Origin of the sequence: Streptomyces gobiensis (assembly GCF_021216675.1) — a bacterium.
Lineage (GTDB): Bacteria > Actinomycetota > Actinomycetes > Streptomycetales > Streptomycetaceae > Streptomyces > Streptomyces gobiensis.
The window spans coordinates 5,275,920-5,386,330 of record NZ_CP086120.1; the positions used below are offsets into that span (position 1 = coordinate 5,275,920).

Annotated in this window: 113 protein-coding genes, 1 tRNA gene, 4 pseudogenes and 1 riboswitch; of the genes and pseudogenes, 54 read left to right on the plus strand and 64 right to left on the minus strand. The window is 69.3% G+C overall.

Translation table 11 applies throughout. The features are described from left to right. Positions 1–141: 141 nt before the first annotated feature. A complete protein-coding gene (locus test1122_RS24540; RefSeq protein WP_232272064.1) occupies positions 142–3,312 on the minus strand; it encodes an amidohydrolase family protein in 3,171 nt (1,056 codons plus the stop codon). A gap of 396 nt (positions 3,313–3,708) precedes the next feature. On the opposite strand from test1122_RS24540, the gene test1122_RS24545 reads away from it, so the two are divergent. The 3 genes from test1122_RS24545 to test1122_RS24555 all read left to right on the plus strand — a co-directional run bounded on the left by test1122_RS24545 (position 3,709) and on the right by test1122_RS24555 (position 7,877). Then, positions 3,709–4,575: a peptidoglycan-binding protein gene (locus tag test1122_RS24545; protein WP_232271345.1), complete on the plus strand. Its 867-nt coding sequence runs from the start codon at positions 3,709–3,711 to the stop codon at positions 4,573–4,575. A 196-nt stretch (positions 4,576–4,771) separates the two neighbouring features. Further along, positions 4,772–6,292 (plus strand): sodium/proline symporter PutP, encoded by a 1,521-nt coding sequence (putP, locus tag test1122_RS24550; protein ID WP_232271346.1) that lies wholly within the window; start codon positions 4,772–4,774, stop codon positions 6,290–6,292. A gap of 97 nt (positions 6,293–6,389) precedes the next feature. After that, entirely contained in the window at positions 6,390–7,877 is a 1,488-nt protein-coding gene (locus test1122_RS24555; protein ID WP_232271347.1) for an FAD-dependent oxidoreductase, read from the plus strand. A 29-nt stretch (positions 7,878–7,906) separates the two neighbouring features. On the opposite strand, the gene test1122_RS24560 is transcribed toward test1122_RS24555, so the two are convergent. Next, positions 7,907–8,773 carry a potassium channel family protein gene (locus test1122_RS24560; RefSeq protein ID WP_232271348.1) on the minus strand — a complete coding sequence of 289 codons (867 nt, stop codon included), beginning with the start codon at positions 8,771–8,773 and terminating at the stop codon, positions 7,907–7,909. 161 nt (positions 8,774–8,934) lie between these two features. On the opposite strand from test1122_RS24560, the gene test1122_RS24565 reads away from it, so the two are divergent. The 5 genes from test1122_RS24565 to test1122_RS24585 all read left to right on the plus strand — a co-directional run bounded on the left by test1122_RS24565 (position 8,935) and on the right by test1122_RS24585 (position 12,280). Next, positions 8,935–9,258, plus strand: a complete 324-nt coding sequence (locus tag test1122_RS24565; protein WP_232271349.1) for a plasmid stabilization protein — start codon at positions 8,935–8,937, stop codon at positions 9,256–9,258. Then, complete coding sequence (locus test1122_RS24570; protein ID WP_232271350.1) at positions 9,255–9,935, plus strand: HAD family hydrolase; 681 nt, start codon at positions 9,255–9,257, stop codon at positions 9,933–9,935. Before test1122_RS24565 ends, test1122_RS24570 begins: the two co-directional genes overlap by 4 nt. Before the next feature lie 27 nt (positions 9,936–9,962). Continuing rightward, on the plus strand, positions 9,963–10,658 hold the full coding sequence (locus test1122_RS24575) for a UdgX family uracil-DNA binding protein (protein ID WP_232271351.1): 696 nt from the start codon (positions 9,963–9,965) through the stop codon (positions 10,656–10,658). A gap of 148 nt (positions 10,659–10,806) precedes the next feature. Then, the gene (locus tag test1122_RS24580) at positions 10,807–11,664 is read left to right on the plus strand and encodes a class I SAM-dependent methyltransferase (RefSeq protein ID WP_232271352.1); all 858 of its coding nucleotides are present in this window, start codon (positions 10,807–10,809) and stop codon (positions 11,662–11,664) included. A 202-nt stretch (positions 11,665–11,866) separates the two neighbouring features. Beyond that, positions 11,867–12,280, plus strand: a complete 414-nt coding sequence (locus test1122_RS24585) for a DUF2795 domain-containing protein (protein WP_232271353.1) — start codon at positions 11,867–11,869, stop codon at positions 12,278–12,280. Positions 12,281–12,289: 9 nt separating this feature from the next. On the opposite strand, the gene ligD (test1122_RS24590) is transcribed toward test1122_RS24585, so the two are convergent. From ligD (test1122_RS24590) to test1122_RS24620, 7 genes are all read right to left on the minus strand, one after another. Then, a complete protein-coding gene (gene ligD, locus test1122_RS24590; RefSeq protein ID WP_232271354.1) occupies positions 12,290–13,201 on the minus strand; it encodes a non-homologous end-joining DNA ligase in 912 nt (303 codons plus the stop codon). Continuing rightward, a complete protein-coding gene (gene ligD, locus test1122_RS24595) occupies positions 13,198–14,202 on the minus strand; it encodes a non-homologous end-joining DNA ligase (protein WP_232271355.1) in 1,005 nt (334 codons plus the stop codon). Before ligD (test1122_RS24595) ends, ligD (test1122_RS24590) begins: the two co-directional genes overlap by 4 nt. Before the next feature lie 5 nt (positions 14,203–14,207). After that, positions 14,208–14,759 (minus strand): DNA polymerase ligase N-terminal domain-containing protein, encoded by a 552-nt coding sequence (locus test1122_RS24600; protein WP_232271356.1) that lies wholly within the window; start codon positions 14,757–14,759, stop codon positions 14,208–14,210. A 164-nt stretch (positions 14,760–14,923) separates the two neighbouring features. Continuing rightward, a complete protein-coding gene (locus test1122_RS24605) occupies positions 14,924–15,700 on the minus strand; it encodes a YqjF family protein (protein ID WP_422397093.1) in 777 nt (258 codons plus the stop codon). 55 nt (positions 15,701–15,755) lie between these two features. Then, entirely contained in the window at positions 15,756–16,370 is a 615-nt protein-coding gene (locus tag test1122_RS24610; protein WP_232271358.1) for an MBL fold metallo-hydrolase, read from the minus strand. Continuing rightward, positions 16,367–17,155: an Fpg/Nei family DNA glycosylase gene (locus tag test1122_RS24615; RefSeq protein WP_232271359.1), complete on the minus strand. Its 789-nt coding sequence runs from the start codon at positions 17,153–17,155 to the stop codon at positions 16,367–16,369. The genes test1122_RS24610 and test1122_RS24615 overlap by 4 nt, the downstream gene beginning before the upstream one ends. 86 nt (positions 17,156–17,241) lie before the next feature. Next, on the minus strand, positions 17,242–17,991 hold the full coding sequence (locus tag test1122_RS24620; RefSeq protein WP_232271360.1) for a DUF429 domain-containing protein: 750 nt from the start codon (positions 17,989–17,991) through the stop codon (positions 17,242–17,244). A gap of 567 nt (positions 17,992–18,558) precedes the next feature. Then, positions 18,559–18,739, plus strand: a riboswitch (cyclic di-AMP (ydaO/yuaA leader). A gap of 2 nt (positions 18,740–18,741) precedes the next feature. Between test1122_RS24620 and test1122_RS26890 the strand changes: the two genes are divergently transcribed. After that, positions 18,742–19,731 carry a transglycosylase family protein gene (locus test1122_RS26890; RefSeq protein WP_422397050.1) on the plus strand — a complete coding sequence of 330 codons (990 nt, stop codon included), beginning with the start codon at positions 18,742–18,744 and terminating at the stop codon, positions 19,729–19,731. Between the two features lie 70 nt (positions 19,732–19,801). On the opposite strand, the gene test1122_RS24635 is transcribed toward test1122_RS26890, so the two are convergent. Together test1122_RS24635 and test1122_RS24640 are read right to left on the minus strand one after the other, a co-directional pair. Then, complete coding sequence (locus tag test1122_RS24635) at positions 19,802–20,116, minus strand: DUF427 domain-containing protein (protein ID WP_232271361.1); 315 nt, start codon at positions 20,114–20,116, stop codon at positions 19,802–19,804. A gap of 7 nt (positions 20,117–20,123) precedes the next feature. After that, positions 20,124–20,471, minus strand: a complete 348-nt coding sequence (locus tag test1122_RS24640) for an anti-sigma factor family protein (protein ID WP_232271362.1) — start codon at positions 20,469–20,471, stop codon at positions 20,124–20,126. Positions 20,472–20,554: 83 nt separating this feature from the next. On the opposite strand from test1122_RS24640, the gene test1122_RS24645 reads away from it, so the two are divergent. From test1122_RS24645 to test1122_RS24655, 3 genes are read left to right on the plus strand one after another with little or no spacing between them, the layout of a single operon-like run. Beyond that, positions 20,555–21,121 carry an RNA polymerase sigma factor gene (locus tag test1122_RS24645; protein ID WP_232271363.1) on the plus strand — a complete coding sequence of 189 codons (567 nt, stop codon included), beginning with the start codon at positions 20,555–20,557 and terminating at the stop codon, positions 21,119–21,121. Beyond that, positions 21,118–21,411: an anti-sigma factor family protein gene (locus test1122_RS24650; RefSeq protein WP_232271364.1), complete on the plus strand. Its 294-nt coding sequence runs from the start codon at positions 21,118–21,120 to the stop codon at positions 21,409–21,411. The genes test1122_RS24645 and test1122_RS24650 overlap by 4 nt, the downstream gene beginning before the upstream one ends. A gap of 23 nt (positions 21,412–21,434) precedes the next feature. Continuing rightward, a complete protein-coding gene (locus test1122_RS24655; protein ID WP_232271365.1) occupies positions 21,435–22,124 on the plus strand; it encodes a haloacid dehalogenase type II in 690 nt (229 codons plus the stop codon). A 34-nt stretch (positions 22,125–22,158) separates the two neighbouring features. On the opposite strand, the gene test1122_RS24660 is transcribed toward test1122_RS24655, so the two are convergent. Next, complete coding sequence (locus test1122_RS24660; protein WP_232271366.1) at positions 22,159–22,554, minus strand: ArsR/SmtB family transcription factor; 396 nt, start codon at positions 22,552–22,554, stop codon at positions 22,159–22,161. Positions 22,555–22,770: 216 nt separating this feature from the next. Here test1122_RS24660 and test1122_RS24665 point away from each other — a divergent pair, with 216 nt between their 5' ends. Together test1122_RS24665 and test1122_RS24670 are read left to right on the plus strand one after the other, a co-directional pair. Continuing rightward, positions 22,771–23,811 (plus strand): DUF3179 domain-containing (seleno)protein, encoded by a 1,041-nt coding sequence (locus test1122_RS24665; protein ID WP_232271367.1) that lies wholly within the window; start codon positions 22,771–22,773, stop codon positions 23,809–23,811. Beyond that, positions 23,808–24,431: a hypothetical protein gene (locus test1122_RS24670; protein ID WP_232271368.1), complete on the plus strand. Its 624-nt coding sequence runs from the start codon at positions 23,808–23,810 to the stop codon at positions 24,429–24,431. Before test1122_RS24665 ends, test1122_RS24670 begins: the two co-directional genes overlap by 4 nt. Here test1122_RS24670 and test1122_RS24675 read toward each other — a convergent pair. Continuing rightward, entirely contained in the window at positions 24,426–24,746 is a 321-nt protein-coding gene (locus test1122_RS24675; RefSeq protein ID WP_232271369.1) for a mycoredoxin, read from the minus strand. The genes test1122_RS24670 and test1122_RS24675 overlap by 6 nt on opposite strands. Before the next feature lie 187 nt (positions 24,747–24,933). Here test1122_RS24675 and test1122_RS24680 point away from each other — a divergent pair, with 187 nt between their 5' ends. Next, complete coding sequence (locus tag test1122_RS24680) at positions 24,934–25,881, plus strand: DUF302 domain-containing protein (protein WP_232271370.1); 948 nt, start codon at positions 24,934–24,936, stop codon at positions 25,879–25,881. A 40-nt stretch (positions 25,882–25,921) separates the two neighbouring features. Beyond that, positions 25,922–26,668 (plus strand): hypothetical protein, encoded by a 747-nt coding sequence (locus test1122_RS24685; protein WP_232271371.1) that lies wholly within the window; start codon positions 25,922–25,924, stop codon positions 26,666–26,668. Positions 26,669–26,750: 82 nt separating this feature from the next. Here test1122_RS24685 and test1122_RS24690 read toward each other — a convergent pair whose 3' ends face one another. The 4 genes from test1122_RS24690 to test1122_RS24705 all read right to left on the minus strand — a co-directional run bounded on the left by test1122_RS24690 (position 26,751) and on the right by test1122_RS24705 (position 30,767). Then, positions 26,751–28,292 (minus strand): RBBP9/YdeN family alpha/beta hydrolase, encoded by a 1,542-nt coding sequence (locus test1122_RS24690; protein WP_232271372.1) that lies wholly within the window; start codon positions 28,290–28,292, stop codon positions 26,751–26,753. Positions 28,293–28,364: 72 nt separating this feature from the next. After that, complete coding sequence (locus test1122_RS24695) at positions 28,365–28,751, minus strand: alpha/beta fold hydrolase (RefSeq protein ID WP_232271373.1); 387 nt, start codon at positions 28,749–28,751, stop codon at positions 28,365–28,367. A 65-nt stretch (positions 28,752–28,816) separates the two neighbouring features. Beyond that, positions 28,817–29,260 carry an SPW repeat protein gene (locus test1122_RS24700; RefSeq protein ID WP_232271374.1) on the minus strand — a complete coding sequence of 148 codons (444 nt, stop codon included), beginning with the start codon at positions 29,258–29,260 and terminating at the stop codon, positions 28,817–28,819. Between the two features lie 481 nt (positions 29,261–29,741). Beyond that, complete coding sequence (locus tag test1122_RS24705; RefSeq protein WP_232271375.1) at positions 29,742–30,767, minus strand: TerC family protein; 1,026 nt, start codon at positions 30,765–30,767, stop codon at positions 29,742–29,744. Positions 30,768–30,962: 195 nt separating this feature from the next. Between test1122_RS24705 and test1122_RS24710 the strand changes: the two genes are divergently transcribed. After that, positions 30,963–31,370 carry a hypothetical protein gene (locus tag test1122_RS24710; RefSeq protein ID WP_232271376.1) on the plus strand — a complete coding sequence of 136 codons (408 nt, stop codon included), beginning with the start codon at positions 30,963–30,965 and terminating at the stop codon, positions 31,368–31,370. 866 nt (positions 31,371–32,236) lie between these two features. On the opposite strand, the gene test1122_RS24715 is transcribed toward test1122_RS24710, so the two are convergent. Beyond that, a tRNA-Pro gene (locus test1122_RS24715) sits at positions 32,237–32,310 on the minus strand. Positions 32,311–32,472: 162 nt separating this feature from the next. Here test1122_RS24715 and test1122_RS24720 point away from each other — a divergent pair. Further along, complete coding sequence (locus test1122_RS24720; protein WP_232271377.1) at positions 32,473–33,783, plus strand: NAD(P)/FAD-dependent oxidoreductase; 1,311 nt, start codon at positions 32,473–32,475, stop codon at positions 33,781–33,783. Here the strand turns inward: test1122_RS24720 and test1122_RS24725 are convergent. Genes test1122_RS24725 through test1122_RS24740 form a run of 4 tightly spaced genes read right to left on the minus strand, consistent with a single transcriptional unit; the run spans position 33,780 to position 37,950 of the window. After that, a complete protein-coding gene (locus test1122_RS24725) occupies positions 33,780–34,748 on the minus strand; it encodes a Bug family tripartite tricarboxylate transporter substrate binding protein (RefSeq protein WP_422397094.1) in 969 nt (322 codons plus the stop codon). The genes test1122_RS24720 and test1122_RS24725 overlap by 4 nt on opposite strands. A 19-nt stretch (positions 34,749–34,767) precedes the next feature. Further along, positions 34,768–36,330: a tripartite tricarboxylate transporter permease gene (locus tag test1122_RS24730; protein ID WP_232271379.1), complete on the minus strand. Its 1,563-nt coding sequence runs from the start codon at positions 36,328–36,330 to the stop codon at positions 34,768–34,770. A gap of 12 nt (positions 36,331–36,342) precedes the next feature. Further along, on the minus strand, positions 36,343–36,948 hold the full coding sequence (locus test1122_RS24735; RefSeq protein WP_232271380.1) for a tripartite tricarboxylate transporter TctB family protein: 606 nt from the start codon (positions 36,946–36,948) through the stop codon (positions 36,343–36,345). A gap of 18 nt (positions 36,949–36,966) precedes the next feature. Beyond that, a complete protein-coding gene (locus test1122_RS24740; protein WP_232271381.1) occupies positions 36,967–37,950 on the minus strand; it encodes a Bug family tripartite tricarboxylate transporter substrate binding protein in 984 nt (327 codons plus the stop codon). Positions 37,951–38,249: 299 nt separating this feature from the next. On the opposite strand from test1122_RS24740, the gene test1122_RS24745 reads away from it, so the two are divergent. Continuing rightward, positions 38,250–39,857 carry an ATP-binding protein gene (locus test1122_RS24745; protein WP_232271382.1) on the plus strand — a complete coding sequence of 536 codons (1,608 nt, stop codon included), beginning with the start codon at positions 38,250–38,252 and terminating at the stop codon, positions 39,855–39,857. Next, positions 39,854–40,591 (plus strand): response regulator transcription factor, encoded by a 738-nt coding sequence (locus test1122_RS24750; RefSeq protein ID WP_232271383.1) that lies wholly within the window; start codon positions 39,854–39,856, stop codon positions 40,589–40,591. Before test1122_RS24745 ends, test1122_RS24750 begins: the two co-directional genes overlap by 4 nt. Before the next feature lie 15 nt (positions 40,592–40,606). Here test1122_RS24750 and test1122_RS24755 read toward each other — a convergent pair whose 3' ends face one another. Beyond that, positions 40,607–42,013, minus strand: coding sequence for a lipase maturation factor family protein (locus test1122_RS24755; RefSeq protein WP_232272065.1), 1,407 nt, complete (start codon positions 42,011–42,013; stop codon positions 40,607–40,609). Positions 42,014–42,079: 66 nt separating this feature from the next. Then, entirely contained in the window at positions 42,080–43,276 is a 1,197-nt protein-coding gene (locus test1122_RS24760) for a thiolase family protein (protein WP_232271384.1), read from the minus strand. Between the two features lie 111 nt (positions 43,277–43,387). Here test1122_RS24760 and test1122_RS24765 point away from each other — a divergent pair, with 111 nt between their 5' ends. Then, on the plus strand, positions 43,388–44,452 hold the full coding sequence (locus tag test1122_RS24765) for an NAD-dependent epimerase/dehydratase family protein (protein ID WP_232271385.1): 1,065 nt from the start codon (positions 43,388–43,390) through the stop codon (positions 44,450–44,452). Here test1122_RS24765 and test1122_RS26895 read toward each other — a convergent pair. Both test1122_RS26895 and test1122_RS24770 read right to left on the minus strand, forming a co-directional pair. Continuing rightward, a pseudogene (locus test1122_RS26895) lies at positions 44,394–44,640 on the minus strand (sensor histidine kinase); the annotation flags it as partial. The gene test1122_RS24765 and the pseudogene test1122_RS26895 overlap by 59 nt on opposite strands. Continuing rightward, positions 44,637–44,762 (minus strand): annotated as a pseudogene (locus test1122_RS24770) (response regulator); the annotation flags it as partial. The pseudogenes test1122_RS26895 and test1122_RS24770, both read right to left, overlap by 4 nt. Positions 44,763–44,940: 178 nt before the next feature. On the opposite strand from test1122_RS24770, the gene test1122_RS24775 reads away from it, so the two are divergent. From test1122_RS24775 to test1122_RS24785, 3 genes are read left to right on the plus strand one after another with little or no spacing between them, the layout of a single operon-like run. Next, complete coding sequence (locus tag test1122_RS24775; protein ID WP_232271386.1) at positions 44,941–45,606, plus strand: glycosyltransferase family 2 protein; 666 nt, start codon at positions 44,941–44,943, stop codon at positions 45,604–45,606. Between the two features lie 32 nt (positions 45,607–45,638). Continuing rightward, a complete protein-coding gene (locus test1122_RS24780) occupies positions 45,639–46,283 on the plus strand; it encodes a TIGR04282 family arsenosugar biosynthesis glycosyltransferase (protein WP_232271387.1) in 645 nt (214 codons plus the stop codon). Continuing rightward, positions 46,280–46,954, plus strand: coding sequence for a class I SAM-dependent methyltransferase (locus tag test1122_RS24785; protein ID WP_232271388.1), 675 nt, complete (start codon positions 46,280–46,282; stop codon positions 46,952–46,954). The genes test1122_RS24780 and test1122_RS24785 overlap by 4 nt, the downstream gene beginning before the upstream one ends. Here the strand turns inward: test1122_RS24785 and test1122_RS24790 are convergent. From test1122_RS24790 to test1122_RS24800, 3 genes are read right to left on the minus strand one after another with little or no spacing between them, the layout of a single operon-like run. Next, entirely contained in the window at positions 46,941–48,257 is a 1,317-nt protein-coding gene (locus test1122_RS24790; RefSeq protein WP_232271389.1) for a hypothetical protein, read from the minus strand. The genes test1122_RS24785 and test1122_RS24790 overlap by 14 nt on opposite strands. 53 nt (positions 48,258–48,310) lie before the next feature. Continuing rightward, positions 48,311–48,868: a hypothetical protein gene (locus test1122_RS24795; RefSeq protein WP_232271390.1), complete on the minus strand. Its 558-nt coding sequence runs from the start codon at positions 48,866–48,868 to the stop codon at positions 48,311–48,313. A gap of 3 nt (positions 48,869–48,871) precedes the next feature. Continuing rightward, positions 48,872–49,246 carry a hypothetical protein gene (locus test1122_RS24800; protein WP_232271391.1) on the minus strand — a complete coding sequence of 125 codons (375 nt, stop codon included), beginning with the start codon at positions 49,244–49,246 and terminating at the stop codon, positions 48,872–48,874. Between the two features lie 328 nt (positions 49,247–49,574). Here test1122_RS24800 and test1122_RS24805 point away from each other — a divergent pair, with 328 nt between their 5' ends. From test1122_RS24805 to test1122_RS24825, 5 genes are read left to right on the plus strand one after another with little or no spacing between them, the layout of a single operon-like run. Further along, on the plus strand, positions 49,575–51,170 hold the full coding sequence (locus tag test1122_RS24805) for an ABC transporter substrate-binding protein (protein ID WP_232271392.1): 1,596 nt from the start codon (positions 49,575–49,577) through the stop codon (positions 51,168–51,170). A gap of 32 nt (positions 51,171–51,202) precedes the next feature. Further along, on the plus strand, positions 51,203–52,171 hold the full coding sequence (locus test1122_RS24810) for an ABC transporter permease (protein WP_232271393.1): 969 nt from the start codon (positions 51,203–51,205) through the stop codon (positions 52,169–52,171). Beyond that, positions 52,168–53,010: an ABC transporter permease gene (locus tag test1122_RS24815; protein WP_232271394.1), complete on the plus strand. Its 843-nt coding sequence runs from the start codon at positions 52,168–52,170 to the stop codon at positions 53,008–53,010. Before test1122_RS24810 ends, test1122_RS24815 begins: the two co-directional genes overlap by 4 nt. Then, positions 53,010–53,972 carry an ABC transporter ATP-binding protein gene (locus tag test1122_RS24820; RefSeq protein WP_232271395.1) on the plus strand — a complete coding sequence of 321 codons (963 nt, stop codon included), beginning with the start codon at positions 53,010–53,012 and terminating at the stop codon, positions 53,970–53,972. Before test1122_RS24815 ends, test1122_RS24820 begins: the two co-directional genes overlap by 1 nt. Beyond that, positions 53,965–54,621, plus strand: a complete 657-nt coding sequence (locus test1122_RS24825; RefSeq protein WP_232271396.1) for an ABC transporter ATP-binding protein — start codon at positions 53,965–53,967, stop codon at positions 54,619–54,621. Before test1122_RS24820 ends, test1122_RS24825 begins: the two co-directional genes overlap by 8 nt. On the opposite strand, the gene test1122_RS24830 is transcribed toward test1122_RS24825, so the two are convergent. Continuing rightward, the gene (locus test1122_RS24830) at positions 54,612–54,932 is read right to left on the minus strand and encodes a nuclear transport factor 2 family protein (protein ID WP_232271397.1); all 321 of its coding nucleotides are present in this window, start codon (positions 54,930–54,932) and stop codon (positions 54,612–54,614) included. The two genes, test1122_RS24825 and test1122_RS24830, sit on opposite strands and share 10 nt — an antisense overlap. A gap of 83 nt (positions 54,933–55,015) precedes the next feature. After that, a complete protein-coding gene (locus test1122_RS24835; RefSeq protein ID WP_232271398.1) occupies positions 55,016–55,219 on the minus strand; it encodes a hypothetical protein in 204 nt (67 codons plus the stop codon). A 126-nt stretch (positions 55,220–55,345) separates the two neighbouring features. On the opposite strand from test1122_RS24835, the gene test1122_RS24840 reads away from it, so the two are divergent. Beyond that, entirely contained in the window at positions 55,346–56,512 is a 1,167-nt protein-coding gene (locus tag test1122_RS24840; RefSeq protein WP_232271399.1) for a sensor histidine kinase, read from the plus strand. After that, positions 56,509–57,201: a response regulator gene (locus test1122_RS24845; RefSeq protein WP_232271400.1), complete on the plus strand. Its 693-nt coding sequence runs from the start codon at positions 56,509–56,511 to the stop codon at positions 57,199–57,201. Before test1122_RS24840 ends, test1122_RS24845 begins: the two co-directional genes overlap by 4 nt. A gap of 40 nt (positions 57,202–57,241) precedes the next feature. On the opposite strand, the gene test1122_RS24850 is transcribed toward test1122_RS24845, so the two are convergent. Further along, the gene (locus test1122_RS24850; RefSeq protein WP_232272066.1) at positions 57,242–58,561 is read right to left on the minus strand and encodes a carboxyl transferase domain-containing protein; all 1,320 of its coding nucleotides are present in this window, start codon (positions 58,559–58,561) and stop codon (positions 57,242–57,244) included. Positions 58,562–58,623: 62 nt separating this feature from the next. After that, positions 58,624–60,072, minus strand: coding sequence for an acyl-CoA synthetase (locus tag test1122_RS24855; protein WP_232271401.1), 1,449 nt, complete (start codon positions 60,070–60,072; stop codon positions 58,624–58,626). Positions 60,073–60,344: 272 nt separating this feature from the next. On the opposite strand from test1122_RS24855, the gene test1122_RS24860 reads away from it, so the two are divergent. Next, on the plus strand, positions 60,345–61,307 hold the full coding sequence (locus tag test1122_RS24860) for a glycoside hydrolase family 5 protein (protein ID WP_422397095.1): 963 nt from the start codon (positions 60,345–60,347) through the stop codon (positions 61,305–61,307). A gap of 22 nt (positions 61,308–61,329) precedes the next feature. Here the strand turns inward: test1122_RS24860 and test1122_RS24865 are convergent, their stop codons facing one another. Further along, on the minus strand, positions 61,330–62,097 hold the full coding sequence (locus tag test1122_RS24865) for a bestrophin-like domain (RefSeq protein ID WP_232271403.1): 768 nt from the start codon (positions 62,095–62,097) through the stop codon (positions 61,330–61,332). A 9-nt stretch (positions 62,098–62,106) separates the two neighbouring features. Next, on the minus strand, positions 62,107–62,283 hold the full coding sequence (locus test1122_RS24870; RefSeq protein WP_232271404.1) for a hypothetical protein: 177 nt from the start codon (positions 62,281–62,283) through the stop codon (positions 62,107–62,109). Positions 62,284–62,294: 11 nt separating this feature from the next. Between test1122_RS24870 and test1122_RS24875 the strand changes: the two genes are divergently transcribed. Then, entirely contained in the window at positions 62,295–62,534 is a 240-nt protein-coding gene (locus test1122_RS24875; RefSeq protein WP_232271405.1) for a hypothetical protein, read from the plus strand. Positions 62,535–62,927: 393 nt separating this feature from the next. Here the strand turns inward: test1122_RS24875 and xylB are convergent, their stop codons facing one another. Both xylB and test1122_RS24885 read right to left on the minus strand, forming a co-directional pair. Continuing rightward, positions 62,928–64,355, minus strand: coding sequence for a xylulokinase (xylB, locus tag test1122_RS24880; protein WP_232271406.1), 1,428 nt, complete (start codon positions 64,353–64,355; stop codon positions 62,928–62,930). Between the two features lie 170 nt (positions 64,356–64,525). Further along, entirely contained in the window at positions 64,526–64,789 is a 264-nt protein-coding gene (locus tag test1122_RS24885) for an SGM_3592 family protein (protein ID WP_232271407.1), read from the minus strand. 372 nt (positions 64,790–65,161) lie between these two features. Between test1122_RS24885 and test1122_RS24890 the strand changes: the two genes are divergently transcribed. From test1122_RS24890 to test1122_RS24905, 4 genes are all read left to right on the plus strand, one after another. Beyond that, positions 65,162–67,837, plus strand: a complete 2,676-nt coding sequence (locus test1122_RS24890) for an ATP-binding protein (protein WP_232271408.1) — start codon at positions 65,162–65,164, stop codon at positions 67,835–67,837. A 217-nt stretch (positions 67,838–68,054) separates the two neighbouring features. Continuing rightward, on the plus strand, positions 68,055–69,131 hold the full coding sequence (locus test1122_RS24895) for a polyprenyl synthetase family protein (RefSeq protein WP_232271409.1): 1,077 nt from the start codon (positions 68,055–68,057) through the stop codon (positions 69,129–69,131). Between the two features lie 58 nt (positions 69,132–69,189). Then, on the plus strand, positions 69,190–70,245 hold the full coding sequence (locus tag test1122_RS24900; protein ID WP_232271410.1) for a terpene synthase family protein: 1,056 nt from the start codon (positions 69,190–69,192) through the stop codon (positions 70,243–70,245). Next, a complete protein-coding gene (locus test1122_RS24905) occupies positions 70,242–71,621 on the plus strand; it encodes a cytochrome P450 (protein ID WP_277879889.1) in 1,380 nt (459 codons plus the stop codon). Before test1122_RS24900 ends, test1122_RS24905 begins: the two co-directional genes overlap by 4 nt. Before the next feature lie 26 nt (positions 71,622–71,647). On the opposite strand, the gene test1122_RS24910 is transcribed toward test1122_RS24905, so the two are convergent. Beyond that, entirely contained in the window at positions 71,648–72,760 is a 1,113-nt protein-coding gene (locus test1122_RS24910; protein ID WP_232271412.1) for an MBL fold metallo-hydrolase, read from the minus strand. 178 nt (positions 72,761–72,938) lie between these two features. Here test1122_RS24910 and test1122_RS24915 point away from each other — a divergent pair, with 178 nt between their 5' ends. Continuing rightward, the gene (locus test1122_RS24915; RefSeq protein ID WP_232271413.1) at positions 72,939–73,826 is read left to right on the plus strand and encodes a hypothetical protein; all 888 of its coding nucleotides are present in this window, start codon (positions 72,939–72,941) and stop codon (positions 73,824–73,826) included. 192 nt (positions 73,827–74,018) lie between these two features. Continuing rightward, entirely contained in the window at positions 74,019–74,822 is an 804-nt protein-coding gene (locus tag test1122_RS24920) for an SGNH/GDSL hydrolase family protein (RefSeq protein WP_232271414.1), read from the plus strand. On the opposite strand, the pseudogene test1122_RS24925 reads toward test1122_RS24920, so the two are convergent. After that, a pseudogene (locus test1122_RS24925) lies at positions 74,795–74,974 on the minus strand (SWF or SNF family helicase); the annotation flags it as partial. The gene test1122_RS24920 and the pseudogene test1122_RS24925 sit on opposite strands and share 28 nt — an antisense overlap. A 183-nt stretch (positions 74,975–75,157) precedes the next feature. On the opposite strand from test1122_RS24925, the gene test1122_RS24930 reads away from it, so the two are divergent. Beyond that, positions 75,158–75,340, plus strand: a complete 183-nt coding sequence (locus tag test1122_RS24930) for a hypothetical protein (RefSeq protein ID WP_232271415.1) — start codon at positions 75,158–75,160, stop codon at positions 75,338–75,340. A 78-nt stretch (positions 75,341–75,418) separates the two neighbouring features. Next, complete coding sequence (locus test1122_RS24935; RefSeq protein WP_232271416.1) at positions 75,419–76,300, plus strand: oxygenase MpaB family protein; 882 nt, start codon at positions 75,419–75,421, stop codon at positions 76,298–76,300. Positions 76,301–76,349: 49 nt separating this feature from the next. Here test1122_RS24935 and test1122_RS24940 read toward each other — a convergent pair whose 3' ends face one another. Then, complete coding sequence (locus tag test1122_RS24940) at positions 76,350–76,949, minus strand: class I SAM-dependent methyltransferase (RefSeq protein WP_232271417.1); 600 nt, start codon at positions 76,947–76,949, stop codon at positions 76,350–76,352. A 147-nt stretch (positions 76,950–77,096) separates the two neighbouring features. On the opposite strand from test1122_RS24940, the gene test1122_RS24945 reads away from it, so the two are divergent. Beyond that, on the plus strand, positions 77,097–77,489 hold the full coding sequence (locus test1122_RS24945) for a roadblock/LC7 domain-containing protein (protein ID WP_232271418.1): 393 nt from the start codon (positions 77,097–77,099) through the stop codon (positions 77,487–77,489). 110 nt (positions 77,490–77,599) lie between these two features. Next, positions 77,600–78,523, plus strand: coding sequence for a DUF6397 family protein (locus test1122_RS24950; protein WP_232271419.1), 924 nt, complete (start codon positions 77,600–77,602; stop codon positions 78,521–78,523). Here the strand turns inward: test1122_RS24950 and test1122_RS24955 are convergent. Together test1122_RS24955 and test1122_RS24960 are read right to left on the minus strand one after the other, a co-directional pair. Next, positions 78,410–79,279 (minus strand): acyl-CoA thioesterase, encoded by an 870-nt coding sequence (locus test1122_RS24955; RefSeq protein ID WP_232271420.1) that lies wholly within the window; start codon positions 79,277–79,279, stop codon positions 78,410–78,412. The genes test1122_RS24950 and test1122_RS24955 overlap by 114 nt on opposite strands. Before the next feature lie 16 nt (positions 79,280–79,295). Next, complete coding sequence (locus test1122_RS24960) at positions 79,296–81,809, minus strand: DEAD/DEAH box helicase (protein WP_232271421.1); 2,514 nt, start codon at positions 81,807–81,809, stop codon at positions 79,296–79,298. Positions 81,810–81,959: 150 nt separating this feature from the next. On the opposite strand from test1122_RS24960, the gene test1122_RS24965 reads away from it, so the two are divergent. Beyond that, positions 81,960–82,754 carry a metal-dependent hydrolase gene (locus test1122_RS24965; RefSeq protein WP_232271422.1) on the plus strand — a complete coding sequence of 265 codons (795 nt, stop codon included), beginning with the start codon at positions 81,960–81,962 and terminating at the stop codon, positions 82,752–82,754. 194 nt (positions 82,755–82,948) lie between these two features. On the opposite strand, the gene test1122_RS24970 is transcribed toward test1122_RS24965, so the two are convergent. Continuing rightward, entirely contained in the window at positions 82,949–84,331 is a 1,383-nt protein-coding gene (locus test1122_RS24970; protein WP_232271423.1) for a Gfo/Idh/MocA family protein, read from the minus strand. Positions 84,332–84,478: 147 nt separating this feature from the next. Then, the gene (locus tag test1122_RS24975; RefSeq protein ID WP_232271424.1) at positions 84,479–84,913 is read right to left on the minus strand and encodes a MarR family winged helix-turn-helix transcriptional regulator; all 435 of its coding nucleotides are present in this window, start codon (positions 84,911–84,913) and stop codon (positions 84,479–84,481) included. A gap of 95 nt (positions 84,914–85,008) precedes the next feature. On the opposite strand from test1122_RS24975, the gene test1122_RS24980 reads away from it, so the two are divergent. Beyond that, a complete protein-coding gene (locus test1122_RS24980; RefSeq protein WP_232271425.1) occupies positions 85,009–86,820 on the plus strand; it encodes an ABC transporter ATP-binding protein in 1,812 nt (603 codons plus the stop codon). A gap of 217 nt (positions 86,821–87,037) precedes the next feature. Here test1122_RS24980 and test1122_RS24985 read toward each other — a convergent pair whose 3' ends face one another. Next, positions 87,038–87,514 (minus strand): GNAT family N-acetyltransferase, encoded by a 477-nt coding sequence (locus test1122_RS24985; protein ID WP_232271426.1) that lies wholly within the window; start codon positions 87,512–87,514, stop codon positions 87,038–87,040. Next, positions 87,511–87,912: an NUDIX hydrolase gene (locus test1122_RS24990; protein WP_232271427.1), complete on the minus strand. Its 402-nt coding sequence runs from the start codon at positions 87,910–87,912 to the stop codon at positions 87,511–87,513. Before test1122_RS24990 ends, test1122_RS24985 begins: the two co-directional genes overlap by 4 nt. A 72-nt stretch (positions 87,913–87,984) precedes the next feature. Between test1122_RS24990 and test1122_RS24995 the strand changes: the two genes are divergently transcribed. Then, positions 87,985–88,638 (plus strand): nuclease-related domain-containing protein, encoded by a 654-nt coding sequence (locus test1122_RS24995; protein ID WP_232271428.1) that lies wholly within the window; start codon positions 87,985–87,987, stop codon positions 88,636–88,638. A gap of 219 nt (positions 88,639–88,857) precedes the next feature. Here test1122_RS24995 and test1122_RS25000 read toward each other — a convergent pair whose 3' ends face one another. Both test1122_RS25000 and test1122_RS25005 read right to left on the minus strand, forming a co-directional pair. After that, on the minus strand, positions 88,858–89,250 hold the full coding sequence (locus tag test1122_RS25000; RefSeq protein ID WP_232271429.1) for a VOC family protein: 393 nt from the start codon (positions 89,248–89,250) through the stop codon (positions 88,858–88,860). A gap of 9 nt (positions 89,251–89,259) precedes the next feature. Then, positions 89,260–89,901, minus strand: coding sequence for a class I SAM-dependent methyltransferase (locus test1122_RS25005; RefSeq protein WP_232271430.1), 642 nt, complete (start codon positions 89,899–89,901; stop codon positions 89,260–89,262). Between the two features lie 155 nt (positions 89,902–90,056). Here test1122_RS25005 and test1122_RS25010 point away from each other — a divergent pair. Together test1122_RS25010 and test1122_RS25015 are read left to right on the plus strand one after the other, a co-directional pair. Continuing rightward, positions 90,057–90,275: pseudogene (locus tag test1122_RS25010) on the plus strand (L-glyceraldehyde 3-phosphate reductase); the annotation flags it as partial. A gap of 14 nt (positions 90,276–90,289) precedes the next feature. Continuing rightward, a complete protein-coding gene (locus tag test1122_RS25015) occupies positions 90,290–90,805 on the plus strand; it encodes an O-acetyl-ADP-ribose deacetylase (RefSeq protein ID WP_232271431.1) in 516 nt (171 codons plus the stop codon). Between the two features lie 34 nt (positions 90,806–90,839). On the opposite strand, the gene test1122_RS25020 is transcribed toward test1122_RS25015, so the two are convergent. The 4 genes from test1122_RS25020 to test1122_RS25035 form a co-directional block, all read right to left on the minus strand. After that, positions 90,840–91,130 (minus strand): YiaA/YiaB family inner membrane protein, encoded by a 291-nt coding sequence (locus test1122_RS25020; RefSeq protein WP_232271432.1) that lies wholly within the window; start codon positions 91,128–91,130, stop codon positions 90,840–90,842. 47 nt (positions 91,131–91,177) lie between these two features. Continuing rightward, positions 91,178–92,053: a fructosamine kinase family protein gene (locus tag test1122_RS25025; RefSeq protein ID WP_232271433.1), complete on the minus strand. Its 876-nt coding sequence runs from the start codon at positions 92,051–92,053 to the stop codon at positions 91,178–91,180. Between the two features lie 12 nt (positions 92,054–92,065). Then, positions 92,066–93,163, minus strand: a complete 1,098-nt coding sequence (locus test1122_RS25030) for a S1 family peptidase (protein ID WP_232271434.1) — start codon at positions 93,161–93,163, stop codon at positions 92,066–92,068. Between the two features lie 151 nt (positions 93,164–93,314). Then, positions 93,315–93,623 (minus strand): alpha-amylase, encoded by a 309-nt coding sequence (locus test1122_RS25035; protein WP_232271435.1) that lies wholly within the window; start codon positions 93,621–93,623, stop codon positions 93,315–93,317. Positions 93,624–93,893: 270 nt separating this feature from the next. On the opposite strand from test1122_RS25035, the gene test1122_RS25040 reads away from it, so the two are divergent. After that, on the plus strand, positions 93,894–94,910 hold the full coding sequence (locus tag test1122_RS25040; protein WP_232271436.1) for a LacI family DNA-binding transcriptional regulator: 1,017 nt from the start codon (positions 93,894–93,896) through the stop codon (positions 94,908–94,910). Positions 94,911–95,144: 234 nt separating this feature from the next. Further along, entirely contained in the window at positions 95,145–95,567 is a 423-nt protein-coding gene (locus tag test1122_RS25045) for a secondary thiamine-phosphate synthase enzyme YjbQ (protein WP_232271437.1), read from the plus strand. A 142-nt stretch (positions 95,568–95,709) separates the two neighbouring features. On the opposite strand, the gene test1122_RS25050 is transcribed toward test1122_RS25045, so the two are convergent. Then, positions 95,710–96,384, minus strand: coding sequence for an HAD family hydrolase (locus test1122_RS25050; protein ID WP_232271438.1), 675 nt, complete (start codon positions 96,382–96,384; stop codon positions 95,710–95,712). Positions 96,385–96,499: 115 nt separating this feature from the next. Between test1122_RS25050 and test1122_RS25055 the strand changes: the two genes are divergently transcribed. Next, positions 96,500–98,020 carry an FUSC family protein gene (locus tag test1122_RS25055; protein WP_232272067.1) on the plus strand — a complete coding sequence of 507 codons (1,521 nt, stop codon included), beginning with the start codon at positions 96,500–96,502 and terminating at the stop codon, positions 98,018–98,020. Between the two features lie 68 nt (positions 98,021–98,088). Continuing rightward, on the plus strand, positions 98,089–99,141 hold the full coding sequence (locus tag test1122_RS25060) for a lactonase family protein (protein WP_232271439.1): 1,053 nt from the start codon (positions 98,089–98,091) through the stop codon (positions 99,139–99,141). A 28-nt stretch (positions 99,142–99,169) separates the two neighbouring features. Here test1122_RS25060 and test1122_RS25065 read toward each other — a convergent pair whose 3' ends face one another. The 5 genes from test1122_RS25065 to test1122_RS25085 form a co-directional block, all read right to left on the minus strand. Continuing rightward, positions 99,170–100,084 (minus strand): sirohydrochlorin chelatase, encoded by a 915-nt coding sequence (locus tag test1122_RS25065; RefSeq protein ID WP_232271440.1) that lies wholly within the window; start codon positions 100,082–100,084, stop codon positions 99,170–99,172. 121 nt (positions 100,085–100,205) lie between these two features. Beyond that, complete coding sequence (locus test1122_RS25070; RefSeq protein ID WP_232271441.1) at positions 100,206–101,213, minus strand: N-acetylglucosamine kinase; 1,008 nt, start codon at positions 101,211–101,213, stop codon at positions 100,206–100,208. After that, positions 101,210–101,887, minus strand: coding sequence for a uracil-DNA glycosylase (locus tag test1122_RS25075; protein ID WP_232271442.1), 678 nt, complete (start codon positions 101,885–101,887; stop codon positions 101,210–101,212). Before test1122_RS25075 ends, test1122_RS25070 begins: the two co-directional genes overlap by 4 nt. A 62-nt stretch (positions 101,888–101,949) precedes the next feature. Continuing rightward, a complete protein-coding gene (locus tag test1122_RS25080) occupies positions 101,950–103,032 on the minus strand; it encodes a WD40/YVTN/BNR-like repeat-containing protein (protein WP_232271443.1) in 1,083 nt (360 codons plus the stop codon). Positions 103,033–103,123: 91 nt separating this feature from the next. Next, a complete protein-coding gene (locus tag test1122_RS25085; RefSeq protein WP_232271444.1) occupies positions 103,124–104,206 on the minus strand; it encodes an NADH:flavin oxidoreductase/NADH oxidase in 1,083 nt (360 codons plus the stop codon). A gap of 102 nt (positions 104,207–104,308) precedes the next feature. Between test1122_RS25085 and test1122_RS25090 the strand changes: the two genes are divergently transcribed. After that, a complete protein-coding gene (locus test1122_RS25090; protein ID WP_232272068.1) occupies positions 104,309–104,686 on the plus strand; it encodes an ArsR/SmtB family transcription factor in 378 nt (125 codons plus the stop codon). 1 nt (position 104,687) lies between these two features. Here test1122_RS25090 and test1122_RS25095 read toward each other — a convergent pair whose 3' ends face one another. The 5 genes from test1122_RS25095 to test1122_RS25115 form a co-directional block, all read right to left on the minus strand. Then, on the minus strand, positions 104,688–106,040 hold the full coding sequence (locus tag test1122_RS25095; protein WP_232272069.1) for an FAD-dependent oxidoreductase: 1,353 nt from the start codon (positions 106,038–106,040) through the stop codon (positions 104,688–104,690). Positions 106,041–106,158: 118 nt separating this feature from the next. Then, complete coding sequence (locus test1122_RS25100) at positions 106,159–106,809, minus strand: TetR/AcrR family transcriptional regulator (RefSeq protein WP_232271445.1); 651 nt, start codon at positions 106,807–106,809, stop codon at positions 106,159–106,161. A 206-nt stretch (positions 106,810–107,015) separates the two neighbouring features. Then, positions 107,016–107,957, minus strand: coding sequence for a M56 family metallopeptidase (locus tag test1122_RS25105; RefSeq protein ID WP_232271446.1), 942 nt, complete (start codon positions 107,955–107,957; stop codon positions 107,016–107,018). A gap of 87 nt (positions 107,958–108,044) precedes the next feature. After that, a complete protein-coding gene (locus tag test1122_RS25110; RefSeq protein WP_338423571.1) occupies positions 108,045–108,557 on the minus strand; it encodes a DUF5134 domain-containing protein in 513 nt (170 codons plus the stop codon). A 163-nt stretch (positions 108,558–108,720) separates the two neighbouring features. Next, positions 108,721–109,113: a VOC family protein gene (locus test1122_RS25115; RefSeq protein WP_232271448.1), complete on the minus strand. Its 393-nt coding sequence runs from the start codon at positions 109,111–109,113 to the stop codon at positions 108,721–108,723. A 38-nt stretch (positions 109,114–109,151) separates the two neighbouring features. On the opposite strand from test1122_RS25115, the gene test1122_RS25120 reads away from it, so the two are divergent. Then, positions 109,152–109,709, plus strand: coding sequence for a GNAT family N-acetyltransferase (locus test1122_RS25120; protein ID WP_232271449.1), 558 nt, complete (start codon positions 109,152–109,154; stop codon positions 109,707–109,709). On the opposite strand, the gene test1122_RS25125 is transcribed toward test1122_RS25120, so the two are convergent. Next, positions 109,693–110,376 (minus strand): glycerophosphodiester phosphodiesterase, encoded by a 684-nt coding sequence (locus test1122_RS25125; protein WP_232271450.1) that lies wholly within the window; start codon positions 110,374–110,376, stop codon positions 109,693–109,695. The two genes, test1122_RS25120 and test1122_RS25125, sit on opposite strands and share 17 nt — an antisense overlap. Between the last annotated feature and the right edge of the window lie 35 nt (positions 110,377–110,411).

The following is a 110,411-nucleotide window of genomic DNA, read 5'->3' on the forward strand; positions in this document are numbered from 1 at the left end:
GACTACTGGACACGCGATGGAGAGCCACGCCCGTTCCCTTCAGCTGGTCCGCACGTCCCCGTGACGACGCTAGGAAGCAGACCGCGGGAGCGATACCCCGGCGGGGCCGGACGAGTGATCCCGCCCTGGCGCACGGCTGCGTCAGTTCGCCGGGTCACAGCAGGTCTCGCGCCGCAGCTGCCGTCCGACCTCCAGCCACCGCTCCAGCGGCTGGCCGCCCCTGAGCGCATCGTCGGCGGGGAACGACCCCACAAGCTCCGCCTGCTCGAACGGCACTCCGCCGCGCAGCACCGATGCGGTCCGTACGAGCGAGTCGAAGTCCGTGAACGGGTCACCGTCCACGACCGTCAGGTCCGCGAGCTTGCCCGCCTCCAGGGTGCCCAGATCGCGTTCCGCGCCGAACGCCCGGGCCGGCAGCACCGTGGCGGTGCGCAGCGCCTCGGCCGGAGACAGCCCATAGCGGTGCAGTGCGCGCAGCCCGAGGTGGAGGTGCAGTCCCACCGGCACAAGGGGAGCGTCGGTGCCGAGCGCGACGATTCCACCGCCGGACAGAATCCGCCGGTAGATATCGATTTCGGTACGCAGCGTGGCCAGTTCCGCGTCGGCTGGCGGTCGCCCGGCGAGCTCCCGCATCCGTGCGACATCCCAGGGCGGCATCATCCGGGTGACCCGGGGATCCCGCGCGAGCGCGGGGTCGGCACCTACCAGGAACACGGCGGTGAACGGCGTGGCGATGAGGTGGAAGCCGGTGGCGGTGTAGATCTCCGTCACATCCTGGTAGGCGCGGCCGGACGCCGTCGTCGCGTGGCCGTACTCCAGGCGCTGGGTGGCCTGCAGATGCGTGGTGAGGTCGTGTCCGAGCTGCACGCCGGGCGTGCACAGGTGACTGCCGACGCGCACCCCGAGCCGTTCATGCGCGAACCGGGCGGCCTCCGCCATGATCCAGCCCGGGGCGCGTACATACGTCTTGACGACATCCCAGTCGAGTGCGGCGCCCCGCTCCAGTGACCGGTGCAGCCCCGCGCGTGTGCGGTGCGCGCGGCCCATGCTGTAGGCGACACGTGCGCCGTCCAGCATCTCACCGGTCGTCAGCAGCCGGGGCCCGGCCAGTGCGCCCGCCGCGACGGCTTCCCGGATACGGGCCTGTTCGTACGCGAAGCCGCCGAGGGAGACGGCCGTGGTGATGCCGTAGGCGAGCTGCAACGCGGTCTGCCGCCCGCCGTAGGTGTACTGCCAGGGGTGGGTGTGCGCGTCCCACAGGCCGGGAACGACGGTGTGGCCGGAGGCGTCGATACGCCGCTGTGCCGCCCGTCCGGCGCGGTGCGGTTCCACAGCGGTGATCCGTCCGCCGCGCACCAGCACATCGACGTTCTCGCGGACGGTCTCGCCGGTGCCGTCCCAGAGCCTTCCGGCATGGACGACCGTGTCGACGGGCCTCGGCCGCCGGTGGTCCAGCGGGACACGGACCGTACGGGCCCTGCCGCTGGCCACGTCCAGGAGCCGCAGCCGGGCCGCCGAGAGATAGAGGATGGTGCGCGAGTCGGCGGACCAGGAGGGGTGGTCGGCGGGCTCGTCGGTGAGCCTGCGCGGCTCCCCGTCGGGGGTGCCGTCCGGCCGTACCGGCAGCAGCCAGAGCGCGGACTCGGCGATCAGGGCCAGCCAGCGGCCGTCGGGGCTCCATACCGGCCCGGAGTCATAGCGGTCGGAGATCGAGGTGTGTGGCGCGACCGCGTGCAGCCGGGAGGTACCGCTGGCCACCTCGATGACCCGGATGAGGTGGTAACCCTCGCGGAAGCGCTGGTTGAGGCGGTTGCGGTCGCACAGCGCGAGACAGCGGCCATCGGGCGACCAGGTCGGCCGGCCGGGCAGCCCGCCCGCGCCGAGCGGGGCGGCGAGCACGCGCTCCGTTCCCGCGTCGATGTCGCGCACAACCAGGTTTCCCGACATATCGATACAGGCGAGCCGCTTGCCGTCGGCGGAGAGCGCGGGGTGCACCCGGCCGCCGGTGGCGAGCGCGGTTTCCGCACCGGAGGCCAGGTCATGGCGGTATACGGCGTGCAGGCCCGTACGGTCGTCGCAGTACAGCAGCGCGTCCCCGTCGGGCGTCCATACGGGGCCCATCAGATAGCGGGTGGCGCCGGCCCGGGCGACGCGGCGCGGCGCGTGGTTCCCGTCAACGTCGGCGAGCCAGAGGGAGTTGAGGGCGGCGAAGGCCACCTGCCGGCCGTCGGGGGAGAGCGCGGGCAGATGCAGCCCACGTACGGGGCGCACGCCGCCGCCTTCGAAGTCGTACCGCTTGACACGGTAGTGGGGCCGGTCGACCCGGGCGGTGGCCGCGAAGGGGATCTCCTCGCTCACCCGGGGCGCGTCGGCCCGTACGATCCGGAACTGTCCGTCGACGGTGAGCAGAAGCTTCCCGCGCGCGACCCAGCGCGGCGGCACGGGTGCCACATCGCCCTCCACGGGGACCGGCGAACCGTCCACGACCAGGGTGCACGAAGCTTCGGGGAAGGCGGTGGTGCGCAAATAGGCGAGCCGCCCGTCCGGTGCGACCGCGGGCACCATCACCTGGGCCGCGGTGGTCTCCGTGTGCTCCACCCGGACCGGACCGGTGCCGTCGGCCCGTACGGACGCGACGGTTCGGGCCTCAAGGGCCTCCCCGGCCCGCGCCGCGCGGACGAACAGCACGCGTTCGCCGTCCGGCGACCAGGCGGGGTCGAAGTCCTCCCAGTCGCTGTCCTGAAGCGGGCCGTCCTGGCTGGGCAGGCCGGTGATACGGGTCAGGCCCCCGGTCGGCACGTTCAGCACCCACAGGCGGTACGGGCTGCCCGCCACCGGATCGCCCTCACGCTCAGAGGCGAAGGCGATCCGGGTGCCGTCGGGCGACCAGGCGGGGCCACGGTCGTCCCACGGGCCGTCGGTGTGCTGCCGCAGGCCGGTGCCGTCCGGACGCAGGGTCCAGATGTGGAAGGCGCCGTCACGGTAGGCGCAGATGGCGAGCCGCTTTCCATCAGGGGAGAAGACGGGCCGGGTGGGCTCAAGGCCGGGTGCCGTGAGCGGAACGGCGGCACCACCCTTACGGGCGGCCGACCACAGGACGTTCTGTACTTCCGCGATCAGCCGGTCGCCGGAGGGCGAGAGGGTTCCGGCGCCGTTTGTCGCGGCGGTGAAGGAGAGGGAGGAGCGGCGCGCCGACGCGGCAGCCGCTTCGGCCGCTGTGGGCAGGGCCAACGCACCGAGGGCTCCGGTGGCGGCGGCGGTTTCCGCGGTCGCCTGCAGAAATCTGCGCCGGGAGAACACGGGCTCGGGCATATCGGGGATGTCCAACGGTCCTCCTGTAACAGGGGAGTTGCACGGGCGAGGAGAGCTGACCGAGATGCCTGATCGTTGCACTCTACGCAGCAGCGGCGTCAACACCGCCTCGCCACCCCTGGGCTCTGGAGCACCCTCTGCTCCAGAGCCCCACCCCGCACATCTGTCGCACGCTCCTGCAATGGCTTGATCCTGCCTATTCACCTCATGGGCATCGGGTGCAACTTGTTGTTGTAACGGGGTATTGACTGAGACATGACATGAGAATGCGGTACCTGTTCAGTGCCCCGTAGCCGTCAGGTGGCCGGCCTTTCCGCGTGCCCCGACCGCATCCCGGAGTGCCAGTCCCCAGCCAGAGGACCCCCCACCCGTCTGCGAGACAAGGAGAACACCGCGATGGCTAAACCTCTGAGCGCCGACCGGCTGGTGAAGATGCTGCGGGACGAGGGCCTGAAGGTCCATGAGTACCGCAACTGGCGCAGACACAACCGCAATTCGAAGGGCCCCTGGTCGCCGGTGCACGGCGTGATGATCCACCACACCGTCACCAAGGGCACCGACAACTCCGTCAGGATTTGCTACGAAGGGTATGCCGGGTTGCCGGGGCCGCTGTGTCATGGCGTCATCGACAAGAAGGGTGAGGTCCACTTGGTCGGTCACGGCCGGGCCAACCACGCCGGACTTGGTGACGGGGACGTGCTGCGGGCCGTCATCAGGGAGACCGAGCTGCCGCCCGACCGGAAGACGGACACCGACGGCAACCGCCACTTCTACGGCTTCGAGTGCGTCAACCTCGGCGACGGCAAGGACCCCTGGCCGGCGGCTCAGCTGCTGGCGATAGAGAAGGCGTCGGCGGCGATCTGCCGCGCGCATGGCTGGGGCCAGCGGTCGGTGATCGGGCACAAGGAGTGGCAGCCCGGCAAGGTGGACCCCAGAGGCTTCACCATGGGGTCCATACGTGAGCGTGTCAGAAAGCGGCTGGGCGGCAGCACACCGCCGAAGAAGCCGGCCCCGAAGTACGAGCCGTTCCCCGGCGCGGCGTTCTTCCGGTCGGGGAGAAACAGCCCGGTCATTACCGCGATGGGCAAACGGCTGGTGGCGGAAGGCTGTGGGCGCTACACGGTAGGGCCGGGCCCGGTATGGACCGGCGTGGACCGCGAATCGTATGCGGCCTGGCAGCGCAAGCTGGGTTTTACCGGCGGAGACGCCGACGGTATCCCCGGAAAGGTCAGCTGGGACCGCCTCCGGGTGCCGAAATCCTGACCGTACATCCGCACAACGATCATTCGGCCTGGCGACGACCGGTCCGCCTTGGACATCGGTCCAACAAACACCGTCCGTCGTTGGGCGCATGTCCATCGTCGCCTCGTACCAGGCGCCATACACTCCGCGGAATGCCGGATCTGGAGACGGCATATCACGCGTGTGACCGGCAGCGCCTGCGCTAAGCGAGGAACGAATGATCGACCTTGATGTACCGATTCTCATCACCTTCGCGCTCTACTTCATCGCCATGATCGGAGTGGGCGTCTGGGTGTATCACCGCACCAAGAACTTCACCGACTTCGCCCTCGGCGGCCGGAAGCTGAACGCGCCGGTGGCGGCCCTCTCCGCGCAGGCCAGCGACATGTCCGGCTGGCTGCTGCTGGGCCTGCCCGGCGCTGTCTACGCCGCCGGGATCGGTGCGACCTGGATCGCGGTCGGTCTCGCGGCCGGCACCTACCTCAACTGGCTCTTCGTCGCGCCACGGCTGCGCACATACACCGAGCGGGCCGACAACGCCGTGAGCCTGTCGGCATATCTGGAAGAGCGGTTCGAGGACCGCAGCAGGAGGCTCCGGGCCCTCTCAGCGACCGTCATCGTCGTCTTCTTCACGGTCTACGTATCCAGCGGGCTCGTCGCTGGAGGTGTGCTGTTCGAGCAGGTCTTCAACGTCAACTTTGAGCTCGCGGTGAGCGTCGCTGTTCTGGTCATCGTCATCTACTCCTTCCTCGGCGGGTTTCTCGCCGTGAGCCTGACGGACGCGGTGCAGGGCACGCTGATGTTCCTGGCGCTGCTGGTGCTGCCCGTGCTGGGCCTGGGCCTGCTCGGGGGTTTCGGGGCGCTGCGCAATGAGCTCGACGACAGAACGCCGGCGCTGCTCGACATGGGAACCGAGGCCAGCTTCGCCGACGGCCGGTGGGCGGTTGGTGAGTCGCTGAGCGCTGTCGCGGTGATCTCCTTGCTCGCCTGGGGACTTGGGTACTTCGGGCAGCCGCACATCCTCGCCCGCTTCATGGGAATCCGCAGTGCGCGTCATATCCCGCTGGCCCGCCGTATCGGTGTGACCTGGGTGCTCGTGACGCTCGCCGGTGCCTCACTGGTCGGCCTGGTCGGAATCGCACTGCTCGACACGCCACTGAACAATCCGGAGACCGTCTTTATCGCCCTGACCCAGCAGCTGCTCAACCCCTGGATCGCGGGCATCCTGCTCGCGGCTGTGCTGGCAGCGGTCATGTCCACCGCCGACAGTCAGCTGATCGTGTCCTCGACCGCCCTCACTGAGGACTTCTACCGTGCGTTCCTCAACCGGCGGGCTTCGGACGCCACACTGGTGTGGGTCGGCCGCGGAACCGTGATCGTTGTGGCCGTGGTCGCCTATATGATCGCGCTCGGCGGGGGCGCCGTGCTCGACATCGTCGCCTACGCCTGGGCCGGATTCGGCGCTGCTTTTGGGCCGGTGGTGGTCCTGTCGCTCTTCTGGCCCCGTATGACGGGGGCCGGGGCGATGGCCGGCATTGTGACCGGCGCGCTCACCGTGGTGTTCTGGGAACGTATTGATCCGCTGCTCGGGCCGCTGCAGACCGGCGTGTACGAGATGGTGCCGGGCGTGCTCGCCGCCACCATCGCCACGCTGGTCTTCGGGAGGTTCGTCGGCCGCCCCCCGCAGCGCACCTGGACCGGCACGATGGAGGAGGCCACGGAGAAGGCGGCCGACTGACAGCGCTCCGCCGGATGGGTGTGCGAACCGTTATGTTCCGGCAGAGCGGGGAAGCTGATGCGTCATGGTTTCTCACGGTGCCGTGCGGTCGTATTGGATGGACTCCACGGAGAGCACCGCTCACCCGTCGCTCAGCCACGACCTGGAGGTCGATGCCGCCGTCATCGGTGGCGGCATCGCCGGGCTGAGCACTGCCTTTGAGCTCGCGCGGTCCGGGCGGAGCGTGGCTGTCCTGGAGGCGGACCGGATCGCAGCGGCGGTCACGGGCCACACCACCGCGAAACTGTCGGCGCTCCACGCGCTGACGTACTCGGCGGTGACGCGCCAGCATGGGCCGCGCGCGGCCCGGCTGCATGCCCGCGCCCAGCAGGAAGCGGTGAGCCATGTGGCGCACATGTGCACGGAGCTGGGGGTGGACGCGGAGCTCGAACGTGTTCCGGCCTTCGTCTATGTGGAATCGGAGCAGCGCACGGACGACATCAGGAGGGAAGCGGAAGCGGCCCGCGAGGCCGGGCTGGCCGCCGACTTCGTTACGGACACAGGGCTGCCCTTCCCGGTCGCGGGCGCGGTCCGGGTAGCGGACCAGGCACAGTTCCACCCGCGCAAATATCTGCTCGGCCTGGCTCACGACATACTGCGCCGGGGCGGCGCCATCTTTGAACGCACACGGGTGGTGGGGCTCTCCGAGGGCCGGCCGTGCCGGGTGACCACCGAGGACGGAGCCGAAGTCACAGCGCGGGACATCGTTGTGGCGACCCACTACCCGGTGTTCGACCGGGCGATGCTGTTCACCCGGCTGGAGCCGCGGCGGGAACTGGTCGTAGCGGGGCCGGTCCCGGCCGCGAGCGACCCGGCGGGCATGTTCATCACCCCGGAGCAGCACATCCGCTCCGTACGGACAGCGCCGCACACCGATGGCCAGCGGCTTCTGATCGTCACCGGCGAGTCCTTCACCCCGGGAACCGGCGGCGTCCAGGCCCGCTTCGGACGACTTGCCGCGTGGACCCGCGAGCGCTTTCCCGGCATGGAAATCACTCACCGCTGGGCCGCCCAGGACAACGACACCCCCGACTCCCTCCCTTACGTTGGTCCGCTGCACCCCGGCGCACGCCACACCTATGTGGCGACCGGCTTCGGCGGCTGGGGGATGAGCAACGGAGTGATGGCCGGCCGCCTCCTCGCCGCGCGGATCACCGGAGCGCAGCTGCCGCCCTGGGCCGGTATGTACGACCCCCGGCGTATTCCTCCACTGCGCAGCGGACCCGCTCTGCTGAAGTTCCAGGCCTCCGTAGCCGGACACTTCGTCGGTGACCGGCTGCGCGCGTCCCGTATCGACTCGGTGGCGGAGATCGCGCCCGGCTGCGGCGCCATTGTCCGTATCGGGGGCCGGACCTGCGCCGTACACCGCGATGAGTCCGGCAGCGTACGGGCGGTGTCCGCCCGGTGCACCCATCTGGGCTGCGTCGTCCAGTTCAACGATGCCGAAGTGACCTGGGACTGCCCCTGCCATGGCTCCCGGTTCGATGTTGACGGCCGGGTGCTGCAGGGGCCTGCCACCAGGCCCCTGCAGCGGCGCGATCTGTGATCGCGGCCCGCAACAGCCGCTGTCCTCCATCATGCACGGCCGCGATCGGCGGCATACGCGCTGAACACTTCCATCGGTGTGCCGCCGGTATGAAGGAAGTGCTGATCAAGGATGGCCGCGAGGTCGTCCAGCGCACCGGCGAGCATGGCCGCGGTCAGCCGCACATCCTCCCGCTGGCCCGTCTGCCAGTGCTGAGCGAGTTCGGCGGCGTAGCCAACGCTGGCCGCCAGAGCCGTGTCGTCCTCACCATCGTGGAAGTAGTAGGCCTCGGGGTACTGGCTGAAGTCGACACGCACGCGCGCCACATCCGTGCTCAGGCTTTCCAGCAACGAGGCCCCCGCGGCGCTGTCCAGCTGCCGCGGCGAGGGGTCGGCGCGGCGCAGCAGGGACAGCCGTAGTGCCAGGGTCCTGCGGCGCATGAGTGCTGGGTAGATCTCGAGAACCCAGGAGACGACGGCCGACAGCAGGACAAAGCCCACCAGGGCCTGCACCGGTGCCGCGACCCGGAGCCAGCCTTCGGTCGGTGCGATGTCCCCGAGCCCAAGGGTGCCCATCATGACGATCGACACGTAGAAGGAGTCCAGCACATTCGACCGTTCCTCCGGTGTCAGGCCGGGATTGAAGACGAAACCTTCCGGCATATGGGGCCAGTAGATGAGGGCCCAGCCCACGATGATGGTGGCCGCCCACATGGTGACCACCAGCACCATGGCAAGCGGCCCCGCCAGCCCCGCCGCACGTCCGCGGGTGCGGAGGCGATGGGAAACCCTCCACAGCGCCCTCATGACGAGCCGGCTCTGCCCGCCCCGGCGGGTCGGATGCCAGAGCGTATGGAACAGGTCGCGTAGGGCGGTCAGGACCAGCCCGACTCCGACCAGCGAGACCAACCAGTCCATGCGTGTCTCCCAGCACGACGCTGTTCCGTGGAGTGGCGCGGTGTCAGACCTAGGTGGACGATCTTATTCCGGATGCCCGCGTGGTCCGATCCAAGATGGGGTATCCGTATTGTGTAATTCATATCCATATCAGCCCTATGCCGGTTAAGGAGAACGGTCATATGCCTCGTGGATCCTCATCGAAACGGGAACGGCAGTACGAGCACATCAAGGAGGGCGCTGAAGAACGCGGCGAAAGCAAGAAGCGTGCCAAGGAGATCGCCTCACGGACGGTCAACAAGGAACGCGCCCGGTCAGGGGAGAGCCGCCGGGCGAGCCGCAGCTCGACCGAGGACATGTCTGCCAGCAAGAGGGGCGGTAAGCGCTCGCGCAGCGGGGCAGGCGGGCCGACCTACGACCAGCTCTACGCGGACGCTCAGCGCCGCAACATCAAGGGGCGCTCCTCCATGAACAAGGATGAGCTCGCCAAAGCACTGGGCCGATGACACGAAGCAGGCGACGAGGCGCGCTGTTCGATGTGGACGGCACGCTGGTCGACAACACGTATCTGCACACCGTCACTTGGTGGGAGGCCTTCCGGCAGTCCGGCCACACCGTTCCCATGGCGCGTGTGCACCGGGCTATCGGCATGGGATCCGACCAGCTGCTCGACCATCTGCTCGGTGAAGACCGCGACCGCGACGCCGACGACGCCATCAACGCCGCGCATGCCGGCCTCTACGCGGCGTACTGGCCGCGGCTGTCGCCGCTGAAGGGCGCGGCCGAACTGCTCCGGGCCTGCGCCGAGCGCGGCTGGACGGTCGTGCTGGCCAGTTCCGCGAGCAGCTCGGAGCTGACCGCCATGCGGCTGGTCATCGACGCCGAGGACGCCATTGCCGAGGTCATGGCAGCGGATGATGTCGATGCCAGCAAGCCCGCCCCCGATCTGGTCAACCAGGCGCTGGAACGCAGCGGAGCCCTGCCCGGCGACGCGGTTTTCGTCGGCGACACGGTCTGGGATGTGCAGGCCTGTGGCAGGGCCGGGGTGCCCTGCCTGGCCGTCCTGACCGGTGGGTACTCACGGGGTGAGCTCCATGAGGCGGGGGCGCGGGAAGTGTACCGGGGGCCCGACGAAATCCTCGCCCGGCTGGACAGCAGCCTGCTGGGCGACCGGGCCAGCTGACGTATCCGTATCCAGAGGCCGGAATCGATGCACGGAACCGAGAAGCGCGGCCCCGAGGCCTACGACGCCGGGCCGTTCGTCCCCGAGGGCGCTGATCTGGACGCGCTGCGGCGTGCCGCCGCCGACTGTCAGGGCTGCCCGCTGTTCCGCGAGGCAACGCAGACCGTATTCAGTTCGGGAGACGCCTCCGCGCGTGTCGTGCTGATCGGTGAGCAGCCGGGCGACCAGGAGGACCGGCGTGGGCAGCCGTTCGTGGGGCCTGCGGGGCGGGTGCTGATGCACGCGGTCGACGAGGCGGGGATCGACCCCACGCAGACGTATGTGACGAACGCGGTCAAGCACTTCAAGTTCGTCCGGATGGAGGAACGGGGCAAGCGGCGCATTCACAAGCCGCCGAGCCTGCGTGAGATGACCGCGTGCAAGCCGTGGCTCACGGCGGAGCTCAACCTGATCGACCCTGAGGTGGTCGTAGCGCTGGGTGCGACCGCAGGCAAGGCGCTGCTCGGCTCATCGTTCCGGGTGACCAAGCAACGCGGCGTTCTGCTGCCGATGCCTGACTGGGGCGGTGGTTCCCAGGCAGCGAACGGGTCATCGAATGGTGGGGCAGGCCTGGTGGCGACCATTCATCCCTCAGCCGTGCTCCGGGCCGATGACCGTGACCGTGATGCCGTCTATGCGGGCCTCGTGGCCGATCTGCGTATTGCCGCCGAGGCGTTGCGGTGACCGCTGTGGCCTCGCCTGTTGTGTAGTGCCACCGCCTGGCCACTAGCGTGGCGACCGCTACCGAGTGCCTCAACGCCTTGGAAGGTCCGCCATGTCCTTTCGCACGTCTCGGCCCGTCAAGCGCACACTCAATCCCCTCATTACGGCAGTGGACCGGAGAATCAAGCGGCTCGCCGGGTCCGAGATCGCCGCACTGCGGGAGGAACTGGAGCAGACCCGGCAGCAGCTCAACGACCTACGGGTCGGCAACTACGCCGTCGAGCTGCTGCTCGGCCGCACCGGGCGGGGCAGCCACCGGATGCCCACCAAGGGGCAGATGAAGACCCTGACGGATGAAGTGCGTGAGGTGACCGATGTCGCCACAGCCGAGCGTCAGGTCCATCAGGCATACCGCACCTTGGTCGTACTGGAGGCACTGGGCGCGGGCCGGGTGGCCGGCGGCACGATGAATGTGGTCGGCAAGCTGTCCACCATCACGCTGCTGAAGCCGCCCAACGATGAGGTGCTGGAGATCGGCACCTTGCATGGCCTGTTCGCCGCCGCACTGGCACGACAGCTGATCAGCGACGGTCGCACCCCCAGCCTGACCATCGTGGATCCACTGGCCGACGTCCAGCTTCAACCCGGCCATGTTGTCGCCGCCGACCCCTCGGGCACCCCCGTCGCTGAGCAGGTGGTGCGCGCCAATCTGACGCTCTCCGGCCTGGCTCAGGACAGGCTGCGGCTGCGGCGCGGCTTTTCGGACGCCCCGGAGGTCCGTTCCACGGTCTCGGACCGCCAGTACGGGGTCATCATCGTCGACGGCGATCACTCCGAGGAGGGCGTGCGCCAGGACCTCGAGTGGGCCGAGACGATCGCAGCCAGCGGCGGAATCGTGGTCCTGGACGACTACACCGACCGGAACTGGCCGGGCGTGGCGGCTGCGGCAGAGAAACACCTGGCAGGTGACACCCGCTTCACCTACATCGGCCGGACCGCCACCACTGGCTTTCTCCGAGTGCGCTGACCCGAGGACTGAACTCCGGGCAGCGCCCCGGACAGCCTCCTGCGCGCGGGAGGGCCTGCTGACCACCCACTGACCGCGCACACTCACCGCACGCAAGAGCCCTCTCGTCACGGAGGTGACGAGTGGTGCGTCGTTTCGCGCGAGGGTGCAGGGGTACCCCGGGTGCGCAGCCGACTTCGTCTCGACCCGGTGAGGAGTAAGCATGACCACGCATGGGAGGGACAAGACAGGTCCGTTCCGCGACGACGAGGCCAAGCGACGCACCGAAGGTGAGGTCAGGGCCAACCGGGCGATCCGCGCGGAGGAAGAACGGGAACCCGAGCCCTCGGGCGAGGACCAACCCGATGTCGACCGGGCACCGGGCACCACTCTTCATGGGGGCACCCCACCCGGCATGACCGCGGAAGACGTGGAAATACGCACCGAGCTGGCCCAGCACCTCGGCCGCAGCATCTATCCGGCCAGGCGCGATACGGTGCTGGACACCCTGCGCCGTAACCACGCCCCTGACCGTCTGCTGGACCTTGTCGCGGATCTTCCCGAGGAACAGGAGTACGCCAACGTTCAGGACATCGTCCGGGCCCTCGGCCTGGGAGTCGAAGACCACCGCACCTGACGCCGCCGGTCAGCCGTCCTGGTCGCTGAGGAGGGCATCAAGGCGCTGCCTGGGTTCGGCCAGCGGCCGGGCGGACCGCGGCATCTCCTTCCAGGGGTCTTCCTTCTGCCCCAGGCGACGCAACACATTGCCGATGGTGTAGTCCCGGGGACCAGTCCCGAGCTCGTCCCAGCCCAGCGGGGTGGCGACCGGTGCCCCTGGCCGGGCCCGTACCGCGTACGGCGGCACGGAGGTCTGCCCATAGGCATTCCGCAGATAGTCGATCAGCAGCCGGTCCCCTCGCTGGTCCTTGCGCTGCTCCACGGTGAACGACTCCGGGTCGCGGGCCACCACCGCTTCAGCGATACCCCGGGCGATGTCCCGTACCGCGTCGAAGTCCTCTTCCGCGTCGAGGGGGACCCACACGTGGTACCCCCGGGAACCGCTGGTCATGACGTAGGAGGCCAGCCCCAGCTCCTTGAGCACGTCCCGGATGGCCTGGGCTGCGTCCCTGACCACCCCCAGGTCGTCGGAGGTGGGGTCGAGGTCGAAGATCATCCGGTCGGGCCGGTTGAGGTGGTCGGTGGTGGACAGCCACACATGAGGGGTGACGCAGGCCTGATCTGTGAGATAGGCAAGGTCTGCCGCGCGGCGGATCACCGCGTGGTGCACCACGCCGTTGCCTCGCTGCACGGACACGCGAGCGCGTTCAATCCAGTCGGGGAAGTGATCGGGCACTTCCTTCTGGTAGAAGCTCTTTCCCTCGATACCGTCGGGATAGCGCTTCATCGAGACCGGGCGGCCCTCGAGGTACGGGAGTATCGTTTCGGCGACCTTGGCGTAGTACTCGACCAGTTCGCCCTTGGAGATCCCGGCCTCGGGGAAGAAGATCTTATCGGCGTTACCGACCTCGATCTCGTACTCACCGAATGAGAGCTTCACGAGGGCACCTCCCGGACTACCTCTCTTGGATCCTTGTCGCGGCGCAACCCGAGGTACCGGGGGTGCCGGAGCTTGCCGTCCTCGGTCCACTCGGTGAACCCGAACTCACCGACCAGCTCAGGAGCGACCCAATGCACCCTCTTCTCCCGGATCTCCCCGCTGTTGGCGAACGGTGATGTCTTCCGTTCCAGCGGTTCCAGCCGCTCGCCCAGGGACTGGAGCGTGTACTGGCTGTACCCGGTCCCCACCTTCCCCGCGTACATCAAGTCCCTGCCCCGGTAGTAGCCGACCAGCAGGGCACCGAAACGTTCTCGCTGGCCCTGGGGCTCGGTGTAGCCGCCGATCACCAGCTCCTGCTGGTTCACACACTTGAACTTCAGCCAGTCCCGGGACCGCGCCTGCTTATAGCGGGCAGCGGCGCGTTTGGCGATCAGGCCCTCCCAGCGCTTCTGGCACGCTTCCTTCAGGTATTCCTCTCCTTTCTCATTGCGGTGCGGGAGATACCGCAGTGGGTCCTCGAAGGAAAAGGCTCTGCGCAGCAGCCGTTTCCGGTCGCGGAGGGCCAGTGCTGTGGTGTCGTACCCGTCAAGGTGCACAAGATCCAGCAGATAGTAGAAAACCTCAATCCCCGTTGCCCGGGCCCGTACCGGGTTGGTGATCTGCATCCGCCCCTGCAGGCGTGCGAAGCTTGTACGGCGGCCCTCGAAGGCCACGATCTCGCCGTCGGCGATGAAGTCGTCCGTGTCAAGGGAGCCAAGAGCCTCGACCACCTCCGGGTAGGTGGCGCTGAGTTCATTCCGGTTACGGGACACCAGCCGGACCGTGCCGCCCTTGCGGAAGGCCAGGGCCCGCTGTCCGTCGAGCTTACGTTCGTAAATCCAGCCCGGGTCTGAGAAGTACACATCGGTGAGTGTGGCGAGTATCGGGGAGATCCAGCGGGGCTGCTCCTGTGGCCGTAGCCGCTCGCTCGCCTCGGCGCCGAGAATATCGAGGGCGCTCATAGGTCTTACTCCTCAGAGAAGTCGTCTTCCTGTGTGCTCACGGGATTCCTCCGGCGGTCCGCCTCCTCGTCATCCACCTTGATCAGCAGCCACCGCCCGTCTGATCCACGGCCGATCCGCTGGAGCACATATCCGCCGGTCAGCTTCTCGCCGTTGAGCCAGACCTTCACATGGCCATCCTCGATCTGCCGTGCGACCGGCACCGGCTTCCCGCTCTCCTCCACCAGATTCCGGTACGTTCCGGTATCCCACACCAGCACCGTTCCGGCTCCGTACTCTCCCTCGGGGATCACGCCCTCGAAGTCCGCGTAGTCGAGCGGGTGGTCTTCGGTCGGCTGCGCCAGCCGCTTCTCCTGTGGGTCAGTCGAAGGCCCCTTCGGTACCGCCCACGACTTGAGGACGCCATCGGTTTCGAGCCGGAAGTCATAGTGCAGGGTGGAGGCACTGTGCTTTTGGATCACGAAACGCGGCTCGCCCCGCGACGCCCGCTGCTCGGCCTTGGGCTCGCCGGACCTGCGGACGTTCCGCTTGCGCTCATAGTCCTGCAGCGAGCTCACCCGAGCTCCTCTCCCTGTGCGGCATGTGCGGTGAGCGTGGTCCCGCCCGCCCCCAGCATGACCGCGCCGTACCGACGCGGCACCTGCCGACACCTCCGCGTTCACACCTCAGACCAGCGTCCACCCCCACATGGCCGCATGGCTCACGGATATCGCCTGGCCGCTCAGGGGGTCGGGATGCCGCCGGGGCGGGCGGGCCGCCCGAATGTGACGGGGACGCCGGGCGAGTACAGCACGCTCACGGGCTCTCCGACGGGCTGCGGCAGCCCTGCCGCCGGGATGAGGTTCCCGCCGCACTCAAGCAGCTCGGCTCGGTGCAGCGGCCATCGCGGGTGAGTGTTGGGCAGGTAGGCGGACCGTCCGAAGAACGCGTTGTGCATGCCCCAGCGGGCGGTGAGGAAGTGTTCCAGCTCGGTAGGGTCCTGCACACGCTCGACGACGCGTATCGCGAGCCGGCTGTGTGTGCCACGTGGCCCGGGCCAGCGCCGTGCGCTGGTATAGGTGATGGTGTCGCCGTGATGGTGAATGGCCATCCGGGACCACAGGTACGGCAGCCGGAAGACCGCCCGTGCGCAGGCCACCGGGATCAGGCGTGAGGCATCGAGTGAGCGGAAGACCACGCCGCGCCGTCCGTGCGCGTCCACCGAATAGAGCCGGACATTGGTCTCGGGGAAGGTCCCCAGCCAGGGCATGCCAGGGAGGCGGAACCAGCCGACCCGGTGCATCTGGAAGGCGACCAGGCCCACGTAGGTCACGCCGTCGAGCGTGTCCGGACGGACCCCTGGCGGCAGCAGGGGCGTCACCTGCGACGGGTCGACCGGCCAGTGGAGGAAGGCCAGGTCGAGCCAGGACTGGGTGAGCAGGGGGCTGGCCGTGCCGTGGGGCGGGTCGGGGGTGATGGCCTCCGGCGCGAGGGGGGTGAGAGACACGCCTTCCAGCATCGCAGGTCCCCCGGGCGGCGGGATCGCCAGCCAGATCCTTCTCATGACCCGGAGGTCACCGGGAGCCGCGGAGCTCGTAGGTGCGGCGTTCCGTACCCCACTCCCCGGCCGGAGGGCGCAGACCGGCGTCCATCGCCCTGATCGCCGGTCGGCCGATGTGCGCGAACACCAGACGCCGTACGCCGTGGCGTACGGCCGCCTCGGCGGTCTGCTGGACGCTCGCATGGCCGCCCACACCCCCGCGGAAGCGGATCGGGCGGTCCCAGCCCGCGGCGTCGGCGAACATCAGGTCGGCGTCGGCGGCCCAGTCCGGGAACTCCCAGAACTCCGGCGCCCACACCGCCACCGCGTCACCCGCCCGGATGCGGTAGCCGCACGTCGGATGGGAGGTGTGCGCGACCGGGCACGGCTCGACCCGCAGGTCACCGCTCTCGTACCCGGCCATGGCCGGTTCCGTGTCGTGCTCCCCGGCCAGGCGACGCAGGGCCGTACGCAGCTCGCTGTGCTCATCGGTCACCAGCCAGGCGTCCAGCCGTCCCCCGGGAACCGCGCCGGGGCCGCCGTCGAAGGCGACACGGCGCCCGCCGTGCCGGAGCAGGAGACCCGCCGGGGCGAAACGGGGCGAGTTCATCGCCCCCATGCCGAGGAGGGTGAGCCGTACGAGGCTCATGAACCGTCCGGCTGGCACCCCGGGCACCAGACGGTGCTGCGCCCGCCCATACGCTCACGGTGCAGCGCCCCGCCGCAGCGCGGGCAGACGGGGTCGGTGTCGTCCCGGTGGCCGGTGAGCCAGGATTTGCGCGGAGGGACGCATCCGGTGGGCACCGCCGAGCGCAGGGTGCGGCGCATCTCGGTGTGCAGCCGTCGGCACTCGTCGTCGGTGAGGTCATTGGCCCGGCGGCCGGGATGCAGCCGGGCGCGCCACAGGATCTCGTCGGCGAGCAGATTGCCCAGCCCGGCCAGCACGGACTGGTCGGTCAGAGCCGACTTGATACGGCTGCGCCGCCCGGACAGCAGCTCAGCGAACTCGGCGCGGCCCACCGCCATCGCGTCAGGGCCCTGCCGGTCCAGCACCCGCGCGACATCGGCGTCGGCGTCCTCGGCGAGCCAGATGCCCCGCAGCTTGCGCTGATCGCGGTAGCGCAGGTGATGATGGCCGACGGTGAAGACGACGCGGTCGTGCGGGTCGGGCGGGTCCGTCTCGCGGCAGCAGACCAGCTCCCCGGTCATGCCGAAGTGCAGCAGCACGGTGGGCCCGTCGGTACGGGCGAGCAGCCACTTTCCATGCCGTTCCGGCTCGGTGAACCGGCGGCCTTCCACATCGCGCTTCAGCCGCCGGGCGCTCACTCCGTGCAGGACCCCCGTGTCGTTCACCTGCACCCGCTTGATCCGTTCGCCCTGTGCGCAGGAGGCGAGCACCTCCCGGAAACCCTCGACATCGGGCAGCTCAGGCATGCCATCACCCCGCCGGTCTTCGTATGTGTCCCCCGCGATGGGCCACACCTCCACGGTCGCACCGCGGATGGATCACCACCAGGCGACTACGACCAGATGGCGATGGGCAGGCCGCTCGCTGTGAGCTCGGGCGGGTCGGGCAGGCGCTCGGCCACCTGCCGGGCGACCCGGTGGGCGCTCCAGGCGGCCGCCGCCGCGTCCAATACGTCGTCGGGCGGCACGCGCCCGGCGTCGCCGAGGTCATCGGGCAGGACTACGCCGTGGGCCCGCAGCAGCCGGCGGCGGGTCAGCTGCCCGTTCCAGCTCTTCTTGGTCCCGGCCACGGGGAGGCCACCAGCCATCGTGGCAAACGAGATCTCCGGGTGCACCTCGTGCAGCCGCTCGTCCCCCGAGTCCCGGCGGTGATTGGCCTCGCGCAGCTTCTTGACCAGTCCCCACGTCTGGCGGCTCAGTCCCGAGCCGATGACCGTCCGGCAGCGCTGGTTGGCGGCGGTGTAGTCGTCTTCCTCCCACACCTGCCGTGGCGGCACCGGGAAGACCCGCGCCCGGTGCCGTCCCAGACGCGCGGCCGCCAGCCGGTCGGCCTGCCGCCACCGGGAGTCCAGCAGCCCGAGCGGAATATCGATCCCCACGGTCACGGCCTGCGGCACCTGCTCCAGCAGCCCGTCCAGGGAGGGCGCCGCGTGCGCTGCGGCGAACCGCCCATCGTGCAGCACCACGCCGACCCAGCCCGTCGGGCAGGCGTCGACCCCCACCACCTCCGTACGAGCACGGCTCACCGGCGGAGACCCTCCAACAAGGTCACGCTGGCGAGCAGCGTCAGCTACGCCGGTCATGCGACGACCGTAGCTCAGCCTCCGCCGACGACCTCCGCTGGCGATGAGTGTGGGGCACTTCGGCACTGGAGCCCGGAATGTCCATGTCTGGCGGTTCAGTCCAGAGTCGACGGCCCGGCGGACACCCGAAAAGGTTCTTTCGGTGCCCGAAAAGGGCAATCCGCCACGGATGCCAGGTAAGTGAACCAAAACTTCTTCCACCTGACGGGAAATCAGCGGGCATGGTGGTTGGAATAGGGTGATATGGGGATTCCTTCAAGGTGAGTATGGCGGGCGTCACACCCCCAGGCTCCGGTGTAATTGCACCGGAGATCCATTCTTTATCGCGTCATCAAGTCTCGTACCCCGCCTGCCTTTTAAGTAAGCACACCGGCTTCGCCCTCTCACGCTCAGAAAAGGATCCACCGCATACGGTGGTGAAATTGCCCCGCCCAGTGCGGGAACGGGAATAGTGCGTCTCCCGGACTCTTGTCTCCGCTACGTTGTTACGTTTAGCGTTCCTCCCGCCACCGCATCTCATGCGGAGGTCCTACCGCCGGGAACGCCGAATCCTGCCGCCCGGCCGGGGGAAACACATCACTCAAGGGCGGCAGGAGCGGGGGAACCAGGTAAGTGCCGTGCCGCGTACCTATAGCGGCCCGGCTTGGGGTGAAGCCACGCCTCATCGTGCTCCGGCGCGCTGAGAAATGGCCGGGCATCTCCTGTCCGAATCCGACAGCTCACCTCGTAGGCGTAGGAGAGGACACACCTATGTCTCGCGGTCGTCATCGCCGTCAGCGCAAGCCCCTGATTTCCCGTCATGTCTCCCGCGTTTCTCTCGCCCTGACCGCCGGTGGTGCGGGTATAGCCCTTCCGCTGGCCACGGCGGGCAGCGCGAGTGCCGCCCCCGTCTCCGTCTGGGACAAGGTCGCCGAGTGCCAAAGCGACGGCAACTGGTCCAGCAACACCGGTAATGGTTCTTACGGTGGGCTGGAATTCCTGCAGTCCAGCTGGGAAATGGTGGGCGGTACCGAGTACGCTCCGCGCGCTGACCAGGCCACCAAGGACCAGCAGATCGCCGCTGCCGAGAAGCTGCTCGCCGCCCAGGGCCCGGACGCCTGGCCGGTCTGCGGTCCCGGCGCCGGCCTTGCCCAGAACAGCGGCGCCCCCGACATCAGCCCTGACGCCGAAGCAGAGCCCGGGCAGGAGTCCGGTGACGCGGACCGCTATACCGTCGCCAGCGGCGACACCCTGTACGGCATCGCCACCGCCCATGACATCGAGGGCGGCTGGTCGACGGTCTACGAGGCCAACCGGGAAACCGTCGGTGACGACCCGGACCTGATCTTCCCGGGCCAGCAGCTCACCCTCGCCGAGGGCCAGGCCAAGAGCGAGGAGCGCGGCAGCCGCACCGCCGAGCGGGCCGCGCCCAAGGCCTACCCGAACAACTTGGACGGCTGGATCCACGAAGCCCTCGACATCATGAAGGCCAAGGGCATTCCCGGCACGTATCAGGGCATCCACCGCAACATCATCCGGGAGTCCAGCGGCAACCCGAACGCCATCAACAACTGGGACATCAACGCCCGCAACGGAGTGCCCTCCATCGGCCTGCTCCAGGTCATCAAGCCGACCTTCGACGCCTACCACGTCGAGGGCACCAAGCACAGCCAGTGGGACCCGGTCGCCAACATCGTCGCCGCCTGCAACTACGCGGCCGACCGCTACGGCTCGATCGACAACGTCAACGGTCCGTACTGAGCCGCTGCGTGCCGCGCCCCTGGGTGAGAGGGAGGCCGTTCGGACAGCAGTCCTCCTTCTCCTCCAGGGGTCACCGGTGCTTTGCCGGTTTCTTCTCCCGGGTGCCCTCAATGGTCACGCCGCCGCCGAAGGCGACATGGTCCTTGATCCGGCGGGCCAGCGGGCTGGGGTGCGGGTAGTACCAGGCGGCGTCGGGGCTCACGTCCCCCGCGACCCGCAGGGTGTAGTAACGGGCCTTCCCCTTCCATATGCACAGCGATGTGGTGGGGCTGTCGGTGAAGTACTCGCGGTTCAGCGACTCGGGCGGGAAGTAGTGGTTGCCCTCCACCACCCTGGTCCGAGGGGTCTCGGCGACGACCACGCCGTTCCAGATGGCGCGCATCATGGTGCGTTCACTCCTGTTGGTTCTGTTGGTTCCGCTGGATCTGCTGGTATCGGCCCGATGGTGCGAACCCGGCGGGTGCTGCCAGGCGGCTGGCGAACCGGCGCAGCCGGACGGATGCCAGTGAGGCGGGGGCACGCTGGGGGCCGTTGCGCAGGGAAGTCTTGATCAGGCGCAGCGATTCGGCGTCGCCGCTGCAGCTCCAGCAGCGGCCCAGATGGGCGGCCACCCGGGCACGGTGGACGCCGGTGAGCTCACCGTCCACGTACGCCGCGACATCGCCGCGCAGCCGCAGATGGCGGATCTTCTCCCGGCACGCGGCCCAGGAGCGCAGCTGCGGAGTGACCGACCTTGTCATATAGCGGAAACCCGTACAGCGGTGCGGAGCATTCCAGGGAATGCCTCGCCGGGCTCCCGGGTTTCCGTTGCGTGGAAGAAACAGTGGCGGGTCCGCCCCCGAACCCCGACCTGGATCGGCAACGCGCTTTCGCCCAGTATGTCCTGCCCGAGGTGGAGGTGCTGTTGCGCGTGGCGATGACGCTGACCGCCCAGCCCGCCGACGCCGAGGACCTGGTGCAGGACACCCTGCTGCGGGCCTACAAGGCGGTCGACCGGTTCGACGGCCGGCATCCGCGCGCCTGGTTGCTGACGATCATGCGGCGGGCCGAGGTCAACCGGCACCGCCGCCGTCGGCCCCACCTCCTGGACGACCCCGACGCTGACCTGGACCGGCTCGCCTCGGCCCCGTCCGGTCCGGAGGCCACGCCGGAGGAGGTCGTCGTGGGCGAGGCCTTCGATGAGGTGGTGGCTTCGGCCTTCGCCGCGCTGCCGGTCAAGCACCAGCAGGTGGTGCAGCTCGTCGACATCGACGGCCTCAGCTACGGGGAGGCCGCACGGCTGCTGGACGTACCGGAGGGGACCGTGATGAGTCGATTGCACCGGGCGCGCAAACGTATACGAGCCCGGTTGGCAGCGGCCGGGATGGCGCCGAAGCGAGGTGTGATGTGAGCGGCTGGCTGCGGCGGCGGAGCGCTGAAGACCGCCGGATGAACTGTGTGCGGGTGGCGCGCGTGCTCCAGTCCTATCTGGACGGCGAGACCGATGACCTCACCGCACGCCGGGTGGCGGCCCACCTCGAGGACTGCCGCCGATGCGGCCTTGAGGCGGCTACGTACCGGGAGATCAAGAACGCCCTGGCCCGGCGTACGGAGCCGGACACAGCGGCTGTGGAGCGCCTGCGCGGCTTCGGCACGTCCCTGCTGCGGGGTGCGGAAGGCCCGGACGGAGAAGGGACCTAGCCGGGCCGCCGACGGAGGACGACGTGCTGAACAACGGCCACCATGTGCTGGTTTTCGATGTCAACGAGACCCTCAGCGACCTGACCCCGCTGCGGGCTCGCTTCGAGGAGGTTGGTGCTCCCGCGCACCTGCTGCCCACCTGGTTCGCCGGTGTGCTGCGGGACGGCTTCGCGTTGACCGCCGCGGGGGCGTACGCGGATTTCGCAGCGGTTGCCCGGGAAGTGCTGCGAGGGTTGTTGCGCGGGCTTGCAGAGTGGTCAGGGGACGCCGACACCGCGGCACGGTATGTGCTGGACGGGTTCGCTGACCTGGAGGTGCATCCGGATGTCCCCGATGGCGTGCGGGCGCTGCGGGATGCCGGGTTCCGCCTGGTGACCATGACCAACGGCAGTTCGGCCCTGACCGAGCGGCTGCTCGCCCGGGCCGGGCTCCTGGACCGCTTCGAGCTGTTCCTCGACGTAAGCGGTCCACGGCGCTGGAAGCCCGCACCGGAGGCGTACCACTACGCGGCCGAGGGGGCAGGGGTGAGACCGGATGAAGCTCTGTTGATCGCCGTACACCCGTGGGATGTTGACGGCGCGCTGCGAGCGGGGCTGGGCGGCGCCTGGCTGCGCCGTGGAGCCGCCGCGTACCCGGAGGTGATGTCCGCGCCGACGTGCACCGCGGAGGATCTGCGGGAGCTGGCCGAGACGCTGACCGCCGGCCGGTCATGAGCTGCTTGCCGTGATCCAGCGACTCCCCGCGGGGTCAGTTCTGGCTGTCCGGGATGCGGTGACAGCAGTCCAGCGCGGCAGCGTTGTCCGCGGCCAGCGAGCGGGCCAGAACGATCAGATCCGCGACCCGGGAGTCACCCACGGAGTAGCGCAGCTTCCTGCCATCGCGGCGGGCGACGACGTAGCCGCAGTCGACAAGACAGGACAGGTGCACCGACACCCTGGGCTGGGAGATCCTGGCGTGTGCCACACAGTCGGCGGAGGTGCGTTCCCCGGCCAGGATGAACTCCAGGAGCCGCAGCCGGGTGGGATCGGACAGGGCACGGAAGAACCGCGCCACCGTGTCGGAGTGCGGGCACTCCACCGCCTCGTCGGTGGCCGGTACGACAGGGGAGCCGGCCGGTGCGGTCTTCGCGGGTGATGCGGTCATCAGCGGGCGCCTCTCCATGTGCGTCGATTCGCCTACCCGCATAGTATGGCATTTTACTATTCGGGAGCCCGTATAGAAACATGTGCTGGGACTGGCCGCGGGAGTGCTCGGCGGTGCCACAGCGCCGCCCGCTCGGGGCAGTGCCGGAAAAAGGGGAAGGTGCGCGGCAGCTCGCCGGGTTCCCGGTGTATCACCGCAGGGACAGGGAAGCGGGCCATGGACGAGCAGGCTTATACGCCGAATCCGCCGAATAAGCAGCCCAGCAGGCGGCAGATACTCAAGGGCGCCGGGGTGATCGGTGGTGCGGTCGCACTGGGCATCGGGGGCGGGGTCTATGCGCTGCGGACCCTGTCCGGCGGCTCGGGCGGCGGACCGGACTCCAGGACCTCACCGGAGGGTTCCGGTGAGCCGCCGTCGCTGGAGCGGCTGGCCGACAACGTGGTCTCCGGCGGGCCCGGCAAGGATGGGATTCCCGCGATCGACAAACCGAAGTTCGTCGACGCCGGTAAGGCCCGTTTCCTCACCGACGACGAGCCGGTTTTCGGCCTGGAACACCCGCATCTGCCGCGCGCCTACCCCCAGCTGGTGCTCGTCTGGCACGAGATCGTCAACGACACGGTGGACGGCAAGCCGCTGACCGTGACCTACTGCCCGCTCACCGGCACCGCCATCGCCTTCACCGGCCCGCCCGACGGGTCGGCCTTGACCTTCGGCACCACCGGCAATCTGGTCAACTCCAACCTGGTGATGTACGACCGCCAGACCGACTCCACCTGGCCGCAGATCACCGGCACCGCCATCACCGGCAAGCGCAAGGGCCAGCGGCTGGCCACCACGCCGCTGCTGTGGACCACCTGGAAGGCCTGGCGCAGCGCCCACCCGGACACCCAGGTGCTGTCCACCGACACCGGCCACTTGCGCGACTACGGCAGCGATCCGTATGGCTCCTACACCCGTAACAGCGGCTACTACACGGAGGGTGGCCCGATCTTCCCCGTGCTGGAACGCGACAAGCGCGAGCGCTTCGCCGACAAGGACGTGGTGATCGCGATCCGGGCCGGGAAGCGTCAGCTGGCCCTTCCCAAAGCCCGGTTGAAGCAGGACGGCACGGTCCGGGCCAAGGCGGGCGGCGTCCCGGTGACGGTCACCTGGGACCGGAAGCTGGCGGCGGCCCGAGTGGACGGGGCCGAGGACGCCTTCGACGCGATGTGGTTCGCCTGGTACGCCTTCCACCCGGACACCGAGGTGCTCGTATGAACCGCGGGGTGGCCGCCCTGTCCAGGGTCGGGGACGCGTGGGACGGCGTGGTCCACGCGGTGGTGGGCACCCCGTCCCGGCTGCGCACGGCGCTGGCCATACCGCGCAGGCGGCGGATCGCGCTCGTGATGTCCGTGGTGATGCTGGTCGCGTATCTGGCAGCCATTGGGGACCTGGCGTTCTCGGTCTCCGGCCGCTGGGCGGGTGCCCCGGTGGTACAGGCCGCCTGGGAGCGGCTGTTCAGCGTGCGGGCCCCGTATCTCTTCGAGCCGGTGCTGGCGGTGCGTACCCCGTATGCGGCACTGTTCCTCAGCCCGGTCAACGCACTGCTCGGCGCGTTGGTGGCGGCGCTGGTGGGCGCGAATGTCGCAGTGGCGCTGGCCGTACGGGACACCTCGGCCTGCCGCGTCCCGCCGACGCGCGGCTTCGGGCGGCTGCTGGGTGTGCTGCCCGCCTTTCTGCTGGGCTTCGCCTGCTGCGTACCGGCCTTCCTGCTCGCTCTGGGCACCGGTGCGGCAGCGGCGGTCCTGCCCTTCGTAGTGCCGCTGCGCCCGGTCTTCTACCCGCTCACCCTGGTACTGCTCGGCGGGGCGCTGGTGTGGGGCGGTCGCCGTCTATGACACGGTGCGGCGCCGCCATGGCAGCCAGGAGCGGCGGGGCTGAGGCTCGGGCGGGGCAAGATGGGGAGCCCGCTCGCGTACTGCCGTCAGTACCTGTTGGGTGGTGGGGTTGACCATGGCTTTCCCGGCGATCTCCACGGTGGGCACGGTCTCGTCGCCGCCGGTCACGGCCCGTACACGCGCGGCCGCCCGCTGATCGGTCCAGATGTTGTGCCACTCCACCGGCAGCCCGGTGCGTTTCAGCCCGCGGCGCAGCATCGCGCAGTACGGGCAGCCTGGCCGCCAGTAGACATGAACCGTGTCGGACGAGGTCACGGTCGCACCTTTCTTCTACGGTTTCTACGGCCTCGGGGACTGGGAACCCGCCGTAAGACGGCTCGCATTCCCAGGAGGCTGATATCAGTGGATTGTGTCAGCTCGCTGACACTCCTGGCGGGTTGAGCGGGCGGATGGGGTTGCCAGGGGTGCTCGTATTCACTCGATCTGCAGGGGATATCACTCAATGACACTGACCCGACCCACCACCGCCCGCCTGGCCATGGGCGTGGCCGCGCTCGCGCTGACCGCGACCGCCTGCGGTTCCAACGACCCGGCCGGCTCTGAGCCGAGCCCGACCAAGGACGCGGGGCGGCAGACTGGGAGCCCGGCGGAGGGCACCAAGTCAGTTTTCTCTTCCTATGCTTCCGACAAATCGTTCGCGGAGGTGGAGAAGGGGCTGAAGAAGGCCGCTGCCGATGCGGACATGATGGTGCTGGGTGATCTGAATCAGGCGGGGGCGTTGAAGTCCACGGGTTTGCGGCTGAAGGGGGCGCGTGCGTACTTCATCGGCAACCCCACCAAGGGAAAGATGTTCTTCCAGCAAAACGCCGCCATCGGCGCGGAGATCCCGCTGCGGATGTATGTGTGGGCCGATGACGACGGCAAGGGACACGTCGGCTACTTCGACCCTGCGGCGATGTTCGAGGCCATTGAGCCCAAGCTGGCCGAGGGCGGCGAGCAGATGGCCGCCGACAAGATCGCGCAGGGGGCCACCGGCGCGTCCGCTGAAGAGGGTGCCAAGGCCACCGCCGGCTACCAGATCGTGGACTCCGAGAAGTCGTTCGCCGATGTCGAGAAGGCGTTGAAGAAGGCTGCCGCGGATGCGGACATGATGGTGCTGGGTGATCTGAATCAGGCGGGGGCGTTGAAGTCCACGGGTTTGCGGCTGAAGGGGGCGCGTGCGTACTTCATCGGCAACCCCACCAAGGGAAAGATGTTCTTCCAGCAGAACCCCGCCATTGGTGCGGTCATCCCGCTGCGGATGTATGTGTGGGCCGATGATGATGGCTCCGCCCATGTCGGCTACTTCGACCCGGCCCCGCTCTTTGAGGCTATCGACCCCAAGCTGGCCGAGGGCGGCGAGCAGATGAAGATGGCCGCCGAGAAGATCGCGAACGGTGCGGCGAAGTGACCGCGGCGGCCACGGCATCTCCCACCCCCAGGGTCCGGGCATGACCGCGCGTGCCCGTCCTCTCGTGGATCTGCTGCTCAGCGGGGTGGTGCTGGCGGGGGCCACCGCGGCCGGTTCGGTGTTGTTCGCCGCCGCCCAGGGTGGTTACGGAACCCTGCCGGAGCTGGTCCTGCGCTACGGCATCCCCGGTGCGGTTGCCGTAGCGCTCGCCCCGCTGCTCGCCCTGCGCGTTTCCGGGCCACGTCTGGGGCGGGCCGTGCTGCTGGGCGCGGTGGCGGGGCTGGCGGGCACGGTGGTGCTGGAGGTGTTCCGTGAGACCGGCTTCCGGGTCTTTGACTCGATGCCGGGGGATATCGCGATGCTGATGGGTGTCCTGCTGCGCGACCAGATCATGCAGGGTCCCGACGCGGCCTCCAATATCGCCGGGTGGGCCTATCACTTCTGGAACGGAGCGATGTTCGGCGTCACTTACGCGGTGCTGGTCGGCGGCTTTCCCTTCCGGCGGCGCAGAGGTGCCTTGAGCGGGACGCTGCTGGGCACGGGCTACGGGCTGGCGCTCGGTACGGGGTTTCTGCTCAGCCCGGTGACGAAGGCGGTCGGTGCGGGTGTCTTCGGTACGGATTTCGGGGCCCGTTTCGCGGTCACCGTTTACCTGGCCCATGCCGGGTTCGGTGCCCTGATGGGCTGGCTGGTGCACCGCTACGGCCGCCGTATCGAACCGCTGTGGACTGTCGCCCGCACACTCCCAGCCGGACCGGGCAAGGGGAGAGTGGACACCGCGGCGTGAGCGGTTGCGCACCACTCACACCAGGGGCGGGTTCCCGGGGGGCCGGTCGTCTTCGCGTCGCGACCGGCCTCAATACCCGGCCTCACGCATCCCAGGTGGGCACGGAGAAGGGGCGGAAGAGGGGACCCACCGCGCGGCGCCAGAGCGGGCAGGGTGACTGCGGCTCATGGTCGAGAAACCGGGTGAGGGAGCGCTGGAACTCGGCCGAGTAGGGCACGTTCGGGTGGATCACCGGAATCGAGCAGAGATCGGTCGCCCATCGCAGCGACGGTCCGGCAGGCATCAGCGGCGTGTCGAAGACGCTGGGAACGCTGAGTACCCGGATGTCCGGGGGCGGTCGGCCGGCCAGCGTCTCCGCTATGGCGGTGGGGTGGGCCAGCCACTCGCGGCTCAGTGGGGAGTCAGGGGTGAAGACGGATGTTCCGCCCGGTCGCGACCACCGCGAAATGAGCCAGGTCACGTCGGCGGCGAGCCGGCTGACCCCCTGCTTGCCCCGGGGTGGGTAGGGGACCGGATTTTCCGGGAACGGACCGATGAGCACGAGTGCACCGACGTTCGGGAGCCGGTCTCGCAGGGCCGCCTCCCAGGTGATCCACACACCCTGGGAGTGGGTGACCAGTACGACCGGTGGTGGCAGGCCAGCCAGCTGGGCTTCGAGGGCGTCGACCAGTTCATTGGTGGAGCGTAGGGTGTCTGCCGCTTGATAGGGCGCGCCGGTCGTGATGGGGCACAGGGCAGCGTTGCGGGGCTGACCACGACCGGGACCTGCGTAGGAGAAGTAGTAGGTCTGCTCGCAGGTGTAACCGGAGAAGTGCGGGTCGATCTCCAGAATCGCTCCGTTTCCGGACGACGAGTCGACACCTGACATCAGCATGAGCGAGCCCCGGCGCGGAGTATCCGGCTCCGGTGCCCGGGGCGGGCCGGTCGGGCCGGTGACCATGACCACGACGAGGGCCGCGACCGCCGCCGCACCGACTCCGGCGATCGCCCGCCGGGTCAGCCGGAGACCGACAGCGCTCCACCGCACGCGAGGGCTGGGCTCGGGCCGCAGCGGCGGGTCCATCCGGAGGAGCCGGGCGGCGGTCAGGGTCAGCAGGGCGGAAACGGGTACGAGTACCACGGCGCCGGTCGGCCCGGTCAGGTCGGCGATCGCGCCCAGCGCGGCCAGCACCACCACATAGGCGCCGACCGTACCGAGGCGGAGCCCGTGACGGACGGCGGCGGCAAACCCGGCGGCCAGCCGCGGGGGTGTCGACCAGCCGGCGGTGGCGGTGACGGCGACGGTGGTGAGGGCGGCGACCAGGCCCATCCAGAACAGCCCGAAGTACAGCGTCGCCCCGGCGCCGAGCAACAGGGCGGCGGCGATCAGCGCCGGCGGCAGCACGACAAGATAGAAGCGGATCGCGTAGCCGAGCCGACGCCGGTCGAGGCCGCCGAGCAGCAGGGCGAGGACGGTGACGCGTACGGCGAGCGAGAGTGCGAGACCGGCGACGAACACCGGGTGGCTGGGTGAGACCACCATCAGGATCCGAAGGTCGGCGATCAGGTCGAGCGGGGGCAGCGCGACCAGATGGATGAGCCCTGGCCAACGGGGCAGGACGCCTGTGGCAGCGAGGACGGCCACGGCGACCGCCAGGGCCAGGAGCGCTGCCGGCCGGATCGGCCGACACCACCACCCCAACCACCGAGGCACGGCTCATGCCCTTCGGCAGCGGTCGGGGATTCGCCGCATCAGGTCGGTCTCGTCAAAGGGGTCGGCCCGGTGGAGGTGGGTGTGCGCGGCCGCGAGCGCCCACCGTGGGTTGCACTCGGCGACGTAGCAGGGTGATCGCATCGGGGTCTCGCTCTCTTGCGGGACCGATTCCCGGCGGCGCCCAGTCAGGTCGACGGAGACCTGGCGGCCGAAGGAGTTGGCGACCAACGCCGGTCGCGGCACGCTCGCCGCGTCGATCCAGCCGCGCAGCGCCTCGGCCGGTTCCCCGACGCTCAGCGCACGTCGAGGGCGGTCGCCCCGCCTGAAGCCGGGCAGGTCGGCCGCGTACACGAGAAGCACGGTGGCCAGTCGCTCCGTTCCCGGCCGCATCCGCTGAGGGTCACGGTCAGGGCAACGGCCGCCGCCAGGGAGCACACGCCGCAGGGGCTGCGCGGTCATTGGCGGGCAGCGGCGGCGCCCCGCCTGCCGAACGCCGCCAGCAGCAGACTCAGCGCGGCCAGAATGATGAGCACGATGCCCACAGCCACAGAATTGACCCGGGCCAGCTCAGCGCGCGCCGTGTCGCCGTAGCCGAACACGAACGGCGCCACCACCATCCAGATCCCCGCCAGCAGCACGGTCAGGTCACTCAGCAGACCGCGCGGCCGGATCAGCCGCGCGAGGCCACACGCGAAGACGATGATACCCACAACGATCTCATTGAGGTGAGCGTCAACCGCAGGTGCGGTGAACGGGTACCCCAACACCCATGGAGCTACGAAGAGCCACAGCCCGATGGCGAGGATCAGCGTTCCGATGACCTCACTCCGTTTATCGCGCACCACCGTGTCGCGCGGAGCCTTCCGGGCTGCGTGAGCAGCGTGGCCTTTTGGTGACATGGTCGCTCCTTGCCCGGACCCACCAGCAGTCACCCTGAGGGGTACCCCCACGTCCTCGGATAAACAGGGCACGATTCGCCCGGATGCCGGGACCGCGTGGCAGCTGCTCGGCTACTTGCTGCTCGACACCGGCAGCCGGTACCGGATTGAGAACCTCGGCCTGTACTTCACCCCGTGGAGAACCCCTCGACCTTGCTCGGCACCACCTGCCGCCACGGTCCTCCGCGCTGCAGCCGTATTCGGCGACGCCGGAATCGCTCTACAGGTGGCGAGCTCTTACGCAAAACACACTCCTGTGCTGGAACGGCGCACGCTCTTGACCGGAACCTCCTGTACCTGCAACCCGACAGAGCCGGTAGACGACGGTCGGACACCGGCCGGAGTCTGCGCGTACCAGCGGAGCCTGCTGCCTGTTGCCCAACTGACGAACGGGGCGAAGCGCACAGGGACAGCCGGAACACTGCGGGCGTCCGGCCGGGGGCTACGGGCCCCCGTCACCGCGGGGTTGGTGCTCGCCGGAGGCGTCGTGGGGCGGAGTGGCGATGAGGGTTCCGGGGTGCGCTCGGGCTGCGGGGTCGCGCCGGGACTTGATCAAGCTGGCTGCGGTGGTAAGGGCGAGAACGCCGCCGATGACTGCGAGCGACACGGCGGTGCTGATCTGGGGTAGCCCGGGGCTCAGGTCGTGTGCCCAGTGGAGCACCAGCTTCACGCCGATGAACGCCAGGATCAGGGCCAGCCCGCTGGACAGGTACACCAGCCGGTCGAGGAGACCGGTTACCAGGAAGAACAGCGGCCGCAGGCCAAGCAGGGCGAACGCGTTCGCCGTAAAAACGATGTAGGGCTGTTCCGTCACGCCGAACACGGCCGGGATGGAGTCGAGTGCGAAGAGGATGTCAGTACCACCGATCGCGATGAACACGACGAACAGCGGCGTGACGACCCATCGGCCTTCAACGCGGGCCGTCAGTCGGCCCCCGACGTAGGTGTCGCTGACCGGCAGCACCCGGCGGCAGGTGCGCACGAGCACATTGTTCTCGACGTCGGGGTCTTGGTCTCGGTGGCGATAGAGCTGCACCGCTGTCCACAACAGCAGCAGCCCGAAGATCAAAAACATGAAGGAGAACAACGACAGCAGTGCCGCGCCCAGAGCGATGAAGATGGCTCGCAACACCAGGGCAGCGATGATGCCGAAGGCGAGTACTCGCTGCTGATGCTCGCGGGGCACTGCGAACGTCGACACGATAATGACGAAAACGAACAAATTGTCGACCGACAGGCTCTTCTCCACGATGTAGCCGGCGAAGTATTCCGCCCCGTAGCCCCATCCCACCTGGCCGGCAAAGACCAGACCGAAGACCAGAGCTACCGCGATGTAAAAAACCGACCAGATCGTCGCCTCGCGGAAGCTCACCACGTGTGGACGTACGGTTCCCAGTACCAAGTCCAGAGCGAGCAACGCCAGAATCACACCGATCGTCAGGGCCCACCCGACCGCGGTGACCTCCACTCCACACCTCCAGAAGAACAGTCGGCGGGGTTGCTGTACTTCACTGCTGTACCGCGACTACGGAACAGGGTGGGCTCCGATGAGCATCGGACGGCAGCTTGCGAAGCCCGACCAACAGATCGTGGCTAAAGTACTCGGGCAGAGTTGAGTACTTGTGCTCTGGTCGGTTATGGGGCGAGCCGGAATGCTTGGGCCATGCGACAACGGCTACTGAAACTCGTTCCCCAGCTGTTTGCTGTCCTTGTGCTGGCTGTGGTGGCGCTAGGGGTGTGGGCCACCTGGCTGGGCTGGGACCAGCATCGTGACGTGCAACCTGACGGTACGACGACCGGCCCGTACGGGGCGTGGCAGTTGATCGGGCTGGTGCTGACTCTGCTGGTGCCGGTGTACTGGGCGGCGTCCCGGCGCTACATCGCAGGTGCTGTGCTCGGCATCACGGTCGGCCTGACCATTGCCGCCTATTACGACTGGTCGGACGACTCCAGCGGCCTCTTTATGGTCGGCGTGGGGATGGTCATGGTGGGGAGCCTCGTCGTGACCGCCGTCGTATCAGCCGTGATCGCCTCTGTGAAACGAGAAGACCCCCGAGTCGCCGTTGAGTAGGGTGCGGCGCCCGGCGGTTGCCCATAGAGATGCGCAAGACGTGCTCCGAGGTTGGTGGAGTCTTGATGCCCCAGTCAAGGCTGACCTGCTAAGACGCTGATCTGCACGGCACCCAAGGTTTGCCCGTGGTTCCCCGTGAGTCCTGTCTCGTGTCCCTGGAACGGGCATGCGGCGGGCACGTCCTGTACAGCCCCATAGCCCTCGCCCTCGGATGGCCCGGAGACGGCCTACGTGGTCGGTGTAGTGGGTGGGGCCCCAGCACGCGGGCCGGGGGCCCGTTGCTCAGCGCTCCTGCTGCTGGTCCTGTGCGCGGCGGTCGGCCCACTGGTCGGTCTCCGGCCAGGGTGTCGGCTGCGCCGTCGGCGTTCTCGCCGGTGAAGGTGACGTAGCCCTGGCCGTTGCAGGACCAGCACTCGTCGCCCTCCTGGGGGACGGGGCAGATCACCGTGAAGCTGCTCATGGGGTGCTCCTGAGGTCGGGCCCTCGTCCTGATGGGCTCCGCCAGGAAGGTTCGTGCTGCCGTACGGCATCAGGACAACGGCACCGACCGCCCCCACCCCACCGGCGCTCGATCCCACCCCACGGCCGGACGTCGGCCCCCGGGCTGTACCCCGGACCGGCCGCCGGCCTGCCCCCGCGACCCGCAGACGCCCACGCGGTCGGTGGAGTGATTTTGGGCTGGAGCTGCCATGGGGCGAGAGATCATGGGGACTTGGCGGCCGGTCGGCAGGACGCCGCTGGTCCCAAAGTGGTCCCCGAGGAGCGGCCGAAACGGCACCTGCGGCTCGTTCGCTGACCTGGCTGCTAGATACACAAAAGCCCGCTGACCTGGAAGAAGCTTCCGTGTCAGCGGGCTTGTTGCCCTGTCGGGACGGCGGGATTTGAACCCACGACCCCTTGACCCCCAGTCAAGTGCGCTACCAAACTGCGCCACGTCCCGGTGCTCTCGCGGCCTGGGGTTTGGCCCCTGGCCGGTCGCGCACGAGAACAATACCGCACTTGGGGTGGTGCTTGCGTACTCGGCTTCGGGGGAGGTTTCAGCAGGTGTGGGCGGGATACGCGGGTAGGGCTGTTGATCGTGCTCCGAGTGCTGGGAGTCGATGTGAGCCGGTCGCGGGTAGTGATCGTTGGTGGTGGGTTCGCCGGGTATCAGGCGGCGCGGGTGCTGTCGCGGAAGATCCGTGGGGTCGCCGAGGTGGTGCTGATCAATCCGAATGACTACTTCCTGTATCTGCCGCTGTTGCCGGAGGTAGCGGCCGGGGCGTTGGAGCCCCGCCGGGTGTCCGTGTCGCTGGCTGGGACGCTGCCGAAGGTGCGGCTGGTGCTGGGGGAGGTCGGCGGGGTGGATCTGAGGGCCAGGAAGGTCACATATACGGATCCTGAGGGGCGGGGCAAGGAGCTGCGGTATGACCGGTTGGTGCTCAGCGTCGGGGGTGTGAACAAACTGCTGCCCATTCCCGGGGTGGCTGAGCACGCGCATGGTTTCCGGGGAATGCCCGAGGCGCTCTATCTGCGGGACCACATGAGCCGGCAGATCGCCCTCGCCGCCACGTCGCACGATGCGGAGGAACGGGCCGCACGCTGCACCTTTGTCGTTGTGGGGGCGGGCTATACGGGTACTGAGGTCGCCGCGCACGGCAAGCTCTTCACGGATTCCCTCGCCCGGCAGCACAAGGGGGTGCCGCAGCCGCGCTGGATGCTGCTCGATATCGCGCCCCGGGTGCTGCCCGAGCTGGACCAGCGGCTGTCCCGGGCCGCGGACAAGGTGCTGCGCAAGCGTGGGGTGGAGGTGCGGACCGAGACATCCGTGAAGGAGGCCACCCCGGACGGGGTCCTGCTTGATGACGGGACGTTCGTGGGGACGCGGTGCTTGGTCTGGTGCGTGGGCGTCCGCCCCGATCCGTTGGTGGAGGGGCTCGGGCTGCCCACGGAGAAGGGGCGGCTCGTCGTGGACGAGTATCTGGCCGTGCCCGGCCATCCCGAGGTGCTGGCCTGCGGGGACGCCGCCGCGGTGCCGGATCTGACCCGGCCGGGCGAGCTCACCGCGATGACCGCCCAGCATGCCGCGCGGCAGGGGAGGACCGCGGCTCACAACATCGCCGCGTCCTATGGATATGGGCGGCGGCAGGCGTACAAGCACCATGATCTGGGGTTCGCCGTGGATCTCGGTGGGGTGAAGGCCGCTGCCAATCCGCTGCGGGTGCCGCTCTCCGGGGTGGCCGCCAACGCTGTCACTCGCGGCCATCATCTGGCGGCCCTGCCGGGGAACCGGGTCCGGGTGCTGGCTGACTGGGCGCTCAACGCGGTGCTGCCGCGGCAGGCGGTGCAGCTCGGGCTGGTACGGGAGTGGTCGGTGCCGTTGGATACCGCCTCTCCGGAGACCGCGCGGATTCCCGGCGCGAACGAGGATTAGCCCGGTATCTGTTCGGTCAGGCCAAGCCGGTCCAGCAGGGCGCCGACCCGCTTGTTCTCGTCGGTGAGGAAGCGGGAGAAGGCCTCGCCGGAGAGGTACGCGTCGGTCCAGCCGTTGTCACGCAGGGCACGGCGCCACTGCGGGGTGGTGTGGAGGCGGTCGAGGAGAGCGATCAGATCCGCCCGCTGCTGTGTGGTGATACCGGGCGGGGCCATGAGACCGCGCCAGTTGACCACTTCGAGGTCGTAGCCTTCCTCACGCAGAGTGGGGGCATCGATGCCCTCCACCCGCTGGGGACCGGTCACCGCCAGCACGCGGAGCTGACCCGCGGCGATCGCATGCCGGTATTCGGCGGAGCCGGTCAGGGCGAAATCCACCCTGTGGCTGAGTATCGCCGCGAGGAGTTCGCCGCCGCCGTCGTAGCGCTCGAAGGGAACCTCGGTGGGGGAGAGGCCGATGGTCTCGGCGATCAGCATGAGCGCTTGGTGGTCGGGCCCGCCAGGGTGGGAGCCGACCCCGGCGCGCAGACCGGCGGGCTTCCCCCGCCATGCCGTGGCGAGCTCGCCGAAGGTGCGATACGGAGAGTCCTCGGGGACCACGATGGCCTCGGGCTCCTCCAGGAGCCGGGCCAGTGGCGTGGCTTCTGCGATGGGCTGCGGCGCCTCGGCGGCCAGGGCGCTGCCGACCAGGCCGAGACCCATCTGCATGATCAGCCGGTCATTGCCGGACTCATGGATGAGCCGGGTCAGCCCGGTGGTGCCCGCCGACCCGGTGAGGTTGAAGACGTCCACCTCACCGGCGAGCCCGGTGTCCTCCAGGGTGATCGCGACCGTACGGGCCGTGACGTCATAGCCGCCACCGGCCGGGGTGGGCACCATGAGCCGGACCGGATCGTCCTGCTCCGGCGATGTGGCGCAGCCGCCGAGCAGCACGGCCAGCAGTGCCAGCGGCAACGCGGCCGCCATGGCCCGTATCACGCCTGTCTCACCCGTTCTCCTGCTGTGCCCCGACGGCGGTCCTGGGCTGCTCATCCTGACCCGCGCCGCTGACCGGGGACAAGCCCCGCCTTCGTCGCCCGCGTCGCAGGGCGCCGTAGAGCGGAGCCAGCAGGGAGAGTGCGGCCAGTGCGAGCAGCGTGGCGGAGATCGGCTTGGTGACGAAGGTGCTGAAGTCGCCGGAGGAGATCAGCAGGGCCTGCCTCATGGACTTCTCCATAAGTCCGCCGAGGATCAACCCCAGGATGAGCGGTGCGGCCGGGAAGCCATTGGCTCTCATCAGGAAGCCCAGCACACCGAAGCCGATCAGCAGCCACAGGTCGAAGGTGCTGAAGGACTGTCCGTACACACCGACCACGCAGAAGACGATGACCAGGGGCAGCAGCAGGGTCTGCGGGGTCTTGAGCACCTTGGCGAACAGCGGGATCAGCGGCAGATTCAGAATCAGCAGCACGATGTTGCCGATGTACATGCTGGCGACGACCCCCCAGAACATGTCCGGCTGTTCGTCCAGCAGCAGCGGACCGGGCTGGATGCCGAGCACCAGCAGTGCGCCGAGCAGCACCGCCGTGGTGCCGGAGCCGGGAACGCCGAGGGTGAGCAGCGGTACGAACGACCCCACCGCTGCCCCGTTGTTCGCGGACTCGGGGGCGGCGACGCCCTTGATGTTGCCCTTGCCGAAGGTCTTGCCGTCCTTGGCGAACCGCTTCTCGAAGGAGTACGCGAGGAAGGAGGCGACCGTGGCCCCAGCACCCGGCAGCACGCCGGTGAAGAAGCCGAGCACCGAGCCACGCCCGGTCGGCCCGCTGATCTCCTTGAGCTCGCGCTTGCTCAGCCGCAGCGAGGTGACCGTCCCATCGCCGCCGCCCTGTCCGCGGCGCAGCAGCATGACGAAGACCTCCGCGAGCGCGAAGACGCCCAGCGCCACGATCAGGAACTCCACGCCCTCGTACAGCTCATGCCGTCCGAAGGTGAAGCGGAGTGTGGACGTCTGGGAATCAATGCCGACCAGGGCGATCATCACTCCGACGGTGCCGGAGATGAGGCCTCTGGTGAGGTTGTTCCCCGAGAGGGAGACCACGGCCGTCAGGCCGAGGACCATCAGGGCGAAGTACTCCGCCGGGCCGAAGCTGACGGTGAGCGCCGACAGCGACGGCGCGACGAGCATCAGCCCGACCACGCCGACGGTGCCGCCCGCGAAGGAGGCGATGGCGGCCACCGAGAGCGCCTTGCCCGCCTGGCCGTTACGAGCGAGGGGGTAGCCGTCAAAGGAGGTGGCCACCGTTCCGGCCACGCCAGGGGCGTTGAGCAGGATGGATGAGGTCGAGCCGCCGAAGATGGCGCCGTAGTAGACCCCGGCCAGCATGATGATCGCCGAGGTCGGGTCCATGGTGAAGGCGATCGGGATCATCAGCGAGATCGCGCTGATCGGCCCGAGCCCCGGCAGCATGCCGATCACCGTGCCCATGAGCACGCCGAGGAAGACAAAGGCGAGGTTCTCCGGGGACAGAGCGACCCCGAAGCCGTGGATGAGCTGGTTGAAAGCGTCCATGGTGGCTCCCGGTCAGAAGGGCAGTGGCCCGGTTGGCAGGGCCACGTCCAGCCCTTCGGACATGCCGAGGTAGAGCGCCAGCGCCACCCCGCTTCCGACCAGCACGTTGACCCAGTGGCGGCCGAAGCCGAGGTACCAGGCCGTGCCGGTGACGAACAGCGCCGTGGACAGCACAAAGCCGAGCGGTACGAAGAGTCCGACGTACAGACAGATCGCGATGAGCAGCGCGGCCAGCTCCAGCCGGGCGTCGGAGAGGCGGCCGAGGGCGGGGCGGCTCATGGGGGTATCGGGGCCGGCGGGGCCGGCGGAGCCGGCGGGGCCGGCGGGGCCGGCGGCCGTTGCCGCCGCGGGGCGCGCGGGTGCCTCGGTGGGTTCTGTGGCGCCTGTGGTGTCTGTGGCCTCGGTGGGCCCCGTGGCTTCGCCGGGGGACCGCTGGAAGAAGAGCGCCACGCAGAGGAGGATCAGTATCAGCCCCAGCCCGCGGGGCAGGGTGCCGGGCTGGACCGGCACCTCCACCGCCGTGAACTCCGGGATGCGATACGCCTGCACGGTGTAAGCCAGGGCCAGGACGCCGAGCACAGCGGCCACCGTGCGCTGCGAGAATCGAAAGTGATGCATTGAAGTACTCCGCGCCGGCTACTTCTTCAGCCCGACATCGGTGAGAATTCCAGAGAATTCCTTGTTCTGCTCATCCAGGAACTTTCCGAATTCCTTGCTGCCCAGATAGTCGTCGGTCCAGCCGAGTTTCTTGCTCTCCTTCTTCCAGGAGTCTTGCTTGACCATTTCGGCGAACGCCTTCTCGTAGTAGGCGACCTGGCCTTCAGTCAGCCCCTTGGGTGCCATCACCCCACGCCAGATGTCGAAGACGTAGTCAATGCCGGACTCGGTGAGCGTGGGGGTGTCCGGCAGAATCGGGGAGCGTTGCCCGGAGGAGACCGCGAGTACCCGCACATCCCCCGACCGCACCAGGCCCCGCACCTCTGAGGCGCCCGCGACCGCGACATCGGCGTGGCCGCCGAGCAGTGAGGTGAGGGCCTCACCGCCGCCGTCGAAGGGCACATATGTGACCTTCGACGCATCGGCCCCCGCCGCCTGCACGGCGCCCGCGAGCCCCACATGATCCAGGCTGCCCGGTCCGGAACCGCCCGCCACGCTCACCTTCCTCGGGTCGCTCTTGAGCTTCTTCGCCAGCTCGGCGAAGGTCTTGAACGGTGAACTCGCCTTGACCACATAGGCCAGCGGCTCGCTGTTCAGCCGGGCGATGGGGGTGAAGTCCCGGTAGGTCTGGTCGGACGCACCGGCCAGCGGCACCAGCAGGATGGGCGGGCTGGTGACAAACAGCTTGTGCGGGTCCTTCTGGTGCTTGGCGATATAGGACCAGCCGATGGCCCCGCCAGCGCCCGGCTTGTTCACCACACGCATCGGCCGGTCGAGGAGGTTCGCCTCGTCCAGCACCCGGGCGCTGCTGCGGGCGAGAGTGTCCCAGCCACCGCCGGTATTGGCGGGGGCGATGTACTCGATGGGCTTGGTCGGCTTCCAGTCGCCGCCGGCCGCGCTGCTGGCTTCCTCGCCGCACGCGGCGAGCAGCAGGGTGGCCGAACCAGCGGCGACGGCCGCCATGACTGCCCTTGGACCTCTACGGAACACGCTTCCTCCAGATGTGCTCTCGGCGGTGCCGCCGGTGTGCTGGAGCCGAAATGCAAACAGCGCGAGAGGCAGCCGGAAAGGGATCCGAGCGTTGTGCAGCTATTGGCGATAACGAAAGTTTTGGTCATAGTGTTCACGGCCGGAACACGCCGCTCGGCGGCACAATGTCGACGGTCGGCCGAAAGGTCGAAGGTCGAAGGTCGAAGGACGAAGGACGACGGCACACGGGCTGGCCATGCCGGTCAGGCGGATTGGTGCGGGAAGGGAGCGTGATGCGGCGGATATCCACGCCCCGCCTCTCCCTGGCCGGTCAGTTCCTCGCTCTGCAGCTCGTCCTTATCGTGGTCGTGCTGACCGTCATAGCGGCCGTATCGGTGGCTCAGTCGAACGCGGAGTTCCGGCGGACCGAGGGCCGTCGGCTGCTGAGCGTCGCGGAGACCGTGGCGTCCCAGGACGCCGTACGCGTCGGACTGGCCGATGTGCGGCGGCAGGGGATCCTCCAGCCGACGGCGGAGAGCGCCCGCAGCGTCTCGGGGGCGTCATATGTGGTCATCACCGGCACCGACCGGCGGGTTCTCACCGACCCTGACCCACGGCGGATCGGTCAGCGGCTGGAGCTGGGCAAGAGCGGGGTGCTCTCCGGGCGCTCCTGGGTGGGCACCACCGAGACCGGCAGCCGTAGCGCGCTGGAGGCGCATGTGCCGGTCTTCGGTGCGAAGGGGCGACTGCTCGGGGTGGTCGCCGCCGGGCGCGACTACCGCGGGCTCGGCGAGCGGATCGCCACCGCCACCCCGCATCTGCTGGTCTATCTGGGGATCGCCAGCGCGCTGGGCGCCGCGGGCTCGGTGCTGCTGGCCCGCCGGATCAAACGGCAGACGCTCGGTCTGGAACCGGAGGAGATCACCGCACTGGTCGAGCACCGCGAGGCGATGCTGCACGGCATCAGGGAGGGGGTGATAGGCCTCGACCGGCACGGCAGGGTGACGCTCGCCAATGACACCGCCGTGGACCTGCTGCGGCTGCCCCCCGGCGCACCGGGGAGCACCCTGGACGAGCTCGGCATCGAGCCCCGGCTGCACGATGTGCTCACCGGGCGGGTGCGGGGCCGCGACCAGGTCGTGGTCACCGGCGACCGGATGATCACGCTCAACCGGATGCCGCTGGTCACCCGGGGTGGCACGGCCGGGTCGGTGACCACGATGCGGGATCTGACGGAGCTGGTGGCGTTGCAGAGCGAGCTCGACACCACCCGCAGCGCCACCGAGACCCTGCGCGCTCAGGCCCATGAGTTCCACAATCAACTCCATGTGATCGCCGGTCTGGTGGAGCTGGAGGAGTATCCGGAGGTCGCCCGCTATGTGCGGGGCATAAGCGGCACCCACGCCCGGCGCACTGCCGAGGTGATGTCAAAGGTCGCCGACCCTTCGCTCGCCGCCCTGCTGATCGCCAAGTCGAGCCTCGCCGCCGAGCAGGACGCCACCTTGCGGATCACGGACTCCAGCGACCTTGGTCCGGTGGCGGAATCTCTCTCCTCGGACCTGGTGACCGTGGTCGGCAACCTCGTGGACAATGCGCTCGACGCGGTCCGTAACACCGGACCCGGCAGCTGGGTGGAGGTGGAGCTCGCCGAGCGGGAGAAAGAGATACGGGTCCGGGTACGGGACTCGGGGCCCGGTGTCGCGCCCGAGCTGGCCGAGGAGGTGTTCCGGCATGGCTTCACCACCAAGGCGGTGGCCCGGGACTCCCCGCGTGGGCTCGGTCTGGCCATCACCCGGCTGGTGTGTACCCGGCGGGGCGGCAGCGTGACAGCGGATGGAGCGCTGTTCATGGCGGTGCTGCCGCGGACAGCGGAGGACCGGGCGGAAGGAGACATCCCGTGATCCGGGCACTGGTCGTCGATGACGACTTCATGGTGGCCCGCCTGCACAGCAAGCTGGTTGAGCGGGTGCCCGGCTTCACCGTGGTCGGTGAGGCCCGCAGCGGCGGGGAGGCGCTGGAGGCGGTAAGTGAACTACGCCCGGACCTGGTGCTGTTGGATATCTATCTGCCTGATATGAACGGACTTGATGTACTACGCCAGCTTCGTGCTGGAGGCGCCCCGCAGACCGAGGTCGATGTCCTCGTGGTGACCGCGGCACGGGACGCCGAAACGGTGCGGGGCGCGTTGCGCGGTGGTGCCGTGCACTACATCATCAAGCCGTTCGACGCGCCCATGCTGCGGGAACGCCTTCAGCACTACGCTCGTCGGCACCAGGAGCTCGCGGCCATCGCCAAGCCGGGCCAGGACGATGTCGACCGGGTCTTCGGCGCCGCCCCCACCGGCAGTCCGGTGCCGGCCAAGCCTGCGGTGCCGGTGGCGCCCGCTATGGCCGTCGCTGCCCGGCTGCCCAAGGGCGTCACGGAGCAGACCGCCGGTCTTGTGCGGCGTACGCTCGCGGAGAGCCCGGCAGGGCTCTCCGCCTCCGAGTGCGCCGTCCGCAGCGGCCTCTCCCGGGTGAGCGCCCGCCGCTATCTGGAGTTCTTCGTCTCCAGCGGCCGTGCGCAGGTCACTCTCCGGTATGGCACCACCGGCCGTCCTGAGCGCCGCTACCACTGGCTGGCCGGTCCCGGCTGACCATGGCCGTCCGGGTCAGCGCAGGGCGACCGGTGGGGTGTAGGTGCCTACCAGCTCGCGGTGCCACCAGGCGCCGGTGTCGCGGCGCTCGCGCCAGGTTGTGAAGCGGTAGCGGTAGAGCACCGCACGGACGTGGGTGGGCGGGGCGTCCGGGAAGGGGCTGGTGCGCAGCAGCCTCAGCGTGGCCCGGTCGTTCTCCAGCAGACGCTCCAGCAGACGGGCGAACCAGGGGCGGGCATACGCGGGCGAGAGCGCGGCGAACCACATCAGCCAGTCCAGCCGGAGATGGTACGGAGCGAACTGCCGGGGCAGTCGGTGGACATCGCCCGGCTTGCCGCGGAAGCCGTACTCCCGCCACACCGTGTCCTCGGTGATCCGTTCCTCATCGGTGCCCTCGATCGCCACCTCATGCCGCAGCCGGGTGACGGTGCCGAAGGCACCGTAGGTGTTGACCAGATGGAAGGCGTTGAAGGAGCGGTTCATCTGCTGCTCCGCGGAGATCAGATTACGCACCGGCCAGTAGCTGAGCACTGCCACCAGCGCGGTGACGCCGTACACCGCGAGCTCGAACCACAGCGGAGCGGGACCGTGTGCGGGTGCCGCCGCGAGGCCCGAGCTGTCGATGGCGGAGAGCGCGAGCAGAATCGTCAGCCAGTTGAGCCAGGAGAAGTTGCCGGAGGCCACCAGCCACAGCTGGGTGAGGATGATGAAGGCGGCGGCGAAGCTGGCCACCGGCTGGGGAGTGAACAGCAGCACCGGCAGGATCAGTTGCGCGATGTGGTTGGCCGCCGTCTCCACCCGGTGCAGTGGCCGCGGCAGATGGTGGAAGTACCAGCTGAGCGGACCTGGCATCGGCTGGGTCTCATGGTGGTAGTCCAGACAGGTCAGCTGCCGCCAGCAGCGGTCACCACGCCACTTGATGAGCCCCGCGCCGAATTCCAGCCGGAAGAGCAGCCAGCGCAGCAGAAACAGTACGAGCAGCGGCGGGGCCACCTCGGCGTTGCCGAGGAAGATGGCGATGAAGCCGGTCTCCAGGAGCAGTGATTCCCAGCCGAAGGCGTACCAGGTCTGGCCGACATTGACGATGGAGAGATACAGCGCCCACAGCACCAGCCACAGCAGCATCGATGCCCACAGGGGAACCCAGTCCGCCGCCCCTGCCAGTACGGCCGCCGCCAGCACCGCACCGGTCCAGGCGATGCCCGCGAAGAAGCGGTCGGAGTAGTGGAAATGGAAGATGCTGGGGGAGTCCCGGAAGGCCGCCCACCGCAGGAAGTCCGGCACGGGGGTCAGCCCGTGCGTGCCCAGCAGCGCCCGGAACTGCAGGGCGGCCGAGACAAAGGCGATGAGATACACACCGGCCAGCGCTCGCTGGAAGACCAGTCGGCTCAGCCAGTACTCGGGCGCCGCGAACCACTCCATACCGGACATGACTACCACTCAGGCCCACCGCGACGCGGCAGCCCCGGATCGTCATACCGGAGTTCGTCAGCGCTCCAGGACCAGCGCCTGACCCTGACCGACCCCGATGCACAGCGCCGCAAGGCCCACTCCCGAGCCCGCGGCCGCGAGCTCATGGGCGACCGCCCCGGTGATCCGGGCGCCGGATGCGCCCAGCGGGTGGCCGATCGCGATGGCGCCGCCACGCGGGTTGACCCGCGCCGGGTCAAGTTCGGGCCACTCGGCCAGACAGCCCAGTGACTGGGCGGCGAAGGCCTCATTGAGCTCAACGGTGTGCAGCTCGTCAAAGTCCCGCCCCGCCTTGGCCAGGGCCCGCCGTACCGCCTCGACCGGGCCGAGACCGAAGAGCTGCGGCTCCACACCGGTGACCGCTGAGGCGCGGATCCGGGCCAGCGGCTCCCGCCCCGTGGCTTTCAGACCCTCCTCGTCGACGAGGAGCAGCGCCGCCGCCCCATCGTTGAGCGGGGAGGAGTTGCCCGCCGTGACGGTGCCGCCCTCCCGACGGAAGACCGGCTTCAGCCTGGCGAGGGCATCGACGGAGGTGGTGTCGCGGATCGTTTCATCGCGGGCGAGACTGATTCCGTCATAGGGCACGACCTCGCGGTCATAGGCACCGTCCTTCCAGGCATGGGCGGCCTTGTCATGGCTGGCGACGGCGAAGACGTCCTGCTGTTCGCGGGTGATGTGGTACTTCTCAGCGATGAGTTCGGCGCCCTCGCCGAGCGAGACGGTCCACTCGGGGCGCATCCGCGGGTTCACCATCCGCCAGCCCAGCGTTGTGGAGAAGACCTCGGGCGCCCCGGCTGGAAACGCCCGCTCCGGCTTGGGCAGCACCCATGGCGCACGGCTCATCGACTCGACTCCGCCCGCGATAGCCACCGAGGCGTCCCCGACGGCGACCGCGCGAGCCGCCTGGATGACGGCCTCCATCCCGGAGGCGCAGAGCCGGTTGACCGTGGCGCCGGGGACCGACACCGGCAGCCCGGCCAGCAGCACCGCCATCCGGCCCACATTGCGGTTCTCCTCGCCCGCGCCATTGGCGTTGCCGAAGACCACATCGTCGATACGGACCGGGTCCAGCTCCGGCGTACGGTCCACCAGGGCCCGTACGACATGGGCGGCCAGATCATCGGGCCGTACGTGCGACAGCGCGCCGCTGTATTTGCCGACCGGAGTGCGGACAGCATCGACGATGTACACATCACGGAGACGGTCGTTGGTCATGGCACCGATCGTGTCAGCCCCCGGTCGCCCTTGGCCAGACCTCACGGCGCGCCGACCCCGTCCGTGTCGGTACGCAACGTTCCTCAACCGGACATCCCCTAGCGTGGCCCTATGCGTGTGCTGGTCACCGGAGGAGCAGGTTTCATCGGGTCGCATATCGTCACGGCGCTGCGCGCGATGGGCCATCAGGCCGTTGTGCTCGATACGGCGTTTGACACCGCCGCGGCCGAGGGGACCGAGGAGGGCATCCGGGGGGACGTCCGGGACGCCGAGGCGGTCGGCGAGGCGCTGAGGGGGGTGGAGGCGGTCTGCCATCAGGCCGCCATGGTCGGCCTTGGCAAGGGCTTCGCTGATGCCTCGGCGTATGTCAGCGCCAACGATCTGGGCACCGCCGTGCTGCTGGAACGGATGGCGGACGCCGGCGTACGGCGGCTGGTGCTGGCCGGGTCGATGGTCGTGTACGGCGAGGGGCGCTACGTATGCCCGGACCATGGCGTGGTGCGGCCCGGGCCCCGGTCCGTATCCGCGCTGGACAGCGGCCGGTTCGAACCGCCGTGTCCGCGCTGCGGAGCGCAGCTGGCGCCAGGGCTGGTCGGCGAGGACGCCCCGGCCGATCCCCGCAATGTGTACGCCACCACCAAGCTGGCGCAGGAGCATCTGGCCGCGGCCTGGGCGCGGGCCACCGGGGGGCGGGCGGTGAGCCTGCGCTACCACAATGTCTATGGCGACGGCATGCCCTACGACACCCCCTATGCCGGGGTGGCCTCGTACTTCCGCACTTCGCTGGAGCGGGGCGAACCGCCGAGGGTCTTTGAGGACGGGGCACAGCGCCGTGACTTCATCCATGTGGCCGATGTCGCGGCGGCCAACGCCGTGGTGCTGGAGGCGCTGGCAGGGCCGGACCAGCTCCCCTGGCTCCCCGCGGGGAAGCTGCGCGCGTACAACACCGGCAGCGGTGAGCCGCACACCGTGGCGGAGATGGCCCATGAGCTGGCGGCGGCCTTCGGCGGACCCGAGCCGGTGATCACGGGGGAGTACCGGCTGGGCGACGTCCGTCATATCACTGCCTCCTCGCAGCGGCTGCGCGAGGAGCTGGGCTGGCGGCCCCAGGTCGGTTTCACCGCGGGGATGGCAGACTTCGCGAAGGCGCCGCTGGCATCGCCGCGGGGAGCGTGACCTCAAAGCGGCAGCCGCCGGGGACATTACGCACCGAGACGCGCCCGGAGTGCGCTTCGACTATGCCGCGCACAATGGCGGAGCCCAAGTCCGGCGCCCGAAGGAGGCGTACGCGCGCCGTTGCCGCTCCAGCCGGTGTCGAAGACGCGGGGCAGATCCCCGGCGGGGATGCCGCCGCAGCCACCAGCATCAGATCCAGGATGACCAGATCGGGTGGCGTGGCCTGAGCGCGGGCGAGCGCGCCGGGCCCGCTGCCGGCCCGGTCGACGGCGAAGCCCGCGCGGCGCAGATAGCCGGACACCACCTCCATAACGGTCGGGTCGTCGTCCACGACGAGGATGCGGCGGGGCGGGGCCGGTCAGTCATGGGGCGAGTCTCGCACCCGAACGGGTGCACATCACCGTAGGAGTGGGGCCGGGCGCGAGCAGCAGAGTTGCGTAAGGCACTAAGGTCATATTTGCGTATTTTGTCTCACTAGGGCGAGAGAGATGAACAAAGCCCGAACGCAGCAAGGGAATCTGGTGCTGCCCTGCCTTGACGAGGCCGCGGCGCTGCCCTGGGTGCTGGCGCGGATCCCCGACGGCTGGAGCGCCATTGTCGTCGACAACGGCTCCACGGACGGCTCAGCGGAGCTCGCCCGTCAGCTGGGGGCCCGGGTGGTGCACGAGCCGCACCGTGGCTTCGGAGCCGCCTGCCATACCGGGCTGCTCGCCGCCGACGCGGAACTCATCGCCTTCTGCGACTGCGACGGATCGCTGGACCCGGACGCCGCGCAGCGGATCGCCGGTCCCGTCCGGGAGGGCACGGCAGACCTCGTACTGGCGCGCCGCCGCCCGACCGGTCGCGGGGCCTGGCCGCTGCACGCACGGGCCGGAAATCTGGCCCTGTCCCGGATGATGCGGCGGCGCACCGGAGTTCGGCTGCATGACCTGGGGCCACTGCGGGTGGCGCGCCGTGAGGAGCTGCTCGGTCTGGGCTTGACGGACCGGCGCAGCGGCTACCCACTGGAGATGGTGGTGCGCGCGGCCGACGCGGGCTGGCGCATTCGTGAGACCTGGGTCGCCTACCGGCCGCGTGCCGGCCGCTCCAAGGTGACCGGCACCTGGCGTGGCACCTGGCAGGCGGTGCGGGACATGCGGGCGGTGCTGCGGTGACCTCGGCGGGGACACCGGCGGTCACACCGGCCATGACGCCGAGCGGGCCCACCACAGCCCTGGTGATCGCCAAAGAACCGGTGCCCGGTCGCGTCAAGACCCGGCTCACCCCGCCCTTTACACCCCAGGAAGCGGCCCGGCTGGCGGCGGCCGCGCTCGCCGACACCCTCGCCGTGGTGGCAGCACTGCCCGTACGCAGAAGGATCCTGGTGCTCTGTGGCCAGCCCGGACCGTGGCTGCCCGCGGGCTTCGAGGTGGTGCCGCAGTGCGCGGGCGGACTGGACGCGCGCATCGCGGGGGCCTTCGCGCTGTGCGACGGGCCCGCGCTGCTGGTCGGTATGGACACCCCGCAGCTGACCGCCGGACTGCTGGCGCCGGCCCTCGCACCGGACGGCTGGGAGCGCCGCGACGCGTGGTTCGGTCCGGCCGTCGACGGCGGCTTCTGGGCGCTCGGACTGGCCGCGCCCGACCCGGGGCTGGTACGCGGGGTGCCGATGTCCAGTGTGCGTACGGGAGCGGTGCAGCGGCAGCGGCTCATCGATGCCGGGCTGACCGTAGGCGAGTTGCCGACGCTCCGGGATGTGGACACCGCGACGGACGCGGCCGCCGTCGCCGCCCGGACGCGGGGGCGCTTCGCCGACGTCTACGCCGGAATGCGGCGAGCGGGGGCGAGATGACGACCACCTCGCCACCGTCAGCGGACCGGCTCCCCTGGCATACGGACCCCTACGCGGACGCACTGCGGGCCGGGCGTGGTCCGCTCTTTCTGCGCCGCCCGGACGGCTGGCTGCTGCCGCTTGAGGTGGAACGCTGGTGCGCGGGCGCCGACGCGGCTGATATGTCCGTGCTGCGCCGCTGCACCGGTTCCGTGCTGGACATCGGCTGCGGTCCGGGCCGTCTGGTCTCCGCTCTGACCCGGCTCGGCCGTCCGGCGCTGGGCATCGACACCGCGCCCGTCGCGGTCCGCTACGCACGGCGGCTCGGTGGCGCGGCGCTGTGCCGTTCCGTCTTTGAGCCGCTGCCGGGCGAGGGCTGCTGGTCCACCGCGCTGCTGCTGGACGGCAACATCGGTATCGGTGGCGACCCGGACACCTTGCTGGCGCGGATGGACGAACTCCTCGACCCCGCCGGTGTTCTGCTGGCCGAGGCCGCACCGACGGAGGTGGAGGAGCGGGTTGAGGTGCGGCTGGACGATGGCAACGGCGGCTGCGGACCGTTCTTTCCCTGGGCACGCATCGGCCGAGCGGCGCTGCGCAAGCGGGCACGGGCGGCCGGGTGGCGGGTCATCGAGGAGTGGACGTACGACGAGCGGCCCTTTCTCCTGCTGCGCAGGGTCACCACCCCGTGATCAGCAGATGGTTGACCGTCAGCGCGACCCCGGCCTGCGCGGCCAGCCACCAGCGGTGGTCGCGCTCAGGCAGCAGCGCGGCGGCGGGCAGCAGCCACAGTGCGAACGGCAGCCAGATCCGTTCCGTCTCCGCCTTGCTCATCCCGGACAGATCGGCGAGCAGCATCGCGCACAGCCCGCCCGCCACCAGGACCACCAGCGCCGTACGCCGCACCTGGCGACCCGCCGCCCGGCGCAGTCCGGCCACGGTCGCCAGGCCCACCACGACGACCTGCGCGGCGAGATTGGCCCAGACGAAGTAGCCGTACGGACGTACCCTCGCCGCGCCCTGGTAGTAGCGCTCGACCAGCGTGGTGTACCCCTCGAACCACCAGAAGCCGGCCGCCGTGAAGGCCACCACCCAGGGCAGTGCTCCCAGCACCACCCATGGCACCGGGCGCAGGCTGCGGGCGGCGAGCAGCACGGCCGCCGCCACGAGCGCCAGCAGCGCCAGCCCGTACGACAGATAGACGGTCCAGCCGAACAGCACCCCTGAGCCCAGCGCCGCCAGCCGGGGCGCCCGTACGCTCCGGGTCGCCGCCAGCGCCAGCAGCGCCACGGCCCAGGCGCCCACAGCGGCGAAGTAGCCGTCCGCCGACACCCCGATCCAGACGGCCGCCGGAGCCAGCACCAGGAACGGTGCGGCCCGCCGCGCGGTCTGGGCACCGCACAGCGCCCGTACGGTCACCAGGATCGCCGCCGCCGCTGAGGCGCCCACCGTAACGACGAAGACCGGCCCCCAGGCACCGCCGCCCAGCCCGATCCGGTCCAGCCCGACGAAGGTGAGCAGCGCGCCGGGCGGGTGTCCGGCGACATGGACGGGCCAGGGGTCCGGGGCCTCCAGAAGGATGCGGCTGCTGAACTCGCGCAGCGTCGCGCCGAGGTCGCGTACTTCGTCGACGGACCGCAGGTACTCGTACTGTGTGGTGAGCCGCCCGGTCACCCCGCGATCCCAGCCGTCGATCAGCGCCAGCGACCAGATCCAGGCCATCGACGCACCCCAGGACGCCCACACCAGCGGTCGCCAGCTCAGCTGCCGGGCGATCACCGGACCGTATCCGATGATGAGTACGGCGACGGCGAGCGCGGCCGGGGTGCCGGGGCCGATATGCGGTTCCCAGTGGGCGTACAGCGGCGGCCAGCGCAGCCGTAGGGTGCCGTCGCCCTGCTCGATCAGGTGACCGATGACGGCGGCCACGGCGAACAGCAGTACGGCGGCTCCGGCGGCGTACAGATCCTTACGGCGAGCGGGGCAGAGCGTCACGCGCTCACGGTAGGACGGCGCCGGACAGTAAAAGGCGCAGACGCGGCAGCCGGTCAGAAACGAATGGGCACTTCATCAGGAAGCTCGGGAAAGACTTTGATCCGTGCCTCGGTCACGCACTCCACGGCCATCGGCTCATCATCGGCGGAGGCGGCGAAGTCCGCGACATTACGCTCCTTTCCCGTGAGGGACACATCCCGGCCTCGCAGGCAGTCGCCGACCACGGGGAGCAACTCCTGGTCCATCACATGCCGCTGAGCCTCGACGAACGCCGGTTCGATCAGTGAGAGATGAGCGAGATTGCATCGCTGTATGGCCTCGTTGTAGGCCGCTGGATCGCCCGTGGGCGTGATGTGGTACAGCAGGGTCACACCATCTACCGGGCTGCGTACGGGATCACCCACCGTATAGCCCGCTTCCTTGACGCAGGAGATGAACCGGTCCACCGCTGTGCGGTATTCCGCCGCGGTGACGGTGCCGTCCCGCAGTGCCCAGCGCTGTCCGGGCAGTGGCACGTCATCGGGTGTGCCCTGGCCGCCGTCGTTGGTGGCCAGGGCACAGCTGGTCGCCGTAGCCAGCATCAGCCCGATGAGCAACGGCGCTGTGCGCATGGGTCAGGACCGGGTCACATTGCAGTTGTCGCAGCCCCAGTGCAGGCCGTACTTGGCCTTGCTGTTGAATCTCGCGGTGGCGTAGGCCGATTTGCTCGAACCGTACACGCGCCTGGACTGGTAACCGTCATTGCGCTGCAAGGCCGCACTCAGCCTGCCCTTGCAGGTGCCGCTCTGCTTGGTGGTCTGTGCCCAGCTGTGTCCTTGGGTGGCGCTTCCGTTATGGCCGCTGGCGACATAGTTCCTGCCGCAGCTGCGTTTTACGGTCCGGTTGTTCCCCAACGCGTCAGCGTCGGTTGCGACGATGAGGGGCGCGAACGCCACCGCCGCGGTCACCGCGGCGAGTGTGGTCAGCCGTAAGCCCCGGGTGTGTGTCATGGTCATTGATCTCCCCCGATTCCCTGGAGAGTGATGCGACGCATGAACGGTGAAAGCCTCCAGCCTCACAGTGCGGCTGCACAGACGGTTTTCGGACCATCCAGGAGCAGGTTCCAAATCCTGCTATAAGGCGATTCACCGGTTGTCTCTACCGCTCAGCCGTCTCTGTCGGTGATCCGCTGAAGCGGGCGAGCGCGGGAAGAGCGCTGCCCGCCGACGGTCGGCCGACAGTCTGGGCCGCAGGGCTCGTGTACCGAGCATCCATCCGGGTGAGGTTTAATTGCGACTCGTTCGCAATAACTTTTGATCTTCGGTAGGAGTGTGGGACATGACGGCCCGGACAGGACGGAGGGCGGCCGCCCTGGCGGCAGCAGGCGCGGTGCTGGCAGGCGCGGCCGCCTGCTCCGCCCCCTCCGGCGGCGACGGGAACGGCAAGGGCACCGATTCTCTCGTCGTCGGGATCGCCCAGGAACCGGACACCCTCAGCCCGCTCCTCGGCTACGGCAAGGACGGCAACTCCAAGATCTTCGACGGTCTGCTCCGGCATGACGCCGCGATGAAGCTCCAGCCTGCCCTCGCCAGGGAGCTCCCCGAGGTCAGCGACGACGGCAAGACCTACACCTACACGCTGCGCGACGGTGTGCGGTTCAGCGACGGCAAGCCGTTCACCGCTGCCGATGTGGTCTTCACCTACGAGACCATCCTCGACAGCAAGACCAACAACCCCAGCCGAGGTGAGCTCGACGCGCTCAAGAGCGTGACCGCCAAGGGCAAGGACACGGTCGTCTTCACCCTCAAGTACCCCTACGCCGCCTTCGCCGAGCGCACCGTGCTGCCCATCGCCTCCCGGGCGGTCGCGGGCAAGCAGGACATCAACACCGGGGCGTACAACACCAAGCCCATCGGCACCGGCCCGTACACCCTCACCAACTGGAGCAAGGGCGAAAAGCTCACCTTTCAGGCCAACCCCCGCTACTGGGGCGGCGAGCCCGAGGTGAAGAAGTTCACCATGGCGGTCATCAAGGATGACGATGTCCGCGCCACCCGGCTGCGCACCGGCGATCTCGACGGCGCCATCCTGCCGCCCAACCTCGCCAGGACCTTCGGCCGCGACAGCGGCAAGAAGACCCTGAACGCCAAGACCAACGACTTCCGTGGCGTCACCCTGCCCACCGAGAACAAGGTCACCGGCGACAAGGCCATCCGCCGTGCCCTGGACATCGCCGTGAACCGTACGGCGATGGTGGACAAGATCCTGGACGGCGCGGGTCAGGCCGCCTACGGCCCCGTCCCCACCGACAGCCCCTGGTTCGCCAAGGGCACCGAGCGCCCGTACGACCTTGACGCGGCCCGGAAGATCCTCGATGACGCGGGGTGGAAGCCCGGCAAGAACGGCGTCCGCGTCAAGGACGGGCAGCAGGCCGGCTTCACCCTCTTCTACCCCTCCGGTGACAAGCTCCGCCAGGAGCACGCCCTCGCCTTCGCGTCGGACGCCAAGCAGGCGGGCATCAAGGTCACGGTCAACTCCGCTTCCTGGGAGATCATTGAGCCCGCGATGAAGCACGACGCGGTCCTCGCGGGCGGCGGCAACCCGGCCGACCCCGACTTCGACCTCTACAACCTGCTGCACTCCTCCCTCGCGGGCGACGGCTTCAACAACATGGCCCGCTACGCCAACAAGGCCGTCGACCAGCAGCTGGAACAGGCACGCCGGACCAACACCGGAAGCGAGCGCAAGGCCGCCTACGACACCGTGCAGAAGGAGCTGCGGGACGACCCGGGCTATGTCTTCCTCACCCACGTTGACCACGTCTATGTCATGAACGACAGCTGGAAGAACGTCACCACCCAGGTCGAGCCGCATGACCACGGCCTCGGCGCCGGTCCCTGGTGGAACGTAGAGGACTGGCAGCGCAAGAAGTGACACGGCTCGTACGCGGGCTCCCCTGGGGCCCCATGGCCCGGCTCACCGGTCGACGGCTGCTCGCCGCCGTCCCGGTGCTGGCCGCCGTGACCTTCGGGGTCTTCGCGGTGGCCGCCGCCTCACCCTTCGACCCGGTACGGCAGTACGCGGGCACGGCAGGACTCACCGCCTCTCAGCAGACCCTCGACCAGCTGCGGGACAACCTCGGCGTGGGCGGCTCCTTCGCCGGACGGTGGTGGCGCTGGCTCACCGCGGCGCTGACCGGCGACCTCGGTGACTCCGCGTCGCTGCGGCAGCCGGTCGCCCAGGTCATCGCCGAGCGCATCGGCTGGTCCGTGCTGCTGTGCGCGGTCGCCTTCACGGTCGCCGTACTGCTCGGCACTTTGCTTGGCGTAGCCGCCGCCCGGCGCCAGGGCGGGCTGCTCGACCGCTGTGTCACATCCGTCGCCTACGCGCTGGAGGCAGCACCGCCCTTCTGGCTGGGCCTCCTGGCGATCTGGCTCTTCGCGCTGCACCTCGGTGTGCTGCCAGCGGGCGGACTCAGCGACACCGGGAGCGATACGGTCACGGCGGGATCCCTCATCGAGCACCTCACGCTGCCCGCCGCCGTGCTCGCCCTCTCCCAGCTGCCGTGGTTCGTGCTCTACGTACGGCAAGGCGTCGGCGACGCACTGCACGAGGACCCCGTACGCGGAGCCCGTTCGCGCGGGCTCAGCGAACGAACCGTACTCCTCGGGCACGCCCTGCGTTCCGGGCTGCTGCCCGTGCTCACCCTGATCGGCTCCCGGGTCCCGGAACTGATCACCGGTGCGCTGCTGGTGGAGACCGTCTTCTCCTGGCCCGGCATCGCCTCGGCCACCGTCCAGGCCGCCACCGCCACCGACTTCCCGCTGCTCGCGGCGCTCACCGTGCTCGCCACCCTGGCGGTACTCGCCGGGAACCTCCTGGCGGACCTGCTCTACGGACTGGCCGACCCCAGGGTCGCCCTGGAGGAGATGTGAGCCCGCCCCGCCGCTCCTACCGCACCCTGCGGGTACGTACCTCCGCCGTGCTGGTCGCCGCTGTCGTACTGGCCGTGCTGCTCGTACCACCCCTGTTCCCGCTCGACCAGCAGGCCGTGGACCTCAGCGCCAAGCTGGAACCGCCCTCTTGGGCGCACCCCTTCGGTACCGATGACGTGGGCCGCGACCTGCTGCTGCGCTGCCTCTACGGACTGCGTGTCTCGCTGCTCGTCGGACTGGTGGCCGCGCTGGTCGCCACCGTCATCGGCGTCACCACCGGCGCACTGGCCGGAGCACTGGGCGGCCGGGCTGACCGGGTCATCATGCGCGTCGTGGATGTCTTCGCCTCCGTGCCGCATCTGCTGCTCGGCATCTTCATCGTGGCGATGTTCCGTCCCGGCGTCTGGCCGGTGGTGATCTCGGTGGGACTGACGCACTGGCTGTCCACGGCCCGTATCGTCCGCGCCGAAGTGCTCTCGCTGCGCTCACGCCCCTATGTCGACGCGGCCATCTCCGGCGGTGCCTCGCGCTGGGGGGTCGGTGTCCGCCATCTGCTGCCCGGCGTACTGCCCCAGGCCGGTCTCGCGGCCGTGCTGATGGTGCCGCACGCCATCTGGCATGAGTCCGCGCTGTCCTTTCTCGGCCTGGGCATCCCCGCCCACCAGGCCAGCCTGGGCACCATGACCCAGGCCGCCCGGGGCTCACTGCTGGCGGGCGACTGGTGGCCGACGCTCTTCCCCGGCCTGTTCATCATCATTCCGACCCTCGCCATCGCCGGACTGGCCGGTGCCTGGCGGGAACGCATCAACCCACGCCGCCGATCGGAGCTGATGCTCTGATGGACACCCTGCTGTCCGTACAGAATCTGTCCGTACGCTTCCGGATGCGCGGTGGCCGGCACATCGCCGCCGTCTCCGAGGTCTCCTTCGACATCGCACCGGGGGAGTGCCTGGCCCTGGTCGGCGAGAGCGGCTGCGGCAAGTCCGTCCTGGCCGCGGCCCTTCTTGGCCTGCTGCCGGACAACGCCCGGACATCTGGCGCGGCTCACCTTGACGGTCTGGACCTGCTGACCGCCGATGAGGCCACCTTGGCCCGTACGATCCGGGGCCGCCGCGTCGGGCTGGTACCGCAGAGCCCGGCGGCACACCTCACGCCTGTGCGGACCGTACGGTCCCAACTGCGGGAAGCCATCCGGGAGCTGACCGGCACACCCCGTCGGCGACTGGCGGAGGCGACCGTCGCTGCCGCCGCCCGTGCCGCCTTCCCGGCCGGTCATCTCGACCGTCACCCGCATGAACTCTCCGGCGGTCTCGCCCAGCGCGCCGCCACCGCGCTGGCCCTGGTCGGTGACGCGCCACTGCTCATCGCGGACGAACCGACCACCGGGTTGGACCGCGATCTTGTCGACCGTACCGTCGACGAGCTGCGCCGCCATGCCGACGACGGCCGAGGACTGCTGGTCATCACCCACGACCTGGCCGCGGCCGAGCGGATCGCCGACCGGGTCGCCGTGATGTACGCGGGCCGTATCGTCGAACTCGCCGAGGCCAGAGCCTTCTTCGGTGAGCCAGGCCCGCGCCACCCCTACGCCCATGGTCTGCTGAACGCGCTGCCCGAACGGGCCTTCACCCCCATCCCCGGGATGCCGCCCGAACTGGGTGCCCTGCCCGAGGGCTGCGCCTTCGCCCCGCGCTGCGAACGGGCCACCGAGGCCTGCGCGGTGCTCCCCGACATGCCCACCGGGACCGAGGGCACGGCCTGCTGGTTCTCCCTGAGACCCCTGGAGCGCGTCCATGCTTGAGCTGCGCGGCATCACCGCCGGATATGAGCGCCGCGCGCCCGTCGTCCGCGATATCTCCCTGACCGTCGCTGAGGGAGAGGCCGTCGGTCTGCTCGGCCCCAGCGGCTGCGGCAAGTCCACCCTCGCCAGGGTCGCCGCCCTGCTCCACCGCCCGTACCGGGGAAGCGTGCTGCTCGGCGGCGAGCCGGTCACCGGCTTCAGACACCGTGCGCCACGTGCCCGGCGCACCGCCATCGGCGTCGTCTTCCAACAGCCCCGGCTCTCCGCCGACCCCCGTCTGCGGCTGGCCGATCTCATCGCCGAGCCACTACGCGCCACCGGGCGCACCGAGCAGGTGCCCGAGCGGGTGGACGAACTCGCCCGGGCCGCCGGCCTCGGCGGCGATCTGCTCACCCGCCGCCCGCACGAGGTCAGCGACGGTCAGCTGCAACGCGCCTGCGTGGCCCGCGCCCTGGTGCTGGGTCCCCAGCTGCTCATCTGCGATGAGATGACCGCCATGCTGGATGCCTCAACCACCGCCGCGCTGGTTGGCGTTGTCGAGGAGTACCGGAAGAAGCGCGGGGCCGCGCTGCTCGCGATCGGCCATGACCGCGTCCTCCTGGAACGCTGGTGCGACCGCGTGGAACGGTATCCCGCGGATCAGGCCTGACCGGTCTCAAAACGGCTGATCCTCTCACCGTCGACAGTGAAGCGCCACGTGGTGTGCATTTCACCCCAGGTGCTGTTGCGGAAGCGGGCCACCAGGGACAGCCCGTCGTCCGACTCGGACTCCACCTCCATATGCCCCTCGGCGGAGAAGATCTCCCGGTCGGTCCACTCGTGCAGATCCCGCTCAGCGCCGTCGTCGGACATGGACGCGTCGTCCGTCAGCACGGCCAGGAAACTCTCGCGGTCGCCCGCGTTGAGCGCGGAGACAAAGGTGCGCACGGCAGGGTGTGACAGCCGGTTCTCAGTAATCATGAGTTCATCCAAAGCCGTACCAGGCCATGTCCGGGGGACCCGGCGGATGGTCGCGGGCGGATTCGCCCGAACAGCCGTGTGCCTCACTCGCTGGCTTTGCTGGCAGCCATGGCTGCCGTCGTCCCGAGGACAAGCAGCACGACGCAGGCGAACATCTCGTAGCCATTGAGAAAGCCGATCCGGTGCACAGTCGTCCACAGGGCGAACGAGTCGAAGAAGTAGTGGACGATTCCGCCGATGCCCTGAGCGATCAGGATGAAGGCAATGAACCCCAGGAGATGCTTCATGATCTCGAGACTATGAACGCCAACCGGTCAGGGGCGTCATCCGAAAGTATGCGCCCACGCGACTTCGGTAGCGCACTGGCCGCTGAAGCGGTCCCGTCGGCCCACCGGACCATAGATTTGCCGTCTATGATCCGTCCCCGTCTGGCGTTCCCCCGTCTGGCGTTCCCCCGTCCGGCGTTCCCCCGGCTGGAGCCCATCCGGCGCAGCCGGCGCGACTGGGTCGTCGACATCAGCCTCTTCGTCCTGGCCGCGGTCTTCAGCGTGATCACCGCTGTGGACATCGTCCGCGACCCGGAGCTCTCGCGCGGTGCTCTGGTCGCCGACCAGATCATGGGCGCCCTCGCCTGCTGCGCGCTCTTTCTGCGCCGACGCTGGCCGGTCGCGCTGGCCCTCGTGCTGGTGCCGGTGGGGCTGTTCTCGCACTATGTGGCAGGGCCCTATCTGGTCGCACTCTTCACCGTCGCCGTGCACCGGCCGCCGCGCACCGTGGCGCTGGTCGCGGGCATCGCCTTCGTTCCCGTCCTGATCGGCTCGCTGATTCGCCCGGACCCTGAACTGCCCGTGCTGGTCGATGCCCTTCTCGGGCTGTTGCTGGTCGGTACCGCGATCGGCTGGGGCATGTTCGTACGCTCGCGCCGCCAGCTGCGCGCCTCGCTCATCGAGCAGGCCCAGCGCGCCACCCGGGAAACGATCGCCCGCGAGATGCACGATGTGCTCGCCCATCGGCTCTCCCTGCTCAGCCTGCACGCGGGCGCCCTGGAGTATCACGCTCACGCGCCGGCGCAAGAGATCCAGCGCGCCGCCGGGGTGGTGCGGCAGAGCGCGCATGAGGCGCTGGAGGAGCTGCGGGACATCATCGGGGTGCTGCGAGCGGAGCCGGGGGCCGGCAACGACAGCCGTCCCCAGCCCACCCTGGCCGATCTGCCCCGGCTGATCGAGGAGTCCGAGCGGGCCGGCGTACGGGTCAGGCTGGAGAAGCGGCTCGCCCAGCCTGACCAGGTGCCCGAGACGACCGGGCGCACCGTCTACCGGATTGTCCAGGAGGGGCTCACCAACATCCGTAAGCACGCACCCGGCGCTGAGGCCACCGTGACCGTCGACGGCAGACCGGGCGAGTGGCTGACCGCGGACGTCAGCAATTCGCTGGCCAGCGGCCCTGGCGAAGCGATTCCGGGCGCAGGCCAGGGACTTGTCGGCCTCACCGAACGGGTCAGCCTCGCGGGCGGACGCCTGGAGCATGGCCGGATCGGTGACACCTTCCGGCTGTACGCCTGGCTACCGTGGCGGCCATGACCATCCGTGTGCTTCTCGTTGACGACGATCCCCTGGTCCGCGCTGGACTGCGGCTCATGCTCAGTGCCGCAGCCGATATCGAGATCGCCGGGGAGGCGTCCGATGGCACCGAGGTGCTGCCACTGGTGGAAGAGCTCGCACCCCAGGTGGTGCTGATGGATATCCGGATGCCCGCCATGGATGGCCTCACCGCGACCGAGACACTGCGTGCGCGGCCCCAGCCGCCCGAGGTCGTCGTGCTGACCACCTTCAACGCCGACGAGCATGTGCTGCGCGCGCTGCGGGCCGGAGCCTCGGGCTTCCTGCTCAAGGACACCCCGCCCGCCGACATCGTCGACGCGGTACGACGGGTGGCGGCCGGGGACCCGGTGCTCTCCCCGGCCATCACCCAGCAGCTGATCGCACATGTCGCCGACAGCACCCGGGACACCCGCCGCTCCCGCGCCCGGAAGGCGCTTGGCACACTGGCGGAACGGGAGCGGGAGGTCGCCATCGCGATTGGCCAGGGCAAGCCGAACGCCGACATCGCCACCGGGCTCTATATGAGCATCCCCACCGTCAAGACCCATGTCTCCCGCATCCTCACCAAGCTCGGTCTCAACAACCGGGTGCAGATCGCGCTGCTGGCCCATGACGCGGGACTGCTGGAGGACGATGCGCCGGACAGGCGGGATCAGCGGGAATCCTGAGCGCCGGCCGGTGTTGAAGTGGGTGCTCCGGCGCGGGCCATCACCGGGTGGAAACGATTCCGCGAACGACTCCCAGCTCCACCAGATCCTGTGGGCGCGGCCGCAGCTGATCGGCCGTCGCACGGATCTGGCCGGGGCCGCGTTTGAGTATGGCGGCGGCCAGCTCGGGCGCGATGACGGAGAAATAGCTGTCCGGAGTCACCCAGGTGTTCCCCGGCGCGGTGAGTGCCAGCGCACCGCCGGAGCCGCCCTCACCCATGACGAGCGAGGTCACCGGGGTCCGGGCCTCGGCGACGGCCGCGAAGCACTCCGCGATCGCGGCACCCGCACCGGACCGTTCAGCCTCGGCGTCATTGGCCGCACCCGGGGTGTCGACCAGGGTGAGCACGGGAATGCCCAGCCGGTCGGCGAGCCGTATCAGCCGGGCGGCGGTGCGGAACCCGGCCGGGCGGGTCGCGGTGCCGCACTGGGCGGCGTAGCCGACCGTACGGCCCGCGCGCTGCCCGAAGCCGCAGCGCACCCCAGGATCGACGCCCCCGCAGCGGTCACCGCTGAGCTCGGCCCGCACCTCGAAGTGGGCGTTCAGGTAGGCGTCGGCGCGCGGACGCTCGATGCCGCGTGCCCGCTGGACCGCCTCCCAGCCGGTTACCGGCAGCCCTGCGGCGCCCAGCGCGGACGGCGGTTCGACGGGACCCTCGGCCGGGGTCGTCAGCAGGGAGAGCCAGCGCTCGAGCGTGGGGCGGAGCTCATCGGGACGGACGGTCTGATCGATATGACCGGCCGCCAACTGGCCCTCGGCGCAGTAGGCGTACGGATCCGCGTCCGCTGGACGGACCCGGGAGCCCGCGAAGCCGATCTGTGCTGAGGGGAGGGCCAGGATCACATCCGCGCCCGCGCCCAGCGTGGCCCAGCCGCCGCCGGTGACCGGATCGCGCAGCACGGCGATCTGCGGCAGCCGGGCGGCCCGGGTGAGGGCCGACTGACGGGCCACCCGCTGGAGCTGGCTGAGCGCCCGCATGCCCTCCTGCATCCGGCTGCCACCGGTGGCGATCAGGGATACCACCGGCAGCGACAGCTCACGGGCCCGGACGTGGGCGGCCTCCAGCCGGTCACCTGTTCGCTCGCCGAGGGAGCCGCCCAGAAAGCCGAACTCGAAGGAGATGAGTACCGCTTCCCGGCCACCCACCTTGGCCACCCCGCACACCACGGACTCCCGTTCGCCGGTGCGCTCGGCGGCCCGGTCCCGGGCGGCGTCATAGCCCGCCCAGCCGAGCGGTCCGTCGGCGGGCTGCGGTGCGCTGGCGACGGTCAGCTCCGCGAAGTCCGCAGCGACCGCCCCGATCGCCGCTCGCGCCGTCATGGGACCGGTCTGGCCGGTCTGGCCGGTCTGGTGGAGCTGGCCGGGCTGGTGGGGCTGGTGGGTCATCCAAGCTCCTTCTTCATGACCTTGCCCATGTCGTTCCGTGGCAGCAGCGGCAGAAAGCGGACCTCGCGCGGCCGCTTGTGCGGGGCGAGCTGCTGGGCCACATGGTCGGTCAGGACCTGCTTGCCGGGCGGGTCGTCGCGGTCCACGGGCACGATCCAGGCGATGACACGCTCCCCCAGATCCGGGTCCGGTTCGCCGGTGACGGCCGCCTCGCTCACCCCCGGGTGCTCCAGCAGAACGTTCTCAATCTCCCCGGCGCCGATCTTGTAGCCGCCGCTTTTGATGAGGTCGGTGGATTTGCGTCCGACGATCCCGTAGCAGCCGTCGCTGTCCCGGGTGGCCATGTCGCCCGTACGGAACCAACCGCCCGCGAAGGCCTCGGCGGTGGCGTCGGGCCAGCCCAGATACTCGGTGAAGAGATTGGGCCCGCGCACCTGGATCTCACCGACGGTCTCACCATCGCTGGTTTCGATGCGGGCCCCCTCCTCATCGACCAGGCGCACATCGACGCTGGGCAGCGGCACCCCCACCGTGCCGGGCCTGGCCGGGCCGTCGACCCGCACGCTGGTGTTCATCAGGGTCTCGGTCATGCCGTAGCGCTCGATGACACGCTGCCCGGTGGCGGCGGTGATCCGCTCGTGGTCATACCGGGGCAGCGCGGCAGAGCCGGAGACCAGCAGTCTGGCTCCGCCCAGCGCCTGGGCGAGCACCGGGTCGCTCTCCACCGCCTCGGCGAGCCGGTGGTACATCGTGGGCACCCCGAAGAACATGGTCGCGCCGCCGGTGGACAGCTCATGGGCGACGCCCTGGGTGGAGAAGCGGCCCAGATGGTGCACGGTGCCGCCACGGCGCAACGGGCCGAGGATCCCCAGGATCAGCCCGTGCACATGGAACAGCGGCAGGGCATGCACCAGAACATCGTCCTCGGTCCATGCCCAGGCGTCGGCCAGATCGTCGAGGTTGGCGGCGATGGCCCGGCGGGAGATCACCACGCCCTTGGGGGAACCGGTGGTGCCGGAGGTATAGACGATCAGCGCGGGCATGGAGTCCGGCCCGCTCTCCCTGTGGATGGCGGGCGAGTCCTCGGGGGGCGTACGCGGATCGACGGCGATGTGGGGCAGCGCGGCCAGCGCTTTCGGCAGTTCATCGTCGGGTCCGGCCAGGACCAGGGCCGGGGCGCTGTCGGTGAGGACATGTGCCAGCTCCCGCTCACCCATCCGGGGATTGAGCGGGATGGCGGGTGCCCCCGCCAGCAGCGCGGCCACCACCGCCACCACCGTCTCCACCGCGGGCGTGGCCCACACCGCGACCCGGTCGCGTGCGGTGAGCCGCGCGCCGAGCGCCCTGGCCGAGGCGGCGAGTTGGGGGTAGCTGAGCGTCTCCTCGCCGAAACGCAGGGCGGGCTTGGCCGGTTCGGCCTCCAGGGCGGGGATGAGTGGTGACACCCGGGCTCCTTAGCTGGTGATCTCTCGGGCTCACGATCTCATCAGCGGGTGCTCGCGGGAGGCAAGGGCAGGCGGCCAGTCGAGTGTAAGGAAAGTTTCCTATCCCCTTGTCGGTGATAGGAAACAACCCTGACTTCCATCCGACCCGGCACCTCTCCTCAACTCCCCACCCCTACAAGGAGTGACGCACTGTGCATCAACACGCCCTCAGACGGCGCAGACTGCCCCGGGCGGCCCTGGCCGCCGCACTCGCCGTGGCCCTCCTCCTCACCCTGCAGATCCAGTTCCGGGCCGCCGCGTCCACCAGTGACACGGCGGCCCGGACCGCTGTCGCCGCAGGCGGCCGGCTCAAGGTCTGTGGCAACCGCCTTTGCGATGCCAGCGGTCAGCCCGTCCAACTGCGGGGCATGAGCACCCACGGCACCCAGTGGTACGCGCAGTGCGTCACCAACGGATCGCTGGATGCCCTGGCTGAGGACTGGGGCGCCGATGTCCTGCGGGTCTCCACCTATGTCCAGGAGGGCGGCTACGAAACCAACCCGGCGCACTTCACGAACCTCGCCAGCCGCATCATCGACCAGGCCACCGCGCGGGGCATGTATGTGATCGTCGACTGGCACATGCTCACCCCCGGGGACCCCCATGTGAACCTTGAGCGAGCCAAGAAGTTCTTCACCGATATCGCCAAGCGCCACGGCCATCAGCCCAATCTCCTGTACGAGATCGCCAATGAGCCCAGCGGTGTGAGCTGGAACGCCATCAAGTCCTATGCCGAGAAGCTCATTCCCGTCATCCGCGCGAACGACCCGGAGACCACCATTCTGGTCGGCACGCGTGCCTGGTCCTCCTTCGGAGTCTCCGAGGGAAGCGATGAGCGGGAGGTCGTGAACAACCCGGTGCGGGCCACGAACATCATGTACACCTTCCACTTCTACGCGGCCTCACACCGGGACGCGTATCTGCGCACTCTCGACCGGGCCTCCGACCGGCTCCCGGTCTTCGTCACCGAGTTCGGCACGCAGAACCACGCGGGCGAGGGCGCCAATGACTTCACCATGTCGCAGCGGTATCTGGACCTGATGAGCCGGAAGAAGATCTCCTGGGTCAACTGGAACTTCTCCGACGACCACCGCTCCGGTGCCGTCTTCAAGCAGGGCACCTGCTCGGGCGATCGGTGGAAAGGCACCGGTGTGCTGAAGGAGGCCGGTATCTGGATCCGCGCACGGATGGGATGACCGGCAGAACCGTCCGCATGCGTCAGCCGCCCGCGGCCTCCGGGAAGAGCACGATGAACGGCTCCGTCGAATCCGACAGGCCGCGGGCGAACGGCGCGTCAAAGTGCCAGATCAGAAAGAGCAGAAACGCGATCAGCGCGCTGAACAGCCCGGCCAGCAGCAGCTCCCGGCCCGAGCGGCGGATCTGCAGCGCGAAGATCATGCCGACCGTGACCAGGGCACCGATGATCAGACCGAACCACACCACGCCCGGCATCGTCGAGCCCGCGCTCAGCTCCCGGCCCGTGCGGGCGTCGTCGATGGCCGTCACCTGGTCGACCAGCCCTTGATAGGCGTGCGATTCCAGGGTGGTCTGCGGCTCGTACCCAGCCACATCCTCGCGCAGCTTCGCCAGCAGCACATCGCCCCTGTCGGTGAGCTCACCGTGCTCGGCCATATGCGGCCACTCCGTATGGAGCGTATGGGTGACATACGCGTCCACATCGCCGCGGACCCGGTCACGCGTCCCGGCCGGGTAGGCCTGGACACGCTCGCTCACCTCATGCAGCGCCTGTGCCTCCCGTTGCACCCAGTCGGTGGCCGCGTTGCGCTGTTCCCAGACACCCGCGATTGCCAGGCCCAGCACGATCGCGTACACCACGCCGATCATCATCGTCATGTACTCAATGACGTCCGGGGTTTCGGTCGGATCCTCGTCGTCACCCAGCCGCCGCTGCCGCAGCACCGCGACGGTGAGGACGATCGCACACGTCGCGACCATAGCGAGGGCCAGGACAAGCCATTCGGGCAAGGAGACCTCCTAGGTGGAGCGGGAACTGGAGCGGGAGCCGGAGCGGGGCCGCAGCGCGGCGGCGGCCAGCACGGCGGGGGCGACGAGCAGCAGCATCCGGCCGACCATCGAGGTGCCGGTATCGGGCTGAGAACGGTGGGGTCCGGCCCGCAGCGGCGCCGCGGGCGGGGAGGGCGGCGGCGTCACGGAGGGCGTCGGTGTGGGGCTGGGCTTGTGCCTGGGACCAGAACTGGGCGGCGGTGCCGGTGGTGGGGACGGCGCTGGAGGCGGGGACGGCGCCGGAGGCGGGGACGGCGCCGGAGGCGGGGACGGCGGCGGTGGGGGCGTACTCGGCGCGGGCGGTGGCGCGGGCGGTATGGGCGGCGGCGCGGGCGCGGGCGGTGGGTCAGCCGGTGGGGGCGGGGCGGGCGGCGTGGGTATGCGGCTCGGCGGAGTAGGGCTGGGGGGCGGGGTCGTGGGGCACACATCGTGCAGCGGCTCACCGGCGCGTGCCCGCTCCATCATCTCGCTCACGGAGCGCTCGGAGTTCGCGAAGGCGCAAGCCTCACGGGGCACCGCTGTGGCCGTCCCCGGTGTGCCGAGCAGCAGTACAAGCGCGGCCACGGCCACCCCGGCACCCAGCGGACGTATGCGCTGATCTGTCGTCACAGGGGGGAGTCTGCGCAGCCGGAGCGTCCTTCATGAGGACAGCGGCGGGAATTCCCCTGATCTGATGACAAGCACGCCAAGAAGTCCTGAATGCAGGCTGGTTGGCCTTGATAAGCGCCAAGGCCGCCCACGTGGGCGGCCCGGCCGCGTCAACTCCCCTTCGAGCGCGGGCAGCAGCCACCTCAGCGCGGACGCAGCAGCGCGTCCGCACCGGTCAGCGCCTCTTCGAGGCGGCCCAGCGCGGCCTCATCGCGGGGCACCGCCGCATACGAGGGCCCGATGTCGGTTCCCCAGCGCCGGGCGACCCCAGCTGGGTCCTCGCCCAGTAGCAGTCCCGCCGCCTGGGCGGCCGCGCCCAGCGCCGCCAGCTGCCGCGCCCGCGGCACCCGCACCGGCCGCCCGGACAGCCGCCGCACCGTCTCCCGCCAGGCGGTACCCTTCGCCCCGCCGCCGATGAGTACAAGCGGCGCGTCCGGGTCGCTGTCTCCGTCCAGCACCAGGTTCAGCGCCCGGAGCAGCGCGAACACCGCGCCGTCGTAGGCCGCCTGCAGCACCTGGCCGCCGCTCGTATGGTGCCGCAGGCCGTACAGCAGTCCGGAGGCGTACGGCAGATGCGGCGTCCGTTCCCCGTCCAGGAAGGGGAACAGAACGGTGGCGCCGCCGGGCTCCACCGCCTCCCGGTCCAGGCCGAGCAGGGCAGCGATACGGTCCACCGCCAGCGTGCAGTTGAGGGTGCAGGCCAACGGCAGCCACGCGTCCCGCGCGTCGGCGAAGCCCGCGACGGTGCCGGTGGGATCGGTGGGGCGGTGCCTGGAGACGGCGTAGACCGTGCCAGAGGTGCCGAGGCTGAGCACCGGCTGCCCCGGCCGCAGCCCGAGCCCGAGCGCGGCGGCCATGTTGTCACCGGTGCCGGTCGCGACCAGCGCACCCCGGGGCAGCGGCAAGCCGGGCAGATCGCGCACGGTACCGGCTGCCTCACCATGGCCGAGGACCCGGGGCAGCAGCGTGGGATCCAGGCCGATCAGTTCAAGGACGCCCTCGTCATAGCGCTGTGTCGACGAGGCCCACCAGCCGGTGCCGGACGCGTCGCCCCGGTCCGTGACGGCCGCACCGGTCAGCCGCTCGGTGAGGTAGTCATGAGGGAGCCGTACGGCCGCCGTGGCCCTGGCGGCCTCCGGCTCGTGCTCGCTCAGCCAGGCCCACTTGGGTGCGGTGAAGGAGGGCGAGGGGACGCTGCCGATCCGCTCGGCCCACGCCTTGGGCCCGCCCAGCCGCTCAATCAGCCGGTCGCGTTGCGGCGCGGAGCGCACATCGTTCCAGAGCAGCGCGGGCCGCACCGGCTGACCGTTCCGGTCCAGGGTGACCAGGCCGTGCTGCTGCCCGGCGACCGAAACCGCGCTGGCCTGGCGAGCGTACGGTCCGCACTGCTCCAGCGCGTCCCGCAGCGAGTCCCACCACAGCCGGGGGTCACTCTCATGATCTGGGGTCACCGTGTGCCGCGCCTGGCCCTGCGCGATGACCTGCCCGGTCGCGGCGTCCACGATCAGCGCCTTGGTGGACTGCGTGGAACTGTCCACGCCGACAACGAGCGGTCCCTCGGGTGCGGCCATAACCCCATACTAATTTGCAGGGCACCGTGACGGCCTGAAGCAACTACGGCCTGGGGGGCGACTACGGTCTGGACCAACTACGGAGGGCGCATGGTTGCCTGGACATGCTGAAGGGGTCTGGCTGGTGCGGCCAGACCCCTGTTACCCGGCACTTCGCCCGGCTGGAGCGGCTAGTCGTCTTTTTTGCGGCGCCGCCGCCTGCGTGCCTTGCGGCGGCTCTTGCTCCAGAACCACCCCGCGGGCGGTGCGTCCGCCCGCCAGGGCTGTGGCTCGGGTGGCTGATTCCGCCAGCGTTCCTGGAGCATGCGAGTCCGCGCGGCGGGCTCGCTGACCTCCGCGCCGCGGATGAATTGCTCGTCCAGAACCAGGTTGTCCCAGTCAGCACTCCGGTTCTCTTCCCGGTCCTCGCCCCGGTCCTGTGGCTCGGTGCCCACGGCCAGCCTCCGTCCGCCGGTCACAGCTCTGTTCATCCATCAACGTCCGGGGTCGCTCACATGTTCCCGGCTGCTTGCGGCGGCGGATGATAACGCGGGTGCGGCTGCCCGGCACCCAATTCACCGAGGTAATATCACTCGGCGTGATTTTGAGGCTACGCTGACGATACGCTACGCCAGAAGCATGACCACATGACCAGAAGCATGACGCAAGCATGTCGTGAGCCGCCAGCCCAGCGGTCGCAGAGCAACAACCGAAGAGTCGCCGGTGCACACGGTGGTGTGACAAGAGGGGAACGAGTGGTTTCGGAGCAGCTCGACACGCAACGGGCGGAGCCCGTGACCCACCACCGGCGTGGTGCGGAGCGCCCGATGAGGACTCTGGAGCGCGAGACTGAACTGAGGGCCGCCCACGCGGCGTTGGACCGGCTGTGCAGCCGGTCGGCGATCGGCGCGGCTGGCGTCCGGCAGGGCGGGCTGCTGGTGTTCACCGGCCCGCCGGGCGCGGGCAAATCGACGCTACTGGCCGAAGTACGCCGCCTCGCGGCTGAGCGGGACTGCGCCATCATGTCCGCCAGAGGCGGCGAGCAGGAGCAGGCGACGGCCTTCCATGTGGTCCGTCAGCTGCTCCAGCCGCTGCTGGCCTCGTACTCCGAGCGAGAGCGCCACGATGTGCTGGGTGATTGGTACCGCATTGTTGGCCCGTGTGTGGGCCTGTGTCCTGCTGAGGACGGCGCGGCGCCGGACCCTCAGGGCGTACAGGACGGGCTTGACTGGGTGGTCACCAATGTGGCTGTGCGGCGCGGCCCGCTGGTCCTGCTGATCGATGACGCGCAGTGGGTGGACCCCGAGTCGTTGCGGTGGCTCTCATCGTTCGCCGCCCGAACCGAAGAAATTCCGGCGCTCTTCGTCGTCACCTATCGCCCGGATGAACTGCCCGATGAGGCCCGGGTGTTCCGGGACGGTACAGGCGGAAGCCGGTTGCGCCCACTGGACCTCGCGCCGTTGACCCCCGCCGCGGTCTCGGATCTGCTGTCCGAGGCGCTGGACGCGGCCGTTGATGACGACTTCAGCCACGCGGCGTGGCTGGCCACCGATGGCAACCCCTTCCAGACGGTGGAGCTGGCAGCCAAGGTTCGCAGCCGGGGCCTGGCTCCCTCCCGGGCGAACGCCTCCCAGCTGCGGGATATGGCCGGCCCGGCCAACGGCATTGGCCTGGTGGAACGGCTGGATGAGCTTGGGTCCTCCGCCGTGCGCCTGGCCTGGGCGGTGGCGGTTCTCGGCGCCGAGGCATCCTTGAATCTGGCGGCGTCCATGGCAGCGCTGGGCCAGCTGGAGGCAGCGCAGGCCAGGGAGCGGTTGCGTGACGCACGTATTCTGAAACAGGATGAAGCGCTGGAGTTTATACACCCGTTGATCGCGACGGCCGTATACCGCGAAGTCCCGGCCGCTGTGCGGGTGGGCCTGCACGGCAAGGCGGCTTGGGAGCTCATCAGGAGCGGACACGGCCCTACGCCAGCGGCACGCCATCTACTGGAGACCCATCCAGAGGGCGACGACTCAGTGGTCACAACTCTTCGCGCGGCAGCCCGGGAGTATCTTCGCGCCGGTGCACCCGATGCCGCCCGGCGCTGTCTGGAGAGGGCGTTGCGGGAGCCGCCCTCCATGGAGCAGCGGGCCATGGTGCTGTACGAGCTTGGCAACCCCGGGCTGATGTACAACCCAGCGGCCACGGTGAACCATCTGCGGGAAGCGCTGGACGAGGGGTGTCCGGATGACGAGCTGCGCCAGGGAACCGCTATCCGCCTCGCGCGAGCGCTGGCGTACTGTGACCGGCTGTCCGAAGCGGTGGAGGTGGTGGAACACGAGGCTCACCGGGCTACGGACTCCAGGGTGCGGCTGCGGATGTACGCGGAGCACTTCAAGGTGGCCGTCTTCACCTCTGACGATCAAGATGCCCCGGCACGTTCGCGTCGGCTGGCGCGACTCACTGAGCGGCTGACCGGACGCGATGAGACCGAGCGCCGCATTCTCGGCCTGCGCGCCTGGGACGCCGTGGTGCGTGGTGAGCCGGCAGCGACCGCGCTGGAATACGCGGAACGGGCGATGAGCTCCGGCGATATGAGCTGGACTGATGAGGACTGGGGTTTTGAGGTCCCTACCTTGCTGGGACTCACCTTCCTCTATTGCGATCAACCCGACCGGGCAGACGAGCTGTTTACACGGGGTGTCGCGGAGTTCGAGGGACAGGGATGGCACGGGGTGCCCCTGGCGCTCGGATACACGTTCCTTGGCTACATCCGGTTCCGCAGCGGTCGGCTGAGCGAAGCGGAGGACTTCATGCGGGCCGGACTCCGGCTGGCCGACCGGGTCGGACCTGGGGCGTCCGGTCACTGGAACGCGGCTGGGAGCCTGATCGAAGTCCTGTTGGCCCGAGGGAAGGTCTCGGCGGCGGAGAGACTGGCCAGGGACCACGGATTCGGTAAGCCCTTTCCCTCCGCTGTCACCATTCCCAACGCGCAGATGGTCTACGGCGAACTGCTGCTGGCCAAGGGGATGCCCAAAGAAGCGGCGGAAGAGCTGGCTGAGGTGGGGCGCGGCCTCGACGCACGCGGCATGCACAATCCGAGCTGGTGCCCGTGGCTGCTTCAGCTCGCCCTCGCCTCACATGCCATGGACGACGGCAAACGAGCGCAGGAGCTGGGGCAGGAGGCGCTACGCCGAGCGGAACGCTTCGGTACGGACTCAGCTGTGGGACAAGCTCTTTGGGTGGCGGGCCGACTGAGCGATGGTGCCGAGCGTGCCGATCTGCTGCGGCGTGCCGTCTCCCACTTGGAGCGTTCGCCGGCGGTGTATGAGCTTTCGAGCGCTCTGGTGGACCTGGGCTCGGTGCTGCGTTGCTCGGGACAGCTGCGTGAGGCCGCCGAATGTTTGTACCGAGGCGTCGACATCGCCGTACAGTGCGGGGCTGAAGCGGTGGTAGCGCAGGCCCGCGGCGAACTGGTCGCCGCTGGGCTACGGCCACGTCGTCTGGGAACGGGGCGCTGAGCGGGCTCTGCGGGGAGCGCGCAGGTAGCTGTTCGCGCCCTCTCACACACCATCGTGTGGGCTGAGGGACGCCAGGGACGCGCTGATCGGTTTCTACGTATGCCGACCGGAGAAGGATAGCTTTCAACCGTTCGGTGAGCGCTATCTCCCCGTTCGGATTGTTTTCAGTGCGACGGTGTGGAAGAGCGGGCCGAGTGGTGACGGAGGGGGCCGCGTCATGACGATCGCCCTCACCAGTGAACTGCTGGACCCTTCAGAGATCCGGCATGCGGTGGATATCGTTCTGGAGGATTTTCTGGCAGCGAAGAGCCAGTCCGCGCCCTCGCCCGAGCTGGCCGGAATCATTGACACGCTCCGAGAGTTCCTGTTCGCCGGAGGCAAGCGGATCCGGCCGGTGATGTGCCTGTGCGGCTGGCATGCCGCCCGCGGACGAGGTGACCCGCGGCCGGTGCTTCAAGCGGCGGCTTCATTGGAACTGTTCCATGCCTTCGCCCTCATCCAGGACGATGTCATGGACGACAGCGCCATACGCCGCGGGCGCCCCAGCGTCCACCGTGAGCTGGCCGGGCGTCGCCCTGACGGCGTCAGGACCGCCGCCGGTCGGTTTGGAGCCAATGCCGCGATTCTGCTCAGTGACCTCGCGCTGACCTGGTCGGACGAGATGCTGCACACCGCAGAGCTCACCCCGGACCAACTGGATTCGGCCCTGCCCGTGCTGGACACGATGCGCACTGAGCTCATGTTCGGGCAGTATCTCGATCTGCTGGCCGCAGGCCGGCCTACCGGCGATGTGGGCCAGGCCTTGGCGATCAGCCGGTACAAGACCGCCAAGTACACCATTGAGCGCCCCCTGCATTTTGGCGCCGCACTGGCCGGGTCCGGCCTGGCTGTCGCGGAGGCCTGCACTGCCTACGGCATTCCGACGGGCGAGGCATTCCAGCTCCGGGACGATCTCCTGGGAGTCTTCGGGGATCCACAGAGGACCGGTAAGCCTGTCATTGATGATCTCCGTGAGGGCAAGTGCACGGCGCTGATGGCCCTGGCTGTTTTGCGGGCCACCCCAGCACAGTTGAGGCTTCTGCGCTTCATGGTGGGCCACCCCGGTATCGATGAGGCCCGAGCGGACGCTGTCCGTGCCGTTCTCGACGCCACCGGCGCCCGACAGGAAACGGAGCGCATGATTACCGTTCGCCACCGCGAGGCCCTGGACGCCCTGGACAGCGCCCCTTTCCCCGCTCCTGTCACCGCGGTCCTGCGTCAACTGGCTCATGCTGTCTCCGCGAGAGCCGTGTAATCCGCTCCCACGCTTGTCTCCGCATCAGGCCGAAGAACCATTGATTCAAGGAGAACTGGTGTACGACACATCTCCACTGCACACCGTCCCTTCCCGGAACGCGGACGCGGAGGGGTTCTACCTTCCCGAGCTGCCGAGGCTGCTGCCCGTCGCTTACCATCCCAAGGCCGCACAGATTGAGTTCCGCTCGAACGGGTGGGTTCGCCGCAGCTTGGGGGAGTGCTTTGCCAGCGAAGAACAACTGCTGAAACTCCTGCGAGAACGGGTCGGGTTGTATGGGCCACTCATCGCGCCGAAGGCCGACGAGCAACGTGTGCTTGATCTCACCGACTTCTACCACTTCGTTGGTCTCATCGATAACTTGGCGGTGGACCATTCCGGGCTCGGAGCGAATATCTACGGTGCCCGGAAGATGTTCGAAAAAATCATGACTGACTTCGGTGCCGGGACGGGTGCGGCATCTCCGTTCGGGCGGGCGGCAGCGGACCTGTGGCAGCGGATCAGCCCCGGTCTGACCACTCAGCAGATTGGGCGGTTCAGGGCCAGCATGGAGACGTTCCTCGGCGGTATCACCGCCGAGCTGCCCTTCCAGCTGGGCGGTGTCGTACCGGACTACGACACATATATGGCCATCCGTATCGACAGCTTCGGCTGTGATTTCGTTGTACTGCTCAATGAATATGCGATGGCTGTTGATATGTCCGAGTTCGCCGCGTCGCCGGAATTCGGTGAGGTTTACGCGCACGGTATGCGGCAGATGATCCTCGTCAACGACGTGCTGTCGCTGCGCAAGGAGCATGGAGACCCGATGAACGCGGTGCGTGTCCTGTGCCATCACTACGGCTTGACGCTCCAGCAGGCTGTGGACCAGGTGTGTGAGTTGGCTGAACTTCATGAGAGGGCGTACGCCGCTGCCCGGGACGCAGTCCTCGGCGGCCCCGAAGGCGATCGCCGTGATGTCCGTGCCTACCTCGACGGGCTGGACCACCTGATCGCTGGTGCTCAGGAATTCGAGTACCTCACCCCTCGCTATTTCGGTGACGGATCCGTGTGGGACGGTTCCACCTCCGGGTGGGTCAGTTTCACCAGTCCAACGGCGAGGCTGCGGTCATGAGCGCACAGGGCCCACCACTGAGTTCTCGCCCTTCTCGCCCTTCGGCAACGGCCATCGCGCCTGGCCGCCTCCCGGTGCTTGGCCATGTACTGCCGCTGCGACGCCGACCGTTGGACTTTCTGGCCAGCCTGCCGGCCTACGGTGATCTGGTTGAGATCCGGCTCGGTCCCCGGCGGGCCTATGTGGCCTGTCACCCTGATGTGGCCCAACAGGTACTGCGGGAATCGCGCACCTTCGACAGGGGCGGTCCGCTCTTTGACAAGGCGCGCACCTTCACCGGAGATGGCCTCTTCACCTGTGGCTGGGAGGCACACCGGCGACAGCGCCGCATGATGCAGCCCGCCTTCCACGCCGAGCGGATGGCTGCCTACGCCACGGTGATGTGTGAGGAGACCGAGGCCATGCTCAACACCTGGCAGCCGGGCGAGGCGCTCGATGTCAGCGAGGCACTGCATGTGTTCACCACCCGCGTCGCGGCTCGTACGCTGTTCTCCACCCAGATCGACGATGAGGCCGTTGCCGAGTTTCAACGGTGCCTGCCCGTCATTCTGCGGGGCGTGTACAAGCGCATGGTCGCCCCGCTGGGGCTGATGGAGAGATTACCTACGCCGGACAACCGCCGTTTCGAACAGGCACAGGCCGGTCTACGCAAAGTCATCGACCAGACCATTGCGGGCTATCCGAAGACAGGTGCCGACCAGGGCGATCTGATGTCCATCCTGATTGGCGCCCGAGACGAAGAGAGCGGCGACGGCCTGACCCATCGCGAGATACACGATCAGGTGATGACGCTCCTTCTCGGTGGCACGGAGACGGCTGCGAGTGCCTTGTCCTGGGCGTTCTACCTCCTCAGCGAACATCCTCGGATCGAAGAGCGGCTGCATGAGGAACTTGACGATGTCCTCGGTGGTCGCCTGCCTGGCTTCGGCGATCTGCCTCGGCTGCCGTACGCGCAGCGCGTCATCACCGAAGTCCTGCGCCTTTTTCCACCTGGGTGGATCTTCACCCGGTTGACCACCCAGGAGGTGGACATCGCGGGCACTCGTCTGCCCGCAGGCACGATCGTCCTGTTCAGTCCCTATGTCCTGGGCCGCGATTCCGCTTCCTTTCCGGTCCCTGCAGAATTTGATCCGGACCGCTGGCTTCCGGAACGGGCCAAGGCCGTACGGCGCGGCGCTATGGTCCCTTTTGGTGCGGGCATTCACAAATGCATCGGTGACAGCTTCGGGATGACCGAGGCCACACTCGTCCTGACCGCTGTCGCTTCCCGATTCCGGCTCAAGCCAGTGCCTGGTCTCAAGATAGAGCCGCTGCCCAAGGTGGGACTGGTCACCGGCCCGTTGCCCATGATTCCCGAACCACGCCGCGGCACTTGAGGCACGGAGCCGGGCAGGCCCCCGGCTCATACCGAAAATGCTCTCTCGGCTCCCGTAGCCGTGGTGGTCGAGTCACCGGGAGAGTGCGTGATGGGCCGCCACCATGGTGCGACCGGCAGCTCGTCGGCCGAGGGCTCGAAGGGCGCGCCCGGCAGTGGGACCGCCGTTCGCACCCTCGCAGCCGAGGCTGCCGCCAGCACGCGCTCGGCCGGCTCGGCCCAGGGGTGCGGGGCGAGATTGAAGGTGCCCCAGTGGATGGGCAGCAGGGTGCCGCCCGCCAGGTCGAGATGGGCCCGCAAGCCCTCTTCGGGTGTCATATGAACATCCGGCCAGAACTCGCTGTACGCGCCGATCTGGATCATCGCCGCGTCAAAGGGGCCATGGTCCGCGCCGATCTCCGCGAAGCCCGGGAAGTATCCGGTGTCACCGGTGTGGAAGACCCGGTGCCGTGGGCCGGTCACCGACCAGGACGCCCAGAGGGTGCGCTGCTTGTTGCGCAGGCCACGGCCGCAGAAGTGCCGGGCCGGGGTCGCGGTGAGGGTGAGACCTGCGGTGTCCACCGCCTCATGCCAGTCCAGCTCGGCGATCCGGTCCGCCCGTACTCCCCAGTGCTCCAGGTGAGCGCCGACCCCGAGCGGCACGGCGAACAGCACATCGGTGGCGGCGAGCTCGCGAATGGTCGGCAGATCGAGATGGTCGTAGTGGTCATGCGAGATGACGACGGCGTCCAGCCGTCCGAGATCAGCCAGCGGAAGGGGCGCCGGGTGGAAGCGGCGCGGCCCGGCGAAGGAGAACGGAGAACACCGCTGGCCCCATACCGGATCGAACAGCACCCGCCGTCCGTCGATCTCCGCGAGAACGGTGGCGTGTCCGAGCCAGGTCAGCCGCAGCCCGGAGGTGGGCGGCACCGACAGATCCGGGCGCCGCACCGGGATTGGCGCGGCCGGTCTGCGTCCATCCCGGCGCAGCAGCGTACGGATCATATCCAGCCGTGAGTGGGTGGCCTGTGGCTCGGTATGAGCGGCGGGTGGATTGCGGAACGCGTCAGCGGCGGCGTCATAGTGCGGCGAACTCAGAATCCGCCGCAGACGCTCCCCAGTCGGCTCGGCACCGAAGGATGCGGGTCGCAGACCAGCCATGGAACCTCCCGTTGGACGGATGAACGGTTAACGCCATCGAACGTGGGTTTAGTTCCATGACGGAAGTCAGCCAAGGGAGAGAGTGAGACCCCGCGGACGGTCTCATTCCGGAGTCGCTGTGGTGAAGTCCTCCCGACCTGAGCGGGGCGTGGATTCCGTACATGACAGAGTTGGCGGTATGACGATTCCACCGCCTCCTGGCCAGCAGCCGCCTAACAACTCAGCCGGGGCTGGCGGCTTCGGTCCGCCCAGTGGTTACGGCTACCCCGGTAATCCGGCCAACTCCGGCAATCCAGGCCCGCCTGGACCGCCGTCCGGCCCGCCAGGCGGTTATGGGGCTCCGGGTGGCTATGGCGGTGCCGGGAACAGTGGTTACGGGCCGCCGGGGCCGCCTGGACCGCCCGGGCCCGGCGGCTGGCAGCCGCCACCCCCGCCCGGTGGAGGCGGCAATCGCAGAACGACGGTTATCGCGCTGATCGGTGTCGTGCTGGTCGGAGCCCTCATCGTGGGTGGTGCCCTGCTGCTCACCGGTGGCGGGAAGAAGGACGAGCAGGCCAAGGAGAGTCCAAGCGCCTCGCCGACCAGTGCTGAGCCAACGCCGACCGACACTGAGTCGCCTGATGGCGACTTCGACGATGACGATGGTAAGGATGACCGCTTCGACGATCCGGACGCGACACCCTCGGACTACGACTGGGAGTCCAACATGCCGACTCCCAGCTCCGGTCCGCGCCCGTCCTACCAGCTCCGGCCCGGTGACTGCTTCGACCTTTCGGATAAGCAGGGGCAGAACGAGAAGCTTTCCTGTGCCAAGGCGCATGACGGGGAAGTCGTCTACCAGGAGAAGCTGACCGGGGACTTCGACACCGATGACGCCGTCAAGGACAAGGCCGATTCGATCTGCAAGAGCAAGCTGGAGACCAAGGCGCGGCAGCAGCCCGCAGGGCAGCGGTTCCGGACGCTGTCTCAGTTCCCGAAGAAGACCGGCTACCTCATGGGGATGAAGACCGTTACCTGCAGCCTGGTGGCGACCGAGGGGAGCAAGCTGAACGGTCCGCTCCGCTAGCTCAGTTGACGCCGGATCGGCTTGATCAACTGATCGGCTGAATCTCCGGGAAACACTCGATACCTGGAACCGACAGTTTCGTTCACACAGGGAGCAATGAACGAAATTTTGGCATGGACACTTCTCGTCTGCGTTGTGCGCTGCTACGACGGATGTCACAGGCGTTCCTCCATGTCCCCCACGGGAGGTTCCATGCATCTGTCCAGATTCCTATCGGTATCGACCACGGTGGCAGCCCTCGTCGCTCTCTCGGCCTTCAGCGGCGCAAGCGCTGCCACCGCTGACGAAGCTGCCGTCTCCTATGTCGCACTCGGTGACTCCTACTCCTCCGGAGTCGGCGCCGGTGACTACGACGGTGGCAGCGGCAACTGCAAGCGCAGCAACCGGGCTTATCCCACACTATGGAGCAACGCGAACTCCCCCGCGTCCTTCGACTTCACCGCCTGCTCCGGGGCGCGTACCAACGATGTGATCGACCGTCAGCTCGGCCCGGTCAATGCCGGTACCACGCTGGTCAGCATCAGCGTGGGAGGCAATGACGCGGGCTTCGCCGACACCATGACCACCTGCGTGCTCCAGGGTGAGCGGGCATGCCTCGCCCGGGTCGAAGAGGCACGTGCGTACATCGCGAACACCCTCCCCGGACGGTTGGACGCGGTGTACGGCGCCATCAGCGCCAAGGCGCCCAACGCCCAGGTCGTCGTCCTCGGCTACCCACGGATGTACAAGCTGAACGGCAGTTGTTCCGTAGGGATGAGCGAGAAGTCACGCGCCGCGCTCAACGCGGCCGCTGACGATCTGAACGGGGTCACCGCCAAACGAGCGGCCGACCACGGCTACACCTTCGGCGATGTACGCCCGACCTTCACCGGCCACGAGATCTGCTCCGGCGACTCCTGGCTGCACAGTGTGACCTTCCCGATCGACCATTCCTATCACCCCACGGCCGCAGGCCAGTCCGGCGGCTACTACCCGGTGCTGGCGGGCGCCGTCTGATCCACCTGTCCCAGCTCGGCCAGCGCGGTGGCCGGGTCCAGGCTCGCGGGACCCGCGGGCCACCAACGGCCGCGCTCCTTGCGGTACGGCCACCAGCGTCCATCCCGGCCGTACCGCAGCTGGGCGTTGCCGCCGGCCGCCGTCCAGCGGTCGGACTGGCGGGGCGGGCCGGCGGGCAGAAAGACGGCCGCGCAGCCGAGGAGCGCGGAGATCCGGGATGACGTAGCCGCGGTCGGTGCCGACCGGAAACGGCCAGGAACGTGCGGGCCTCCGAGGGCGTTCAATAGAAGGAGGGAGCGGCAGCCGCCGCCGCCGACGCGGAGGAGACAAAGAAGATGAGCACTCAAGGGAAGATCGCCATTGGCGGTGTAGCCGTGGGGCTGCTCCTGCTGTACTGGCTTCCGTTCTGGGCTGTGCTGCTGATCGTGTTCGGGGTGCCCGCCGTCGCGTATCTGACGCTGGACCCCTCGCAGCGCAAACGGCTGCGCCGGGTCTCCCGCAAGGAGCTCGGTCGCTGACCCGGCCAGCGGTCCGTCGGCTCGCACGCCGCGTAGAGTTGACGGACCGACAGCCGACCTGACCAGGGGGATGCGAGCATGCGGCGCTACGACCGGCTCAAGGAGATCCTGGAGCTCGATCCGGAGCAGGACTATCTGACGATTTACCGGCTTATCGCCACCTACGAGTTCCCCTGGGACATCACCCGGGCCCTGGAGCTGGCCCTGTATCGCACCTATGCCGTCCCCAGCATCGGACGGCTCCTCGCCGAGACCGCCGAGCTGACCGAGCGGACGCAGAAGCGCTACGACGACACCTCGCTGCTGCTGGACGCCGTCCTTGAGCACGGCTTCGACTCGGCGGACGGCCGCACCGCGATCCGCCGCATCAATCAGATGCACCGCGGCTACGACATCACCAACGACGATATGCGCTACGTACTGTGCACCTTCGTCGTGATCCCCAAGCGGTGGCTGGACGACTACGGTTGGCGCCGGCTCACCGACCACGAACTGCGTGCGGTGGTGGCGTACTACCGCACGCTCGGTCAGCAGATGGGCATCCAGCAGATCCCGCACGACTACGCCGGCTTCGAGCGCTGTCTGGACGACTACGAGGACACCCACTTCGGCTATGACGCGGGGGGCCGCTCCGTATCGGACGCCACCCTCGATCTGATGGCCTCCTGGTATCCACGCCCACTGGCCCCGCTCGCCCGGGGCGCCAGCCTGGCGCTGCTCGACGATTCGCTGCTGCGCGCCTTCCGCTATGCGCGGCCCTCGCCGGTGGCGCGGCGTCTGGTGCGCGGCGCGGTACGGTTGCGCGGCCGGGCGGTACGGCTGCTGCCGCCCCGCGAGAAGCCGCACTACGCCCGGCAGAACCCGCAGATCAAGAGCTACCCGGGATACCCCGACGGCTACCGCCTGACCGACCTCGGCACCTTTCCCCCAACCTGCCCCGCACGCCCCACCCGCAACTAGCGGTGTTGTGCCCATCCAGCCGCACCGGTCAACCCCGGGGCCGGGGCGGTTACTCGCGCTGCGCCAACGCCAGAAAACGCGCGTCCTCATCCTCGTAAGAGGTCAGCCGCCACCCCGCCGCAGCCAGCAGCGGCCGGAGATTGCGCTCGGCGCGCATATCGTCCGGCGTCACCGACCGCCCGTGCCGCGCGGCCAGCGCGGCCCGCCCGATGGGATGGAAGAGCGCCAGCCGCCCGCCGGCCCGTACCACGCGTGCCAGCTCCCGCAACCCGGCCGGCGGATCCGGCAGATGGGTGAGCAGCCCCGCAGCGAACACCGCGTCCAGCACCCCGTCACGCAGCGGGAGCCGACCGGTATCGGCCAGCGCCAGCAGCCCTTCGCGGTGCCGCCCGGCCCGTACCGCCGCCGCCAGCATCGCCGGGGTGAGATCCACGCCCAGGACCACACCCCGGGGACCGACCGCCGCACGTAGCGCGGGCAGCGCCCGGCCGGTGCCACACCCTGCGTCGAGCACCCGGTCGCCGGCGCGCAGGCCGATTTCGGCGATGCCCGCCGCATAGGCCGGGCCGTCGTCGGGGAAGCGGGAGTCCCAGTCGGCGGCCCGCTCGGTGAAGAAGTCCTGTACCTGAGCGGGATCGTTCTCTCTCATACAGCCATGATTGCCCATGCCCCCAGGAAGCGCTGGAACCGCGCCCGTCAGTCGGCGGACCCCTCAGGGGCCGCATGCGGTGTTGCCGGAGCGCCTGTGGTGGGCAAGAGTGGCACGGCGGTCACCACGAGAAGGGGGAAGACGGGGATGGCACTGACCACGGAACTGGACTGGCTGCTCGATGACCTGACGCAGCGGATGTCCAGCGTCCGCCATGCACTGGTGCTCTCAACCGATGGGCTGGTCACCGGGGCCAGTCCTGGACTGGAGCGGCACGACGCGGAGCGGCTGGCCGCGGTTTCTTCGGGGCTCTACAGCCTGGCTAAGGGCTCGGGGCAGCACTTTGGGGCGGGGCGGGTGCGCCAGACGATGATCGAATTCGATGAGGGGATGCTCTTTGTGACCGCGGCGGGCGACGGCAGCTGTCTGTGCGTGCTCGCCACGGCGGAGGCGGACATCGGGCAGATCGCCTATGAGATGACGCTGTTGGTCAACCGCGTTGGTGAGCATCTGGGCGTGGCCGCCCGTAATGGCCGCTGACCCAACCTGAACTGGGCTTTCGCCGAGTTGTCCACAGGGCTCCGCAGGGGATGCCTGGGCGGGCTACGGTCATCACTCACCGTAATGGAGTGCTGTGCGGGAGGGCTGTTATGTCAGCTATGTCAGCGTGCTTGGCCAAGCCGGTCGTTGTGCGGCCGGAGCCGGGGATGGTGTCGCGGACGGTTTCGATGAGCCGGGCCGGGCGGGAGCTCGGGCTGACGCCACGGGAGCTGGCCCTGGCCGTGGAGCTCGGGTTGCTGCGCACCGCGCCGCCGGTGCGGAAGCGTGAACGGCGCCGGATCCCGGTCACGGAGCTGGTCCGGGCGCGGAGCGAGGAGGGCTTCCCGGCATCGCTGCGGCAGCGGCTGCGGCTGATGGGCGCCACCGGGGGTGCCGAGCTGCTGGGGGTCGGTCCGGCCCGCTTCGCCCGGCTGGCACGGGCGGGTTGCTTCAGCCCGGTGCGCTTCTCCGTAAACCGTTATCGCCATCTCGTCTGGCTCTATCTCGCCACCGAGCTGCGCCAGTTCGCCGAGCGGCAGTCGGCACTGCTGCATGGGCCGCTGCCCAGTGGTGTGCGTGCTGTGCTGAAGCACGGCGAGGACTGGCGGCCACGGCACTGGCGTGCCCGCCGTATCGGCCAGTTGCTGCGGCAGACCGACGACCCCTGGGAAGCGGCGGCCGTCCATGCCGCGGTGCTGGACCAGGATGCCTTCGAAGAGGCGGTGCCCGAACCAGCGGAGCGGCTGCTGCTCGGTGAGCTACGGCCCTCGCTGGCACCATGGCGGCCGGTGGCCCGCACCACCTGGGAGGTGATCGGTGATGTGCTCACCGCGGAGTCGGAGGAGGAGATCCGCTGGCACCGGATGAATCTGACCCTGGCCCTCGGCATGGCCCGCGCCACCGGTCCAGCACCGGCCCGGTCAGTCACCGTGCGGCCGGAACAGGCCCTCCTGGACCACGGAGACCAGCAGTTGTCCCTCCCGGTCGTAGATACGGCCCTGAGCCAGGCCCCGGCCGCCGGTCGCGATGGGTGACTCCTGGTCGTAGAGGAACCACTCATCGGTACGGAAGGGGCGGTGGAACCACATGGCGTGGTCGAGGGAGGCCATATCAAAGCCGCGCGGGCCCCACAGCGGCTCCACCGGAACCCGTACCGCGTCCAGCAGCATCATGTCGCTGGCGTAGGCGAGGGCACAGGTGTGCACCAGCGGATCGTCCCCCAGTGGGCCGACCGCGCGCATCCACACGGCACTGCGTGTCTCGGCGCCCTTGACCTCCTCGGGCGTCCAGCGCAGCCGGTCGACATAGCGGATATCGAAGGGCTGCCGACGGGCCATCCGCTCCAGCGACTCCGGCAGTGCGCCCAGATGGTCACGGATCTCATCGGCGAGCCTCGGCAGGGTTTCCGGGCCCGGGACATGACGCATGGGGAGCTGGTGCTCGATGCCCGGCTCCGGAAGATGGAAGGAAGCGGTCAGATTGAAGATCGTCCGGCCCCGCTGTACGGCGACCACGCGGCGGGTGGTGAAGGAGCGGCCATCGCGGACCCGCTCGACCTGGTACACGATGGGCACTCCCGGGACGCCGGGGCGCAGGAAGTACGCGTGCAGCGAGTGCACCGGCCGCTTTCCGTCCGTGGTGCGCCCGGCCGCCACCAGCGCCTGCCCGGCGACCTGGCCGCCGAAGACTCGTTGCAGATGCTCCTGGGGGCTGCGGCCACGGAAGATGTTCTGCTCGATCTGCTCCAGATCGAGCAGATCGATCAGCCGCTCGGCGGGACTGGCGGTCATCGGCGATGCTCCTTTGTCACAGCTGGCCGACGTCGGTCACCTTCACTACCGCGCGGCCCTCCTCATCGGAGGCGGTGAGATCAACTTCGGCGGAGATTCCCCAGTCATGATCGCCGTTGGGATCGGCGAAGGTCTGCCGGACGCGCCACAGGCCGTCCTCGGGTACCTCCTCGATCTGCAGCAGCTTCGGTCCGCGGGCATCGGGGCCGGTGCCCAGCTCGTCGTACTCCGCCCAGTACGCGTCCATGGCCGCGCCCCAGGCGTCCTCGTCCCAGCCGGACTCGGCGTCCATCTCGCCCAGCTCCTCGACCTTGTCGAGGGCGGCGAGCTCCACCCGGCGGAACATCGCGTTGCGCACCAGGACCCGGAAGGCACGGGCGTTGCTGGTGACCGGACGGACCTGATCGGCGCGGTCCTGTGCCTCCTCGGCGGATTCGACCTCCGGGTTGGCCAGCTGCTCCCACTCATCCAGCAGGCTGGAGTCGACTTGGCGGACCATCTCGCCCAGCCACTCGATGATGTCCTGGAATTCCTCGGATTTCAGATCGTCCGGGACGGTGTGCTCCAGGGCCTTGTAGGCGCTGGCGAGATAGCGCAGCACGATGCCCTCGGTGCGGGCCAGCTCGTAGAAGGAGACAAACTCGCTGAAGGACATCGCCCGCTCGTACATATCGCGGATGACCGACTTCGGCGAGAGCGGGTAGTCGCCGACCCAGGGATGAGACTTGCGGTAGAGGCCGTAGGCGTGGGAAAGCAGCTCCTCAAGCGGCTTGGGGTAGCTGATGTCCATCAGCCGCTCCATCCGCTCCTCGTACTCGATGCCATCGGCCTTCATCTCGGCGACGGCCTCGCCCTTGGCCTTGTTCTGCTGGGCGGCGAGGATCTGCCGGGGGTCGTCCAGGGTGGACTCCACGACCGAGACCATATCGAGCGCGTACGACGGGGACTCCGGGTCGAGGAGTTCGAAGGCGGCCAGTGCGAACGTCGACAGGGGCTGATTGAGGGCGAAGTTCTCCTGGAGATCTACTGTCAGCCGGATGTCACGGCCCTGCGCGTCCGGCACATTCAGCTGCTCGACGACGCCACCGTCCAGCAGCGAACGGTAGATCGCGATGGCCCGGCGGATGTGCCGCAGTTGGGCGCGGCGGTCCTCGTGGCTGTCCTCCAGCAGTCGCCGCATCGCCGCGAAGGCATTGCCGGGCCGGGCGATGACCGACAGCAGCATCGTGTGGGTGACCCGGAAGCGGGAGGTCAGCGGCTCCGGCTCAGCGGCGATCAGCTTCTCAAAGGTGTTCTGTCCCCAGCTGACGAAACCCTCGGGCGCCTTCTTACGCACCACCTTGCGGCGCTTCTTGGGGTCGTCGCCCGCCTTGGCCAGAGCCTTCTCGTTCTCGATGACATGCTCGGGAGCCTGGGCAACCACAAAGCCAGAGGTGTCGAACCCGGCACGGCCCGCACGGCCCGCGATCTGGTGGAACTCGCGCGCTCGCAGGGTCCGCACCCGATTGCCGTCGTACTTGGTGAGCGCCGTGAACAGCACCGTGCGAATGGGAACATTGACGCCGACACCGAGGGTGTCGGTGCCACAGATGACCTTCAGCAGCCCGGCCTGCGCAAGCCGCTCCACCAGCCGTCGGTACTTGGGCAGCATCCCAGCGTGGTGTACCCCGATGCCATGGCGGACATAGCGCGACAGATTACGGCCGAACTTGGTGGTGAAGCGGAAGTTGCCGATGAGCGAGGCGATCTCGTCCTTCTCAGCCCGCGTACACATGTTGATGCTCATCAGCGCCTGCGCCCGCTCCACCGCTTGGGCCTGAGTGAAGTGCACGATATAGACGGGCGCCTGATGTGTTTCCAGCAGTTCGGTCAGAGTCTCGGTGAGCGTCGTCGTGCGGTACTCATAGCTCAGCGGTACCGGACGGGTCGCGGAGCGCACCACCGCGGTGGGGCGGCCGGTGCGCCGGGTGAGATCACCCTCGAACCGGGACATATCGCCGAGCGTGGCCGACATCAGGACGAATTGTGCTTGAGGCAGCTCCAGCAGCGGGATCTGCCAGGCCCAGCCCCGGTCCGGCTCGGCATAGAAGTGGAACTCGTCCATGACCACCTGGCCGATGTCCGCGTCCTTGCCGTCCCGCAGTGCGATCGAGGCCAGTACCTCGGCGGTGCAGCAGATCACGGGGGCATCGGCGTTGACCGAGGCGTCACCGGTGAGCATGCCGACGTTCTCGGTGCCGAAGATCTTGCACAGATCAAAGAACTTCTCCGACACCAGCGCCTTGATCGGCGCGGTGTAGAAGGTGACCTTGTCCTGGGCGAGCGCGGCGAAGTGTGCTCCGGCCGCGACCAGGGACTTTCCCGAGCCGGTCGGTGTGGACAGGATGACGTTCGCCCCGGAGACCACCTCGATCAGTGCCTCCTCCTGAGCGGGGTAGAGCGTGATACCCCGCTCTTCGGCCCACGACGAGAAGGCGTCGAAGAGGGCGTCGGGGTCGGGGCTGTTCGGCATCTGATCGATAAGGGTCACGCCCCCATACTGCCTCCCTTCGAGCCGATCACGGGAACCGGCGGCAGCCGCAAGATCATGTGGCACTACGCTGAGGCGCCGAGCGGGCGCCAGAGCGAAGGCGTCAGAGCGAAGCAAGAGCAAACTGCACAGCGATGGGGTGGGACACACATGATGGGACCGGCACACTCACTGTCGGGGGCCGCGGCCTGGCTGGGAGTGGGAGCGGGGGCCGCCGCCCTCGACCGTCCGATGCCCTGGCCGGTCCTTGTCGTCGGTGCGCTGATCTGCTCGGGAGCCGCGCTGGCGCCGGACCTCGACACGAAGTCGGCGACCATCTCCCGCGCCTTCGGTCCGGTCTCCCGGGCACTGTGCGGGATCATCGACAAACTGTCCACGGCCGTCTTCAACGCCACCCGGGGCAAGGGCGAGCGCAAGCGCTCCGGTGGTCACCGCACACTGACCCACACCTGGCTCTGGGCGGTGCTGGTCGGCGCGGGCTTCTCGGCGGCGGCGGTAACGGGCGGCCGTTGGGCGGTGCTGGTCATCCTCTTTATCCATATGGTGCTTGCCGTCGAGGGGCTGCTGTGGCGGATGGCCCGGGTCTCCAGCGATGTGCTGGTCTGGCTGCTCGGGGCGACCACCGCGTGGATCCTGGCCGGGGTCCTCGATCAGCCGGGCAAGGGCGCCGACTGGCTGTTCCCCGGGCAGGGCCTCGAATACCTCTGGCTCGGTCTGCCGATCGTGCTGGGTGCGATGGTGCACAACATCGGCGACGCTCTCACCGTCTCCGGCTGCCCCGTCCTGTGGCCCCTCTCGATAAAGCGGAAGCGCTGGTACCCACTGGGCACCCCGCGCTTTATGCGGTTCCGGGCGGGCGCCTGGGTGGAGATGAACGTGCTGATGCCGGCCTTCGGGCTGGCCGGGGTGGCGAGCGGGCTGATAGCCCTGGGTATCGTCGGCTGAGCCGTGCTCACCAGCCCGCGGGAGCCGACCTCGCTGTCCACCCGTCCGCCCCAGGGCCTTGGCCCCGGGGCGACGGGCTGGGTGCGGCGCCCCAGCCACAGCAGAGAGTGGAATCCGGACCGCACGCGGGGCTCACCGGGACCGGCGTAGGGAAGATCGCGAATCTGCGGGGCATCCCAGGGCGGCGCGGCCCGCTACTCCTCGGGCTTCTGGGAATCCACCCCGTCCCGCTCCTTCTCCCACAGCCCACGGGTGAAGTCGGGGATCTCCTGAGGCACGCCCTTCGCCTTGATCGAGGCGTGGCTGAGCGGCACCGGCGCGCTCCACGTCGCCCCGTCATAGACGTCGAAGTCCGGTACCAGCCCAAGCTTCATGCACTGCATCAGGCGGTACACCATGATGTAGTCCATCCCGCCATGCCCGCCGGGCGGATTGGAGTGCTCCTGCCACAGCCAGTGGTCCCAGCGCGCGTAGTCACCGAAGTCACCCCAGGTGTGGTCGTCCATCTCCGGTTCGAGATATATCCGTGGTGGAAAGTCCTCGAAGACGCCCTTCGTCCCGGCGAGGATGTTGAGGCGGCTGTAGGGGTGCGGATTGGAGACATTGTGCTCCAGCCGGATCACCCGCCCCTTGGTCGTCTGCACCAGGCTGATCGACATATCGGCCCCGACATACGACTCCCGCCAACTCGGGTCACCCGGCGGTATGTTCTCCTCCCGGTAGGCCGCCAGCCCCAGAGACGGTGAGCCGAAGGTACTGATACGCAGCGCCCGGTCACCGCGGTTGACATCCAGATAGTTCGCGGCCGGACCGAAGCCGTGGTTCGGGTAGAGATCGCCCTTGAGCCGGGTGTGCCACCGCCGCCGCCAAGGACCCTCGTAGTACGTGGGGGAGAACATCAGCTCGCGCAGGTCGTGAATGTACGCTCCCGCGCTGTGCAGCAGCTCCCCGAAGAGGCCCTGGTGCGCCATCCGCAGCACGCGCATCTCGTTCTTTCCGTAGCAGACGTTCTCCAGCTGCATGCAGTGCCGCCGGGTGCGCTCGGAGAGGTCGACCAGCGCCCACAGATGGCCTAACTCCATCGCCAGCGGGCACTCCACACCGACGTGCTTGCCGTTCAGCAACGCCGACTTGGCCATCTCGAAGTGGCTCTCCCAGGGCGTGACGACATAGACGAAGTCAAGGTCGCCACGTGCGCAGAGCTTCTCGTAGTCGTGCTCGCCCCTGGTGTAGAGCGCGGGCGCGGGCTGCCCCGCGTCGGTGACCTTCCGCGCGGCCCGCGCCGCCTTCTCCCGCACGGGATCGCACAGGGCGACGATCCGCACGCCGTCAATGGCGAGAAAGAGGTCGAGCATGCTGCCGCCACGGTTGCCGAGGCCGATCACGCCGACGCGTACCGTGCGGCGCCGCTCGAACGGCACCCCGATCATGGTTCTGCCCTGCCGTGGCGGAGGGGCAGCCACGGCGGCTGACGCGGGAGCGGCCAGCACCGCGCCGAGCCCGAGCCCGGCCCCTGCGACGCCTGCTGCCCGCAGCACGGAACGACGGTCGACGCCCTGCGGTGTTATTTCGTTCATCGAGCCTCCAGAGAACTCTCGCTGTCTGGCGTGGACATGAACTCCCGTCAGGACCCTGGCCGTCGGACTCCTGATCCGCAAGAGCGCCGGGCTTGGGTGCTCTTCGCGCACGACGGCTGAAGCCCGTCACCCGGCCGGTCGCAGGGGTCAGCTGGGGTGTGGCGCGTCGAGCGGGGTGAGGAGCTCGCTGAGCTGGGATCGCTGCTCCCGCGTCAGCGGGGCCAGCAGCTCCTCGGCGGCCTCCCGGCGCGCCTGGCGCAGCCGTATCAGCAGTTCCTGGCCGGTCCCGGTCAGCTCGATCCGGGTGACCCGCCGGTTGTCCACGTCAGGTACGCGCCGCACCGCGGCATGTGCCTCGAGGCCGTCGACCAGAGTGGTGATCGCGCGGGGTACGACGTCCAGCCGCTCAGCGAGGTCTGTCATCCGGGGCGGCGCATCGCAGTGCGCCACGGTACGCAGCAGCCGGGCCTGGGCAGGGGTGATGCCCAGGGGCTCCAGATGGCGCCGCTGGGCACGGTGCAGTCGGCGGGTCAGCCGGATGAGCTGGTCAGCGAGCGGGCCGGTTGGATCGGCGGAAACCATGCCCTGAGCTTAGCAGGACAAAGTTCATTGTGAGTATAGGTAACAGTGAGCTATGCTCGGCGAACATGGACCTCTCCACAGACCCGTAGGAGCTTATGCGTCACGATGAATTCCGGTGGACCCCATCGCCCGAAAACACCGGACAGCCTGTGCAACTCCGCCGCATTCTGCGGCTCTTCCGTCCTTACCGGGCGCGGCTCGCCCTGGTGGGCCTGCTCGTCGCGGCCGCCTCGCTGGTCGGTGTGGCCTCACCCTTCCTGCTTCGCGAGATCCTGGATGTGGCGATCCCCGAGCAGCGCACCGGACTGCTGAGCCTGCTCGCGCTCGGCATGATCGCCACCGCCGTGCTGACCAGCGTCTTCGGTGTCCTGCAGACGCTTATATCCACCACGGTCGGACAGCGCGTCATGCACGATCTGCGCACCGGCGTCTACGCCAAGCTGCAGCAGATGCCGCTGGCCTTCTTCACCAAGACCCGGACCGGCGAGGTCCAGTCCCGTATCGCCAACGACATCGGCGGTATGCAGGCCACCGTCACATCGACCGCGACCTCTCTGGTCTCCAACGTCACCAGTGTGGTGGCCACCATCGTCGCCATGCTGGCGCTCGACTGGCGGCTCACCCTGGTCTCGCTCGCCCTGCTGCCGCTCTTCGTATGGATCAGCCGCCGGGTCGGCCGCGAACGGCAGAAGATCACGACCCAGCGGCAGCAGCAGATGGCGGCGATGGCCGCCATGGTCACCGAGTCACTGTCGGTCAGCGGCATCCTGCTGGGCCGCACCATGGGCCGTGCCGACTCCCTCACCCGGAACTTCGCGAGCGAATCTCAGCAACTCGTCGGTCTTGAAGTCCGCTCCAGCATGGCGGGCCGCTGGCGGATGGCCACCATCGGCATCATCATGGCCGCCATCCCCGCGCTGCTGTACTGGTCGGCCGGGCTGATGCTGCAGGCCGGAGGGCCCGCGCTGTCCATCGGCACCCTGGTCGCGTTCGTCACCCTGCAACAGGGGCTGCTCCGCCCCGCGGTCTCGCTGCTGAACACGGGCGTCGACATCCAGGCGTCTCTCGCGCTCTTCCAGCGCATCTTCGAGTACCTGGACCTGCGAGTGGACATCACCGAGCGGCCCGACCCGGTACGGCTGGAGCGGCCACGTGGCGAAGTCCGTTTCGAGAACGTCTCCTTCGCCTACGACCCGGCCGCCGCGCCCACTCTCAGCGACATCGATGTGACCATCCCGGCGGGCGGCAGCCTGGCGGTCGTCGGGGCCACCGGTGCCGGCAAGAGCACGCTCAGCTATCTGGTGCCCCGGCTCTACGATGTCACCGGCGGCCGGGTGACCCTCGACGGCACGGACGTCCGTGACCTGGACTTCGACTCCGTCGCCCGGGCGGTGGGCGTGGTCTCCCAGGAGACATATCTCTTCCATGCCTCCGTAGCCGAGAACCTCCGCTTCGCCAAACCAGAGGCGACGGACGCGGAGATCAGGGCCGCTGCCGAGGCCGCTCAGATCCACGAGTACATCGCCAGCCTGCCCGATGGCTACGACACCCTCGTCGGTGAACGCGGCTATCGCTTCTCCGGCGGCGAGAAGCAGCGCCTCGCCATCGCCCGGACCATTCTGCGTGACCCACCGGTGCTGATCCTGGACGAGGCCACCAGCGCCCTGGACACCCGCACCGAACACGCGGTCCAAGCCGCCATGGACGCTCTCTCGGCAGGCCGTACCACTATCACCATCGCGCACCGTCTCTCCACCATTCGCGGCGCCGATCAGATCGTCGTCCTCGACGGCGGCCGTATCGCCGAACGCGGCACCCATCAGGAACTGCTGGCGCTGGACGGACGTTATGCCGCGCTCATCCGGCGCGACGCCACGGCGCGGACGACCGCGGGGGTCACGACCTGAACCCGAAGCCGACCAGGATGTGGACGCCCAGCGGCCCAGGGCCGCACAGCCACCCGGTGAGCGCAGCGCGTCGCCGATGTCGCCGCGCGGGAGACGCCATCGATGACGACGAGCCGTCACCGTCACCGAGACCACGCAGGTGCGGGTCGTGCCTCTCGGCGATGTCGGTCTACGGGACGCCCCTGATGAGGGCGACGGCTGGTGGAGCCCTTGCCGACTACTCCTTGAGGACCAGCAGATACTCTTCGGCCGTGGTACCACGGCCATGGGCATAGCCGCTGGCCTCGCCGTACACCGTGAAGCCGCACTTCTCCAGGACCCGCAACGAACCCGGGTTGTCCTTGGCCACCCGCCCGTAGAGCGGGCGTTCCGGATGTGCGGCGAGGAGCGCTGTCAGGGCGCGGGTGGCGATGCCACGCCCCCAGTGCGCGCGGCCGATCCAGTAGGTGACCTCGCGTTCCTCGGACGGGCCGTAGATCATGATGTGCCCCGCGATATCGCCGTCATGCATGATCGTCCGCTTGACGACGTCGTCGGCGCTGAGAATCCGGTCGAAACGGGCCTGGTAAGCCTCCCGGTCGGCGGTGTCCTCGGCGGTGAAGGCCGCCATGTACACCGCATCCGGTTCTTCCTGATGTCTGAAGAAGACATCCACATCGCCCGGTTCGATATCCCGGAGTGTCACCTTGGTCATGACAGCTGTCCCGCGGCCTTGAGGTCATCGAAGACCAGCCGGTCCACCGGCGCCGTACGGTCGCGGTCGGCGTACGAGAGCCAGGCGACCTCCTCGATCTCACCGCTGGCAGTAACCGTGCCCTGAAAATCGGCCGTATAGCAGGCCATCCGCACTGTGGCGCCCAAGCCGTGCCCGTCCGCCGCCGCCTCGTAGGTGCCGAAGTGCCGGGCGCTCTGCGCCAGCAACGTCACGGTCAGCTCCTCCTCGACCTCGCGCACCAGCGTCTGCACATCATTTTCACCCTCGTGCCGCTTACCGCCCGGGATATAGAAGAGCTCTTTGCCATATGAGCGGGTGCCCAGGATCCGCCCCTCCCGCAGCTGGATCCAGGCGACTGTGTCAATCACTTCGATCACCGGCCGATTCTCACATACAGCCGCTGACGCCGACCGGCTGTCGGTGGTCTCATGGCTGTCTGGGGGTGTCGCATGAAGGAGCCATACGGGAGCGGTCCGCTGTGGCTGCATCCCGACGACGACCTCGCGCCCAATCGCCCTGGTGAGTCGCTGTACGCCAAGGTGGAGTCCGCGCCGCAAGGCCGTGCGCCCGGGTGGCTGGCCCGGCTGCTGGGCAGGCCATCGGAGGCCCAGGAGTGGCGCCGTGCGCTGCTCGGCGCCCAGATAGCGGGCGCGGAGCTGGAACGGCTCACCGGCCGCGGCTGCCGGGTGCTGCACTCCATCCCGCTGCCGGGCGGTGTGGATATCGGGCAGCTGCTGATTGGCCCCGGCGGGGTCTTCTCCTTCCATGTGCGGCACCATCGCAAGGCACGGATCCGGGTGGGCGATGACTCGGTGCGGATCGGCACGGGCCGGCCGCGTCCGTACGTCCGGCAGAGCCGCCGGGAGGCGGTGCGGGCAGCGCACGCCCTCACCCGGGGCTGTGGCTTTCCGGTCGAAGTCCGGCCGGTCCTGGTGCTGGTGGCGGCGGCCCGGGTCATCGTGGCCCCCACGCTGCGGGATGTGTGGGTGCTGCGGACGCGGGACCTGGCGGCGCTCGGTAGCCGGGGCGGGGTGCTCAAGCCCGCCGATATCGAGGCCATCCACAGCACAGCCCGCGACCGCCGCACCTGGCTGAACGCGTGACCCCAGCCCCCGCCCCGTGTTGTGGGCACTCGCAGCCCCGCGAGGGGCTGTGGGTGGGCACAACACCGGCCACCGGCCCGCACTCAGCCAACCCCGGGGCCCGGGGCGAAGCCCCGGTTTCCGGGAAGGGGCGGGAATTGGGGAAACCCACCCGCGGCACCCCCGGCCCCGGGGCGTAGCCCCGCCACGCGGCGGAGCCGCAGGGAAGGCGGCTGGGGGCTACCGGCGAGTCAGCGGCACCACAGGAGTCGCGTAGGGGTCAGGCCTGAACACGCAGAACTCATTGCCCTCCGGGTCCGCCAAAACGTCCCACTCAATCTCCTTGTCCCGCCTCCGAATCAGCGTGGCCCCCATGCCCAGCAACTCCTCCGTGTCACCCCACACATCGAAGTGCATACGGTTCTTGACGGTCTTTGGCTCCGGCACCGGGTTGATCCAGATGGACGGGCCCTCCCCTCGCGGATCATGGATGGGAACCGGCCACTCGGCCGGCGCGGGTGGCTGCCCGGCGGGGGCCTGGCGCCGGGCGTATCCGAGTGCGGCGCACCACCAGTCGGCAAGTCTTTGATGGTCGATGGCGTCCAGGGCCAGGTCCTTGAAGCGTGCGGCCATGCCGGGACTCTACAGCGGGCGGTGCGCGACGCCGCGGATGTGGAAGGAAACAGGTGTGCGGATCGCCGGAAAGAGAAAGCGGTCGAGTGAGTCAACGGTGAAACCGGCGTGTTCAATCCCCGCCAGGGTGTCCCTGCCGGTGTGGCAGCCACCCGTCAGGCGCGGCCACAGCGTGGTGTCCAGCAGGCGCTGCGCCCGGACCAGGAAGCGCGAATCCGCCCTGACATGCTCCAGGAAACGCAGCTGGCCGCCGGGCCTGAGCACACGCCGCAACTCGGTCAGCGCGGCGTGCTGATCGGGCACCGTACACAGCACAAGCGAGACGACGGCGGCATCGAAGCTGGCGTCCTCGACCGGCAGGGCATCGGCGAGGCCGTCGACGACGGCTACCGGCACCGGTGCCTTCACGGCGGCGTCATGTGCCATCCGGCGCAGCCTTGGCTCCGGCTCGACCGCGAGGACACGGGTGACCGACTCCGGATAGTGGGCGAAGTTGAGCCCGTTCCCGGCACCCAGCTCGATCACTTCTCCGGTGAGGCCGGACAGCAGCGCGTCGCGCTGGCTGCTCATGCCCCCGCGCTCCATCGCGCGGCTGACTCGGGCGTAATAGCGCGCGAATACGGGACGGTTGACACGGGCGTTCCTGGCCATCGGTCCCCCAGGTCGGTGCGTAGTTGTCTCCCGCATGTATATCCTGACGTAAACAACATTACGTGGGGGAGCGGCCGTGAGCGCCAGGCGGCGCAGGACGAGCGTGGCGGTGAGCGCGATCTACGATGGGTGCCCCGTCACACAAGGGAGCCACGGTGACCTATCTCGCCGCCGACGACCGCTACGCCGCCATGCAGTACCGCCGCTGCGGCCGCAGCGGGGTGCTGCTGCCCACCGTGTCGCTCGGCATGTGGCACAACTTCGGTGACACCGCCCCGCTCGCCACCCAGCGCGCCGTGCTCCGCCGGGCCTTTGACCGGGGGGTCACCCACTTTGACCTGGCGTCGATATCCCCTGACCCGCCCAGCCCAGCTGGCAGCATGGCCCCATGGCAGCCATCACCCTCGTACACGGAGACATCACCGAGCAGCGGGTCGACGCCGTGGTGAACGCCGCCAACTCCTCGCTGCTCGGCGGCGGAGGCGTTGACGGGGCCATCCATCGCAAGGGCGGCCCGGACATCCTCGCCGAGTGCCGACAGCTGCGCGCCTCGCGGTACGGCAAGGGCCTGCCGACCGGGCAGGCCGTGGCCACCACCGCCGGGAAGCTGCCCGCCCGCTGGGTCATCCACACCGTGGGCCCGGTCTGGTCCAGTGAGGAGGACCGCTCCGCGCTGCTGGCCTCCTGCTATCGGGAATCGCTACGGGTGGCAGCCGAGCTGGGTGCCCGCACGGTCGCTTTTCCGGCGATCTCCACCGGTGTCTACGGCTGGCCTATGGACGATGGCGCACGGATCGCGGTGCGTACCGTCCAGGAAGCGGGCGGCGACTTCGATGAGCTGCGCTTCGTACTCTTCGATCCACCGGCCTACGAAGCCTTCGACGCCGCCCTGAGAGATTCCTGACCCCAGAGACTCCTGACCCCAGAGACTCCTCACCTCAGAGATTCTTGACCTCAAACGGATCATGTTCTGTGATCAGCTTGTCGATCCGTGCTTTGTCCACCCGGGTGGTCACCTCCTGCATCTCCTGTCGGTCGCGCACGCACTTGGCCAGCGTGAACGATGAGGAGACAAGGAAGAGAACACCGAGCGCGAGGAAACCCCGCTCCCACGGCCCGAGCGGCATATACGCGACACCGACGGCCACCGCGATCAGAGAGAGCCCGAAGGAGGCGGCGGCCTGTACGAAGAACGCGGCCGTCGCGGGCCGCTGCACTGGTGTGGTCATGGGCACAGGGTGACGGAGGCTCAGGCGGTCGGCATGAGTATGCATACTCAACTCTGCCTCAGCGCCGCGCGGGCCGCCGCACCGCACTGACTCCCATAGCCGCCGCCGAAATGGGCGGCATGCACCAGGAGATGCTGAAGCTGATGCAGCGGGACTCGCGCCGCACGGCCGGGGACCGGGCGGATCTCCTCGTACGCGGACAGAATACGGGGGAGCCCGGGGCATCCGAAGAGTTCCAGCAGGGCCAGATCGGTCTCGGGGTGGCCGCCCTGGGCAGCGGGGTCAATCAGCCGGGCACGGCCGTCAGCGGACCAGTGCACATTGCCCGACCACAGATCCCCATGGATGACGACGGGCGGCTGCGGCTCGCCGGCGACCTCATCGATCCGCGCACACAGCCGCTCCACGGCCCGGGCGTCGGCGGGCGCGATCCCGCCGTTGTCCACCGCGCGGCGCAGAAAGGGCAGCAGCCGGTACTCGGCATGGAAGGCGGGCCACTCCGTGGGTGCGGAGACAGGCTCCGCGGGGCAGGTGAGCGGCAGCGGACCGAGGTAGCAGGGGCGGTCCGGGGTGCCATAGGAGTCGGCCGGGGTGCTGTGCAGCCCGGCCAGCTCACGGCCGAGCCGCTCGGCCTGTGCGGAGGAGGCGGGCCCCGGTTCGATCCACTCCAGTGCGAGGAGATCGGGCTCGGTGGCGAGCACATCGGGCACGGCCACGGTGCCGGTGGCGCGCAGCGCGGCCAGCCCGGCGGACTCCGCTGCGAAGAAGTCCGCCGGGGCATGGGCGAGCGTTTTGGCGAAGACCGTCCGGCCATCGGTGAGCGTGATCCGCTGGGCATCGCAGACGGAGCCACCACCCACCGGGCGGGAGCCGGTGGCCGCACTGCCGGTGAGCGCGGCCACCCGGGAAGCCAGAGGTGTCATCCACCGATGATCTCAGAGGGACGGGTCTATCCGCGCGTCCATGGCCTGCAGCGCCGTGGTGACCGGCTGGAAGAAGGTCACACCGCCCTGCGTACAGTCACCGCTGCCGCCGGAGGTGAGACCCACTGCGGCGTCGCCGGAGAACATGGCACCACCGCTGTCACCGGGCTCGGCGCACACATCGGTCTGTATGAGGCCGTTCACGATGTCGCCATTGCCGTAGTTCACCGTGGCGTTGAGGCCGGTCACCGTGCCCTCGCTGAGGCCAGTGGTGCTGCCGCTGCGCTGCACCGGCATACCGACGCTTGCCTCGGCGGCTCTGTTGATCTGTTGGGTGGTGCCATTCTTGAGATCCACGGTGCTCGGGGCCTCGGCGTTCTGGTCGTCATAGCCCACCAGCGCGAAGTCGCTGCCGGGGAACTGCGATGTGACGGTGGTGCCCAGCGGCTGGGTTCCGGTCTGGTCGGCGCTCCATATCTGTCCGGCGCCGCCGCAGTGACCCGCGGTGAGAAACGCCTTCACACCGTTCACGCTGACGTTGAAGCCGAGGGAACAGCGCGAACCTCCGCCGAAGATGGCGTCACCGCCGTCCGCGAACGGCTTGAACTCCCCTGCGGACCGCTGGACGGTGACCGTGTCCCGCATCCGGTTGGTGGACTCGGTGAGCCTGTCCCACTTCTCGCCGGTGACCGTGCTGTCGGCGACAACCACGACCTTGTTCGTTCTGGGGTCGATGGACCAGGCGGTGCCCGGCACTGATGCCCGCTCGCGCAGTGCGCTGATGGTGTCCCGCAGGACCGTCATGCTGTTCTTCACCACTCTCGGCTCGGCGCCCTGGGCCTGGGCGCTGTCCGCTGCCTCCTCGTTCAGCACATTCATCACAAGCCGGCCGGAGCCGTTGTCGAAGTACCAGCCCGCCGCTTCCGCGCCGAGTTCCGAGGCGAGCTCCGGGCCGAGCCGTGCGGCGTCCTGTTGGGTGAGCGTTCTGGCGGCCGACGGCTGGTCGGGGCTCGCGTTGGCGCTGGGCAGCAGGACGGCGGCCGTGACCAGCCCGGCCGCGGCCGCTCCGGCGGCGACTGCGGCGCGCTTGTTCACTCGTCGGTGGCTCAATTCACTGACCTCCAGCGGGCAGAGACCTTCGTGGACCTGTGCTTCTTCCACCGACTCATACGCACCCCGCGCCCAACTCACTCAACCCAAGGGAGGTTTCATCATCTGGATCTCGCGCCACGCAGGTCCCCAGGCTGCCCGGACGCTGGGTTCAGCAGAGCTCCATGTGTGTGGGGTGGTTGGCGTTAAAGCCGTACCCGGCGAATGTCGCCGTTTGCTGGGGCTCGATCAGCCTGCAGGGGCTCACCATGCCGTCCGTATACACCACCTGTACGGACTGTGGGTCTTCGCAGCCGTTGGTCACAAAGGTGTAGCGCCAGCTGGAGGCGTAGCTGACACAGGGCGGCGGCGCCCCGTCCTGGGCGACCGCGGTACTGAAGGGCGTGACTGCCAGGGCGGTGCCGACCAGCACCGGCACGGCGGCGGCGCGCAAGCGGACGTGAATGCGGACGTGGGCCATGGAGACAACTCCCTCTCCTCGAAGGTGACGGGCACTCATTCTCCCGCAGCTGCAAGTAATTTCAGTGTCTTGCGCAAGAATGACGGGTTACCAGCGGGGTGAAGGCCAAACGGCTGCTGGCACACAGCTGAGGGCGGCGATCAACGGAAGCTCACCCGCTCCAGCCAGGGCTCCACACAAAGACATGCGGGCACCTTATGGAGGTCCCAGCGCAGCACCCATACCGCTTTTAGCGCGTGAACCCGTGCGTAGCATGCAGAGGTGGCGCGCATGGTGGGAATCAAGGATGTCGCCCGACGGGCGGGAGTCTCAGTCGGCACGGTCTCCAATGTGATCAACCGTCCTGAGATGGTCGCCGAGGAGACCCGTGAGCGGGTCCAGATCGCCATCTGCGAACTGGGCTATGTCCGCAGTGAGTCGGCCCGGCAGCTGCGGGCGGGACAGAGCCGGATCATCGCGCTGCTCGTACTGGATATGGCCAACCCATTCTTTGTAGATGTCGCCTCAGGCGCGGAACGGGCAGCCCGGGAGGCAGGGCTCGGCGTGATGATGTGCAACACCGGGCAGAGGCCCAGTGAAGAGGCCGAATATCTCTCGTTCTTCGCTGAACAGCGAGTGCGCGGCGTGCTGATCACCCCGGCGGACCCCAGCGGCCGTAATCTGGCTGAGTTCCGACGGCACGGCATATCGGCCGTCCTGGTCGACCGGGTGCTGCCCGGCAGCCCGGAGGGTTGCTCGGTCTCCGTCAACGACGTCGCTGGCGGCAGACTCGCAGCGCGGCATCTGCTTACGCAGGGACATCGCGGCTTGGCCTATATCAGTGGCCCTATGCACCTTGCCCAGTGTCAGGACCGCCGCACGGGCGCCCTGGAGACGCTTGAAGAAGCGGGCTTACCGGAGGCAGAGCTGCGCCATATCGAGACGGCGCGGCTGGATGTGGCGGCGGGGCGGGACGCGGGGGCGCGGTTGCTGGGAATGTCGCCGAGGCCGACAGCGGCGTTCTGCGCCAACGACCTGCTGGCGCTGGGGATGCTGCAGGCGCTCTATGGCGCTGGTGTCTCGGTGCCGGAGGAGATAGCACTGGTGGGCTATGACGATATCCACTTCGCCTCGGCCGCCGCCGTGCCGTTGACCTCGGTGCGGCAGCCGGCGTACCGGATGGGACATATGGCCGCCGAGCTGCTCATCGAGGAGACCGGTGACCGGGCGGGCCGGCATGAGCATCAGCGGATCGTTCTCCAGCCCGAACTGGTCGTACGCAGCTCCAGCGTCGCGGCGCACCGCTAGCCGAACCGCGACGCCGCCGCCCGTCGCTTGCGCACCGTAAGCATCGTGTGCCACGCATCTACACGCAGCCAATTCACCAGCACCCACACGTTCGGGCGAACAGGTTCGTCTGTTCGCTCGCTGTCGAGCAGGCACGGATACCCCGATCGGCTGGCCGGAGGCCCGTATCCGACCGGCCCAGGCGTTGGACAGGCCAGTCTGTCCCCCACCGCCGGGGCGTTAGAGGATGGAGGTATGAGCGACCGCTTCAGCACACGCACCCTCGATGTGACCACCGGCTCCGGGGAGGCCGTCGCCGATCTCACCCGCGACTGCGAGGCCTTTCTCGCTGAGGCCGCGGGGAGCCGCGACGGGCTGCTCAACGTTTTCGTTCCGCACGCGACCGCCGGTGTCGCGATTCTGGAGACCGGCGCCGGGAGTGACGACGATCTGCTCGCCGTGCTGCAGGAGCTGCTGCCCGCGGATGACCGCTGGCGCCACCGGCACGGCAGCCCCGGGCATGGCCGTGATCACGTGCTGCCCGCGCTGGTGCCGCCGCACGCCACGCTGCCGGTCATCAGCGGACGGCTGGCGCTGGGTACGTGGCAATCCGTCTGCCTGGTCGATACGAACGGGGACAACCCGAACCGCCAGGTCCGGCTGACCTTCCTCTGCTAGCGGCCCGCCCTCCGCCCTGGGGCCCCGGACGAAGTCCGGGGGGAGGAGACTGCCCACAACACTTGGGGTCGGGGCGAAGCCCCCAGTTTCGGGAAGGTGGGGTCGCCTCCCAGATGGAGGGTCAGGGGAGAAGATCCCCCGGTCAGAGCCAGTCGTAGGCGGTTTGGGCGTCGAAGTCTTCCTGGCCGCCGGGGAAACAGAGCCCTGCCGTGGTGAAGGCGGGATCGTCAGCGGTCTCCGGGAGGTAGGGCACGGCGATGCACCGCATCCCGGCGCGGCGCGCCGCCTCCGCGCCCGGGGCGGCGTCCTCCACCACCACGCACCGGGCGGGCTCGGCCCCAAGGCGCTGGGCTGCTTCCAGAAAGACATCCGCGTCCGGCTTGCCCCGCTCGACCTCCTCAGCCGACACATAGCGCGGCAGCAGATGGCTCAGGCCGGTCCCTGCGAGCACCGTCCCGATGGCCGTCCGGGAGGACCCCGAGGCGATAATCATCGGATGCCCGGCGGTGTACAGCTGCTCCGCGAACTTCCGCATCTCCGGGAACACCTCCGTGGAGGCGCGTGCCAGCTCCAGGTAGGCCTGGTTCTTCTCCCTCAGCAGCTGGTCGACCGGAGCGTCGATGGCGTACTCCTCGCGCAGTGTCGCCAGGGTCTCCCGGGTGCCGATCCCGATGAAGCGCTGGTGGTCCTGCCAGGTGAAGCCGGTCACCCCGTGGCTGATCAGGACGCGCCGCCCCGCCTGGTAGTAGTTGGGCTCGCTGTCCACGAGTGTGCCGTCGAGATCGAAGATCACCGCGGTGCCGGGGGAGTCGTTCATACGCACAAGCATGCCAAGGCGGCGCTCCACCGATTTGGTTGTAGGGGACAAGAGATGCTTTCCTCTTGGTCGTATCAGCATGCGGACAGAAGTGAGCGAGCCGAGCGTGAAGAGGATGTTCGTGGCCCCGGACCCGGGGCGGGTCAGGCTGCGCACCTCACTGCGTGCGGTGCTCGGTGTCGCCCTCGCCGTCGCGGCCGCCGCGCTGGCGGGGCTTGGGCTGGTGCCCGCCATCACCGGTGGCGTGGCCGCGCTTCTCGCGCTCTTCACCGTCACCGACCCGGCCATCTCCCGGCAGGCGGTCACCACCGCGCTGCTGCCGGTGATCGGCCTGCCGGTGCTGGCGCTCGCCGCCGTGCTGCACGACTACCCGCCGCTCCGGGACGGGGTCTTCCTGGCGATCGTCTTCGCCGGGGTGTACGCCAGGCGCTGGGGTCCGCGCGGGAACGCACTGGGCATCTTCGCGTTCATGATGTTCTTCGTCACGCAGTTTCTGCGGCCTACCACAGGTCAGCTGCTGGAGCTGTACGCGGCCGTGCTGATCGCGCTGGCCGCCAGCTCAACGGTCCGATTCGGGCTGTGGTGCATCGAGCGCCGCACGCCTGCGCCGCCCGCTCCCGCCCCGCTCGAGGGCCCGGGGCTGCGCAGGCCCACGACGCGGCAGGCCTTCCAGGCCCTGGTCGCGTGCGGCTTCGCGCTCGCGGTCGGCCAGGCGGTCTCGCATGAGCGCTGGTACTGGGCGGTCGGCGCCGCTTGGTGGATCTTCGTTAATACCGCTTCACGCGGTGAGACGCTGGTCCGTGGCTTCCGCCGGGTGCTTGGCACCGTCTGTGGAATCGCCGCCGGGCTGCTGGTCGCGCTGCCGGTGGACGGCGCGATGGCGCCCACCGCCGCACTGGTCGCCGTCTGCGTGTTCGGGATCTTCTACACCGCGGCCACCTCATACAGCTGGATGATGTTCTTCGTGACCGTCATGGTCGGGCTGCTCTATGGGCTGCTCGGGGTGCTGCACGCCGGACTTCTCGGACTGCGGTTGCAGGAGACCGCGGTCGGTGCGCTCGGCGCCGCCCTCGCGGTGGCGTTCGTACTTCCGATCACCACTCATGCCGCGACCCATGCCTGGATCCAGCGTGCCCTGATCTGTCTGCGCCACTGCACGGCGGACGCGGCGCGCCGGCTCAGCGGGGACACGGCCGCCGACCCCGCGCCGCGCGTCGCTGAGCTGGAGCTGCTGCTCGGCCGGGTCCGCATGGCGCTCGCGCCGCTTGTGCACCCGCTCAACCCGCGGCGTGCCCGCAAGGCCCGGGCCCGGCAGATCCTCGTGCTGCTCGACGACTGTGCCCGGCAGGTACGCGGCCTGGCCGAGGTCGCCGCCGACCCGGACGCCTCACACGACGCCCGGCTGAGCGCCGCCTGTCAGCGTGTGGAGACGGCGGTGTGGTGGCTGGTACGGCAGGGGACGCCCGGCGCCGGTCCCAGGACCGCCGTCGCACCGCACGGCGCCGTACGCGCCGTACCGGAGCAGCACCCTGGGGCCGAGCGGGCGCTGGCTCATCTGCATGGTCTGGAGAGGGCCCTGGCCGGGCTGGCCACACCGCTCCACAGTGCGCCCCACGCGCCCCTGACGCCCGCTTGACCCCAAGCTCCGGTCCAGACCAACTGTTACGGTCACCTTGACGGCCAGCTGAGGGAAGAGGCGGCGCGATGGGCGGCACGGTCAGTGGGCAGCGGGCATACATCGGTTCGTTCACCTCGGCGGGTGGTCGCGGTATCACCACGGCTGCCGTTGACTCGGACAGCGGCGCACTGAGCGTGCTGAGCCATGCGGACGTCGTTCCCGATCCCTCGTATCTGGCTCTCGCCTCGGGCTCGGGAAAGCTCTACGCGGTGAGCGAGACCGATGACGGCAAGGCGGTGGCGTTCTCCCTCGCCGATCCTGACAGGCCGCTGCTGGCTGGCGGTGTCGTGCCGGTGGGCGGGGCCGCTCCCACTCATCTGGCGGTCGCGGCGGGGCAGCTGTTCACCGCCAACTACGGCTCGGGCAGCGTCAGCTCACTGCCCCTACGGGCCGACGGCACCCCCAACGGACAGCGGCTCGCCGTGCTGCCGCACAAGGGGCACGGCCCGGTTGCCGAACGGCAGGAGGGGCCGCATGTCCACGCCGTGGTGGCCGACGCCGGCTGGCGCTGGCTGCTCGCCACCGATCTGGGCACCGACTCGGTGTGGGTCTACCGGCTTGACCACGTGGGCGCTGCCCCAAGCCCGCACCGCGAGGTGCCGATGCGGGCGGGGACCGGACCCCGGCACCTCGCTTTTCATCCGCACGGTGAGTGGGCGTATGTCATCAATGAGCTCGACTCAACGATCACCAGCTGCCGCTGGGACGCCGAGGCCGGTGCGCTGGAGCCGCTTGTGGAGACTCCTACCCGGCCCGCTGGCACGCAGGGGGCCAACTACCCTTCTGCCCTGGTCATCTCGGCGGACGGCCGGTTCGCCTGGGCGGCCAACCGGGGGGACGACAGCATCGCCGTGTTCGCCCTGGGCGGCCGTGATGGGGCCATGGAACTGCTCGCCACCGTGGCATGCGGCGGGCACTGGCCGCGTGACCTGGCGCTCGATCCAGCCGGACGGCACCTCTACGCGGCGAATGAACGCTCCGGCGAAGTGGCCTGGTTCACCATCGACGCGGCCACCGGAACCCCGCGCCACGCGGGCGCGCTGGCGGCTCCGGCGGCCAGCTGTGTCGTATGCGTGTGAACTCGCCGTCTGAACCGGGTCGCCTGATTCAGCGCACCGGGGCGCCCTGTGGGGATTGCTGGGCGATGCCGACCTTCGCACCGTACGCAGATGCGACCAGCTTGCCGATCGCCGGGTAACCGCCCAGCGGTTCGGCGGACTGGCAGCCGGCCTCCTGTGCGGCGGCCGTCAGCAGGTCCTCCGGCACCTCGGGGCCGATCAGGCACGGGGCGAGTGCGAGCTGCTGCGAGCCGGAGGCGTACAGCTGCTCAGCGGTGCGGCTGATGGCGCCCTCCTCGTCCAGCGGGGCCGCCAGTACCGGCACCGCCAGTCGCGCGGCCAGCAGCATGCCGGTGATGCCCGCGACCTGTACGGCCTCGTCGCCGCCCACGGTCGCCAGGATGATGCCATCGGCGGCGGTTGCCACGGTGAACAGCCTGGCACGGTCGGCGCGGGCCAGACCGGCCTCCGAGAGCCGCACATGCACGGCCTCGGCGAGCAGCGGGTGCGGGCCGAGCACATCGGTCAGCTCGGCGCCGGAGCCGCTGTTCAGCACGGCCTGGCGTATCCGGCGCATCAGCGCGGCGTCCGGGCCTGCCAGCAGCGGGACCACTACGGCGGCGGGTGCCTGTCCGGCGTTCTCGTCCGCGCTGTCCGGGGCGGTGCGGGCGGCTTGCTCGGCCGCGGTCTGCGTCAGCACGGTCTCCAGTGCCGGGAACTCCTCGCCGTCACTGTCCACATAGCCGATCCGGGCGTCCAGACCAGGAAGCTCGGAGCGGGCAATGCTCAAGGTCTCCTCGGCGAGGCTGCGGGTCGCGCTGGTCGGCGTGCCGGGGACAGCCAGCACCAGCGCGGGCGCGCCCTCGGGGGCGACGACGGGCTCCGGTCGGCGGTGCCGTCCGGGCTGGCGGGGACGCGGCATTCGTACGGGCAGGCCACCTTCGGGCCCAGTGGGGGAGCTCATGGCCCGGCATGCTAATGCCTTGATGGGCTTGGCTGTTCGGGCGGGGCAGACCAGTCCGGTTCTGTCCTGATTCCTCCCGCGCGTCGTCCGTTGCTTCGGCCCGTGTTTTTGGCCGGTTCGCTCAACTGAGGTGCAGGAGTGCTGGATCAGCTGGTAGCCGTAGCGTTCCCCCGGCCAGTCGCCTCGCGATCAGCAGCGCTCCGGCCAGCGGGTCACCCGCCGCCGGGACGGTCCGGACCTGGGGCACTCGCTCGCTGAGTTCCGTGCGCAGCGGCGCGAGCAGGGGCTCGCCGATGCGGAACAGTCCGCCGGTGAGCGCCAGCGCGCTGCCGTGCGCCGTGGGGCAGACGGCGGCAGCCGAGAGGGCGATCTGCCGGGCGGCTTCCCGGAGAATTCCGGTCGACACGGGGTCAACACCGGCGCAGCGGGCAACTTCCGGGGCGAAAGAGGCGAGCATCGCGGGCCGGTCCGTGCGCGAGTAGAGCTGACCCGGCAGGTCATCCAGCGGCCCGAAGGCCTTCTCCGCACGGTCCAGCAGCGCCGCGGATCCCTCCGCGCGACCGTCGTACGCCCGCATCGCGGCTGCCAGCCCGGCCCGGCCGATCCATGCCCCGCTGCCGCAGTCGCCCAGCAGATGTCCCCAGCCGTCCGCCCGCCGCCAGGACCCCAGATCCGTGCCCAGGGCGATCATCCCGGTGCCCGCTGCCACGACCGCGCCCGGCCGCTCACCGAGCGCCCCGGCGTACGCGGCCACCGCATCGGCGGCCAGCGCCAGCCGCCGCACCCCGAAGGCCCGGGCCAGCGCGCCCGGCAGCTCGGCCCGCAGCCCATCGCCGAGCGTGGCCATCCCGGCCGCGCCCACACAGACGGCGGCGATACGGCCGCTACGGTCCCCGGCGTCCGCCTCGGCCAGCAGCCCATGGGCGGCGGGCAGCAGCTGTTCCAGCAGATGCGCCGCATCGATCCCCGAGGCCCCGGTACGAACCGGCTCCCCGTAGACGACTCTGCCGCCCGGCTCCGGCACTCCACCGTCCGCGGACACGGATACGGGCGCGGGCGCGGGCGCGGGCGCGAGGGCGATTCGTAGCCCAGAACCCCCCGAGTCGACCCCCAGCACCCAGTCGGTCATGGCAGGCGCCAGTCGACCGGCTGGGCGCCCTGCCGGGCCAGCAGATCGTTGACCCGGCTGAACGGCCGGGAGCCGAAGAAGCCACGGTCCGCCGACATGGGGGAGGGGTGCGAGGACTCCACCGAGGGGATCTCTCCCAGCAGTGGACGCAGATTGCGGGCGTCCCGCCCCCACAGGATCGCCACCAGTGGCTTGCCCCGGCTGGCCAGCGCCCGGATGGCCTGCTCGGTGACCTCCTCCCAGCCCTTGCCACGGTGCGCGGCGGGCTTGCGCGGCGCGGTGGTCAGCGCCCTGTTGAGCAGCAGTACCCCCTGCTGGGTCCAGGGCGTGAGATCACCATTCGACGGCCGGGGCAGTCCAAGATCGCTGTGCATTTCCCGGAAGATGTTCTCCAGACTGCCCGGCAGCGGTCTGACCTCAGGCGCGACCGAAAACGACAGCCCCACCGCGTGCCCCGGAGTGGGATAGGGGTCCTGGCCGACGATCAGCACCCGCACATCGTCGAAAGGCTGCTGGAAGGCCCGCAGCACATTCGGGCCCGCCGGCAGATACGTGCGCCCTGCGGCGATCTCCGCCCGCAGGAAGTCGCCCATCGCGGTGATCCGTTCAGCTACGGGCTCCAGCGCCTTGGCCCAGCCCGGTTCAACGATCTCATTCAACGGTCGTCCAGCCACGGGCCGTTACCCTACCCCCTCCCGCTCTGAGCCAGCGCGCCAGCGGAAGAGAGCCCAATGGCTCATACCGCCACCGCTCGCACACACAGCACATCGGGCAGATGCGCGGCCACCTGGCCCCAGCTGTCGCCGTCATCCGCGCTGGCGTACACCTCACCATTGCGGTTGCCGAAATACACGCCCGCCGGGTCATTGCCATCCGTACAGAGCGCGTCGCGCAGCACCGGGCCGTGGTGCGGGGCGTCCGGCAGGCCGGTGCCCAGCGCCTCCCAGCTCGCGCCCGCGTCCTGGGTGCGGTACACCCGGCAGCGGTGACCGGCCGGGACCCGGTCCACGTCCGCGTTCAGCGGGAAGAGGTACGCGGTGTCCGGGCGGCGGGGGTGGGTGACGACCGGGAAGCCGAAGGTGGAGGGCAGTCCCGCTTCGATCGGGGCCCAGCGGCGGCCTCCGTCATCACTTCGGTACACACCCCAGTGGTTCTGCAGATACATCCGGTCGGGGTCGGCCGCGTCCCGGGCGACCTTGTGAACGCACTGCCCGAACTCCGGATCGGGGTCCGGGAGGAAGACCGCCGATACGCCCTGGTTGGCAGGCGCCCAGCTCTTGCCGCCGTCCTCGGTCCGGTACACCCCGCCGGCGGATACCGCCACCGTTACCACCCGGTCATCGCGCGGGTCGACCAGGATCGTATGCAGCCCCAGTCCGCCACCGCCTGGGTGCCATTTCGGCCGGGTGGGGTGGTCCCACAGGGGACGGACCAGCTCAAAGGTCTCGCCACGGTCGGCCGAGCGGTACAGCGCGGCCGGTTCCGTCCCGGCGTAGACGACGTCCGGCTCCCCTGCACCGCCCGGAGCGAGCTGCCAGATCCGCTCCAGCGAGGTGCCGGTGTCCGCGGGGAACCTCACCGCGGGCTGCGCCGGCTCACGCCAGGTGGCACCCAGGTCATCAGAGTGGAATACGGACGGACCCCAGTGCGCGCTGTCGCCGCCGACCAGCAGCCGGGGCGTGGCGTGGCGGGTGTCGATGGCGAGAGCGTAGACCGCCTGGTCCCTGAAATGCGGTCCGTCCAGCTTCCAGGAGCCACCTCGCCTACGGCCCAGGAAGACACCTTTGCGTGTGCCGATTGCGAGCAGTACATCAGTCATGCCGGACACCTCCGGGACGCCGTTGTCTCTGGTGGGCGAAAGTCTGCCCCCCACCACTGACAACCGAGCCCCGGAAGCAGTGACCCGCTGGTCAGGCGGCACGTCCATACTGCTTCGGGAAGCGCTGGACCGCCGCGCCCAGCTCGCGTGCCGCGCGATGCGCCCAGTACGGCTCGCGCAGCAGCTGGCGGCCCAGCAGCACCGCGTCCGCCTCGCCATTGGCGAGGATCTTCGCCGCCTGCTCCGGCTCGGTGATCTCGCCGACCGCCGCCACCGGCAGCCCGGTCTCCGTCTTGACCCGTGCGGCGAACGGCACCTGATAGCCCGGCCCGGTGGGGATCGTGACACGCGGGGCGTTCCCGCCTGTCGACACATCAAGCAGATCCACTCCGTGCGCCTTCAGCTCCCGGGCGAAGCGCACCGTGTCATCGGCGGTCCAGCCGCCCTCCGCCAGCCAGTCGGTGGCCGAGATCCGGAAGAGCAGCGGCAGCTCCTGCGGCCACACCTCACGCACCGCGTCCACCACCTCCAGCGCGAAGCGGATGCGGTTGCCGAAGCCGCCGCCATAGGCGTCCGTGCGGTGATTGCTGTACGGCGACAGGAACTCACCGATCAGATAGCCGTGTGCGCCATGCACCTCCACGACCTCAAAACCGGCGTCGAGCGCCCGCCGCGCCCCCTCCGCGAACTCCTGGACGATGCGCTCTATCTGTTCCCCGGTCAGCTCATCCGGCACCGGGTGGCCCTCGTCGAAGGGCAGCGGGCTGGGGGCGAGTGGCTGCCAGCCGTGCTCCTCCCGGCCGAGCGGTGCACCACCCAGCCAGGGCCGGCCGGTCGACGCCTTGCGTCCGGCGTGGGCGAGCTGGATGCCGGGAACGGTGCCCTGTTCCTTGAGGAAGCCGGTGATCCGCCGCAGCGCCGTCACCTGCTGCTCGTTCCAGATGCCCAGGTCCGCGGGGCTGATCCGGCCCTCCGGGCTGACCGCCGTCGCCTCCACCAGGATCAGCCCGGTGCCGCCGGTGGCCCGTGCCGCGTAGTGCGCGAAGTGCCAGTCGGTGGCGACGCCCGCGTTCGGGCCGAAGACCTCTGCGGAGTACTGGCACATGGGCGCCATCCAGACGCGGTTGGGCAGGGTCAGCGACCGCAGGGTGCAGGGCTCGAACAAAGCGCTCACGGCAGGCTCCTCGTGGTTTCTCGCCGGGTTGGCGCTCGTACGATACGCCTCGTAGTACGGCGGGTGTCAAACTACGATGAGTCTCGTACAATCGGTCCTGTGATGACCCGAGCAGAGCAGCCCCCGACAGCCGGACGCGAGCTGGAGCATCCGGCGCGCGCGGAGATCCGGCTGGAGCACGTCCTGCACGCCCTCGCCGATCCGATGCGGCTGGCGGTCGTACGGACCCTGGCCGCGTGCGAGTCCGAGCTGACCTGCTCGGCCCTTGAGCTGCCGGTCAGCAAGTCCACCTGCACCCACCACTTCCGTGTGCTGCGTGAGACCGGGGTGATCAGCCAGATCTACCGGGGCACGGCCAAGATGAACATGCTGCGCAGGGACGATCTGGACACCCTCTTCCCCGGGCTGCTCGACTGCGTTCTCACCGCGTCCGCCCAGGAGGCCGCCCGGTCTGAGAGCTCACGGGCCCGACGGAGCTGACTCAGCGGTGACCGTCCGCCGCTGACAGCAGCCCGGACCAGTCCGGGATCTTCACCGTGGTACGCGACAGACTCCGCCCCAGCTCTGCCTCGGCCGCCTCGATCCCGAGCCAGCCGGGCCACTGAACGGGCTCCTGGCCCATCGCCCGCAGGGCGTCCAGCGGATCCTTGGAGGCCACCGGGCGGGCAGCGAGCGCGTCGGCGTCCGCCAGCAGTGAGGTCACGGTCTCCTTGGCACAGGGGCGGTTGGTGCCGATGACCCCGGTGGGCCCGCGCTTGATCCAGCCAGCGACATACTCGCCGGGTGAGGGCGCCCCCTCGCGCAGCACCCGGCCCTGGTCATGCGGCACCGTCCCGGTCGAGGCGTCGAAGGGCAGGCCGGGCAGCGGGCTGCCGCGGTAGCCGACGGAACGCAGCACCAACTGCGCCTCGATGTCCTCAAAGCGCCCCGTGCCGGCGACTCCGCCCTGCCCGTCCGGCGCCGTCCGCTCGAACCGCACCGCCCGCACCGCGCCCTCCTCCGCGCCGAGGACCGCCACGGGCCGCAGGAAGAAGCGCAGCTCGATACGGCGCGGCCGCCCCCGGGGCGGGGTCCCGGCCCAGTCGCGCAGCGCGGCCACATTGCGCCGGGCGACCGCGGGCAGCCCGTCGGGGTCCGCGTACCGTGGATCGAGCGCCAGCTCCGCCTCCCGTACGGTGGCGTCGGCGCCCGGCAGTGAGCCCAGCTCACGCAGCTCCTTGGTGGTGAACTTGGCCTGCGACGGTCCCCGTCGGCCCACCATGTGGATCTCGGTGACCGAGCCCGCCGCCAGGGCGTCCAGCGGCCCCTGCGGAATGTCGGTGCCGCGCAGCTCCTCGGTACCGCGCGCGAGGATCCGGGTCACATCGACGGCGACATTGCCGACCCCGATGACGACCGCGGACCGCGCCCCGAGGGCGAACCGGCCCGCCGCGGCATCCGGGTGGGCGCTGTACCAGGAGACGAAGTCGGTCGCTGAGTAGCTGCCCGGCAGGTCCTCGCCCGGGATGCCGAGCCGTCGGTCGGTCGCGGCGCCGACGCAGTAGACCACCGCCGGGTAGAGGCTGCGCAGCTCCTCGATGCCCACCCCGTCCGTACCGACCGGGACGTTCCCCAGGAAACGCACCCGGGGATCCTCCAGCACCCTGCGGAGATTGTTCTGCAGTGATTTGATCTTCTCGTGGTCGGGCGCCACGCCATAGCGGACCAGCCCATACGGGCAGGGCAGCCGGTCAAGCACGTCGATCGCCACCCCCGGGACCAGCTCCTGGTCAAGCAGGGACTGCGCGGCGTACACACCGCTGGGGCCCGAGCCGACAATGGCGACGCGCTGCAGAGGACTCACGGTCGGATTCCTTTCCGCCGGGTGATTCCAGCATCGCACTGGAACGGGACGTACGGGAGTACGCCAGCGGGATGCGTGATGACTCAGTCGCGTCCCGGCCCCCAGCTTCCTACCGCTGAATCCCCGCCGGGAGCGGTGGCGTACCGGCGGGCGGTGCCGCCTCTGGCGGGACACCCTGCCGCCAGTCCAGCCCGTAGCGGGCGAAGAGCTCCGCCCGCAGCCGTGACAGCGGCATCGGCGCGCCGGGCAGCAGTACGGCCACGACCGCGCCCATCAACAGGGCCCGCAGCAGCGGATAGTCGGTCTCCGGACTGGCTGAGCCATAACGCGCCACGGTGTCCCGCAGCAGCCCCGCGAGCCGCTGCTGCTCATCGCACTGGACAAAGCCGTCCTGCTGCAGAATCCCGGCCATATGTGTACGCATCAGCGTCGGGTGGTCCTGGGCCAGCCCCAGGATCGCGTCAATGGCCCGGGCCAGCAGCTCCCGCCCGGCATCCGGGCCAGTTGGCGCCGGCTCACGCCGGAGCGCGTCGGCGAGCGTCCGGTGCATCAGCCGGTGCACGGCGGACTGCAGCAAGTGCCGCTTGCCCGGGAAGTAATAGGACACCAGTCCCCGGGCTGCCCCGGCCCGGTCCGCTATATCACCGAGCGTGGTGGCTTCGTATCCGCGCTCACCCACGAGTTCGACCGTCGCTTGCAGCAGCCGTTCACGTGAGCGTCGGCGCAATTCTTCGTTGACCGAGGCGCTTCTGGGGGACATCCTGTAACTCCTGCGTTGACTGGCTGCGAGCCAATATACTCAGCGCGGCGCTGAGGGTGCCCAGTTGGGCACCCTCAGGCCAAGGCCGCCGGTCTTGGGTGACGCGGGGGATCACCCAAGGCCGGTTCTTCTCTGCCGTGTTTGGGTGTCAGCCGGATTATCCCGGCCCCGGGCAAGGGAAGTTACACAGCGGCGCCCTGGGGAGATCAGCCCAGGGCGGAGAGACCGGGAACGAACGCGACCAGCAGGGGAACGAGCGGCACCAGCGAGGCCAGGGCCGTCATCCGCAGCCGACGGGCCACCGGGAGCCGTTCGGCGGGGGACAGCAGCCGGTTGACCCGGTGCGGAAGCTGGGCGCGATGGGCCGGGCAGGGGCCGAAGACACCGCGGTCCTCATTGAGCCCGACCAGGGCCAGCGCCGTGGTCAGCCGCCCATGGCGGCGGGAGGCGCAGTCGTCGGCGGCCAGCTCGACCAGCCGGTGCATCTGGTGCCGGAACGCACGGAAGACCGGCACCCGCGGAAAGCCCGCGGCCAGCGCCGAGGAGCAGTGCAGCAGCCAGTCATGACGGGCCCGGACATGCCCCTCCTCATGGGCGAGTACGGCGTCCAGCTGCCGGCCCTTCAGCCGTCGCAGCGCGGCTGTGGTGACGATCAGCCGGGGCGCCGTACCGGGCAGCCACCAGGCATCGGGGTGCTCGCCCTCCAGGACGACCAGCCGCTCGTCGGAGCTCTCCTCCTCGCCGGGCAGCAACGGGGAACGCGTCCGCAGACCGATGCGGCGCCTGCGGCGCCGGGAGCGTGTGGCGCGTACCTCCCGGCTGAGCATGGCCGCCGTCCAGATCCCGCCGCCGAAGAGCAGCACCGCCAGCGCGGCGGCCCAGGGCTGGCCCTCGGCGGAGAGCGCGTAGGCCTCGATGACCTGCCGGGGCGCGGGAGCGAAGACCTGACCGCGTACGACCTGCCAGGCCTCGGCGGCACAGAGTGCCATCGCGAGCACACAGCACATCAGTACGGCCGCCACCACGCACTGCCACATCCACAGCGCGAGCACCGGCTCACGGTCCGGCCAGGAACTGCGGGCCAGGACGCGTGGTGCCAGCACCGCGGTCAGACCACCCAGAAGCAGGAGCGCGAGCGCGACCATCATGGCGCCAGACTAGGACCCGGCCGCTACCCGCGGGTACGGTCCGGCTGTCGAAGTGATGTATTCCTCACACCCCTCAGGCGTCAAGCCTCACAGCGTGATCAGCATGGCGAACATCCCCAGCGCCAGTGCCAGCCGGCCTGCGGTGGCCACTTCCGGTTGCCGCAGCACCCCGGCTGGGCCGGCCACGGGCGCCGGTGTGCGGACCGTCGTGGGCAGCAGCCGGACGCTGCAGCACAGGGTGTAGGCGGCGAAGTAGACCAGCAGCGCTCCGGTCAGCAGCGGGATGCCGCCCGCCGCCGGGGAGTGCCCGGAGTGCGGTGCGGTGGGCGCGGCGGCCATGGTGCCCGCCATATAGATCATGGCAAGCGCTTCCACCAGGTGGTGCAGCTGGTGGGGCGCCCCGGAGCACAGCAGCGTCAGCGACCACAATGCGGCCACCGCGAAGACCACCGCGAAGAGCAGCGGCGGAGGCGGCGCCACCGCTGAGGAGGGCACCGCCATCGTTGCCATGCCGAAGCCCATCAGCGCCTCAACCCCCGAGGCCTGCCGCTGCCTGGGGGTCTCCCGGCGGGTACGCAGCAGACAGTAGGTCCCAGCCATCCCGCACACCGCCACCAGTAACCAACCGACCAGCGCCGGCCCGTGCATACGCACCCTCCCCGCTCGGCTCCCGGGAGGATTCCCCGCCCCTTCCGGCACAGGGGAGCGCACAGCAGCAACGGGGGAGCGCGGCCCGTCAGACGCCGCAGTCAGATACGGGGTGTCAGGTGCCGGGCCGGTATCTGAGGGGATGGTCCGCGGGGATCTCCACTACACAGATGCGGACCTCATCCGGCGCGGCCAGCCACATCTCCACCAGCCCCCAGGGCTCCTTGACCGGCGGCCGGACCACCTCGACCCCCCGCGCCGAGAGCTCCTCATACGCCGCGGCCACATCGGCGACCTGGAGCCACAGCCGCAGCCCGGGACACATCGGTTCCTCGGCCCGGCCGGAGATCTCCAGAAACCCGCCGCCCAGAAAGTAGACGGTCCCGCGCTCGGGCCCGGTCCCGAACTCCCGGTGAACGGCGAGGCCCAGCGCCCGGCCGTAGAAGTCCCGGGCGGCCTCCGGATCGGTGGGCCGCAGCAGCACCCTGCTGCTCAGTACGTGCACCATGGACACGACTCTAGTGGCACCGCGTTAGGCTCCTGGCCATGGACGCCGCACACACCACCGAGCTGGATTTCCGGGACGCCACCGAGGACGACATCGCCGCGCTGGTCGCGCTGCTCGACTCGGCTTACCGAGGGGACGCCAGCCGGGCGGGGTGGACCACCGAGGCGGATCTGCTGGACGGGCAGCGCACCGATCCCGAGGGTGTGCGGGAGGTCATCACGGCTCCGCAGAGCCGGCTGCTCGTCGTGGCGAGCGGCGGTGAGCTGGTGGCCTGCTGCCAGCTGGCGCGGCGTGCGGACCCGGTGGGGGAGACGGCCGCGTACTTCGGGATGTTCGCCGTCCGCCCCGGGTTGCAGGGCAATGGCCTGGGCAAGCGGATCCTGGCCGAGGCGGAGCACACCGTACGGGCCGAGTGGGGCGCCCGGGAGATGCAGATGACGGTGATATCCGCCCGGGAGGACCTGATCGCCTGGTATGAGCGCCGCGGGTATGCCCGTACCGGAAAGATGATCCCCTTCCCGTACGGCGAGGAGCGCTTTGGCATCCCGCGCCGCCCTGACCTCCAGTTCGAGCTGCTGGTCAAGCCGCTCGGCTGACCGCCTCCCTGATGGCGGGCATATCGGTGATTACGCCGTCGAGCCCCAGCTCACGGGCGCGGGCCAGGTCCGCTGCCGAGTTGACCGTCCAGCTGATGACCTGGATACCCGCGGCGTGGCAGCGCTCCACGGTGTCGCTGTCCAGCTGGCACAGCTCGCAGGAGACCATGTACGCGCCAAGAGCCTGGGCGCGTTCCGGGGCCGTGGGTGTGGAGGTGCCGGTGACGAGCACGAGGGGCATCTTGGGCAGCAGCTGACGGGTCTGACGCAGCACCTCGTCATGGAAGGAGATCACGGTGACCCGCTGATGCAGGTCGCGCCGCTTGATCACCTCAGCGAGCGCCCGGGCCGCCGCGCGGTCCTTGATCTCGGCCTGGATGGGGGCCGTCACCGCGTCCACCACCTCTTCGAAAACCGGGATCCGCTCGCCCTGCCCCGCGTCCAGCTCGCGCAGCTCGGCGAGGGTGCGGTCGCTGATCAGGCCGGTGCCGTCGGTGGTGCGGTCCACCTCCGCGTCATGCATGACCACCAGCTCGCCGTCCTTGCTGAGATGCAGATCGAGCTCGATGGCGTCCATGCCCTCGAGCTCGGCCCGCCGGAAGGACCGCAGGGTGTTCTCCGGCTCGACACCCATCACCCCACGGTGACCGACGGTGAGTAGTGACACAGTGTGCTCGCTTCCGTGCGAAGGTCTGGCGGCGC

Bases quoted from the DNA above. Each gene is read 5' to 3' on its own strand.
- test1122_RS24540 (WP_232272064.1), bottom strand. From the start codon at position 3,312: ATGCCCGAGCCCGTGTTCTCCCGGCGCAGATTTCTGCAGGCGACCGCG.
- test1122_RS24545 (WP_232271345.1), top strand. From the start codon at position 3,709: ATGGCTAAACCTCTGAGCGCCGACCGGCTGGTGAAGATGCTGCGGGAC.
- putP (WP_232271346.1), top strand. From the start codon at position 4,772: ATGATCGACCTTGATGTACCGATTCTCATCACCTTCGCGCTCTACTTC.
- test1122_RS24555 (WP_232271347.1), top strand. From the start codon at position 6,390: ATGGACTCCACGGAGAGCACCGCTCACCCGTCGCTCAGCCACGACCTG.
- test1122_RS24560 (WP_232271348.1), bottom strand. From the start codon at position 8,773: ATGGACTGGTTGGTCTCGCTGGTCGGAGTCGGGCTGGTCCTGACCGCC.
- test1122_RS24565 (WP_232271349.1), top strand. From the start codon at position 8,935: ATGCCTCGTGGATCCTCATCGAAACGGGAACGGCAGTACGAGCACATC.
- test1122_RS24570 (WP_232271350.1), top strand. From the start codon at position 9,255: ATGACACGAAGCAGGCGACGAGGCGCGCTGTTCGATGTGGACGGCACG.
- test1122_RS24575 (WP_232271351.1), top strand. From the start codon at position 9,963: ATGCACGGAACCGAGAAGCGCGGCCCCGAGGCCTACGACGCCGGGCCG.
- test1122_RS24585 (WP_232271353.1), top strand. From the start codon at position 11,867: ATGACCACGCATGGGAGGGACAAGACAGGTCCGTTCCGCGACGACGAG.
- ligD (WP_232271355.1), bottom strand. From the start codon at position 14,202: ATGAGCGCCCTCGATATTCTCGGCGCCGAGGCGAGCGAGCGGCTACGG.
- test1122_RS24605 (WP_422397093.1), bottom strand. From the start codon at position 15,700: ATGCTGGAAGGCGTGTCTCTCACCCCCCTCGCGCCGGAGGCCATCACC.
- test1122_RS24610 (WP_232271358.1), bottom strand. From the start codon at position 16,370: ATGAGCCTCGTACGGCTCACCCTCCTCGGCATGGGGGCGATGAACTCG.
- test1122_RS24615 (WP_232271359.1), bottom strand. From the start codon at position 17,155: ATGCCTGAGCTGCCCGATGTCGAGGGTTTCCGGGAGGTGCTCGCCTCC.
- test1122_RS24620 (WP_232271360.1), bottom strand. From the start codon at position 17,991: ATGACCGGCGTAGCTGACGCTGCTCGCCAGCGTGACCTTGTTGGAGGG.
- test1122_RS26890 (WP_422397050.1), top strand. From the start codon at position 18,742: ATGTCTCGCGGTCGTCATCGCCGTCAGCGCAAGCCCCTGATTTCCCGT.
- test1122_RS24635 (WP_232271361.1), bottom strand. From the start codon at position 20,116: ATGATGCGCGCCATCTGGAACGGCGTGGTCGTCGCCGAGACCCCTCGG.
- test1122_RS24640 (WP_232271362.1), bottom strand. From the start codon at position 20,471: ATGACAAGGTCGGTCACTCCGCAGCTGCGCTCCTGGGCCGCGTGCCGG.
- test1122_RS24660 (WP_232271366.1), bottom strand. From the start codon at position 22,554: ATGACCGCATCACCCGCGAAGACCGCACCGGCCGGCTCCCCTGTCGTA.
- test1122_RS24665 (WP_232271367.1), top strand. From the start codon at position 22,771: ATGGACGAGCAGGCTTATACGCCGAATCCGCCGAATAAGCAGCCCAGC.
- test1122_RS24670 (WP_232271368.1), top strand. From the start codon at position 23,808: ATGAACCGCGGGGTGGCCGCCCTGTCCAGGGTCGGGGACGCGTGGGAC.
- test1122_RS24680 (WP_232271370.1), top strand. From the start codon at position 24,934: ATGACACTGACCCGACCCACCACCGCCCGCCTGGCCATGGGCGTGGCC.
- test1122_RS24685 (WP_232271371.1), top strand. From the start codon at position 25,922: ATGACCGCGCGTGCCCGTCCTCTCGTGGATCTGCTGCTCAGCGGGGTG.
- test1122_RS24695 (WP_232271373.1), bottom strand. From the start codon at position 28,751: ATGCGGCCGGGAACGGAGCGACTGGCCACCGTGCTTCTCGTGTACGCG.
- test1122_RS24700 (WP_232271374.1), bottom strand. From the start codon at position 29,260: ATGTCACCAAAAGGCCACGCTGCTCACGCAGCCCGGAAGGCTCCGCGC.
- test1122_RS24710 (WP_232271376.1), top strand. From the start codon at position 30,963: ATGCGACAACGGCTACTGAAACTCGTTCCCCAGCTGTTTGCTGTCCTT.
- test1122_RS24725 (WP_422397094.1), bottom strand. From the start codon at position 34,748: ATGGCGGCCGCGTTGCCGCTGGCACTGCTGGCCGTGCTGCTCGGCGGC.
- test1122_RS24730 (WP_232271379.1), bottom strand. From the start codon at position 36,330: ATGGACGCTTTCAACCAGCTCATCCACGGCTTCGGGGTCGCTCTGTCC.
- test1122_RS24735 (WP_232271380.1), bottom strand. From the start codon at position 36,948: ATGCATCACTTTCGATTCTCGCAGCGCACGGTGGCCGCTGTGCTCGGC.
- test1122_RS24740 (WP_232271381.1), bottom strand. From the start codon at position 37,950: ATGGCGGCCGTCGCCGCTGGTTCGGCCACCCTGCTGCTCGCCGCGTGC.
- test1122_RS24745 (WP_232271382.1), top strand. From the start codon at position 38,250: ATGCGGCGGATATCCACGCCCCGCCTCTCCCTGGCCGGTCAGTTCCTC.
- test1122_RS24755 (WP_232272065.1), bottom strand. From the start codon at position 42,013: ATGGAGTGGTTCGCGGCGCCCGAGTACTGGCTGAGCCGACTGGTCTTC.
- test1122_RS24760 (WP_232271384.1), bottom strand. From the start codon at position 43,276: ATGACCAACGACCGTCTCCGTGATGTGTACATCGTCGATGCTGTCCGC.
- test1122_RS24765 (WP_232271385.1), top strand. From the start codon at position 43,388: ATGCGTGTGCTGGTCACCGGAGGAGCAGGTTTCATCGGGTCGCATATC.
- test1122_RS24775 (WP_232271386.1), top strand. From the start codon at position 44,941: ATGAACAAAGCCCGAACGCAGCAAGGGAATCTGGTGCTGCCCTGCCTT.
- test1122_RS24780 (WP_232271387.1), top strand. From the start codon at position 45,639: ATGACGCCGAGCGGGCCCACCACAGCCCTGGTGATCGCCAAAGAACCG.
- test1122_RS24785 (WP_232271388.1), top strand. From the start codon at position 46,280: ATGACGACCACCTCGCCACCGTCAGCGGACCGGCTCCCCTGGCATACG.
- test1122_RS24795 (WP_232271390.1), bottom strand. From the start codon at position 48,868: ATGCGCACAGCGCCGTTGCTCATCGGGCTGATGCTGGCTACGGCGACC.
- test1122_RS24800 (WP_232271391.1), bottom strand. From the start codon at position 49,246: ATGACACACACCCGGGGCTTACGGCTGACCACACTCGCCGCGGTGACC.
- test1122_RS24805 (WP_232271392.1), top strand. From the start codon at position 49,575: ATGACGGCCCGGACAGGACGGAGGGCGGCCGCCCTGGCGGCAGCAGGC.
- test1122_RS24810 (WP_232271393.1), top strand. From the start codon at position 51,203: ATGGCCCGGCTCACCGGTCGACGGCTGCTCGCCGCCGTCCCGGTGCTG.
- test1122_RS24820 (WP_232271395.1), top strand. From the start codon at position 53,010: ATGGACACCCTGCTGTCCGTACAGAATCTGTCCGTACGCTTCCGGATG.
- test1122_RS24825 (WP_232271396.1), top strand. From the start codon at position 53,965: ATGCTTGAGCTGCGCGGCATCACCGCCGGATATGAGCGCCGCGCGCCC.
- test1122_RS24830 (WP_232271397.1), bottom strand. From the start codon at position 54,932: ATGATTACTGAGAACCGGCTGTCACACCCTGCCGTGCGCACCTTTGTC.
- test1122_RS24835 (WP_232271398.1), bottom strand. From the start codon at position 55,219: ATGAAGCATCTCCTGGGGTTCATTGCCTTCATCCTGATCGCTCAGGGC.
- test1122_RS24840 (WP_232271399.1), top strand. From the start codon at position 55,346: ATGATCCGTCCCCGTCTGGCGTTCCCCCGTCTGGCGTTCCCCCGTCCG.
- test1122_RS24845 (WP_232271400.1), top strand. From the start codon at position 56,509: ATGACCATCCGTGTGCTTCTCGTTGACGACGATCCCCTGGTCCGCGCT.
- test1122_RS24850 (WP_232272066.1), bottom strand. From the start codon at position 58,561: ATGACGGCGCGAGCGGCGATCGGGGCGGTCGCTGCGGACTTCGCGGAG.
- xylB (WP_232271406.1), bottom strand. From the start codon at position 64,355: ATGGCCGCACCCGAGGGACCGCTCGTTGTCGGCGTGGACAGTTCCACG.
- test1122_RS24890 (WP_232271408.1), top strand. From the start codon at position 65,162: ATGAGGACTCTGGAGCGCGAGACTGAACTGAGGGCCGCCCACGCGGCG.
- test1122_RS24895 (WP_232271409.1), top strand. From the start codon at position 68,055: ATGACGATCGCCCTCACCAGTGAACTGCTGGACCCTTCAGAGATCCGG.
- test1122_RS24905 (WP_277879889.1), top strand. From the start codon at position 70,242: ATGAGCGCACAGGGCCCACCACTGAGTTCTCGCCCTTCTCGCCCTTCG.
- test1122_RS24910 (WP_232271412.1), bottom strand. From the start codon at position 72,760: ATGGCTGGTCTGCGACCCGCATCCTTCGGTGCCGAGCCGACTGGGGAG.
- test1122_RS24915 (WP_232271413.1), top strand. From the start codon at position 72,939: ATGACGATTCCACCGCCTCCTGGCCAGCAGCCGCCTAACAACTCAGCC.
- test1122_RS24920 (WP_232271414.1), top strand. From the start codon at position 74,019: ATGCATCTGTCCAGATTCCTATCGGTATCGACCACGGTGGCAGCCCTC.
- test1122_RS24930 (WP_232271415.1), top strand. From the start codon at position 75,158: ATGAGCACTCAAGGGAAGATCGCCATTGGCGGTGTAGCCGTGGGGCTG.
- test1122_RS24935 (WP_232271416.1), top strand. From the start codon at position 75,419: ATGCGGCGCTACGACCGGCTCAAGGAGATCCTGGAGCTCGATCCGGAG.
- test1122_RS24940 (WP_232271417.1), bottom strand. From the start codon at position 76,949: ATGAGAGAGAACGATCCCGCTCAGGTACAGGACTTCTTCACCGAGCGG.
- test1122_RS24945 (WP_232271418.1), top strand. From the start codon at position 77,097: ATGGCACTGACCACGGAACTGGACTGGCTGCTCGATGACCTGACGCAG.
- test1122_RS24950 (WP_232271419.1), top strand. From the start codon at position 77,600: ATGTCAGCTATGTCAGCGTGCTTGGCCAAGCCGGTCGTTGTGCGGCCG.
- test1122_RS24955 (WP_232271420.1), bottom strand. From the start codon at position 79,279: ATGACCGCCAGTCCCGCCGAGCGGCTGATCGATCTGCTCGATCTGGAG.
- test1122_RS24965 (WP_232271422.1), top strand. From the start codon at position 81,960: ATGATGGGACCGGCACACTCACTGTCGGGGGCCGCGGCCTGGCTGGGA.
- test1122_RS24970 (WP_232271423.1), bottom strand. From the start codon at position 84,331: ATGAACGAAATAACACCGCAGGGCGTCGACCGTCGTTCCGTGCTGCGG.
- test1122_RS24975 (WP_232271424.1), bottom strand. From the start codon at position 84,913: ATGGTTTCCGCCGATCCAACCGGCCCGCTCGCTGACCAGCTCATCCGG.
- test1122_RS24980 (WP_232271425.1), top strand. From the start codon at position 85,009: ATGCGTCACGATGAATTCCGGTGGACCCCATCGCCCGAAAACACCGGA.
- test1122_RS24985 (WP_232271426.1), bottom strand. From the start codon at position 87,514: ATGACCAAGGTGACACTCCGGGATATCGAACCGGGCGATGTGGATGTC.
- test1122_RS24995 (WP_232271428.1), top strand. From the start codon at position 87,985: ATGAAGGAGCCATACGGGAGCGGTCCGCTGTGGCTGCATCCCGACGAC.
- test1122_RS25000 (WP_232271429.1), bottom strand. From the start codon at position 89,250: ATGGCCGCACGCTTCAAGGACCTGGCCCTGGACGCCATCGACCATCAA.
- test1122_RS25005 (WP_232271430.1), bottom strand. From the start codon at position 89,901: ATGGCCAGGAACGCCCGTGTCAACCGTCCCGTATTCGCGCGCTATTAC.
- test1122_RS25015 (WP_232271431.1), top strand. From the start codon at position 90,290: ATGGCAGCCATCACCCTCGTACACGGAGACATCACCGAGCAGCGGGTC.
- test1122_RS25020 (WP_232271432.1), bottom strand. From the start codon at position 91,130: ATGACCACACCAGTGCAGCGGCCCGCGACGGCCGCGTTCTTCGTACAG.
- test1122_RS25025 (WP_232271433.1), bottom strand. From the start codon at position 92,053: ATGACACCTCTGGCTTCCCGGGTGGCCGCGCTCACCGGCAGTGCGGCC.
- test1122_RS25035 (WP_232271435.1), bottom strand. From the start codon at position 93,623: ATGGCCCACGTCCGCATTCACGTCCGCTTGCGCGCCGCCGCCGTGCCG.
- test1122_RS25040 (WP_232271436.1), top strand. From the start codon at position 93,894: ATGGTGGGAATCAAGGATGTCGCCCGACGGGCGGGAGTCTCAGTCGGC.
- test1122_RS25045 (WP_232271437.1), top strand. From the start codon at position 95,145: ATGAGCGACCGCTTCAGCACACGCACCCTCGATGTGACCACCGGCTCC.
- test1122_RS25050 (WP_232271438.1), bottom strand. From the start codon at position 96,384: ATGAACGACTCCCCCGGCACCGCGGTGATCTTCGATCTCGACGGCACA.
- test1122_RS25055 (WP_232272067.1), top strand. From the start codon at position 96,500: ATGTTCGTGGCCCCGGACCCGGGGCGGGTCAGGCTGCGCACCTCACTG.
- test1122_RS25060 (WP_232271439.1), top strand. From the start codon at position 98,089: ATGGGCGGCACGGTCAGTGGGCAGCGGGCATACATCGGTTCGTTCACC.
- test1122_RS25065 (WP_232271440.1), bottom strand. From the start codon at position 100,084: ATGAGCTCCCCCACTGGGCCCGAAGGTGGCCTGCCCGTACGAATGCCG.
- test1122_RS25070 (WP_232271441.1), bottom strand. From the start codon at position 101,213: ATGACCGACTGGGTGCTGGGGGTCGACTCGGGGGGTTCTGGGCTACGA.
- test1122_RS25080 (WP_232271443.1), bottom strand. From the start codon at position 103,032: ATGACTGATGTACTGCTCGCAATCGGCACACGCAAAGGTGTCTTCCTG.
- test1122_RS25090 (WP_232272068.1), top strand. From the start codon at position 104,309: ATGACCCGAGCAGAGCAGCCCCCGACAGCCGGACGCGAGCTGGAGCAT.
- test1122_RS25100 (WP_232271445.1), bottom strand. From the start codon at position 106,809: ATGTCCCCCAGAAGCGCCTCGGTCAACGAAGAATTGCGCCGACGCTCA.
- test1122_RS25105 (WP_232271446.1), bottom strand. From the start codon at position 107,957: ATGATGGTCGCGCTCGCGCTCCTGCTTCTGGGTGGTCTGACCGCGGTG.
- test1122_RS25110 (WP_338423571.1), bottom strand. From the start codon at position 108,557: ATGGCTGGGACCTACTGTCTGCTGCGTACCCGCCGGGAGACCCCCAGG.
- test1122_RS25115 (WP_232271448.1), bottom strand. From the start codon at position 109,113: ATGGTGCACGTACTGAGCAGCAGGGTGCTGCTGCGGCCCACCGATCCG.
- test1122_RS25120 (WP_232271449.1), top strand. From the start codon at position 109,152: ATGGACGCCGCACACACCACCGAGCTGGATTTCCGGGACGCCACCGAG.